Source organism: Clostridium thailandense (genome assembly GCF_019207025.1).
GTDB classification, from domain to species: Bacteria; Bacillota; Clostridia; order Clostridiales; family Clostridiaceae; genus Clostridium_AM; species Clostridium_AM thailandense.
In genome coordinates this window covers 1-95700 of record NZ_JAEEGC010000014.1, presented here as the reverse complement: position 1 = coordinate 95700, position 95700 = coordinate 1, and the positions used below count along the sequence as shown (strand labels likewise).

At 30.6% G+C, this 95700-nt stretch carries 99 protein-coding genes, 1 tRNA gene and 1 other annotated feature; of the genes, 5 read left to right on the top strand and 95 right to left on the bottom strand.

The window, feature by feature from the left end:
- Positions 1–177 precede the first annotated feature (177 nt).
- Positions 178–546 (top strand): YraN family protein, encoded by a 369-nt coding sequence (locus I6U48_RS03475; RefSeq protein WP_218319011.1) that lies wholly within the window; start codon positions 178–180, stop codon positions 544–546.
- A gap of 72 nt (positions 547–618) precedes the next feature.
- On the opposite strand, the gene rnhB is transcribed toward I6U48_RS03475, so the two are convergent.
- The 21 genes from rnhB to pta form a co-directional block, all read right to left on the bottom strand.
- Positions 619–1482: a ribonuclease HII gene (gene rnhB / locus I6U48_RS03470; protein WP_218319010.1), complete on the bottom strand. Its 864-nt coding sequence runs from the start codon at positions 1480–1482 to the stop codon at positions 619–621.
- 26 nt (positions 1483–1508) lie between these two features.
- Positions 1509–2351 (bottom strand): ribosome biogenesis GTPase YlqF, encoded by an 843-nt coding sequence (ylqF, locus tag I6U48_RS03465; protein WP_218319009.1) that lies wholly within the window; start codon positions 2349–2351, stop codon positions 1509–1511.
- Between the two features lie 14 nt (positions 2352–2365).
- Positions 2366–2926, bottom strand: a complete 561-nt coding sequence (gene lepB, locus I6U48_RS03460) for a signal peptidase I (protein WP_218319008.1) — start codon at positions 2924–2926, stop codon at positions 2366–2368.
- A 51-nt stretch (positions 2927–2977) separates the two neighbouring features.
- The gene (gene rplS / locus I6U48_RS03455) at positions 2978–3325 is read right to left on the bottom strand and encodes a 50S ribosomal protein L19 (protein WP_218319007.1); all 348 of its coding nucleotides are present in this window, start codon (positions 3323–3325) and stop codon (positions 2978–2980) included.
- Between the two features lie 161 nt (positions 3326–3486).
- Positions 3487–4218 carry a tRNA (guanosine(37)-N1)-methyltransferase TrmD gene (gene trmD / locus I6U48_RS03450; RefSeq protein WP_218319006.1) on the bottom strand — a complete coding sequence of 244 codons (732 nt, stop codon included), beginning with the start codon at positions 4216–4218 and terminating at the stop codon, positions 3487–3489.
- Positions 4203–4697, bottom strand: coding sequence for a ribosome maturation factor RimM (rimM, locus tag I6U48_RS03445; RefSeq protein WP_218319005.1), 495 nt, complete (start codon positions 4695–4697; stop codon positions 4203–4205). Before rimM ends, trmD begins: the two co-directional genes overlap by 16 nt.
- Positions 4698–4754: 57 nt before the next feature.
- On the bottom strand, positions 4755–4982 hold the full coding sequence (locus I6U48_RS03440) for a KH domain-containing protein (protein WP_218319004.1): 228 nt from the start codon (positions 4980–4982) through the stop codon (positions 4755–4757).
- Between the two features lie 18 nt (positions 4983–5000).
- Entirely contained in the window at positions 5001–5246 is a 246-nt protein-coding gene (rpsP, locus tag I6U48_RS03435; protein WP_218319003.1) for a 30S ribosomal protein S16, read from the bottom strand.
- Positions 5247–5312: 66 nt separating this feature from the next.
- Complete coding sequence (gene ffh, locus I6U48_RS03430) at positions 5313–6662, bottom strand: signal recognition particle protein (protein WP_218319002.1); 1350 nt, start codon at positions 6660–6662, stop codon at positions 5313–5315.
- 91 nt (positions 6663–6753) lie between these two features.
- Positions 6754–7095 (bottom strand): putative DNA-binding protein, encoded by a 342-nt coding sequence (locus I6U48_RS03425; protein WP_218319001.1) that lies wholly within the window; start codon positions 7093–7095, stop codon positions 6754–6756.
- 335 nt (positions 7096–7430) lie between these two features.
- Complete coding sequence (ftsY, locus tag I6U48_RS03420; RefSeq protein ID WP_218319000.1) at positions 7431–8342, bottom strand: signal recognition particle-docking protein FtsY; 912 nt, start codon at positions 8340–8342, stop codon at positions 7431–7433.
- Between the two features lie 81 nt (positions 8343–8423).
- Positions 8424–11993 (bottom strand): chromosome segregation protein SMC, encoded by a 3570-nt coding sequence (smc, locus tag I6U48_RS03415; protein ID WP_218318999.1) that lies wholly within the window; start codon positions 11991–11993, stop codon positions 8424–8426.
- Between the two features lie 251 nt (positions 11994–12244).
- On the bottom strand, positions 12245–12505 hold the full coding sequence (locus I6U48_RS03410; RefSeq protein ID WP_218318998.1) for a stage V sporulation protein S: 261 nt from the start codon (positions 12503–12505) through the stop codon (positions 12245–12247).
- 48 nt (positions 12506–12553) lie between these two features.
- On the bottom strand, positions 12554–13639 hold the full coding sequence (locus tag I6U48_RS03405; RefSeq protein WP_218318997.1) for an elongator complex protein 3: 1086 nt from the start codon (positions 13637–13639) through the stop codon (positions 12554–12556).
- Complete coding sequence (gene rnc, locus I6U48_RS03400; RefSeq protein ID WP_218318996.1) at positions 13632–14339, bottom strand: ribonuclease III; 708 nt, start codon at positions 14337–14339, stop codon at positions 13632–13634. The genes I6U48_RS03405 and rnc overlap by 8 nt, the downstream gene beginning before the upstream one ends.
- Before the next feature lie 126 nt (positions 14340–14465).
- Positions 14466–14696 carry an acyl carrier protein gene (gene acpP, locus I6U48_RS03395; protein WP_218318995.1) on the bottom strand — a complete coding sequence of 77 codons (231 nt, stop codon included), beginning with the start codon at positions 14694–14696 and terminating at the stop codon, positions 14466–14468.
- A 157-nt stretch (positions 14697–14853) separates the two neighbouring features.
- A complete protein-coding gene (gene plsX / locus I6U48_RS03390) occupies positions 14854–15867 on the bottom strand; it encodes a phosphate acyltransferase PlsX (protein ID WP_218318994.1) in 1014 nt (337 codons plus the stop codon).
- Between the two features lie 135 nt (positions 15868–16002).
- Positions 16003–16185, bottom strand: coding sequence for a 50S ribosomal protein L32 (gene rpmF / locus I6U48_RS03385; RefSeq protein ID WP_178910758.1), 183 nt, complete (start codon positions 16183–16185; stop codon positions 16003–16005).
- Between the two features lie 14 nt (positions 16186–16199).
- Complete coding sequence (locus I6U48_RS03380; RefSeq protein ID WP_218318993.1) at positions 16200–16703, bottom strand: YceD family protein; 504 nt, start codon at positions 16701–16703, stop codon at positions 16200–16202.
- A gap of 97 nt (positions 16704–16800) precedes the next feature.
- On the bottom strand, positions 16801–18000 hold the full coding sequence (locus I6U48_RS03375) for an acetate/propionate family kinase (protein WP_218318992.1): 1200 nt from the start codon (positions 17998–18000) through the stop codon (positions 16801–16803).
- A gap of 61 nt (positions 18001–18061) precedes the next feature.
- Positions 18062–19069 carry a phosphate acetyltransferase gene (gene pta, locus I6U48_RS03370; protein WP_218318991.1) on the bottom strand — a complete coding sequence of 336 codons (1008 nt, stop codon included), beginning with the start codon at positions 19067–19069 and terminating at the stop codon, positions 18062–18064.
- A gap of 248 nt (positions 19070–19317) precedes the next feature.
- Here pta and I6U48_RS03365 point away from each other — a divergent pair, with 248 nt between their 5' ends.
- Entirely contained in the window at positions 19318–20541 is a 1224-nt protein-coding gene (locus I6U48_RS03365) for a nucleotidyltransferase (protein WP_218318990.1), read from the top strand.
- A gap of 124 nt (positions 20542–20665) precedes the next feature.
- Positions 20666–21847, top strand: coding sequence for a dipicolinic acid transporter SpoVV (gene spoVV / locus I6U48_RS03360; protein ID WP_218318989.1), 1182 nt, complete (start codon positions 20666–20668; stop codon positions 21845–21847).
- Here the strand turns inward: spoVV and I6U48_RS03355 are convergent.
- From I6U48_RS03355 to I6U48_RS03330, 6 genes are all read right to left on the bottom strand, one after another.
- Positions 21830–22354, bottom strand: coding sequence for an ATPase (locus I6U48_RS03355; protein ID WP_218318988.1), 525 nt, complete (start codon positions 22352–22354; stop codon positions 21830–21832). The two genes, spoVV and I6U48_RS03355, sit on opposite strands and share 18 nt — an antisense overlap.
- 10 nt (positions 22355–22364) lie before the next feature.
- Positions 22365–22847 carry a pantetheine-phosphate adenylyltransferase gene (coaD, locus tag I6U48_RS03350; protein WP_218318987.1) on the bottom strand — a complete coding sequence of 161 codons (483 nt, stop codon included), beginning with the start codon at positions 22845–22847 and terminating at the stop codon, positions 22365–22367.
- A gap of 5 nt (positions 22848–22852) precedes the next feature.
- Positions 22853–23413, bottom strand: coding sequence for a 16S rRNA (guanine(966)-N(2))-methyltransferase RsmD (rsmD, locus tag I6U48_RS03345; RefSeq protein ID WP_218318986.1), 561 nt, complete (start codon positions 23411–23413; stop codon positions 22853–22855).
- A 162-nt stretch (positions 23414–23575) separates the two neighbouring features.
- The gene (recG, locus tag I6U48_RS03340; protein ID WP_218318985.1) at positions 23576–25618 is read right to left on the bottom strand and encodes an ATP-dependent DNA helicase RecG; all 2043 of its coding nucleotides are present in this window, start codon (positions 25616–25618) and stop codon (positions 23576–23578) included.
- A 142-nt stretch (positions 25619–25760) separates the two neighbouring features.
- Positions 25761–27371 carry a fatty acid kinase ATP-binding subunit FakA gene (locus tag I6U48_RS03335; protein ID WP_218318984.1) on the bottom strand — a complete coding sequence of 537 codons (1611 nt, stop codon included), beginning with the start codon at positions 27369–27371 and terminating at the stop codon, positions 25761–25763.
- Between the two features lie 16 nt (positions 27372–27387).
- A complete protein-coding gene (locus I6U48_RS03330) occupies positions 27388–27738 on the bottom strand; it encodes an Asp23/Gls24 family envelope stress response protein (protein ID WP_218318983.1) in 351 nt (116 codons plus the stop codon).
- A 204-nt stretch (positions 27739–27942) separates the two neighbouring features.
- Here I6U48_RS03330 and rpmB point away from each other — a divergent pair, with 204 nt between their 5' ends.
- Entirely contained in the window at positions 27943–28134 is a 192-nt protein-coding gene (gene rpmB / locus I6U48_RS03325) for a 50S ribosomal protein L28 (RefSeq protein ID WP_066619969.1), read from the top strand.
- Between the two features lie 163 nt (positions 28135–28297).
- On the opposite strand, the gene I6U48_RS30005 is transcribed toward rpmB, so the two are convergent.
- The 41 genes from I6U48_RS30005 to I6U48_RS03125 form a co-directional block, all read right to left on the bottom strand.
- Positions 28298–28426, bottom strand: a complete 129-nt coding sequence (locus tag I6U48_RS30005; protein ID WP_281421795.1) for a hypothetical protein — start codon at positions 28424–28426, stop codon at positions 28298–28300.
- Between the two features lie 193 nt (positions 28427–28619).
- The gene (locus I6U48_RS03320; protein ID WP_218318982.1) at positions 28620–28808 is read right to left on the bottom strand and encodes a hypothetical protein; all 189 of its coding nucleotides are present in this window, start codon (positions 28806–28808) and stop codon (positions 28620–28622) included.
- Between the two features lie 146 nt (positions 28809–28954).
- Positions 28955–29593, bottom strand: coding sequence for a thiamine diphosphokinase (locus I6U48_RS03315; protein ID WP_218318981.1), 639 nt, complete (start codon positions 29591–29593; stop codon positions 28955–28957).
- A 1-nt stretch (position 29594) separates the two neighbouring features.
- Entirely contained in the window at positions 29595–30245 is a 651-nt protein-coding gene (gene rpe / locus I6U48_RS03310) for a ribulose-phosphate 3-epimerase (RefSeq protein ID WP_218318980.1), read from the bottom strand.
- Complete coding sequence (gene rsgA / locus I6U48_RS03305) at positions 30239–31108, bottom strand: ribosome small subunit-dependent GTPase A (protein ID WP_218318979.1); 870 nt, start codon at positions 31106–31108, stop codon at positions 30239–30241. The genes rpe and rsgA overlap by 7 nt, the downstream gene beginning before the upstream one ends.
- Before the next feature lie 501 nt (positions 31109–31609).
- Entirely contained in the window at positions 31610–33493 is a 1884-nt protein-coding gene (pknB, locus tag I6U48_RS03300) for a Stk1 family PASTA domain-containing Ser/Thr kinase (protein WP_218318978.1), read from the bottom strand.
- Positions 33480–34211, bottom strand: coding sequence for a Stp1/IreP family PP2C-type Ser/Thr phosphatase (locus I6U48_RS03295; RefSeq protein WP_218318977.1), 732 nt, complete (start codon positions 34209–34211; stop codon positions 33480–33482). The genes pknB and I6U48_RS03295 overlap by 14 nt, the downstream gene beginning before the upstream one ends.
- Before the next feature lie 3 nt (positions 34212–34214).
- A complete protein-coding gene (gene rlmN / locus I6U48_RS03290) occupies positions 34215–35261 on the bottom strand; it encodes a dual-specificity RNA methyltransferase RlmN (RefSeq protein ID WP_218318976.1) in 1047 nt (348 codons plus the stop codon).
- Between the two features lie 11 nt (positions 35262–35272).
- Entirely contained in the window at positions 35273–36604 is a 1332-nt protein-coding gene (rsmB, locus tag I6U48_RS03285; RefSeq protein WP_218318975.1) for a 16S rRNA (cytosine(967)-C(5))-methyltransferase RsmB, read from the bottom strand.
- A 28-nt stretch (positions 36605–36632) separates the two neighbouring features.
- The gene (locus tag I6U48_RS03280) at positions 36633–37310 is read right to left on the bottom strand and encodes a zinc metallopeptidase (protein WP_218318974.1); all 678 of its coding nucleotides are present in this window, start codon (positions 37308–37310) and stop codon (positions 36633–36635) included.
- Between the two features lie 34 nt (positions 37311–37344).
- Positions 37345–38274, bottom strand: coding sequence for a methionyl-tRNA formyltransferase (gene fmt, locus I6U48_RS03275; RefSeq protein WP_218318973.1), 930 nt, complete (start codon positions 38272–38274; stop codon positions 37345–37347).
- A gap of 3 nt (positions 38275–38277) precedes the next feature.
- On the bottom strand, positions 38278–38733 hold the full coding sequence (def, locus tag I6U48_RS03270) for a peptide deformylase (protein WP_218318972.1): 456 nt from the start codon (positions 38731–38733) through the stop codon (positions 38278–38280).
- A gap of 16 nt (positions 38734–38749) precedes the next feature.
- The gene (priA, locus tag I6U48_RS03265; protein ID WP_218318971.1) at positions 38750–40951 is read right to left on the bottom strand and encodes a primosomal protein N'; all 2202 of its coding nucleotides are present in this window, start codon (positions 40949–40951) and stop codon (positions 38750–38752) included.
- 100 nt (positions 40952–41051) lie between these two features.
- Positions 41052–42242, bottom strand: coding sequence for a bifunctional phosphopantothenoylcysteine decarboxylase/phosphopantothenate--cysteine ligase CoaBC (coaBC, locus tag I6U48_RS03260; RefSeq protein ID WP_218318970.1), 1191 nt, complete (start codon positions 42240–42242; stop codon positions 41052–41054).
- 1 nt (position 42243) lies between these two features.
- On the bottom strand, positions 42244–42462 hold the full coding sequence (gene rpoZ, locus I6U48_RS03255; RefSeq protein WP_218318969.1) for a DNA-directed RNA polymerase subunit omega: 219 nt from the start codon (positions 42460–42462) through the stop codon (positions 42244–42246).
- On the bottom strand, positions 42443–43066 hold the full coding sequence (gene gmk / locus I6U48_RS03250; RefSeq protein WP_218318968.1) for a guanylate kinase: 624 nt from the start codon (positions 43064–43066) through the stop codon (positions 42443–42445). Before gmk ends, rpoZ begins: the two co-directional genes overlap by 20 nt.
- On the bottom strand, positions 43066–43341 hold the full coding sequence (remA, locus tag I6U48_RS03245) for an extracellular matrix/biofilm regulator RemA (RefSeq protein WP_218318967.1): 276 nt from the start codon (positions 43339–43341) through the stop codon (positions 43066–43068). Before remA ends, gmk begins: the two co-directional genes overlap by 1 nt.
- A 17-nt stretch (positions 43342–43358) precedes the next feature.
- Positions 43359–44237 carry a YicC/YloC family endoribonuclease gene (locus I6U48_RS03240; RefSeq protein ID WP_218318966.1) on the bottom strand — a complete coding sequence of 293 codons (879 nt, stop codon included), beginning with the start codon at positions 44235–44237 and terminating at the stop codon, positions 43359–43361.
- 99 nt (positions 44238–44336) lie between these two features.
- Complete coding sequence (locus I6U48_RS03235) at positions 44337–45326, bottom strand: asparaginase (RefSeq protein ID WP_218318965.1); 990 nt, start codon at positions 45324–45326, stop codon at positions 44337–44339.
- Positions 45327–45475: 149 nt separating this feature from the next.
- Positions 45476–46954 (bottom strand): stage IV sporulation protein A, encoded by a 1479-nt coding sequence (spoIVA, locus tag I6U48_RS03230; RefSeq protein ID WP_218318964.1) that lies wholly within the window; start codon positions 46952–46954, stop codon positions 45476–45478.
- Between the two features lie 149 nt (positions 46955–47103).
- A complete protein-coding gene (locus I6U48_RS03225; RefSeq protein ID WP_218318963.1) occupies positions 47104–48102 on the bottom strand; it encodes an NAD(P)H-dependent glycerol-3-phosphate dehydrogenase in 999 nt (332 codons plus the stop codon).
- 3 nt (positions 48103–48105) lie between these two features.
- The gene (der, locus tag I6U48_RS03220; RefSeq protein ID WP_218318962.1) at positions 48106–49422 is read right to left on the bottom strand and encodes a ribosome biogenesis GTPase Der; all 1317 of its coding nucleotides are present in this window, start codon (positions 49420–49422) and stop codon (positions 48106–48108) included.
- A gap of 3 nt (positions 49423–49425) precedes the next feature.
- Positions 49426–50760, bottom strand: a complete 1335-nt coding sequence (locus tag I6U48_RS03215) for a DUF512 domain-containing protein (protein ID WP_218318961.1) — start codon at positions 50758–50760, stop codon at positions 49426–49428.
- 160 nt (positions 50761–50920) lie between these two features.
- A complete protein-coding gene (locus tag I6U48_RS03210; RefSeq protein ID WP_218318960.1) occupies positions 50921–51925 on the bottom strand; it encodes an inorganic phosphate transporter in 1005 nt (334 codons plus the stop codon).
- Positions 51918–52541: a DUF47 domain-containing protein gene (locus I6U48_RS03205; protein WP_218318959.1), complete on the bottom strand. Its 624-nt coding sequence runs from the start codon at positions 52539–52541 to the stop codon at positions 51918–51920. Before I6U48_RS03205 ends, I6U48_RS03210 begins: the two co-directional genes overlap by 8 nt.
- Positions 52542–52820: 279 nt before the next feature.
- Positions 52821–53477, bottom strand: a complete 657-nt coding sequence (gene phoU, locus I6U48_RS03200) for a phosphate signaling complex protein PhoU (RefSeq protein WP_218318958.1) — start codon at positions 53475–53477, stop codon at positions 52821–52823.
- Between the two features lie 67 nt (positions 53478–53544).
- A complete protein-coding gene (gene pstB / locus I6U48_RS03195; RefSeq protein ID WP_218318957.1) occupies positions 53545–54294 on the bottom strand; it encodes a phosphate ABC transporter ATP-binding protein PstB in 750 nt (249 codons plus the stop codon).
- 12 nt (positions 54295–54306) lie between these two features.
- On the bottom strand, positions 54307–55194 hold the full coding sequence (gene pstA, locus I6U48_RS03190) for a phosphate ABC transporter permease PstA (RefSeq protein ID WP_218318956.1): 888 nt from the start codon (positions 55192–55194) through the stop codon (positions 54307–54309).
- On the bottom strand, positions 55194–56087 hold the full coding sequence (pstC, locus tag I6U48_RS03185) for a phosphate ABC transporter permease subunit PstC (protein ID WP_218318955.1): 894 nt from the start codon (positions 56085–56087) through the stop codon (positions 55194–55196). The genes pstA and pstC overlap by 1 nt, the downstream gene beginning before the upstream one ends.
- A gap of 211 nt (positions 56088–56298) precedes the next feature.
- Positions 56299–57189, bottom strand: a complete 891-nt coding sequence (locus I6U48_RS03180; RefSeq protein WP_218318954.1) for a phosphate ABC transporter substrate-binding protein — start codon at positions 57187–57189, stop codon at positions 56299–56301.
- Positions 57190–57423: 234 nt separating this feature from the next.
- The gene (gene pnpS, locus I6U48_RS03175; protein WP_218319014.1) at positions 57424–59121 is read right to left on the bottom strand and encodes a two-component system histidine kinase PnpS; all 1698 of its coding nucleotides are present in this window, start codon (positions 59119–59121) and stop codon (positions 57424–57426) included.
- A gap of 12 nt (positions 59122–59133) precedes the next feature.
- Positions 59134–59829, bottom strand: coding sequence for a response regulator transcription factor (locus I6U48_RS03170; RefSeq protein WP_218318953.1), 696 nt, complete (start codon positions 59827–59829; stop codon positions 59134–59136).
- 51 nt (positions 59830–59880) lie between these two features.
- Entirely contained in the window at positions 59881–60588 is a 708-nt protein-coding gene (gene pgeF / locus I6U48_RS03165; RefSeq protein ID WP_218318952.1) for a peptidoglycan editing factor PgeF, read from the bottom strand.
- Positions 60589–60855: 267 nt separating this feature from the next.
- On the bottom strand, positions 60856–61311 hold the full coding sequence (gene nrdR / locus I6U48_RS03160; protein WP_218318951.1) for a transcriptional regulator NrdR: 456 nt from the start codon (positions 61309–61311) through the stop codon (positions 60856–60858).
- Between the two features lie 113 nt (positions 61312–61424).
- A complete protein-coding gene (locus tag I6U48_RS03155; protein WP_218318950.1) occupies positions 61425–61688 on the bottom strand; it encodes a YlmC/YmxH family sporulation protein in 264 nt (87 codons plus the stop codon).
- Between the two features lie 141 nt (positions 61689–61829).
- A complete protein-coding gene (gene sigG, locus I6U48_RS03150; RefSeq protein WP_218318949.1) occupies positions 61830–62603 on the bottom strand; it encodes an RNA polymerase sporulation sigma factor SigG in 774 nt (257 codons plus the stop codon).
- A gap of 75 nt (positions 62604–62678) precedes the next feature.
- Positions 62679–63386: an RNA polymerase sporulation sigma factor SigE gene (sigE, locus tag I6U48_RS03145; protein WP_218318948.1), complete on the bottom strand. Its 708-nt coding sequence runs from the start codon at positions 63384–63386 to the stop codon at positions 62679–62681.
- A 28-nt stretch (positions 63387–63414) separates the two neighbouring features.
- Positions 63415–64215, bottom strand: a complete 801-nt coding sequence (gene spoIIGA / locus I6U48_RS03140) for a sigma-E processing peptidase SpoIIGA (RefSeq protein WP_218318947.1) — start codon at positions 64213–64215, stop codon at positions 63415–63417.
- A 189-nt stretch (positions 64216–64404) separates the two neighbouring features.
- Positions 64405–65523 (bottom strand): cell division protein FtsZ, encoded by a 1119-nt coding sequence (ftsZ, locus tag I6U48_RS03135; protein ID WP_218318946.1) that lies wholly within the window; start codon positions 65521–65523, stop codon positions 64405–64407.
- Between the two features lie 16 nt (positions 65524–65539).
- Positions 65540–66805, bottom strand: coding sequence for a cell division protein FtsA (gene ftsA / locus I6U48_RS03130; protein ID WP_218318945.1), 1266 nt, complete (start codon positions 66803–66805; stop codon positions 65540–65542).
- Between the two features lie 174 nt (positions 66806–66979).
- Positions 66980–68245 carry a glycosyltransferase family 2 protein gene (locus tag I6U48_RS03125; protein ID WP_218318944.1) on the bottom strand — a complete coding sequence of 422 codons (1266 nt, stop codon included), beginning with the start codon at positions 68243–68245 and terminating at the stop codon, positions 66980–66982.
- A gap of 470 nt (positions 68246–68715) precedes the next feature.
- Here I6U48_RS03125 and I6U48_RS30000 point away from each other — a divergent pair, with 470 nt between their 5' ends.
- Positions 68716–68850: a hypothetical protein gene (locus I6U48_RS30000; RefSeq protein ID WP_281421794.1), complete on the top strand. Its 135-nt coding sequence runs from the start codon at positions 68716–68718 to the stop codon at positions 68848–68850.
- Between the two features lie 84 nt (positions 68851–68934).
- On the opposite strand, the gene I6U48_RS03120 is transcribed toward I6U48_RS30000, so the two are convergent.
- The 27 genes from I6U48_RS03120 to I6U48_RS02990 form a co-directional block, all read right to left on the bottom strand.
- The gene (locus I6U48_RS03120) at positions 68935–69990 is read right to left on the bottom strand and encodes a type IV pilus twitching motility protein PilT (RefSeq protein WP_312890873.1); all 1056 of its coding nucleotides are present in this window, start codon (positions 69988–69990) and stop codon (positions 68935–68937) included.
- 307 nt (positions 69991–70297) lie between these two features.
- Positions 70298–70999, bottom strand: a complete 702-nt coding sequence (gene sigK, locus I6U48_RS03115; protein WP_218318943.1) for an RNA polymerase sporulation sigma factor SigK — start codon at positions 70997–70999, stop codon at positions 70298–70300.
- A 74-nt stretch (positions 71000–71073) separates the two neighbouring features.
- Positions 71074–72744 (bottom strand): peptidoglycan D,D-transpeptidase FtsI family protein, encoded by a 1671-nt coding sequence (locus tag I6U48_RS03110; RefSeq protein WP_218318942.1) that lies wholly within the window; start codon positions 72742–72744, stop codon positions 71074–71076.
- A 56-nt stretch (positions 72745–72800) separates the two neighbouring features.
- Positions 72801–73430, bottom strand: a complete 630-nt coding sequence (gene udk / locus I6U48_RS03105) for a uridine kinase (RefSeq protein ID WP_218318941.1) — start codon at positions 73428–73430, stop codon at positions 72801–72803.
- Positions 73431–73486: 56 nt separating this feature from the next.
- Positions 73487–74704 carry a peptidase U32 family protein gene (locus I6U48_RS03100; protein ID WP_218318940.1) on the bottom strand — a complete coding sequence of 406 codons (1218 nt, stop codon included), beginning with the start codon at positions 74702–74704 and terminating at the stop codon, positions 73487–73489.
- A gap of 4 nt (positions 74705–74708) precedes the next feature.
- Complete coding sequence (locus I6U48_RS03095) at positions 74709–75356, bottom strand: O-methyltransferase (RefSeq protein ID WP_218318939.1); 648 nt, start codon at positions 75354–75356, stop codon at positions 74709–74711.
- Between the two features lie 138 nt (positions 75357–75494).
- Positions 75495–77318, bottom strand: a complete 1824-nt coding sequence (typA, locus tag I6U48_RS03090; protein ID WP_218318938.1) for a translational GTPase TypA — start codon at positions 77316–77318, stop codon at positions 75495–75497.
- A 276-nt stretch (positions 77319–77594) separates the two neighbouring features.
- Positions 77595–77945: a YlbF/YmcA family competence regulator gene (locus I6U48_RS03085; protein WP_218318937.1), complete on the bottom strand. Its 351-nt coding sequence runs from the start codon at positions 77943–77945 to the stop codon at positions 77595–77597.
- A gap of 74 nt (positions 77946–78019) precedes the next feature.
- Entirely contained in the window at positions 78020–79687 is a 1668-nt protein-coding gene (locus tag I6U48_RS03080; protein WP_218318936.1) for a ribonuclease J, read from the bottom strand.
- Positions 79688–79735: 48 nt separating this feature from the next.
- Positions 79736–80185, bottom strand: a complete 450-nt coding sequence (locus I6U48_RS03075; RefSeq protein WP_218318935.1) for a Fur family transcriptional regulator — start codon at positions 80183–80185, stop codon at positions 79736–79738.
- A gap of 141 nt (positions 80186–80326) precedes the next feature.
- Entirely contained in the window at positions 80327–80599 is a 273-nt protein-coding gene (locus I6U48_RS03070) for a DUF1292 domain-containing protein (RefSeq protein ID WP_218318934.1), read from the bottom strand.
- A 76-nt stretch (positions 80600–80675) separates the two neighbouring features.
- A complete protein-coding gene (gene ruvX, locus I6U48_RS03065) occupies positions 80676–81092 on the bottom strand; it encodes a Holliday junction resolvase RuvX (RefSeq protein WP_218318933.1) in 417 nt (138 codons plus the stop codon).
- A 58-nt stretch (positions 81093–81150) separates the two neighbouring features.
- The gene (locus tag I6U48_RS03060; RefSeq protein ID WP_218318932.1) at positions 81151–81402 is read right to left on the bottom strand and encodes an IreB family regulatory phosphoprotein; all 252 of its coding nucleotides are present in this window, start codon (positions 81400–81402) and stop codon (positions 81151–81153) included.
- Between the two features lie 62 nt (positions 81403–81464).
- On the bottom strand, positions 81465–84104 hold the full coding sequence (alaS, locus tag I6U48_RS03055) for an alanine--tRNA ligase (RefSeq protein WP_218318931.1): 2640 nt from the start codon (positions 84102–84104) through the stop codon (positions 81465–81467).
- Positions 84105–84158: 54 nt separating this feature from the next.
- Positions 84159–84377 (bottom strand) — a binding site (T-box leader).
- A gap of 78 nt (positions 84378–84455) precedes the next feature.
- Positions 84456–85484 carry an AI-2E family transporter gene (locus I6U48_RS03050; RefSeq protein ID WP_218318930.1) on the bottom strand — a complete coding sequence of 343 codons (1029 nt, stop codon included), beginning with the start codon at positions 85482–85484 and terminating at the stop codon, positions 84456–84458.
- Complete coding sequence (locus I6U48_RS03045; protein WP_218318929.1) at positions 85453–85977, bottom strand: PRC-barrel domain-containing protein; 525 nt, start codon at positions 85975–85977, stop codon at positions 85453–85455. Before I6U48_RS03045 ends, I6U48_RS03050 begins: the two co-directional genes overlap by 32 nt.
- A gap of 335 nt (positions 85978–86312) precedes the next feature.
- Entirely contained in the window at positions 86313–86741 is a 429-nt protein-coding gene (nifU, locus tag I6U48_RS03040; protein WP_218319012.1) for a Fe-S cluster assembly scaffold protein NifU, read from the bottom strand.
- 24 nt (positions 86742–86765) lie between these two features.
- Complete coding sequence (gene nifS / locus I6U48_RS03035) at positions 86766–87953, bottom strand: cysteine desulfurase NifS (protein WP_218318928.1); 1188 nt, start codon at positions 87951–87953, stop codon at positions 86766–86768.
- The gene (locus I6U48_RS03030; protein WP_218318927.1) at positions 87946–88401 is read right to left on the bottom strand and encodes an RrF2 family transcriptional regulator; all 456 of its coding nucleotides are present in this window, start codon (positions 88399–88401) and stop codon (positions 87946–87948) included. The genes nifS and I6U48_RS03030 overlap by 8 nt, the downstream gene beginning before the upstream one ends.
- Before the next feature lie 110 nt (positions 88402–88511).
- Positions 88512–89891, bottom strand: coding sequence for a vWA domain-containing protein (locus tag I6U48_RS03025; protein ID WP_218318926.1), 1380 nt, complete (start codon positions 89889–89891; stop codon positions 88512–88514).
- 20 nt (positions 89892–89911) lie between these two features.
- Positions 89912–91057 (bottom strand): ATP-binding protein, encoded by a 1146-nt coding sequence (locus I6U48_RS03020; RefSeq protein ID WP_218318925.1) that lies wholly within the window; start codon positions 91055–91057, stop codon positions 89912–89914.
- Between the two features lie 62 nt (positions 91058–91119).
- On the bottom strand, positions 91120–91905 hold the full coding sequence (locus I6U48_RS03015) for a hypothetical protein (RefSeq protein WP_218318924.1): 786 nt from the start codon (positions 91903–91905) through the stop codon (positions 91120–91122).
- Positions 91906–91916: 11 nt separating this feature from the next.
- The gene (locus tag I6U48_RS03010) at positions 91917–93191 is read right to left on the bottom strand and encodes a replication-associated recombination protein A (protein ID WP_218318923.1); all 1275 of its coding nucleotides are present in this window, start codon (positions 93189–93191) and stop codon (positions 91917–91919) included.
- Positions 93192–93286: 95 nt separating this feature from the next.
- On the bottom strand, positions 93287–93787 hold the full coding sequence (locus tag I6U48_RS03005) for a flavin reductase family protein (RefSeq protein WP_218318922.1): 501 nt from the start codon (positions 93785–93787) through the stop codon (positions 93287–93289).
- A gap of 125 nt (positions 93788–93912) precedes the next feature.
- Positions 93913–94683 carry a histidinol phosphate phosphatase gene (locus tag I6U48_RS03000; protein ID WP_218318921.1) on the bottom strand — a complete coding sequence of 257 codons (771 nt, stop codon included), beginning with the start codon at positions 94681–94683 and terminating at the stop codon, positions 93913–93915.
- A gap of 148 nt (positions 94684–94831) precedes the next feature.
- Positions 94832–95440 (bottom strand): hypothetical protein, encoded by a 609-nt coding sequence (locus I6U48_RS02995; protein ID WP_218318920.1) that lies wholly within the window; start codon positions 95438–95440, stop codon positions 94832–94834.
- A 171-nt stretch (positions 95441–95611) separates the two neighbouring features.
- Positions 95612–95686, bottom strand: a tRNA-Asn gene (locus I6U48_RS02990).
- Positions 95687–95700 lie beyond the last annotated feature (14 nt).

The following is a 95700-nucleotide window of genomic DNA, read 5'->3' as shown; positions in this document are numbered from 1 at the left end:
TGGTTGTGTTTATCTATAACTCTAGCATATTTACAAATTAAAATAGTATTGATAAAATTAAAACATATTAATATTTAATAAATATTTAATAAATATTCAAGGAAATTATTTACATATCACTCTTTATTTATTAGAATATACATATAATATATTAATCTTAACGAAAGGAGAGAGTTTATGCATTCTTTTAACAAGGATATAGGATCCCTGGGCGAAGATATTGCTGAAACTTACCTAAAGCAGGTTGGATATACTGTGCTGGATAGAAACTTTAGGTGTAAAATCGGTGAAATAGACATAATTGGAAAAGACGGAGATTATATCTGTTTTATTGAAGTTAAAACCCGCTATGGCTCAATATATGGAAATCCATGTGAAGCAGTAAGTTATTCTAAGCAAAGAAAGATTTATAAGACTGCAGAGTCCTATATAATGAGAAAAAAACTTTTTAAATTTAACTTTAGATTTGATGTTATAGAAATCATATTGAATAATTCTAATAATGCACCGTCCATTAGACTTATAAAAGATGCTTTTCAAATGTAGCTTTTACTAATTATTTCTTATAAAAGAAAAGAATGACACTTTAATATTGCAGTGTCATTCTTTATATAATTACTATATTATATTTTTTAAAAAGCTCATTCTATGTATTCTGCATGTACCAAATTTTTTTATTGCCTGAATATGTTCTTCTGTACCATATCCAGCATTGTTCTCAAAGCCATAATGTGTATACATATTAGAGTATTCTCTCATTAAATTATCTCTATAAACTTTTGCTATTATCGAAGCACACGCTATGCTAGCACTCTTAGCATCACCTTTTATAATAAATTCATTGTGAATGTTTAAATTTTTTACTGCATATCCATCAGAAAGTACTATGTCTGGAGCTACTTTTAATCCTAAAACAGCTCTTCTAAGCACCTCATTATTACACCATGCAATACCCCTGTCATCTATTTCTGAACTATTTAAAAGTGCTATATTATAACTCACAGCCTTTTCCTTTATTAATTTTGATAGCAATTCTCTATTTTTAGCTGAAAGCTTCTTTGAATCTTTTACTCCTAATATTATTTCTTCATCCTTTTCATAGTTTAGCTTTAATACTACGGCAGCTGCAGCTATAGGTCCTGCTAACGGTCCTCTTCCCACTTCATCAACTCCAGCTACATATATGTACTTTCCAAAACTTTTATCAAATTTATACATTTCTTTGACTCTAACAAGTTCACTTTCTTTTTTATCGATAAACTTCCTTAAACTTTCAGCTAAACCTATTACGTTCTTTCTACTATCTTCATTTAAACATTCAATAGTCTTATATACTTTTTCTTTATCATTGAAGGAATAGTTATCCTTAATATATGACACATATTCTTTTATAGTATTAAAATTCAAATTAGATTTACTTTCAGATAAATCTTTTTCTAAGCTAATAATCTTGTCTTTTCCAATAGATAAATTCTCATTCATAATAAGTAACTCTCCATTTAATAAGCTTAAGGTCTTTCCAATGATATTGGTCCTAATTTTCCGCCTCTAAATTCATCTAAAAGCATTACCGCAACTCTATTATAATCTATTTCTCCTCTAGATATAACCGCTCCTCTTTTTCTTCCTATACTATTCATATTTTCTAAAGCCTCCTCGTCTAGTTTATCGAGTTTATACCTTGTCATTAATCTATCCGCATAATCTACTTGAAGCCTTTTTATAAGATTCAACGCTAATTCTTCTATATCCATAACCTCATCTTTTATAGCTCCTGTAAATGCTAAATTTAGCTGTGTCTCTTCACTTTCTAATTTAGGCCATAAAATCCCTGGAGTGTCCATTAATTCAATGCCAATTTTTGTTTTAATCCATTGTTTACTTCTCGTAACACCAGGTCTATCACCAGTCTTTGCAATATTATTTTTTGCCATCTTGTTAATAAACGAGGATTTGCCTACATTCGGAATGCCTACAACCATAACTCTATCCGTTATATTTACTATGCCTTTAGTCTTCATTCTATCATGTTTTTCCTTTAATAGTTCATTTAACAGTGGTTTAATACCTTTTAAACCTTCACCAGTAATACAATTTACGCCTATAACTCTTATATTTTCTTTTGAAAGATACTTAATCCACTCTTTAGTGATAAAAGCTTCACTTAAGTCACTTTTATTTAATAATATTATTCTTGGTTTATTCCCACATATGTCATCTACATCTGGATTCTTGCTTGATCTAACTATTCTGGCATCTCTAATCTCTATTACTGCGTCTACTAGTTTTAGGTTTTCCTTTATCTCTCTTCTAGTCTTTGCCATATGACCTGGAAACCAATTTATTGCCATTGCACTCTTCCTTTCTAGTATTTAAAAGTTTTATCAATAAATCCAAACTGCAAAAGATTATTTAAAGCTAGTTTTCCAAATCTACTAAATGGATATATTCTTAAAGCCGCTCTACCTACTACCATTTTGTAATCTACAAAACCTACATCTGGATATCTACTATCTCTACTATTATTTCTGTTATCTCCTAATACAAATATTGTGTTTTGAGGAACTGTAACTTCATTAAAGTCTCTCATATTTTGTTCAAGTATATATGATTCATCTTTAGGTTTATCATTTATATATAATTTATTATTTTCAATCTTAACTCTGTCCCCACCTACAGCAATTACCCTCTTTATGAATTTTTCCTTAGGGTCTGCTGGATATTTTATTACAACTATATCACCTGGTTTTGGAGCTCTAAAATAGTAACTTACCTTTTCCACAATAAGTCTATCTTTATTATTTAAAGTAGGATCCATTGAATGTCCATCTACACTAACAGTCTCAAATACAAATGTTATAATTAAAAAAGCCGCTATAATAGCTATAACTATTGATTTCCCTAATTCAATTAATTCTTTTACCAAAATACTACACCACCTTAATATACAAAAAAGGGACTTTATTAAGCCCCATTTCTATTTTAATATTTCTTTAACTTTGGCTGCCTTACCTACTCTGTCTCTTAAGTAGAATAACTTAGCTCTTCTTACTTTACCTCTTCTTACTACTTCTATTTTTTCAATTGAAGGAGCGTTAACTGGGAATGTTTTTTCAACTCCTACATTGTAAGCTACTCTTCTTACAGTAAAAGTTTCTCTTAATCCACCATTTTGTCTTTTAAGAACTATTCCTTCGAAAATCTGAACTCTTTCTTTATTTCCTTCTTTAATTCTTAAGTGAACTTTTACCGTATCTCCTACATTGAAACTTGGTAAATCGTTTCTAATTTGTTCTGCTTCAATTTGTCTTATTACTTCTAACATTGTGCATTACCTCCTAAATAATATTCGACGTTCTTGCCCAGCAATTAGGCAGACAGAGGACCGCCTGTGTAGCACAAAATTCATTTTACCATATAAAAATTTATTTTTCAATAAAAATTTACTTCTTAAAAAATATTTTTTTCAAATAAAAATTTCAAACGCTATTTCATTGTAATTTTAATATTTCGCAATAGTTTTTTGTCTTCATCAGATAGTTCAAATTTATTAAATAGATCTGGTCTTCTTCTTTTAGTTATTAAAAGTGATTGAAGTCTTCTCCATTTTCTTATATTTTCATGATGTCCTGAAGTTAAAATTTCTGGTACCTTAATATCTTCAAAATATTCCGGCCTTGTATATTGTGGATATTCCAATAACCCATTATAGAAAGATTCTTCTGTGTAACTTTCACTACTTGACAATACTCCCGGTATAATTCTACATATGCTGTCTATTATAGGTATACATGCCATTTCTCCACCAGTAAGTACAAAGTCACCTAAAGATATTTCCATGTCAATATATTTATAGGTTCTCTCGTCTATTCCTTCATAATGTCCACAAATAAATATTAATTCATTTTCCTCTGCAAATTCTTTAGCCATGTCTTGATTAAAAGTTTTTCCTCTTGGGCCTAAAAAGATGACTTTTCCTCTATTATTTTGTTTTACTGCTTTTACACAATCTACTATTGGTTGAGCAGACATAACCATACCTGCACCTCCACCGTAAGGGTAATCATCAACTTTTTTGTGCTTATTTTTTGTATAATCTCTAATGTTAACTGCATTAATTTCTACAATTCCTTTTTCTCTAGCTTTACCTATTATACTATGATTAAACACTTGAAACATCTCAGGAAAGAGCGTCAATATATCTATTTTTCTTGCCATGTTTCCACCGGCTTTATGACTATTTTCTGATTTTCCACATCTATACTAATTACAATTTCTTTTAAAACAGGAATTAATAACTCTTTTCCTTCTTTTATCCAGTATACATCATTATTTTTCGTATGTATTACATCATAAATTTTTCCAAGGTCTACTCCATTTTCATCTAATACTGTACATCCAATTATATCAGTTACAAAATATCTTCCCTCTGGAAGCTTTATTGCATCCTCTCTAGATACTTCTATATATTTTTCTTTATATTTTACTGCATCTTCAATAGAATCTATTCCATCAATTTTCAATATAACTCTATCATTTTGAAGCTTGCACCATACAACTTCTCGCTCAATTCCATTCACATAAACTTTTTTAAGTTTTCTAAATCTTTTTATATCATCTGTCAAAGGATATACTTTTAATTCTCCTTTAATTCCATGAGTGTTTATTATTTGCCCTACAGCTAAAAACTGTTTCATAGAATTCTTTCCTCCTATATTATATATAAATAAAAGAGTTAGGTGCACCTAACTCTTTTATATTATTTCAACAACAACTCTCTTATTTTCTTTTATAGCTGCTGCTTTTACAACAGTTCTTATAGCTTTAGCTATTCTTCCCTGTTTTCCAATTACTTTGCCCATATCGTCTGGTGCAACTTTTAGTTCAAGAATTATTGATTGCTCTCCAGCAATTTCATTTACCTGAACCATTTCTGGGTTATCAACTAATGACTTAGCTATAGTTTCAACTAATTCTTTCATTTAATACACCCCTAGTTACTACTTATTTAATCCAGCTCTTACAAAAAGCTTCTTTATGATATCAGTTGGTTGAGCACCATTTTGTAACCATTTATTAGCTTTTTCCTCATCTACTTTTATAGTAGCTGGTTCAGTTGTTGGATTGTAATAACCTATTTCTTCTACAAATCTACCATCTCTTGGAGATCTTGAATCTGCCACAACTATTCTATAAAATGGAGCTTTCTTAGCACCCATTCTTCTTAATCTGATTTTTACTGCCATTAATTTCACCTCCTTTAACGGAATATATATAAATGTAATTTTTTATAAGTTTAATTTACAAAACCTTTAAAAAGGCAATTTACCAAACAATCCTTTTTTAAACCCTTTTTGCATTCCCTTCATTTGCTTCATCATCTTTTTCATATTTTCAAAATCTTTTAAAAGCTTATTTACTTGCTGTATGGTAGTACCAGATCCTGCTGCTATTCGCTTCTTTCTTGAAGGAGAACTACTTATTAAAGAAGGGGTTCTTCTTTCTTTAATAGTCATTGAACTGATTATAGCCTCTATTTTAACTAGCTCTTTCTCACTTGAACTTAAATCTACTCCTTGAAGCTCCTTAGCATTTGCTCCTGGTATCATTTCAATTAATTTATTTAATGGACCCAACTTTTTCATTTGCTGCATTGATGATAAAAAGTCCTCTAAATTAAATTCTTGGCTCATCATGCGAGTTCCTAATTTTTTGGCTTCTTCTTCATCTATAGACTGTTGTGCTTTTTCAATAAGTGATAATACATCACCCATCCCTAATATTCTCGATGCCATTCTGTCTGGATGAAAAACTTCAAAATCACTCATTTTTTCCCCAACACCAGCAAATTTAATAGGCTTTCCAGTCATAGCTTTTATTGATAGTGCGGCTCCACCTCTTGTATCTCCATCTAGCTTTGTTAATATTACCCCACTTAAATCTAGTTGTTCATTAAAGCTATTAGCAACATTTACTGCATCTTGACCTGTCATGGAATCTACAACTAATAATACTTCATCAGGATTCATGTTGCCCTTTATATCTTTTAACTCATTCATTAATTCTTCATCTATATGAAGTCTACCTGCTGTATCTATTATAAGAACATTTAAACTGTTATTCTTAGCATATTCTAACGCACCCTTTGATATATCTACAGGAGTTACTTTGTCTCCCATAGAAAACACTGGAACATCTATTTGTTTTCCTACTACCTGAAGCTGCTTAATTGCTGCTGGTCTATATATGTCACACGCTACAAGAAGTGGTTTTTTATTCTTCTTTCTAAGCTGAAGTGCAAGTTTTCCTGCCATAGTAGTTTTACCTGCACCTTGTAATCCTACAAGCATTATGATAGTTGTTCCACTTGAGGAATATTGGATGCCACTTTCACTACTTCCCATTAAATCTTTAAGCTCTTCATTAACTATTTTTATAACATGCTGTGCTGGAGTTAAACTTTGAAGAACTTCTTCTCCAAGACACTTTTCACTTACAGTTTTTATAAAATCTTTAACAACTTTATAGTTAACATCTGCTTCTAAAAGTGCTAGTTTTACTTCTCTCATAGCATCTTTTATATCTTTTTCCGAAAGCTTACCTTTGCCTCTAAGTTTTTTTAAGGTTTCCTGAAGCTTAGAAGCTAACCCTTCAAAAGCCATGCTATTCCTCCTTTTAGTCGGAACACCGGATAGTTTTGCTTGTTTTCACTAGCAAAATCATCCGTTAAAGTCCATTTAGAACTTTAACCTCCTAAATATTATCAATTACATATTTTTTTATTTCATATAATATTTTAGAATTTTTCTCATCATCTATTTTTAATAAATCTATTGAATTCAAAAGAGATTTTTTGAATTTTTCAATCTTTATTCTTTGTCTCATCAAGCCTAACTTTTCCTCATAATGCAAAAGAAGCTTATGACATCTTTTAATAATGTCGTGCACTGCTTGCCTACTAGTGTTTGTTATCTCTGATATCTCAGCTAAGGATAAATCATCATTATAATATAAATCCATTATATCTTTTTGTTTTTCTGTTAAAAGCTCACTATACATGTCTAATAGTATCGAAAGTTCAATTCTTTCTTCCATGAAGTATTATGCAATTATTGAATTGCAGTTTCACTCCTTTAAATTTATTAAAACAATTAATTATGTTTTACTCAACGAAGTATATGATATCAAAGATTATACCTACTGTCAAGTATTTTTACTTAACAGCATAAAAATATTTTTATCATCATAAAATTTATCATTTTTCAATATTATTAGAATTAAGTCATAGACATCCACACTAGACAGTTAGCTTATGGGCCGCAAAATACTTAGTTTTAGACTTATCAAAAGTATTTATTGTGCTGGAAGAATGTCAATATATCCCGGAGTATAAGCTAACTGTCGGCCTTAGGTGTCTATAAATATATATTCTAAAATAAAGCTTCTGCAAATTCCCTTGGATTAAATTCTTGTAAGTCCTCTATACCTTCTCCGACACCTATCAATTTAACTGGTATTTGCAAACTATGTTTTATAGATATTACAATACCACCTTTAGCAGTTCCATCAAGCTTTGTAAGTACTATTCCATCAATAGGGCAAACCTCCATAAACTGTTTTGCCTGTTGAACTGCATTTTGGCCAGTTGTAGCATCTAGTACCAATAATGTTTGTCTATATGCTTCTCCGTATTCCCTATCGATTATTCTATTTATTTTTCCAAGCTCATCCATGAGATTTTTTTTGTTATGTAACCTTCCTGCCGTATCGCAAATAAGTATATCAGTTTTTCTTGCCTTAGCAGCCTGAACTGCATCAAAAACTACTGCTGCCGGGTCTGATCCCTCTTGCTGTTTTATAATGTCTACACCTGCTCTATTACTCCAAACCTCAAGTTGATCTATAGCTGCTGCTCTAAAGGTATCCGCTGCTGCCATTAGCACCTTATATCCATCATCTTTAAGTTTCGAAGATATTTTTCCAATAGATGTTGTCTTACCAACACCATTTACTCCTATTACTAAAAAAACTGCTGGAGTTTTTTCTGGTTTAACAGTTCCATTTTCTTCTCCTAATATATCTACTATAACTTCTTTTAAGTAGTCTTTAACTAGAGCTGGATCTTTAACCTTGTTTTCTCTTATCTTCTCTTTCAAATTATCTATAATATGAAGAGTTGTATCAACACCTATATCTGCAGTAATAAGTATTTCCTCTAGTTCTTCATATAAATCATCATCTATTGTCATAGCACCACTTAACATATCTGTTATTTTTCCTGTAAGATTATTCTTAGTTTTCGTAAGTCCTTCTTTTAATTTATCAAAAAATCCACCAAACATTTTATTTGCCTCCTAAGTTATAATTATTGTATAAACAGCTTACTTAAATTCATAGTTTAAAAATAATACGACATATTATTTTTAAGATGCTTCTTCTCTACTTAAATCAACTGACACAATTTTAGATATACCTTTTTCCTCCATAGTAACTCCATATAATGCGTCACTCGCCTCCATAGTACCTTTTCTATGAGTTATAACAATAAATTGTATGTTCTCTGAAAATTTCTTCAAAAATTCTGCGTATCTATTAACATTAGCATCGTCTAAAGCTGCTTCAATTTCATCTAATATGCAGAAAGGAGTTGGTTTCATTTTTAAAATTGCAAATAGTAATGCTATTGCTGAAAGCCCTTTTTCACCACCAGACATCAAATTAATGTTTTGAAGCTTTTTCCCTGGTGGCTGAACTGTTATATCTATATTTCCATTAAGTTCATCTCCATTTGTCAATATTAAATCAGCACTTCCTCCTTTAAATAATTCTTTAAAGGTTTCATTAAAGTTTTTCCTAAGTTTATTAAAGTTTTCATTAAATACAAACTTCATCTTATTAGTCATTTCGTCTATTACTTTAATAAGTTCGTCTTTAGATTTTATCAAATCCTCTTTTTGCTCAGTCATAAAATTTACTTTTTCAGTTACTTCCTTGTACTCATCAATAGCACTTAAATTAACAGTACCTAATGATGATATATTGCTTTTTAAAATAGAAATTTCTTTTTTAATATCTTCAAGATTTTCTATATCTTCTTTATAATCTAGAGCCTCTGCATAGGTGATTTCAAACTCATCATTCAGTTTAGAGTACATGGCTTCTTTTTCAGAAATCAGTTTTGCCTGTGAAAGCTGAATTTTATGCAACTCTTCTTCTTTTTTGTCAATTATTAAACTTAAGTTTTCTAAACTTCCGCTGTCTATTTTTATTTTTCCTTTAATTTTTATAATTTCAATATCCTGTTCTTTTATCTTATTATCTAAATCATCGATAAGTTTTTCTATTCTCCCAACTTCTTTTTTATTATTTTTAATTTGTATGCTATGCTTATCAATATTTTCTCTTGATTTTTTATTTTCTTCTTCTATAATTTTCTTTTTCTGATTTAACTCCGCTATATCAGACAATAGTTTTTGAAAAATTAGATTTTTATTTAGTACGCCCTCATCTATTTGCGCTTTTTTTATTTTCAGATATGTAAGTTTTTCCTTTGCATTATCAATTTCTTCGTTTTTATCCTCTAATTTTTCTTCAATTTCATTAATCAAATTGTCATTTTTAGTCTGATTATGGGTAACCATCTCCAATTCTTTGTCCTTAGTCTGAAATTCCTCTATATTTTCTTTTAATTTTTCATTTAATATCTCTACTTCTTTATTAGATACTTCTAAATTTCCCTTTAATTTGCCACTTTCATCATCAATGGCATTTAATTTTTCTTTTAATTTAGTAATTTCTATATTCTCAATGTATACTTGATCTTTCAAATTTAAATTTTCTTCATCCAACGTCTTAATATCACTTCTGCATTTTTGTAGTTCTAAATTTAACTTGTTTATATTTTCTTCTGTATCTTTTATCTTAAGTTTAATGTCTTCAATTTCTCTTTTTCTTCCAATTATATTTGCACTTCTATTATGCAGACTTCCGCCAGTTAAAGACCCTCCAGGATTAACAACCTCTCCCGATAATGTAACTATCTTAAAGCTATAATTAGATACCTTGGCTATTTTAAGAGCACTATCCATAGTGTCACATATTATAGTTCTTCCTAATATATGCTCCACAGCATTAATAAAGCTATTATCATAGTTTATTAATTCACTAGCTATACCCACATATCCTTCTATTTCATTTATAGCCTTTGTTATAACAGCTTTTCTACCTCTCACAATAGTCAAAGGTAAAAATGTAGCTCTACCAATATTATTTAGCTTTAAATATTTAATAAGATCTTTAGCTATTAGTTCATCTTTAGTTATTACATCTGAAATAGCACCACCTAATGCTATTTCGATAGCTATTTCAAACTTTTTCTCAACCTTTATTACTTCTCCTAAAACAAAACAGCTGTTTTTTCTTAAAGCTACTTTTCCTTTATTTACATCATTCATTAATGTCTTTACTGATCTATTATAACCTTCATATTGTTTATCTAAATTTACAAGCATATTATGATTTGCTTCTAGCTTATTATGATTATTATTTAAGTCTCTAAATTCCTTTTCTTTAATAGTCAAAGTAGAATTTAATTTAGATATTTGTGCCAAATTACTTTTCATATTGCTCTGTAAATTAATTATTTTTGCCTTTATATTTTCAATCTGCCCTAAAAAAGCTTCCTTAGTTTTAACATTTATTTTAATGGAATGTAAATAACTTTCACATGAATTTTTTATGTCTTCAATTTTTTCTTTAAGTGCTTCAGTATCATTTTTTAAATTTAAAATATTATTTTTTAAATTTGATATACTACTTAAATACTCAATTTGATCATCTTTTAATTTTTTTATTAAATTAGTTTTGTCTAGAATAGATGCAGAAATTGCCTCTACATTGTTTTCATGTTCATATATTTGTTTATTTATTTGCTCCTGTTCTTTTTTTAAACTACTTAACTCGTTGTTTTGAAGATCTCTATCAGAAATTATGTTTTCTAATTTAGTTTCTATCTGACCAATTTCTGTAGAATTTTTCTTTATATCATTATACAGATTTTCTAATCTTTCACTTAAAAGATTAATTTCAGATCCTACATTTTGCTTTTTCTCTTTGCTATCATAATATTGTTTTTTACAATCTGAATTCTCTGCATTTAAATTTTCAAGCTTTTCATTGTATATATTTATATTATCTTTAAATTCCATGAGTTTTTTATTTAACTCTTCTGTATTGCCGTTCATTTCTATAATGGAATTTTCAAGTGAATTTATTTTTGACTCAATTTTATCTATAGAGTAAACTGCCATATTTATTTCTTTTTGTTTAAGCTCTTCAGATAACTTTATAAATTTCTTCGCTTTTTCATTTTCTATACTTAATGGCTCTAATCGTTCTTCATAAGCACCTAAAATATCATTTATTCTAATAAGATTAGTATCTGTGTTCTCAAGTTTTTTTTCTGCTTCTTCTTTTCTCCATTTAAATTTTACTATACCTGCTGCTTCTTCTAGAAGGCTTCTTCTTTCCTCTGGTCTTCCACTGAGTACTGCTTCAATTTTCCCCTGCCCTATTATCGAATATCCCTCTTTACCTATCCCTGTATCCATAAAGAGTTCATGGATATCTTTTAACCTGCATTGAGTATTATTAATAAAATATTCACTTTCACCTGAGCGATAAAGTCTTCTAGAAACAGTAATATCTGTATAATCTAAAGGTAACTTTTTATCCTCATTGTCCAGTGTCAGAGAAACTTGACTTAACCCTACAGGTTTCCTAAATTGAGTTCCTGCAAATATAACGTCTTCCATTTTGCCGCCTCTAAGACTTTTTACACTTTGTTCTCCAAGAACCCACTTAACAGCATCAGAAATGTTACTTTTACCACTACCATTTGGACCAACAATAGAGGTAACTCCATTTTTAAACAATAGTTCAGTTTTATCAGCAAAGGATTTGAAACCCCTTATTTCTATAGACTTTAAATACATAAATAGTACACTCCTTATCTTCCAAACAACATTGGAAGCATGCTAACTATCATCATAAGTGCTACTACATATACTAATATTTTTCTGATTTTCTCTCTTGATTTTTTATTCATACTATAACACTCCTTTTAAAATTAGTATTATACAATTTACCTTATATAGTTTATATTATATCAACTAAAATATCAATTATAAAATAAAACTTCTATAAAACAAAAACCCTGTTCATAACAGGGTTTTATCAATCAAAGTTATCTTGGTTCAACTATAAATTTTATTGCTGTTCTTTCTTCTCCCTCAATTGTTATTTCTGAAAAAGCTGGAACAACAACTAAGTCAATACCATTCGGAGCAACAAACCCTCTAGTAATAGCTATAGCCTTTACTGCTTGGTTAACTGCACCTGCTCCTACTGCCTGAACCTCTGCTGTTGAGTTATCCCTCAATACAGCTGCTAAAGCCCCTGCTACTGATTTTGGCTGAGATTGCGCTGATACTTTTAATACTTCCATGTATAATTCCTCCCTACAAATATTGTTATATTCATAAGGAATAATATTCTATAAGCTGCTTAAATTTCCTTCTTTATACTTTTTCATCATATATTCATTAATCGACATTTTTTTATAGTTTTCTTCTTGTTTTAAAATCAAACTTCCTCTATCAAGACTGTTATCTTGAATAACGTAAATATTTTGTGTCTTTAATTGTTTCTTTATGTCGTTAAAAAATTTCTTTTTATTTGCATACAACTTAGATAAGTCTTTTTCATTTATCCTTATAACAAGTTCTTTATTAATATCAAAAATCTCTTCTAAAATCATGTCATTATAAATGCTACCTTCTACAAGTTCCCTAAAAGCAGGATGAAAGGGTCCTGCTACAAGTTCCCTGCCTTCGTTTATTTCCTCCGTTGGCTGAAGTCCTACTCTAATAACATTTATGTTATTAGCTATAGCCATAGAATATATAACTTTGGCAATTTTTACAGCTTCATAAAGTTCATAAGGTTTATATGTACCATTATTAAACATCTTTTCCATAGGAGTATTCTTTATAACTAAAGCTGGATAAATTCTATAGATATCTGGTTTCATAGCAATAGATTTTTGAACGGTTTCAATATCTCTCTGAAAATTATCTTCCGGAAGACCAAGCATTACTTGATGTCCAAGTATAAATCCGTATTCTTTTATAAGCTTAGACGCTCTTGCCACATCTCCTTCTGAATGTCCCCTTCCTGATTTTATTAATACTTCTTCATCTAAAGACTGAATTCCTAACTCTATTACATCTACAGAATAATTTTTAAGATTTATTAATATTTTATCATCAATATAATCCGGCCTTGTAGATAAGTGTATAAAATTTATGATTCCTTTATCCTTATATTCTTTAGCAACTGAAAGCAACTCTTGCTGCTTCTCTAAACTTATAGCTGTAAAAGTGCCCCCAAAAAAAGATACTTCTATAATGGAATTTTCTTTTTTTATAGTTTCAAGATATTTGTTTATTAAATTTCTTGTAAATTCCCCATCTACCTTTTGTATATTGCCTGTAATAGTTTCTTGATTGCAAAACACGCAATTATGAGGACATCCCTCATGTGGAACAAATATAGGTATTATATAATGACTTTTACTCATTCTTATCCTCCAAGGTTTCTAATGCTTCTCGTGCTGCATTTTGCTCTGATTCCTTTTTACTATATCCAACTCCATTGCCCAAAATTTTCCTTTCAACAGAAACTTGAGTATAGAATTTTCTTCTATGAGGCGGACCTTCGTGTTTTGTTAATGAGTATTCTATGCAAACATCTCCATTCTGCTGCATTACTTCCTGCAATTTAGTTTTATAATCTAGTATAATTTTATTTTTTATTGCTCTTTCTATAATATCCTTAAAGTTGTCAATAATAAAACTCTTAGCTTTTTCAAATCCACTGTCAACATAAACTGCTGCAATTATAGCTTCTACACAATCTGCCAATATTGAAATTCTTTCTCGTCCTCCGGTAAGCTCTTCTCCTTTGCTCATTCTAATATATTTTCCAACTTCCCATTTTTTTGCTATTTCGTATAATGAATTTTCACATACTATAAGAGCCCTTCTCTTAGTAAGTTCTCCTTCTGATTTATTAACATAACTACTAAACAAGTATTCGGATATACTTAGTTGCAAAACAGAATCGCCAAGAAATTCCAATCTTTCATTGAATTTAACATTCTTCTTTCCATTAGCGTATGAACTGTGAGTTATAGCTTCTCTTAAAAGCTCTTTATTGTTAATACTCATATTTAATTTCTTTTCTAGTTCCTCAAGAATGTTTTTTCTGCTTACTATCATAAATTAACTCCTTTTGAAGTTTATTCTTCAATTTGCTCTTATATCTAAACAAATTCAAGAATAAACTACGTATTTATTTTAACAGACAAATTTAAAGCCCCGTTTTAAACGGGACTTTATGAAGTATTATTCTTCAGTATGTGCTTTTATGTACTCAACTACATCATTAACAGTAGCTATTTTCTCAGCATCTTCATCTGGTATTTCTAAATCAAACTCTGTTTCCAAAGCCATTATTAATTCAACTATATCAAGTGAATCTGCACCTAAGTCATCAACAAAAGATGACTCCATATTCACCTCATCTGCGTCAATACCAAGTTGCTCAGATATTATATTCTTAATCTTTTCAAACATATCGTCTCACCTCCTAAAAGCTTTTATACATAAATAATATTACATAAATAATGTACCGTCAATATAAATAGTGCTAAATTTATTATTCTAAATTATCAAATATTAATACATCTATTTTTTATTAATTATACCTTGAATGATTTTTCATTTTACTAAACTAATTTTTGTTTTCTTCAAGCGAGCTTATTGTTGACAATTCATTCTCTATCTTATATATTATATTATTATCGTAACAATTTAATGCCTGCCTTATAGCATTTTTAAAAGCTCTGCTATCAGAACTACCATGTGCCTTGATACAAATTCCCCGTGATCCTAAAAAGGGAGATCCCCCATACTCAGAGTAATCAAACCTTTTCTTCAATTCTTTGAAAGCAGGTTTCAACAAAACTGCCCCTATCTTAGATGTAAAAGATTTTGTTATTTCACTCTTGAGCATATCAAAAACATTCAGAGCTACCCCTTCATACATTTTTAATATTGTATTGCCTACAAATCCATCGCAAACTAATATGTTTACATCTCCATTTGATATTTCTCTAGGCTCTACATTCCCTACAAAGTTAAAGTTTGCATTCTTAAGCATCCCATATACAGTTTTAGTTAACTCATTTCCTTTCTCTTCTTCAGAGCCTATATTTACCAAGCCAACTGTTGGATTCTTCACACCTAACACGCTTTCAAAATAAATCTTGCCCATTAAAGCAAATTGCATTAAATACTGTGGTTTACAGTCTACATTTGCACCAGCATCTACTATCATAAAAGCACCATTTTTCCCTGGCATTATAGGCGCCAAGGCTACTCTATCAATCCCATTTATTCTACTTGCTATCAAAGTTGCTCCTGTCATAAGTGCACCTGTGCTTCCAGCAGATATGACTGCATCTGCTTTCCCCTTCTTAACCAATTCTAATGCCTTAACCAAACTAGAATCTTTCTTCTTTCTTATAGCCATTACCGGAGGCTCATTTGTAGTTATTATCTCACTAGCACTAAGTATACTAATTCTTTCTTTTGGATATCGGTACTTATCAAGCTCGGATCTTATCAGTTCCTCTCTGCCAGTAATAATTATATCTACCTCATAATCTTTTATTGCTTGAACACACCCATCTACTACAGCAGCAGGCGCAAAGTCTCCACCCATACCGTCCACTACAACTACCATAGTTGCTCATCCCTCTCTAATATTATTATTAAAAATTTATTTCATTTCTAATGATAACATAATCTTTAATCCAAAAGAATATTGCATTAAACAATATAAATAAAAAAAGAAAGTCCATAAGACTTTCCTTCCTTATTATTGTTCAGTTGAAACAACTTCTTTGCCCTTATAATATCCACAACTCTTGCATACTCTATGCGCAAGTTTCATTTCATGACACTGAGGACATTCAACTATTCCTGGTAGGCTTAGTTTAACATTTGCTGCTCTTCTTGAGTCTCTTCTAGCTTTTGAAAATCTTCTCGCTGGATTTCCCACAGTACTACACCTCCTTAATCAGTCAAAAACATATCTTTTAGTTTTGCCAATCTAGGATCAATGTTATCTTTCGTACAATTGCATGCAGAAAAATTTAGATTTGTCCCGCATTGTTGGCATAAGCCCTTGCAGTCTTCTTTGCAAAGCCTCTTGATTGGCAGAGTTACTATAATATTATTTTCTATAATCTCTGTGATATCTATTGTATCACTATCTATAAAGATGACATCATCATCTTTATTTACCCCATCATGATTTGTAAATTTTTCTTCAACATTCAATTCAACAGCATAACTAAATTTTTCAATGCATCGCGAACAGGTAAGTTCTAATAAAGTATTTACTGTTCCAGTTAAATTTATAACGTCCCCTACTTTATCTAGTATACCATTAAATTTAATCGGCTGCAAAAATTTAATAGTTTCTCTTCCATCAAAATAGCTTTCTTCATTGAGTTCTAGATGGATCTCTCTTCTGGCTGTTTCTTTTTTTAACAAATCAGAAATATCCAATTTCATAATGCTCACCTCTATATATTAGCCACAATTTATTATATAGAGATGAGCATTAAAAGTCAAGATTTATTTATTTTTTGTCAGATAATGAAATTTTTTATTATTTTACGCTTTCGACTATTTCTTTAGTGTCTCTAGCTATCATAAGTTCTTCATCTGTTGGAATAACAAATACTTTAACTTTTGAGTCTGCTGTACTTATTTCTGTAGCCTTACCTCTAACATTATTTTTGTCTGCATCTATGTTAACTCCTAAATATTGTAATCCATCACAAATTGCGGCTCTGCTTGTTATTGAATTTTCTCCAAGCCCTGCAGTAAATACTATACAATCTACTCCATTAAGAGCTGCAGCATATGCCCCTATAGAAGTTCTTACTCTATAGTGGAATACGTCTAAAGCAAGCTTAGCTCTCTTATTTCCTTCTTTTGCAGCACCTTCTATATCTCTGAAGTCACTGCTTACTCCTGATACACCAAGAACACCTGATTTTTTATTCATTAGAGTATCTACTTCTGAAGTGCTCATTCCAGCTTCTTTTTCTAAGAAAGGCACTATAGCTGGATCTATATCTCCACATCTAGTTCCCATAACTACACCTGCAAGTGGAGTAAATCCCATTGTAGTATCTACCGATTTTCCACCTTTTACTGCAGATAAGCTAGCACCATTTCCTAAGTGGCAAGTTATAATTTTTAAATCTTCTATTTTCTTACCCATAAGTTCAGCTGCTGTCATTGAAACGAATCTATGTGAAGTACCATGGAAGCCATACTTTCTTATTCCATACTTAGTATATAATTCATATGGTAATGCATACATGAATGCTTCTTCTGGTAAAGTTTGATGGAATGCTGTATCAAATACTGCAACCATTGGTGTAGATGGCATTAATTCTTTACAAGCATTTATTCCAATTATATTTGGCGGATTGTGTAATGGAGCTAATTTAACACACTCTTCTAAAGCTTCCATAACTTTTCCATCTATTAATACTGATCCAGCATATTTTTCTCCACCATGAACAACTCTATGTCCAACTGCTGATATTTCTGCCATGCTTCCTATTACACCATGTTCTTTGTCAACAAGAGCATCAAGCACTAATCCTATAGCTACTTTATGATCTTTCATTGGTTGTTCTATTACATATTTCTCATCATTAACTTTTTGAGTTAAAATTGAACCTTCAATTCCTATTCTTTCTACAAGACCTTTTGCTAACACTTTTTCATCTTCCATATTCATTAATTGATATTTTAAAGATGAACTTCCACAGTTTATTACTAATACTTTCATTGTTATTCTCCCTCCGGATTAAATTATACTTTAATTTATTTAGGAAAACTTTAATTATCTACTATTTTGATGCGTCCTGTGCTTGAAGTGCAGTTATAGCTACAACATTAACTATATCATCTGAACTACATCCTCTTGATAAATCGTTTATAGGTTTAGCAAATCCTTGGCATATAGGTCCTATAGCCTCGGCTCCCGCAAATCTTTGAACTAATTTATATCCTATGTTACCTGCTTGTAAATCTGGGAATACTAAAACATTTGCTTTTCCTGCAACTTTGCTATCTGGAGCTTTTAGATCAGCTACTTTCTTAACTATAGCAGCATCTAATTGTAATTCTCCATCTATATCTAGATCTGGTCTCATTTCTTTAGCTAATTCAGTAGCTTTTTTAACCTTATCTACTAAATCATGTTGTGCGCTACCCATAGTTGAGAATGATAACATCGCAACTCTTGGTTCCATTCCACAAAGAGTTTTTGCAGTTTCAGCTGTACTTATAGCAATTGATGCTAATTCCTCAGCAGTTGGACATGGGTTTACTGCACAATCTGCAAAAAGAAGCAATCCATTTTCACCATATTGACAGTTAGGTACTTCCATTACAAATGTACTTGAAACTACTGATATTCCAGGTGCAGTTTTAACAATTTGAAGTCCTGGTCTTAATAAATCTCCTGTAGTATGTATTGCTCCTGAAACTAATCCGTCAGCATGACCCAATTTAACCATCATTGTTGCAAAATATAGCGGATCTCTTACAACTTTGTCTGCTTTCTCTAGAGTCATTCCTTTTTTCTTTCTTAATTCATAAAATTCGTTAGCATACACTGTTGTTTTATCTGAAGTCTCTGGATCAAGTACTGTAACACCTTCCAAACTTACCCCCAAACCTGCAGCCTTTTCTCTAATTGCCTTTTCTGATCCAACTAGAATAAGATTTGCAAGTCCATTTTCCATTATTTTGCCACATGCTTGAAGAGTTCTTTCTTCTTCACCTTCTGGTAAAACAATTGTTTTTTTATCTGCCTGAGCTTTTGCCCAAACTTTTTCTATTAATTTTGACATCTTCTACTCTCCCTCCAAAATAAAAATAAATATAAAATGAGTTAAAATTGCATACACTTATACTATAATCCTTTTTTAAGGTATTTTTCAATAAAAAAAATGTAAATTTTAAATTTTTTATTGAAAATTTTTTATTTCTCAATTTCTATATCAAAGACTTTAATTAATATTCAATAAATTGCAACTTGCCAATTAAAACAAAAATAAATATAATTATTTATAATTTGTTAATTTAGGAGGAATTACCTTTGAATGTAACTGGCATTATAGTTGAATATAATCCCTTCCATAAAGGGCATTTATATCATATAAATAAAACTAAAGAAATCACAAAATGTTCTCATATTATTGCTGTAATGAGTGGTAATTTTGTTCAACGAGGAGCCCCAGCAATTGTTGATAAATGGACTAGGGCCAAAACCGCTTTAATGAATGGCGTGGATTTAGTAATAGAACTTCCACTTATATACAGCTTATCCTCTGCCGAATTTTTTGCTTTGGGAGCAGTAAGCATTTTAAACAATTTAGGAATAGTTAATAATCTATGTTTTGGTAGTGAATATGGAGATCCCAAGATTCTATATAATATATCTAAAATATTATCAGAAGAATCTAAAGAGTACAAAGATATACTAAAAGAAAAGCTCCAACTAGGATTAGCTTATCCTAGTGCTCGAAGTAAGGCTTTGATAGAGTTTATCAACAAGTATAATGTTGAAAATTTATCAGATTTTAATTTAGAAGAAATAATTTCTTCACCCAATAATATTTTAGGAATAGAATATTGTAAAAATCTTATAAGATTGAAAAGCACTATACTTCCTTTTTCAATCCAAAGACATGGAAGTTGCTACAACAGCTCAATTTTTGAAGGTGAATTTTCTAGCGCTTCTTCTATAAGAAAATTCATAAAAGATACAAAAAATATCAGTGGCATTGAAAATTATATACCATCAAATGCCTATAATTTACTTCTGCAACAATTTAAAAATAACTCTGTCTTCCCCTCAGAAGATTTGATGCTTCCATATCTTAGATATAAATATACATTATATAAAGAAACAATCGAAAATCTCCCAGATGTATCTGAGGGTATTCATAATAGAATATATAAATATCTAGAAAATGCTGAAAACTATGAGAATCTTATCAATTCTATAAAAACTAAAAGATACACTTATTCTCGTATCAGCAGGATTTTATGTCAATTTTTTGTTGGTTTTGAAAATTTCAATATTTGTGAATTAAGAAAGTTATCCTGTCCATATGTCAGAATTTTAGGTTTTAATAATAAAGGCTTGGAACTGCTTAAGACCATTAAGAAAACCTGCTCTACTCCTATATACACTAAAATTCCTAAAGAATTAAACAAAACTCTTTCTTTAGACATTCAAGGGACAAGAACTTATAGCCTTATAAATAGAAATATAAATTATAATTCTGATTATTTAACAAGGCCTATTATATTATAGGCATAATCACCTACTTATACATATCAGCAAAATATTTTTATAACAAAAATTAGAATAAGAAGTTAAAAATCTAAATATAATTAAATAAATTTATAATTAAGTGTAAGAAGTAGGTGATTACAATTTGATAATTTTATTTTATGTAATAGTTTTATTAGCCCTTATATTATTAGCATACTTGTTGAAAAATAAAAGCATTTTTATAACCATTATTTGCTCTTTGCTAATAATACAAATTATATCGGCACCAAAAATATGTATTGACGGTGTTATATCTGGTGTATTTTTGTTTTTTTACAAAGTATTTCCTTCGCTTTTTTCTTTTTTAGTCGTTTCAAATATAATGATGTCTTACGATGGTGTTTACATATACTCAAAAGCCTTAGGCAGCATTATATGCAAACCTCTCAGACTTCCTAAAAACTGCAATTTTGTGTTGATAGTTAGCATACTATGCGGCTATCCACTTGGAGCCAAATATGCTTGTGACTTATATAAAAAAAATATCATAGACATAAAAACCTGCGAAAGACTTCTTAACATAGCCTCAAATGCAAGCCCTTTATTTATGCTTGGCTCTGTTGGTATATCCATGCTTGGAAGTTCCTATATAGGTTATATCTTATTATTATCCAATTTACTTTCTTGTTTGATAATGGGAATTCTGCTTCCTGTTAGAACTGATATTGCTAAAAAGCGTAATTATGAAGAAAAGCACATATATGAGGATTCAAATATAGGAGATGTTCTTAAATCTAGTATTGAAAATTCAATAAAAACTTGTCTATCTATAGGCGGATTTGTAACCCTTTTTTCTGTAGTTAATAACATATTAAAGTTTAACCATGTATTTAATTCATTTATTTATCAAATATCAAACTTACTCCATATATCAAAGGATATAGTTGAAGGATGTACTCTAGGAATAATTGAAATGACTAATGGCTGCAGTTTAGTTTCTTCTTCTAGTGCCTCTATGACTTGGAAAATAGCCCTTGTAAGCTTTCTTTTTACCTTCAGCGGTCTATCTATTATGTTTCAGGTTTACTCCTTTACATATAAATTTGATATATCAATGAAAAAATATGCCTTGAGAAAAATACTCCAAGGCTCCGTCTGTTCCATACTCAGTGTGGCTATGTACGAAAACAATCTATTTAATTTTTCGAGACAAACTTTTATACACAAATATTTTACCAAAAGCATCACTATAAATGAGTTATCCACACTTTTATTAATACTAATATTAACTTTACTTCTTCCTTGGATTACTTTTAAATTGAAGAGGTTATTTCATATCTCTTAGTTCTTTTATATTATTTTTAATTTCGTTAGTTTGTAAATTAATATTACGTTCTAAATCTAGTACAAATTTTTCTAAATCACCCTTTAAATTTTCAAGAAGCTGGTTCTTCTTATTGGTAAGTTCTGCATCTAGCCCACTTAGTATTTCTTTGGCATAATCTCTCGCACCTAATCTTATTGACTTTGCACTTCTTTGAGCAGAAGCTATTATTTCTTCTGCTCTTATATTTGCTTCTCGAGTAATATCATGGTTTTCAATTTGCTTTTTTAGTATATTTAAGTTTTCCTTTTTTAAGTTTTCTGCTTCCTGTATTGCTTCAGTTAATATTCGCTCTTTTTCTTCAATAACCCATTGAGCCTTCTTTAGTTCATCAGGCATGTGATGTACTATATTTTCTATTATTTCTAGAGTCTCTTTTTTATCCATCATAACTTTTCCTGTCATTGGAACTTTTGATGATGTTTCAACTATCTCATGAAGATATTCTATTAATTTTATTACATCCATACTCTCCCCCCTAAAGGCGATTAACCTTTTTCATAACATCAGGTATTATTTCATCAGGAACCAAGTCCTTAATACATCCTCCAAACATAGCTACCTGTTTTACAGATGAGGAACTTAAAAAAGAGGTTTTAGCACTTGTCATCATAAACACAGTTTCTATATTTGGATCTAACTTATTGTTCATAAGTGACATTTGAAATTCATATTCAAAATCTGATACGGCACGAAGACCTTTTATTATAACCTTCGCATCTTTGTTTTTCATAAAATGAATCAAAAGTCCACTGAAGCTTTCTACTTTTACATTTGGAATTTCTTTTACTACCCTCTGAATTAGTTTGACTCTCTCTCCAATATCAAAAAGGCCTTCTTTTTGTGGATTTACAAGCACGCCTACTATTACCTCATCAAATACCTTAGCAGACCTTCTTATTATATCTAAGTGTCCATTAGTCACCGGGTCAAAACTTCCTGGATAAACTGCTGTTTTCATGGCTGTTAGTCCTCCCTATACCTGTAAAAACATACAGTTGTATTACCGTATTTTCTATGATCTACAAGAGTAATATTCTCTGTCCCTTGGTACAAATCCTCTTGGCTATCAATTTTAGTTACTATAAGTCCATCTTTTTCTAACAAGCCTTCTTTTTCTATAATTTCTACTGCTGGTGGGATTAAGTTTTTTAAATAAGGTGGATCTATAAAAATCAAATCAAAAACTATTTTTCTTTTTGCAAACTCCTCTAAAGCTTTATAGGAATCCATATTAAAGCACTTACAAATTTCTCCAAACTTTAAATTTTCTACATTTTTTTGAAGAAATGAAAATGTTGTTTTATCTCTATCAACTAGATAACATTCTTTAGCCCCTCTGCTTGCAGCTTCTAACCCTAAACTTCCAGTACCTGAAAATACATCTACTACTGTAGCTCCATAAACTCTATTTTGTATAATATTAAACATAGATTCTTTAATTCTATCCAAAGTAGGTCTAGTAGTATCCATGCCAATTGGTGACATAAGCTTTCTTCCTCTAGCAAGACCTGCAATAATTCTCATAACTTATCCTCCTAATGTTTCCTTGTTGTTTCTGTAATTATTGTCATTTTACTATAATATTTTAGCATATATGACTCTATTATACAAAACTATTTTATCCAATAACTAAATGCTATTATACTAGATCTCTATAATTGTATTAAAAAGTGAATTTAACACATTTTAATTAAAGCATATAAATTTTGAATTTTGTTCTATCTTTCTAAAAATTTCATTTTTAATCTTTATATCTATTTCGCTATTGCTTTCTATGAGTTTTTTAGCTTCTAGATTAGCTGCTTTTAATATTCCTATATCTTCTACTACATCTGAAAGTATAAGTCCACCTTCTCCGTGCTGTCTAAACCCAAATATCTCTCCCGCACCCCTTATTTTCAAATCCTGTTCTGCAATAAAGAATCCATCATTGCTACTTTTCATTATTTCCATTCTTTTTCTTATAATATCATTTTTAATATTAGCTACTAGTATACAGTAAGATTTATGCTTTCCTCTTCCAACTCTTCCTCTTAATTGGTGTAATTGAGCAAGTCCAAATCGTTCTGCATTTTCTATTATCATTAAAGTCGCATTGGGAACATTTATTCCTACTTCAATAACTGTAGTAGATATTATAACTTTAGTTTCACCATCTTTAAACCTGCTCATAATTTCATCTTTAGCTTTCGGTGGCATTTTTCCATGAAGTATATCAACAGGAATATCCATGAAATACTCTGACTTTAACTCATTATATAGATTTTCTACAGAACTCAAGTCTAATTCCTCGTTTTCTTCTACTAAAGGACAAACTACGTACACCTGTCTGCCTTTCTTTATTTCTTCCACAGCAAAGTTATAAGCTTTGTATTTTAAGTCTTCCTTTATGTAATGTGTTTCTATTTTTTGCCTTCCCGGTGGAAGTTCATCAATTATGGATACATCTAAATCTCCATAAAGATACAAGCTTAATGTTCTAGGTATTGGTGTAGCAGTCATAACTAAAGTATCTAAATTTTTACCTTTATTAGTCAATTTGCTTCTTTGCATTACCCCAAATCTATGCTGCTCATCAGTAACTACTATTCCAATATTCTTGAATTCAACATTATCTTCAATGAGAGCATGAGTTCCTATTATTAAATCTATATTTCCTTCTCTTAGGTCTTCTTTAATTTGCTCTTTATTCTTCTGAGTGGTGCTTCCACACAACAACTTTACTTTAACATTAAAATCACTAAATAATCGCTCCGCTTCTAAGTAATGCTGATTTGCTAATATTTCTGTGGGAGCCATTATAACAGCCTGATAACCATTTTTAATTACATTAAAGGCAGCTATTAGTGCTACAATAGTTTTACCACTACCTACATCTCCTTGAACTAACCTATTCATAGGATTTTCTTTTTTCTGATCAATTAAAATTTCTCGTATAACTCTATTTTGTGCGTTTGTCAATGCATAGGGCAACCTATCCTTTAGTTCCTTTAGTTCATTATTTATTTTAAAAGCTATCCCTTTTTTATTATTATTAAAATAGGCTTTAAGCATTAGTATCTTTAAGGAATACGTAAATAACTCCTGAAATTTAAGTCTTCTTTTAGCTTGATTTAATTCTTCCAAATTAGATGGATTGTGTATTACTCTTACAGCCTTATCTAAACTGCAAAGTTTGTACTTATTGGTTATCCACTCAGGAAGATTTTCTTCTATAACAATATCCTTTAAAACTTGATCTATAAGCTTCATTATTAAACCATTCGTAATTCCAGATTTAAGAGGATATTTAGGAATTATTTTCTCCTTGCTCTCCATACTTGCTTTGCCTTTAACTATCGTTGGATTGATAATAGAAGTATCCCCTCTAAATTCCTGCAACTTTCCCATTATAGTATAATCACAATTAACCTTAAAATAATTTTTCATATAAGGCTGATTAAACCATTTTCCTTTAAATAAACTACTGCCATCGTCAAAAACCACTGTAGAAATTACTTTACCATTTTTTGTTCTAACATCTTTGTCTATCTTTATAACCCTGCAGTTAATTATAACCTTTCCTACATTCTTTTCATCCGATAATGACCCACAGGATGATATCACATCATAATCTCGTGGAAAATATAAAAGCAAATCCAAAATATTAAAAACACAACATTTTTTCAATATATCTGTAGTCTTAGGACCTACGCCTTTTAAACAAGCTATATCATTATATATATCCAATGAACTCACTCCATTTTTAGTCATATAGTTTTAATATCAATCTCATATCATTTGCATTAAATGATTTGTTTAAATCTATTTCCATATCACTATACATCAAAACAATACAATTTTGCAAATAAAAAAAGCCTTAAGGCTTTTTTTACTCAACTGAAACTATAAAATAATATAATGGTTGCTGTCCACTATAGTATTGTACATCAGCATTTTCATACTTTTCTTGAATGTTTTTTATAAATTCTTTTACCTTTTCTTCTTTACAGTCTTTACCATAAAATAAGGTAATTAACTCACTGTCTTCATTTACCATAGTTGAAATTATATTCTCACATACTTGAAAAATATCCTCTCCAACATTCGTTATTTTTCCTTCAACTAACCCTAAAATATTTCCTTCTTTTATAAACTTACCATCTATTTCGGTATCTCTAACTGCATAAGTTACTGATCCACTTTGTACATTTTCTATACCTTTATTCATGATTTGTATGTTGTCCTCTAGGTCAAGATTAGGATTAAATTCAGTAACTGCTGTTATTCCTTGAGGTATTGTCTTAGTAGTAATGACCTTTACCTTTTTATCACTTAACTCAGCAGCCTGATTAGCTGCCATAATTATGTTTTTATTATTAGGAAGTACAAAAATATTTTCTGCATTCATTTTACTTATGCAGTCCAGTATATCCTGAGTACTTGGGTTCATTGTCTGACCACCTTCAATTACAAAATCTACACCTAAGTCCTCAAAGATATTTTTTATTCCTTCACCCATAGCCACTGCTATGAAAGCATATTTTTTTATTTCTATGTTTTCTCCATCTTTCATTTGAATTACATGTCTATGTTGTTCTCTCATATTGTCTATCTTAATTTTTGAAAGTTCTCCTAGCTTAATAGCTTTAGATAAAACCATACCAGGGTCATTAGTATGAATATGAACTTTAACAATATCATCATCTTTTACAACTACCATTGAATCACCTATAACTTCTAATTCAGTTTTAAAGTTATCTACATTTATGTTGTTTGAAATAATAAAAAATTCAGTACAATACCCAAACTTTATATCTTGCTTATCTAAGTTTTGAGAAACAATTTGTTGTATTTCCTTATCCCTATCAGTCATATTAACTTTTTGTATATCTTCTTTTAAAACTTCATACATTCCTTGTAATATTATCAATAAACCCATTCCACCTGCATCTACCACCTTTGCCTTCTTAAGTACAGGCAGCATCTCTGGAGTTTTATTTAGTATATTCTTACTATATTCACACACTTCCCCTAATAGAGAAGATATATCTTCTCTATTTGATTTCACAGCACTTTCCCCAGCTACTCTTATAACTGTAAGTATTGTACCTTCTGTTGGTCTCATTACAGCTTTATAAGCTGATTTTGAACCTTCCATCAAGCTGTTTGCAAACTCTTCAGCGTTAACTTCATCCTTTTCCTCTAAACCCTTTGCAATTCCTCTAAATATTTGCGAAAGTATTACACCTGAGTTCCCCCTCGCTCCCATTAGAGCTCCTCTAGATAACTTTCTTGCAATTTCACCTATAGGTTTATCCTGCATATTTTCAATTTCTGATACTGCACTTCTAAAAGTCATGGACATGTTCGTACCTGTATCACCATCCGGTACTGGAAAAACGTTTAACGAATTTACATAATCCTTCTGTTCTTCTAACTTATTATTGGCATTTACCATCATATTGTAAAAGCACTGACCACCTATTTTTAAGTACTTCATATTTGAAAACTACCTCCTAGACTCTAACACCTTGAACATTCACTGTAATATTTAAAACTTTAAGACCTGTATAATTTTCTATGTTATATTTTATTTTTTGAATAATGTTATTCGCGATAACTGATATTTTTGTTCCATACTCTACCATAATAAATAATTCTATAGATAATCCATTTTCTTTAGAACGAACTTTAACACCCTTACTTAAATTCTCACTTCTTATTAGTTCCCATAGTCCATCCGTTGCATTTCTTGATGCCATTCCAACTACACCATAACATTCCATAGTTGAAACCCCTACGATATTGGCAACTACTTCTTCTGTATAACTTATAATCCCATTTTCACAGGTGATGTTACCTATCATAATAAAATCCTCCTCCCGTCATAGACCATATAACATATTTTATATTAAATAAGAGATTTATTCAAGGAAATATATTATTTATAATGTTATTTTTGTTATTTAATTTTATAATATACTTGCAAAAATTCTATGTTATGTGGTAAAATAATTAATGTTTGAATTGTGAAGAGATTCTTTTCACAATTTGTTAAGGAGGTGTTTTTAATGTCAAGAAAGTGCGAAATATGCAATAAAGGTGTTGTATTTGGTGTACAATACAGCCATTCACACCGTCAATCCAAAAGAACTTGGGCTCCAAACATAAGAAAAGTTAAAGCTATAGTTGAAGGAACACCAAAGACTATACATGTTTGTACAAGATGCCTTCGTTCAGGAAAGGTTCAACGTGCTATATAAGGAATAAAAAAATGCAGTTGTTTTACACAATTGCATTTTTACTTCTTACACAAATATTGTATTAAATTGAAATTCTTACAATATTTACTTTCTTTATAAACCTATATCTGGTTTTTAGGCAGTCTCTATTATTTTTTTGCAGACTGCCTCTTTTTTTATTTAATTAGATTTTCGGAAGACCTTTTACTGGCTTTTTCATATTCTCATCTGCATCCATAGTAATTGGATTTGCAGTTTTAGAATTTTTACCTCTATTATCATTTCTACTTTTTCTTTCGCTTTTAGTTGGCATTACTTTCACCTCTCCTCGATATTAGCTTGCCACCAAACATAACAATTATGTAGGCTTATAAAGTAAAATAAGACTCCCCTTCATAAAAAGAGGAGAAACTTAAAGTTAATTATTTATTTCTTTTAAAAAATTTTATAATAGAAGATAAAAATCCTGGAAGTTTGATAGTAATTATTTTCATAAGACATACCTCCTACTTATTGTTTTCTATCAAATACCATCCACAATAAATTAGCGCCCCACCTACAGCTATTATCCATCCCCATACAGGGATAATAAAAGTTATCACTATTCCAACTCCAATTGACCCAATGATCCACCCTGTTTTTCTTTTCTTTCTTTTACAGCTTTTCTTAGGGCTGTTAAAACACTTCCTAGACATATTATTATCCCTTAAAATTGCTCTATAATATTATATGCTTCTGTAACTCATACTGTTACATATTTTTAAATTTATATATTAAAAATGTATAAATTTAAAAAATAACTGATATTAAATATCAGTTATTTCTACCAAAAACTATTTTTTTAATCCTTACTATAAAGTATAAGGAGAGTTCCTTTTTTAAATAAAATTTGAACATCATCATTCAAAAATTCATTAGAAACAGTACGAGAGTCCCCTAATCTTAAATCGTAATCTGTGAGCTTATACCTTGCTCCTATAATATTTACTTTCTCAACACAATCACAATATGCTTGAATAGAAAAAGCAGATCCTTTTTCTCCTTTCAAAGTAACTGGTTTGTCACATATAGTTATTATATTATGTTCATCTCTTATATGTCCTTTAATATTTAGATTTAAACACTTTCGTAGCATTCCCAGATTACTCATCACATGATCTATTCTAGTACCTGTACATCCTAAAAATACGATTTCAGTACCGCCAAGTTCTACTGCTTTGTTTAACACAAGCTCTGTATCAGTAAAATTTTTATCTGTAGGAAACTCTTCCACTTTGCATTCCTCATGTTCAGTAAAAAACTCTAAAGCTTCTCTATTTATAGAATCAAAATCACCCATCAAATAGTGTGGCACTATTTTGTATCTGTACAAGCAATTTCCTCCACTATCTGCACAGATTAAATAATCACTATCCTCTAATTCTTCTTTTAGCAGTTCATAAGAAGGTGGATTACCTCCACATACCAAAACTATTTTCATATTAAATTTCCTCTTTTAAAGCCTTAATATTTTCTTCTATCTTTCCACCTTTGAATACCGCTGAACCAGCTACGAGCACATTAGCTCCACATTCTACAATCTTCTTTATATTCTCTTTTCCCACTCCTCCATCTACTTGAATCATAAGCTCTTTGTTATATTTATTACTTAACTCTTTAACTTCTCTAATTTTTTCTGAACAATAGTTTATGTACTTTTGTCCACCAAATCCCGGATTTACAGTCATTATCAATACCATATCCAAAGTTGGAATCAGGTGTTTTATAAGCTCTACAGGCGTAGCAGGATTTAAAGCTATACCAGCTTTAATCCCAAAGCTTTTTATATAGTTTATAGTTCTATCGATATGTCTATCAGTCTCATAATGTATTGTAATTATATCTGCCCCAGCTTTTACAAAATCCTCTATGTATCTTGATGGTTCTTCAATCATTAAATGTACATCAAAAGTAAGTTTTGTAATCGGCCTTATACTTTTTATTATTGGTATTCCAAAAGAAATGTTTGGTACAAACATTCCATCCATTACATCTATGTGAACAAAATCTGCACCATACCTTTCTAAATTTTTAACATCTTCTCCTAATTTAGAAAAATCTGCAGATAATATTGATGGCGCTATTTTTACCATTGTTTGTTCCTCCTACTCATTATTTCTTCTAATGTTTTTATATAAAATTCATATCTTTTGCTATTTATTTTATTTTCTATAACAGCTTCTTTAATAGCACAACCTGGCTCTTTATAGTGAAGACATCCAGTAAATTTGCAATCTCCTATATAATCAGCGAACTCTGGAAAACAATTTTGCAACTCATCCTTTGATAAAAAATCTAAATCAAAAGATGAAAATCCAGGAGTATCAACTATAAATCCATCTCCCATATCTATAAGTTCGCTATGTCTTGTTGTATGTTTGCCTCTTCGAAGCTTCTCACTTACCTCTCCTGTCTCCATAAGCTCTCTACCTGCTATTGTATTTAAAATCGTTGATTTTCCAACACCAGATGGTCCACAAAGTACTGTAACATTATTTTTTAATTTTTCTTTAACTTCATCAATGCCATAACCTTCTTTTGCCTTTAAGAAAATGATTTCATAGCCTGCACTTTTTATCATACTTACAATTTCATTTTTCTCTTCTTCACTTATTAAATCTAACTTATTAAAACATACTGTTACTTTTAGGTTATTATACTCACAATTTATTAAGAATTTATTTAATAAATTCTCATTTATTTCAGGATTTTTCAAAGCAAATACAACTAAAGCCTGAGTAACATTTGCAACTGCCGGTCTAATTAATTCGTTACTTCTAGGATAAATTTTATCTATAACACCTTTTCCCTCTTTAAGTGTAATTTCTACTTTATCTCCAACCATAGGAGTAAGCTCATTATGTCTAAACTTTCCCCTTGCCTTGCATTCAACAATTCCTTCGTCTACCTTTATATAATAAAATCCACCTATTCCTTTTACTATTGTACCTTGCATAAATCCTCCTATTATTAATTTTAGTTAAAAATTAGTACTTGGAAACTGTAGACACCATGGCCGACACTAAACTTATACTATGAGAATTACTGGTAATTTCAGGAAGGTGTAAGTATATTTTTAGAGGACAATTGACAGTGAAGGTGAGTTTTCTTCCTTACGTCAGAAAACTAATTTATTTTTTTATACTTGTTTTGCTAATGCAAAACATCGCTTATTCATATACTCAGAAAGTAGTCCTGCGAAACAAGAGAGCAGGAATTTCTTTTAAATTAAAGATTTTTCGTACTCCTTCATTGTCCTCTGTCTTCTAAAAAGTATTTAACTTGTGTTAGCTGTTACCAATAAATATTTTTTATAAGTTAACCTTCAGCGATGGTTATCTATAAAAGTTTTAATTTAGTTTACTTAAGACTTCTTAATTATAAATTTTTAGTATTTACTACCAACTCTTAATTCATTTCTACTAGTGTATAAATTTCTATTTAAACTCAAACATTGCTATGGATTTTGAGTTCCACTGCTTTGTGTATTGGAATTTGGTTTAGTATTTTGACTTCCTGACTGCTGACTAGTTCCAGCTTTATCGCTTCCAGTTGGCTTATTTGTATCACTTGGCTTAGTTCCAGTATTTTGACTTCCATCAGCGGTCTGAGTTGTTCCATCCTTACCTTGAGTGCCGTTTTGAGTTCCTCCATTTTGTCCTAAAGAACCATCTGGCTCTTTATACTTGTAATAAGTTAAAGTTATAGTTGTTCCTTCTTTAACTGATCCTGATGCACTTTGGTCTATTACTTTTCCATCTTGGGATTTATCGTTTGTTTCCTTTGCATTCTTTGAAATCTTAACTCCAGTATTACTTATTATAGATGCTGCTTCATCTATATTCTTATCAACTACATTCGGTACATCAATATATTTAACTTGTGGTCCGCTACTTACTACAAGATCTATGCTAGTATTAGGGTTCGCATTTGTCTCGGCGTCTGGAGTCTGTCTTATAACCGAATTTTTAGATATAGTATCACTATATTCCCTTGTTACTTTACCCAGTTTCAAACCACTGTTTGAAATTATCTCTTTAGCTGAATTTAAATCTACCCCTATTAAGCTTGGTACTTCTAATTTATCTTGTCCTCCGCTTATACTAACCCTAACTTCAGAATCTATTTTTACCTTGGTGCCTTCAGAAGGATATGTTCTAAGAACAGTTCCTTCCGGTTTATCACTTTTTTCTTTTGCAATTGCTGTAAATTTCAACTTTCTTTCTTCAACAAGTTTTTTAGCTTCGTCCTGCTTCATACCAACTATATTAGGTACTGTAGTTTCTGTAGTATTTGCCACTTTGCTAAAAGCAAAATATCCTGATACAGCACCTATAACTACTACAAGTATTGCTATAGCAGCTCCAATTAATGTTTTTCTCTTTTTAGATCCTATGCCTCTTCTATGATATGCCGATTCATCATCATATTCTTCATTTCTTTTGTATTTGTCATTTACTATTATAGGATCCATAACTCTTGTCATATCAGAGTCTGAAACGTTAGTCGAGATATTAAGATTTTGATTATTTTCTATTTTTTTCAAATCACTAATCATATCTTTCACATTTTGATATCTTCTTATTGGCTCTTTTTCAATAGCTTTTAATATGAGCTTATTTAAACTTTCAGGTATTCTTTCATTTAATTGTTTTGGCGGAACGACTGGTTCCTGTATATGCTTTAAAGCCACAGATACTGGACTTTCCGCATCATAAGGCACTCTTCCTGTTACCATTTCATAAATTACTATTCCAAGAGAATATATATCAGTTCTACAATCTACATAACTTCCTCTTGCTTGCTCTGGTGAAAAATAATGAGCTGATCCCATTATTTTACTAGAATTAGTTATAGTAACTGAATTTGATGCTTTTGCAATACCAAAATCTGTTACTTTAACCACACTCTCTTCAGTCACTAAAATGTTATGAGGCTTTATATCTCTATGTACTATGTTGTTTCTATGAGCACACTCCAAAGCCTTCCCTATTTGTGATGCAATATTAATTGCTGTGGCTGTGGGTAATTTTCCTTCTTCACGTATTATTTCCTTTAATGTCTTTCCCTTAACATATTCCATTACTATATAATTAATGTCTTCTTGAGTGCCTACATCATAAATGTTAACTATATTATTATCAGAAAGACTCGCTGCAGCTGCAGCTTCCCTTTTAAATTTTTCAACAAATTCCTTATCATTAGAATATTCATCTTTTAGTATTTTTACAGCAACATAGCGGTTCAGCAAGTGACATTTTGCTTTATAAACTACCGCCATGCCTCCTTCTCCAATCTTCTCCAACAACTCATATCTATTACCCAGCTTAGTTCCTATCATCTTCACACTCTCCTTCAAATACGATAACTGATATATTATCTCTTCCACCTTTCAGTTTACTAAGCTCAACTAACTTTATACAAGATTCCTCGTTATTATTATTAAATATTATATCATACATTTCACTTGTATTAACCCCATTAGTCAATCCATCAGTACATAAAATTACTTTAGTAATATCACTCAATTCTATATCAAAAGTATCTATTTCTACAAACTCATTTGTTCCTAATGCTCTTGTTATTATGTTTTTATTAGGATGACTTTCTGCTTCTTCTTCAGTAATACTTCCTTCATCAACTAATTGCTGAACTAATGAGTGATCCTTTGTTACTTTGGTAATACCATTAAGCTTCATAACGTAACAGCTACTATCCCCCACATTAGCTACAATCATTTTATTATTTTTTACTAAACATGCAGTTATAGTTGTCCCCATTCCAACTAATCCATCATTACTTTTGGATAGACTAAAGATTTTTCTATTCGCCATCTTTATGCTGTGTATTAAAATACCTTCCATATCTTCTAGATCATTCAATGATTTTATATAACCTATAATAGTATCTACAGCTATTTTGCTAGCTACTTCTCCAGCATTATGTCCGCCCATTCCATCAGCAACAATATAAACACCAAAACCTTCATTCTTATAATAACCTACTGAATCCTCGTTTATTTTTCTGACATTACCTATATCAGATAGTATCCCCACCATTTTCTACACCCCTTTTAAATCATTTTTTGATTTTAAGTAGCTTCTTCTTAATTGTCCACAAGCCGCATCAATATCAGCTCCCATTTCTCGTCTAATAGTAGTTTCAACTCCATTGTCTACTAATATGTCATGAAAATTTTTTATGTTGTCTGAAGAAGATTTCTTAAACTCTCTCTCTTTAACCTCATTTACAGGTATCAAGTTTACATGGCAAAGCATACCTTTTAAAAGCTGAATTAACTGTTTGCTACACTCTTTAGTATCGTTGACTCCGTTTACAAGAGCGTATTCAAAAGTTATTCTTCTATTAGTCTTTTCTATGTAATACTTACAACCTTCCATCAACTCATCTATGGAATATTTGTAAGCTATAGGCATCATTGATTTTCTTAAGTCGTCATTAGGGGCATGAAGAGAGATAGCCAGGGTTATTTGTAAACCCTTGTCTGCAAGTTCTTTAATTTTAGGTACTATTCCACAAGTAGAAAGAGTTATATGTCTCTGACCTATATTTAGCCCATATTCAGCCTTTACTAAATCTAAAAATTCCATTACATTCTCATAGTTATCTAATGGTTCTCCACTTCCCATTAATACTATATTGGATATTCTTTCTCCTATTTGCTCCTGTGATTTTAGCACTTGTGCCAATATTTCTCCACTGCTTAAATTTCTTACTATTCCTCCTAATGTGGAAGCACAAAATTTGCATCCCATTCTACATCCAATCTGAGTAGAAACACAAATAGAATTACCATGTTTATATTTCATTACTACAGATTCAATAATATTCCCATCTCTATATTTATAAAGAAATTTAGTAGTGCCATCCAATTCAGATTTATACATACGAGCAACACTTGGAATCTCTATATAAAAAGATTTTTTCAGTTTTTCTCTAGTACTTTTAGGAACATTGTTCATTTCTTCAAAGTCCCATATATTTTTATATATCCAACCAAATACCTGTTTAGCTCTAAACTCGCTTTCCTTATTTTCCTTCATCCATTGCTTCAAATTTTGAAGATTAAAATTAAAAATATTGTACATATATATTACACCTACCTACGCTTTACCATTTTTGCTATAAAAAACCCATCCATATACTTATCAGGCAGGATAGTCATACATCCTTCTTTATGATAAATTATATTTTCTGCTTCTCCAAAATAAAGAGACTCCATATCAAACTCACTATGATTTTTTATAAACCATTTTATATTCTCTTCATTTTCATCTTTATTTAAAGTACAAGTAGAATAAATGAGCTTTCCTCCTGGCTTAACATATTTAGAAGCATTAACCATAATTTTTCTTTGAATCTCTACAAGTTCTTTTGTATCATTTGTATTTTTATTCCATTTAATTTCAGGCTTTTTTCTTATTATTCCTAATCCCGAACACGGAACATCTATAAGCACTCTATCTGCCTTTTCTTTATATTTCATTTCATACCTTGTGGCATCTAACACATCATAATTAACATTATTTATCCCAAGTCTTTTTGCATTTTCTTTAATTAATGGCAGTTTACTTGCATGAATATCAAAGGCAAATACTTCTCCAGTATTATTCATAATCTCTGCAATGTGACAAGTCTTTCCACCAGGAGCACTACATAAATCTAAAACAGTGATTTCTTCTTGCAAATCCATCGAAGGAGCAACCATCATTGCACTTTCATCTTGAACAGTTATTAATCCGTCTACAAACAATGGATTATCTTCTATATTTCTTCCCTTAGTTATTACAATAGCTTCTGGGCATATCTTTCCTTCTTCTATGTCGTAGCCATTTTGCTCTAGCTGCTTCCATGCCTCTTCATAATCTATTTTTAAATTGTTGACTCTAACTGTGATACCGGGTACCATATTCAGGCCACCTAGGATTCTCTCTGAACACTCACTGCCATATTGGTTAATAAATAACTTTACCATCCACTTTGGAAAGGAATATTTAAAACTTAGAACTTCCATATTGCTTTTTATATTTTTAGCATAATCTACATCTTTATTTCTCAAATAATTTCTGAGTACACCATTAACTAATCTGGAACCTTTTATAGAATTTCTTTTTGCTAATTCTACCGCTTCATTTACTATAGCAAACTCTGGAATTTTATCTAAATATACCATTTGATAAAAGGATATTCTGAGTATATTTAAAATGTCTATATCCATTTTTTCTAAATCACTTTTTATAAAATAATTCAGCATAGTATCAATAGTATATTTATATTTTAATGTTCCATATACAATCTCTGTTGCTAGTGCTCTGTCTTTATCATTTAAATTGGATCTATTTAACTCTTTTCCTAATACAATATTAGAAAATGCACCCTTTTGCAGTATCTCATTTAGCACCTTTACTGCTGTTCTTCTAGCGTTATCCATTATTTTACCTCTATTTCAAATAATATATTTAATCATTCTCTCTACTAAGTATTATTAGTCTTAGTAACTGAGCTATAGCCATCAATGCAGCTGCTACATATGTCATAGCTGCAGCATTTAATACTGATTTAGCACCTTTTAATTCTTCTGAATGTAGTATTCCTCTTGAATCCAATAATTTTAAAGCTCTATTTGATGCATCAAATTCTACAGGCAGTGTTACAATTTGAAAAATAACTACTGATGAAAAAAGAAGTATACCTATATTTATAAGATTTCCTGATCTAAAAATCATACCTAAGATAAACAATAACCATGAAGCACTAGAGCCAAAATTGACTACAGGAACTATAGAATTTCTTATTATTAAAGGAGCATAATGCCTGCTATGTTGAATCGCATGGCCTGTTTCGTGTGCTGCTACCCCTATGGCTGCCACAGAATTCCCATAAAAAACCCCTTCAGACAATCTCATTACTCTACGTGCAGGATCATAATGATCCGTAAGCTTACCAGAAATAACTTCTACCGGTATATCCAATAAACCATTGCCATCTAAAAGCATTCTTGCAACTTGCGCTCCAGTATATCCATTATGATTTCCATAGGTAGAGTATTTTTCATAAGTAGATGAAACTTTATATTGTGCATAAGCCGCTATAATTAATGCCGGAATTAGAATTATAAATGTTCTATCAAAAAACATTTCTATACCTCCATCTTCTCCTCAATTCTCTTTTCTATTTAAGAATAACACCAGTCTTTATTTCGTGTCCTCTTATATATTGTTCTACATTCATAGCTTTTCTACCAGGAAACTGTATTTCTTCTATCAATAAGACTCCTTTTCCACATGCTACCTTCATCCCACTTTTTGAAACTTCTATAACATATCCTGGTTCGCAATTATGTTCTTCTTTAAAGGATTTAGCTTTAAAAATTTTCATATTTTCTCCATCATAGTGAGTATATGCAACTGGCCAAGGATTTAAACCTCTTATCAAGCTTTTTATCTCATCACTACTTAAATTCCAATCAATTTTAGCTACACTTTTATCAAGCATCTTTGCATAAGCTGTTGGCGTTTCTCCTTGCATTTCCCTAACTATAGATCCATCAACTAAACCATTTATAGTTTTAATAAGAAGCTTTCCTCCATCCTCCATTATGATGTCGTGTAGCTCTCCCGCAGTCATATCATCTGTAATCTCTATCCTACTCTTTAAAAGCATATCTCCTGTATCTAAACCTATATCCATAAGCATAGTTGTGTTTCCACTTTCTTTTTCCCCATTTATTATAGCCCAATTTATTGGAGCTGCTCCCCTATACTTTGGCAAAAGCGATGCGTGTAAGTTAACACATCCGTATTTAGGTATATCTAGTATCTCTTTTGTTAGTATTTGCCCATATGCTACAACTACAATAAAGTCTGGTTCCATATCTTTTAACTTTCGAATAGCTTCTATGTCATTTTTCAATTTTTCAGGCTGAAATACAGATATATCATTCTGCAGAGCTACTTCTTTTACCGGCGACATTGCTAATTTATTACCTCTACCTTTAGGTCTATCTGGTTGTGTAAAAACAGCCTTTACACCAAATTCATCTATAAGACTTTTTAATGATGGCACCGCAAATTCTGGAGTTCCCATAAAAACAATATTCATATCTTATTCTCCTCCTTCACTTTTTATGATTTTATCAACAAATAATATACCATCCAAATGATCAATCTCATGGCACAAAGCTCTTGCAAGCAGGCCTTCTCCTTCAATTACAATCTCCTCACCCTTTTCATTCTGAGCCTTTACTTTAACTCTATTCGGTCTGTCTACTTCTCCCTGCTCACCAGGAACACTTAAACAACCTTCCGTATCTATTTGACTTCCTTCTTGTGAAATAATTTCAGGATTTATAAGGCTTAACATTCCTTCTCCAACGTCTATTACTACAATCCTCTTAAGTATTCCAACTTGTGGTGCCGCAAGACCTACTCCTTGAGCATCATACATCGTTTCTTCCATGTCTGCAATCAAAGTTAAGATTCTATCATTTATCTCGTCTACTTTTCTACTTTTTTTCCTAAGTATTTCATCACCATATTTTCTTATATTTCTTAAAGCCATTTCTTTACCTCCGTAATTATAATAAGCTGTTTGGATTCATATCTATACTTACCCTTATATCATTATAAACATCTTTTAATAAATCATAAACTATTTTTCTCACACTTTCTCCAAATTCTCTAGTTATTTTTCCCTTTAAGATAATTTGCCACCTATAAAGTTCTTTAATCTTAGAAATTTGACAGGGGCATGGTCCTAACATTTTAATTTTATCATCTTTTTCTATTTTATTTTTTAAATAAATACCAACATTCTGTATACTTTTTATTAAGATATTCTCATTTTTACTACTCATGTTAATTAAAAGTATTTCTGAGAAAGGTGGATAATCCATAGTATATCTTATATTTATTTCTTCCTTATAAAAATTACTATAATCATTATCACAAGCATACCTAATACTATAATTGTCAGGATTATATGTTTGAACTATAACCTTCCCTGCCTTTTCTCCTCTACCTGCTCTTCCAGATACTTGAGTTATTAATTGAAAGGTTCTCTCCGTAGAGCGAAAATCTGGAAGATTTAAAGACAAATCTGCTGCAATAACTCCAACTAAGGTGACATTTTTAAAATCAAGACCCTTTGCTACCATTTGTGTGCCAATTAATATATCTGCTTTTCCAGCCTTAAAATCTTTATATATATTTTCATAAGAATTTTTGCTTCTTGTAGTGTCAAAATCCATTCTTAAGGTTTTTGCACTTGGAAAAACCTTATTTATCTCCTGTTCTATCTTTTCTGTTCCAACTCCAAAATATTTAACATATTTGCTACCGCATTTCGGACATGTATTAGGTATAAACTGTTTGCTTCCACAATAGTGGCATACAAGTCTTTTTCCTTCATGATGATATGTAAGAGATATATCACAATTATTACATTTAAATACATATCCACACTTTCTGCAGGAAACAAATGTAGAGTAACCTCTTCTATTCAAAAATAATATTATCTGCTCCTTCTTATTTAATCTATCTCCAATAAAATTATATAGATCCCTACTAAAAATTGATTTATTGTTACTCAAAAGTTCTTCTCTCATATCCACAATTTGAATTTCTGGCATAATTGCATTATCTGCTCTATTTTTTATTGTTATTAAGTCAATTTTACTCTTTTCACATTTATAATAACTCTCTATAGATGGTGTAGCTGATCCTAAAACTAATTTACAATCTCCCATATTGCATTTGAACTCTCCAATTTCCCTTGCATTATATTTCGGATTACTATCTGATTTATAGCTGCCTTCATGTTCTTCATCTATAACGATTAATCCTAAATTTTCAAAAGGAAGAAAGATCGCTGATCTAGCACCTATTGCAACCTTTACTTTTCCCATTTTCACTCGCAGCCACTCGTCATATCTCTCCCCCTCTGATAACTTACTATGAAATACACTTATATCTTTTCCAAATCGTCCTTTAAATCTTTCTACCATCTGAGGTGTAAGAGCAATTTCAGGAACTAGTATTATCGATTCCTTATTTTGTTCAATCATTTCACTTACCAAATGCATGTATATTTCAGTTTTACCACTGCCAGTTACTCCATGTAATAAAAATACTTTATCTTTAGATTTTAAAATTCTTTCTACTGCTTTTTGCTGTTTTTCATTTAATACTTTTGGAGAATATACTTCATACTGCTTTTCATTATACCTATTAACAATTTGTTTTTGCACTGCTAAAAACTCATTTTTAAGCATAGTATTTATAGACGATAGCGATAGATTAAATTCTTTGCTTAATGCAGTCTTAGTATAAATGCCATTATTGTTTTCCACAACTTTGTATATTGATATATATGGTTCCTTATCATATTTTCCATTAGGCTTACTTCCTAAATATATTAAAGCTTCACTCTTATTTTTTATTCCTTTAAAAATACCAGTAGGTATAAAAACTTTTATACATTCTAAATAAGTACAAAGGTATTTTTCTCTCATGTCTTTTATGAGTAGTAAATCTTTTTCAGTAAATACACTAAACGCTTCGCATATAGACTGTATTTCCTTAATATTACCTTTAGCATTTATATCCTCATATAGTTCTACAACAAATCCATCGATTTTCTTGTTCCCCATTCCAAAAGGTATCTTTACTCTAAATCCTACATACAATTTGTTCATTAAATTTTCTGGTATTTTATACGTAAAAATTTTATCTAGCTGTACAGAAGTATTATTTACTATAATTCCTGCATATCTATACACTTAATCACCCTTTATTGTTAAGTTTTAAAATTATAAATCCATAAACTAAGAGAGGCATTTACTTACGAAAAATCGTAAGTTCCAGCCCCTCTTTAAAAAATTACTTTTCATTTATTAAATCAAATAATTCCCTTGCTACCTGTCTCTTTGACATTTTCTCTAAAGGAATGTTTCTCCCATCACTACAAAGAATTGTCACTCTATTGTCGTCTGAAGCAAACCCTGTATCTGAGGCTGTAATATCATTTCCCAAGATATAATCAAGGTTTTTATTTTTTAATTTTTTTTCAGCATTTTGTAGCAAATCGTTACTTTCTGCTGCAAATCCCACAAGTATCTGATCTTTTTTTAATTGACCTAACTTCTTTAATATATCAGTACCTTTAATTAGTGTGAGATTAAATTCATCTGAAGCCTTCTTTATTTTTTGTTCAGAATACTGCTTTGGCTTATAGTCAGCAACAGCTGCTGCTTTTATTATGATGTCTTGCTCATTAAAATTATTAAGTACACCGTCCAGCATTTCATCAGTAGTTCTAACATTAATTACACTCATACCAAACGGAGGTTCTAAAGATGTTGGTCCCTTTACTAAGGTCACCTCTGCACCTCTATCCCTCGCCTCTTCTGCTATTGCATATCCCATTTTCCCAGAGGATCTATTAGTTATATATCTAACTGGATCAATTTGAGCTATTGTCGGCCCCGCAGTGACTAGTACTTTTTTTCCCAACAAATCCTTCTTATCATAAAGCATGCTTTCAATATGTTTTGATATTAACTCTGTATCTGCTAACTTACCTTCACCTTCATCTCCGCAAGCCAATCTCCCGCTCGCTGGATTTATAAATGTATATCCATATTCTCTAAGCTTACGAATATTGTCTTGAACAATAGAATTGTTATACATATTTGTATTCATAGCAGGAGCAAAAACTACAGGAGCCTTTGTTGCCATAATAGTAGTTGATAAAAGATCATCTGCTATCCCATTTGCAACCTTTCCTATAATATTAGCTGTAGCAGGAACCACCACCATCAGATCTGCTTTTTTAGCAAGGGATATATGTTGAATCTCCCATGCCTTTGGTTCACAAAACATGTCATAGTTTACAATATTCTGGCTTAAAGTTTGAAAACTTAAAGGATTTACAAACTTTGTAGCTGAATCAGTCATTATTACATGTATCTCGTAATCTTTCTTTTTTAATTTACTTACCACATCTAATGCCTTATATACAGCGATACCACCTGTTACTCCTATAACTACTGTTTTTTTATTTTTTGTCATTTTATTTAATACCTTCTCTTACTGTCTCATATGTTATTGCACCTTGGCTGATTTCATTAATTGATATTGTAACAGGTTTAGTTGAATTAGTTCTAACTAAAGGTTCTTCACCTTCTATTAGCTGTCTTGCCCTTTTAGCTGTCATAGTAACTAATGTATATCTATTATCAACCTTTTTTAGTAAATCCACTATTGATGGATCAATCATAGAGTTGTTCATGAATAATTCCCTCCTTGGAGTCTAATATTTTATCTTTAACTCTGTCAACTCTGCATCTTTCAGCAACAATTATGCTTTGTATTTTCTTTACTGCATCCTCTACCTTATCATTGACAACAGCATAATTATACTTAGATACATAGTTTATTTCTTTATACGCAGATTTAAATCTGGTCATAAGTGACTCAGGTGTTTCTGAGCCTCTATTTATTATTCTATTTTTAAGTTCTTCCATTGAAGGAGGAAGTATAAATATAAATACTCCTTCTGGATAACTTTCTTTTACTTTTAAAGCACCCTGAATATCTATTTCTAATATTACATCTTTACCACTTTCAATAGCTTGTAATGCTCTAGACTTTGGTGTTCCATAATAGTTTCCATAGACTTCAGCATATTCTAGAAAATCATCAATGTCTATCTTTTTTTTAAACTCCTCTTTAGTTAAAAAATGATAGTTTACACCATCTATTTCTCCTTGCCTGGGATTTCTCGTAGTTGCTGAAACCGAAATCCAAAAGTCACTTTCATTCATTAAAGCCTTACAAATGGTACCTTTTCCAGCCCCAGAAGGGCCGGATATTACGATTAAAAGACCTTTCATTACTCTTCAACCTCATTAACTTCTTCTTCTACCTCTTTAGAAGATAACCTATGTGCAACAGTTTCTGGTTGTACTGCCGAAAGTATGACATGGTCACTATCTGTAATTATAACTGCTCTTGTTCTTCTTCCATATGTAGCATCTATAAGCATACCTCTATCTCTAGCTTCTTGAATTATTCTTTTTATTGGAGCAGATTCTGGACTTACTATAGCTACTAATCTATTTGCTGATACAATGTTTCCAAATCCTATGTTTATTAATTTTATACTCATATATTTCCTCCTAATTGCTATTCAATGTTTTGAATTTGTTCTCTTATTTTTTCTATCTCATTTTTTATATTTAAAACAGAATTAGTTATTTCTAAATCATTTGCCTTAGAACCAATAGTATTTGTTTCTCTATTCATTTCTTGTAGAATAAAGTCAAGTTTTCTTCCTATAGGCTCATTTAAATTAAAAGTTTCTCTTAATTGTACCAAATGACTATTTAATCTAACTATTTCTTCATCGATACACGACTTATCACCAAATAGGGCAACTTCCATAGCTATCCTGTTTTCATCTATTTGATAATCCTGAAGTAATTCCTTTAGTCTTTCATTGAGCTTATCTTTATATTCAATTACTACAAATGGTGACCTTTTCTCTATTTTATCCAATAAATGCTTAATATAGTCACATTTAAGCAGTATATCATTTTTAAGTTTCAAACCTTCGTTTTGTCTCATTTCTACCAATAAATTCAAGGCTTCTTCAAGAGGAACAGAAAGAATCCTCCATACATTCTCTATATCTTCTTCTTCTTGTTTTAAAGTTATTACATCAGGAAACTTAGCAATAAGAGATATAGATATACCTTCTCTTATATCATATTTATCTTTTATCTTTCTTAAACACTCAACATAACTGTCTGCTAAACTTTCATCTAAAACTGCTTTTACTCCAACCTTTTCTTTATTGTTTTGAGTAATAAAAACATCAACTTTTCCACGGCTTATCTTCTCAAATATGACTTTTCTCATTCTATCTTCAAGAGATAGAAAAATTTTAGGCATTTTTATATTTAAATCACAATATCTATGATTTACACTCTTCATTTCTATAGTAAAGCTTCGCCCATCTTGCTCTATACTTCCCCTTCCGAAACCAGTCATGCTTTTTATCATTACTTTTTCATCCTTCCGTCTTTCCTTGTCAATTCATACTAATTATACATAAATGTTTATAATAATTGCAAGTTAAATTTATTTATATGTAATTTTTATTTAAATATTATATAATCCCTTTTCAAAAATCTCTTTTATCTCTTTAACATCGCTTGTTATTCCTAAAGAAAGCATTAATTTGATTCTAGCTTTCTGTCCTGGAAGGTTATCACCAAATATTACTCCCATGTTTCTTAGTTGTTTTCCTCCACCAGTATATCCATAAGTGTCTAAAACTCTTCCCTCAAAACATCTAGAAACCAACACTACAACTATTCCTTTATTTAAAGCTCTTTTAATTCCATCTATCATCTTAGGCGGTACATTCCCTCTTCCCATTCCTTCAATTACAATTCCTTCATCACCTTGATCAATACAAAAATCTATAAATCTTGAATCAATGCCCGAAACACATTTTATAAGACTAACTTTTGTTTCGATTATTTCTGTATCTATATGATGTCTTGTTAAATTATCTCTATAAAAAATAACCTGGTTGTTATCTACTATCCCCAGCGGACCAAAACCCGGGCTCCTAAAGGCGCTTAAGCTCATCGAATTGGCTTTAGTTACTTCTGACGCTGAATTCAATTCTCCATTTAAGCACACTAATACGCCTTTTCCACAAGCTTCCGTAGAAATTGCAGTACAGATAGCAGCCGATAGATTAGCTGGCCCATCGTAACCTAACTCTGAACTACTTCTCATAGCGCCTGTCACTATTACAGGTTTATTATTTTTTATTGTTAAATCTAAAAGATATGCAGTTTCTTCTAGTGAATCTGTACCATGTGTTACTATCACACCACTTATATCATCTCTATTTAGTAAATCTTTTACATATTTTGATAACTTCATCATATCATCAGGAGTTACAAAAGGACTTGGTACATTAGAAAAATTATATGATTCTATATTAGCATATTTTTCAATTCCTGTTACCATTGCAATTATTTCTTCTCCACTAAGACTTGGAACTGCTGCCTGAACTCTTGGATCTACTTTCATTGATATTGTTCCACCATTAAAAACTATAGCAACTTTTTTCACGAAAGACTCCTCCTTAAAACCTCTTATCTTTCTATTATAATCTAATATTAAGCATTTTTCATAATTTTTATTAGAATTTATCAATTTTATTTATAAAGCCTATGAATTTAAAATTCATAGGCTTTATAGGTTTACTTTCTCGTTTAACCTTATAATATAATACAGATTAATCCTCCATTGCCTTCATTAATTATTTTTTGAAGAGTTCTCTGTATTTTTATCTGCACATCTTCAGGCATCTTGTACAGTTTATTCTGCAACCCCTCTTTAACAAGTATCTCTAAGGACTTTCCAAACATATTGCTTTGCCATATCTTTGAAGGATCATTTTCAAATTGCTCGAGTAAAGATTTAACCATTTCCTCACTTTCTCTTTCAGTTCCCATTATAGGTGAAACTTCAGTCTCTATATCCGCTCTTATAAAGTGAAGAGAAGGTGCACTAGCTTTCAATTTTATACCCGTTCTATTCCCTTGTTTTACTATTTCAGGTTCCTCAAGTTTCATTTCCGTTAGCTGAGGAGCCACTAATCCATATCCTGTTTCTCTTACGTCTCTTAAAGCTTCTGCTACCTTATCATATTCAATCTTTGCATTATGCATCTGCTTTACTATTTCAAGTAAGTCACTTTCTCCATTTAATTCGCTTCCGCAAACTTCGCTTAATATCCTATAAAACATATCTTCTTTTGGTTTTAGATCTATTCTCGCAGTACCTTCTCCCATGTTAACTTCTTTAACACTAGATGTCCCCAAGAATTCCACATCTGCAAAGCCTTCTAAAGATTTACCTATATCTCTAACTTTAAATATGTTCTTGCACATATTTTTTACTAAATCAATAAAATCTACTTTTAACCAATGGGTTGCTTCTAACTTTTCTATCCATTCAGGCATATCAATATTTATCTCTTTTATAGGAAATTCTTTAAGTATTCTCTGGAATACGTTCGTTACATCTTCCTCTTTCATGTTAAGTACATCCATTGTTTGAACAGGAATATCATATTTTTCTTCTAAATCCCTTTTCAAATTCATGCTTTCGGGGCTATAAGGTTGTTGTGAATTTAAAATCATTATAAATGGTTTATTTATAGACTTAAGTTCATTTACAACTCTTTCTTCAGCTTCTACGTAATCTTCTCTACTTATGTCTGTAATTGACCCATCTGTAGTTATTACTAATCCTATTGTCGAATGCTCATTTATAACCTTTTTCGTTCCAATTTCTGCAGCTTCTTCAAAAGGAATTTCGTAATCATACCATGGTGTAGTTACCATTTTTGTATTTTCGCCTTCCATATATCCTAATGCATTTTTAACGATATATCCTACACAATCTACCATTCTTACTTTAAATTTAGTATTTTCATTCAAACTTACCTCTACAGCCTCATTAGGTACAAATTTAGGTTCTGTCGTATGAATCGATTTTCCTGATGCGCTTTGAGGTAGTTCATCTTTAGCTCTTTGCTTTTTATAACCATTCTCAATATTAGGCAGTACCATAAGCTCCATAAATCTTTTTATAAAGGTAGATTTACCAGTTCTTACAGGCCCCACCACCCCTACGTAAATATCTCCTTGTGTTCTTTCTGCAATATCTTTGTATATATCAAAGTTCTCCAAAATATTCCCCCCAGTAATCTAATATTAACAGTATATATATATTGGTTATATACAAACAATATTACTAAAATGAAATAAAAATTTGAGGTTAAAAAATAATAAAGAGCATTTAGCAAATATTTCAAAATATCGCTAGACACTCCTTATTACTAATAACCTTCGTGTTTTTTATCTCTTGTCATTAATTCATAGACACCATATTTACAATCTTTCTTCTCAAATAGCACCTTATATAAAATATCTGTAATTGGCATAGAAACTCTCAACTCTTCTTTAAGATCATAAAAAGCTTTGCATGCCTTTATCCCTTCTACCACCATACCAATTTCTTCTACAGCCTCTTCAACAGTTGCTCCTTTTCCTATTAATATTCCAGCTCTTCTATTCCTACTATGCATACTAGTACAGGTAACAATTAAGTCTCCCATACCAGTAAGACCTGAAAACGTTTCTGGTTTTCCACCAAGACTTGTTCCTATTCTTACAATTTCACTCATTCCTCTAGTCATAAGAGCAGCCTTTGTGTTATCTCCATAGCCAATACCATCTGACACTCCTGCCGCAAGAGCAATTATATTTTTAACGGCTCCACCAATCTCCACGCCTATTATATCTTCATTGGTGTATACTCTAAATTTGTTCGTCATAAACAAATCCTGTACTTTTTCCGCATATTTCATGTTTTCAGAGGTTACTACAACAGTAGTTGGTATATCTTGAGCAACTTCTTCAGCATGACTTGGACCTGATAATATTACTATAGGATTGTGTGGTAATTCTTCTTTAATAACCTGTGAAAGTCTCTTTTTACTCTCTTCTTCTATACCTTTAGCTATACTTATTATTATTTGATTATCATTAATAAAACTTTTCGCTTTTCTACATATTTGCCTTACAGCATGAGAAGGAACAGATAACACAATATAACTGCTACCTGAAATGGACTCATTTATATCCTCAAAGGCTTCTAATCCAAATGGAATTACTGTGCCATGCAAATATTTTATGTTTTCTCTCTTTATATTAATATCATCTACTACTTCTTTTTTTCTATCCCAAACTTTAGTTTGAATTCCTTTTTTCACAAGCATCACAGCTAAGGCTGTTCCAAAACTTCCTCCGCCTAAAAAAGTAACTCCTAGGCACATAGACTATTCCTTCCTTTCTCTAAACTCCAATTTTATACCTGTCCCTGTAAAATCAAAATTCTCCCTTAACTGATTTTCTAAATATCTCTCATAAGAAAAATGAATACAAGTTTGATCATTTACAAAAAACACGAAGGTAGGTGGTTTTACTCCAGTTTGAGTTACATAGTAAATTTTAAGTCTTTTTGTTCCAACAATTGGTGGTTCCTTCATCATTACAACCTTACTTATAACATCATTTAAGACACCTGTTTTTATTCTCTTTGTGTAGCTTTCATAGCAAGTCTTAACAGCATCAAAAACCTTCTGTACTCTTTGACCTGTCTTGGCTGATATAAACAAATAATTTGCATAAGGCATAAAAGATAAATTTGTTTTAATCATTTTTTTATACTCATCCATAGTTTTGGTGTCTTTTTCCACAAGATCCCATTTGTTTACAATTACTATTATAGCTTTATTCATCTCATGAGCATACCCAATAATTTTCTCATCTTGTTCAGTAACTCCATGAGTTGCATCCAGCATTAATATACACACATCTGCCCTTTCAATAGCAGTATAGGTTCTTATAACACTGTATCTTTCTATTTCCTCTTTAACCTTACTTTTTCTTCTTAATCCAGCTGTATCTACTAGTATAAACTTTCCTGCCTCTGTCTCTAAATAGCTATCGATAGCATCTCTGGTAGTTCCCGGTATGTCACTTACAATGACTCTATCTTCTCCTAGAAGTCTATTAATAAGAGAAGACTTACCAACATTTGGTTTTCCAACAAAAGCTATTCTTATATATTCATCTTCTTCCTCTTCGAGGGCAGCTTCATCAAAGTTCTCTACTATTCTATCAAGCATATCCCCTAGTCCAAGACCTTGTGATGCAGATATAGTTATAGGCTCACCTATTCCTAAATTATAGAATTCATATGCATTATCCTCTTCTTTTAAACTATCAACCTTATTTACAACAAGCACTATTGGTTTTTTGCTTTTTCTAAGCATTTGTGCCACTTCTCTATCTGCTGCTGTAAGACCTTCTTTACCATCTACTATAAATACTATTACATCAGCAGTTTCTATAGCAATTTGTGCTTGCCTCCTCATTTGTGAAATAATAATGTCATTACTTTCTGGTTCAATACCACCTGTATCAATTATTGTAAAATTATATTTAAGCCACTCAGCTTGTGCATAAACTCTATCTCTAGTTACTCCAGGAGTGTCCTCCACTATAGATATTCTGTGTCCTGCTAATTTATTAAATAATGTAGATTTTCCTACATTAGGTCTTCCAACTATTGCAACTATTGGTTTTCCCATATTTTATACCTCCTCGCAGTGTTTATTTATTATACTTATTAAATCTTCTCCAGTATAATCACATAGTAATATTTTTCTTTTTAAAGTTTTTCCTAATTCATCAACAGTAACATTATCTAAAAATACTTTCTCTATATCTGAAGCTAATTCATATCCTTTTCTAATCATACAATCTGGAATTATAATATAATTTCCTAATTCTTTTCCTCTTAACTGTTCAATTATATCAGTGGCTGTTATAAGACCAGCTACTGTTATAGTTTCACCAAAAAAATTATTAATTATTTTCTCTACATTTATTCTTACTTTAGAGTTTACTTCCATTATAATATTAGCGGCTTTTTCAACTTCATTGTAAGCTAGTTCTCCTGTTACTATTGTAAAAGAGCTTTCTATATTTTTTTTCAAATCTATAACAGACTCTTTTATATTATCCCTAAAAATTCTTGTTACTCCAACACCATCTTCCAGCTGCTTGAAGCCATCATAGAATTCACTGTTAGGGATCTTTTCTTGTGCTAAAATGTAGAATTCATCTGACATTCTTACAAAAGGAACTCCTATTTCTTTTACATATTTTTCTTGCAATTTAGACACTAGATTCAACTGTTTAGATGCTGTTTCCTTATTGTATAAATCTATATTATAAAGTCCTTCTCTAAATTTAGTTGCACCTACAGGGACTACTGCTAAGTTTTCCACATTAGGATATAACTTATATAAATCTCCAATAGTTTTCTCTAATTCATTGTTATCATTTATTCCTGGGCATAAGACTATTTGGCAATTTATTTTAATACCTGCACTTGCCATTCTTTTTAATATGTCATATACTCTACCTGCAAATTTGTTATTTAGCATTTTAATTCTAAGCTCTGGATTGGTAGTATGTACTGAAACATTTATAGGACTTATTTTATACTTTACTATTCTATCTATGTCATCTTCACTCATGTTGGTTAAAGTTACAAAATTGCCTTGAAGAAAAGCTAACCTAGAATCATCATCTTTGAAATAAAGAGTTTCTCTCATTCCTTTTGGTAACTGATCAATAAAGCAAAAAATACATTTATTATGACAACTTTTAGGTTTATCCAATATAGCATCCTTAAACTGTACTCCTAAATCCTCATCATATTCTTTTTCTATCTCAAGCTCCCATATCTCTCCATTTTTTTTCTGTACTTCTATGTTAACATATTCATCACAAATTAAATACTTATAATCAATAATATCCTCAACAGCTTTTCCATTAATACTTAATAGACAATCTCCAATTTCTATTTCCATTTCTTCTGCAATGCTTCCTATTTCTATTACTGAAATTTCATTTTTCATATATTCAACCCCTTTAATAACAATCAGCTATTAACAAATAGACTATAAAAACTTATATACTGACGCTATATTACATTTAGTAATATTACCTTAATATGCTTATTTAGTCAATGCATAATAAAAAACCCTTCTAAAAATCAGAAGAGTTTTCGTCATAAAACTATATTAAATTTAAAACAACTAAAATCCCGCCTGCAACTAGCGCTGATATTGGTATAGTAAGCACCCAAGCTGTTACAATTTCTTTAGCTACAGCCCATCTTACTGCTGAAAGTCTTTTTGAAGCCCCAACTCCCATTATAGACCCAGTAATTATATGAGTTGTACTTACTGGCGCATTGAACATTGTTGCACTAAAAATTACCGCTGATGCTCCTATTTCTGCAGTAAAACCATTAACCGGAGCAATCTTAGCCATTCTTGAACCCATAGTTTTAATAATCTTCTTACCACCAAGACTTGTTCCAAGCGCCATAGCTAAGGCACAACAAATCTTAACCCAAGTCGGAACAGCAAACTGAGGTATCATACCTCCGCTAACAAGAGCCATTGTGATAATACCCATTGATTTTTGTGCATCATTACCACCATGATTTAATGCTATAAGCATAGCTGAAAATATTTGAGCTTTTGAAAAAATCTTTGTAACAGTTGACGGTCTTGCACTTTTAACATTTAATATTCCATTTATAATACTCATAAGTATAAAACCTATAATAAATCCGATTACTGGTGACAATATAAGCCAAAGTATAACCTTCCAGAATAAACTAGCCCAGTTAACTATAGTAAAAGAATGGTTAAACACTACGGCTGAACCAATCAACCCACCAATTAGGGCATGAGAAGAACTACTTGGTATTCCAAAATACCAGGTTATTATGTTCCATATTATTGCACCTAGTAAAGCAGCTACTATAACCTTTAAAACTATATGATTAGGATCTACAATTCCACTTCCAATAGTTTTAGCAACTTTTACATTCATGAATGCTCCAGCAAAGTTCATTATTGCAGACATAAATACAGCCTGCTTTAAGGTCAATACTCTAGTTGATACAGAACATGCTATAGCGTTAGCACTGTCATGAAAACCATTAATAAAGTCAAAAACCAATGCTACTACAACTATAACAGCAGTTATAACAATAGTACTACTAAGCATTTTTCATTACTACTCCTTCTACAACATTAGCTAAATCTTCACAAGCATCTAATGTATCTTCAAGATATTGATAAATCTCTCTCCATTTAATTACTTCAATAACTTCGATATCGCTTCTAAATAGATCCATTATGGCCTTTCTTGAAACCTTATCACCGTCTTCTTCTAGTCTGTTAATTTCTATAATTTTTTTAGGTAATTCTTTGCTAGTTTTCATGTTTTTGAACTCTTCCATTAATGTTATTAACTCTTCACAACATTTAACTATCATTTCACTTAGCATCTCAGCCTCTTTTGTACAATTACTTACATTAAGCATAACAAATCTACTCGCCGCTGATTCTATTAGGTCTATGACATCATCCATATCTTTTGCAATAACATAAATATCTTCTCTGTCAAAAGGTGTTATAAAGGTCTTATTTAATTGTTCTAGTATCTCATGTTGTTTTTTATCTCCCTCATGCTCGATATCCTTAAGTTTCTTGAGATTCTCTTCTGAGTTATCCAAATCTTTCAGAAATTCCACAAGCATATTAGACGCCTTATACGCAATTTTTGCAACATCGATAAAATAATCATAAAATTTGTCTTCTTTTGGAGTTAAGTTAAACATTTTATACCTCCTAATGTTGAAATTATATATTCGACCTTATAAAGTATAACATAAAATTAACTAAAGTAAAATATAATTTTAACATTCGCCATTTATGTAAACGTTATACATTTCATAAAATAATAAAATGTATTATTTTATAACCTTTTTTGACAAAATATCACTTAAAATTAGTACCTTTTAATTTTTTTTATTATTTTCTTTAATTTATGTATTGTTTTTTTCTATATTTTTTCAAATAAAAAAGTCAGTTTTTTTCAAAACTGACTTTTAATTTACTTATTCATTAAGATCTTTTTGTTCACCAGTTACTAAATATATAGTCCATTCACATATATTAGTTGCATGGTCTGCAATTCTCTCTAAGTATTTACATACAAATAAAAGTTGAGTTATCTGATTGACATTTTTTAAATCTTTTGATGCTATCGTTAAAAGTTCATTGAAAATATTCTTATATAACTCATCTATTTCGTCATCTAATTTACATGCTGCATATGCATTCTCTACATCTGCTGCAACATAAGCATCCAAGGAACTTTTTATCATAGAGTTAACCATTACAGCCATCTTAGGAATATCTATTAGTTCTTTAATATATTTCTCATTTTTTAGTCTTAAGGTTATTTTCGCTATATCAACTGCATAATCTGCCATCCTTTCAAGGTCTGTAACTAATTTAGTAGTAGTAAATATAGTTCTTAAATCTCTAGCAAGCGGCTGCTCTTTAGCTGTTAGTTTGATACATTTATCCTCAATATCTCTATTAAGTTTATCTACCAAATCATCATTTTTAATAATTTGCTGTGCCAGTTCCTCATCTTGTTTAACTAAAGCTTCCATGCATTGATGTATTTGTTTTTCTACTATACTTCCCATTCTTAATAAATCATTGTGCAATTCCTCTAATGCTAAATCAAAACCTGTTCTTGTCATAATATCACCTCTTTTATCGAATACTATATCTATATTACCATATATTTTATAGTATTTAACTAATATTCTATCCAAATCTTCCAGTTATATAATCTTCTGTTCTCTTATCCTTAGGCTTATAGAAAATACCTTCTGTCTTTCCATCTTCTACAATTTCACCATTTAAGAAAAAAGCTGTATAATCCGATATTCTACCTGCTTGCTGCATATTATGTGTAACAATTATTATTGTATATTTTTTCTTTAACTCATCCATTAATTCCTCTATTTTTAAAGTAGAAATTGGATCTAATGCTGAAGTCGGCTCATCCATAAGTAATACTTCTGGTTCTACAGCAAGAGTTCTTGCTATACATAATCTTTGCTGTTGTCCTCCTGAAAGTCCTAATGCACTTTTATTTAATCTGTCGTTAACTTCCTCCCAAAGTGCAGCGCCTTTTAAACTATTTTCCACTAATGCATCTAATTTGCTTTTATCTTTTATTCCATGAATTCTAGGACCATATGCTATGTTATCATATATTGACATTGGAAATGGATTAGGCTTTTGAAAAACCATACCTACTCTCTTTCTTAACTCTATAACATCACAATCTTTATATATATCTTGACCTTCAAAAAAAACTTCTCCTTCTATTTTTACAGATTCAATCAAGTCGTTCATTCTATTAAGAGTTCTTAAAAAAGTTGACTTTCCGCATCCTGATGGACCTATTAAAGCCGTAACTGCGTTTTTTTCTATATCCAAATTAATCTTTTTTAAAGCTTGAGTATTTCCATAATATAAGTCAAGATTATTAGTTTGCATTATGCCCATATAGCTTCCTCCTTATTTCTTACCTGCATATAGTTGATATATTTTTTTACCGAATATTCTAGCAGATATGTTAAATACTAATACCATTATAATCAAAACAGCTGATGCTCTATTAGCTATTTGTGCAGCATCTGGAACCATTCCTTCCGAATTTAGTTTCCATATATAAACAGCTAAAGTCTCTGCAGGTCTCATAACACTAAAGGGTGATGTTTTCTCAACTAAACTAAAATTATTGAAATGAAGTATTGGCGCACTCATACCTGCCGTATAAAGTAAAGCTGCAGCTTCACCAAATATTCTTCCAGCTGCAAGTATTACTCCCGTTAAAATTTGAGGAATAGCTGAAGGAAGGATAACCTTTGTAATAGTTTGCCACTGCGTTGCCCCAAGTCCTAAGCTCGCTTCTTTAACTGGTTTTCCAGCCTCTTTTATAGCATTTTCACTTACTCTTGTAAGTGCCGGTAAGTTTAGAACCGTTATAGCCAGCGCACCTGAAAGTAAAGTAAATCCCCATTTAGTCATGTCAACAAATACCAAAAGACCAAATAAACCAACAACTATAGATGGCAAAGATGCCATAGTCTCTATACATAACCTTATAAATCTTAGCAAAAACCCTTCCTTTGCATATTCAGCTAAGTATATTCCTGCTCCAACTCCAAAAGGTATTGTTATAATCAAAGAGATAATTAGCATATAGAAAGAATTAAAGAGTTGAGGTCCAATTCCTCCACCAGCTTCTCCAATTTTTGGATTTCCGAATAAGAAGGATGGCTTTAAACAGTCTCCTCCTTTAAACAATATATATCCAATTAAGAACACTAGAAGAGCTACTACAAGTCCAGATATAATATATAGAATAATAGTCCATATTTTGTCCTTTAACTTAGCATTCATTATTTAATATCACCTCTTTTTCCGATAGCTCTTATTATTAATATGAATATGAATGATATAATTAGCAGTAATAATGCAAGAGACCATAAAGCGTCATTCCATGCTGTTCCTCCTACTGTATTTCCCATATCCATAGTAATAATGCTTGTTAACGTAGTTGTAGGACTTAATAAGTTTTTAGCAAACTTTACTGAATTTCCTATAACCATTTGCACTGCTAAAGCTTCACCAAATGCCCTGGCAAGGCCTAAAACTACGCCCGTTAAAATTCCATTTTTAGCTGCTGGCACTATAACCTTACTTATTGTCTGCCATCTTGTTGATCCTAATCCATAAGAAGCTTCTAAATAACTTTTAGGAACTACTCTAACCGCATCCGCAGATATACTCGCTATAGTTGGAAGTATCATTATACTTAAAACTAATATACCTGCTATTAAACTAAAACCTATTCCTCCAAATCCTTTTTTTATAAATGGCAATAACACACTAAATCCAATCCAACCATATACTACTGACGGAATTCCAACAAATAATTCCAGTGCAGGTTGAAGTACTTTTGTTCCAATATCAGGAGATATATAGTTTATAAATATTGCTAATGCGATACTTATAGGAGCACTTATAATCACAGCTCCTATAGAAACAAGGGTAGAACCTGTAATAAATATAAGGGCGCCTAATTTAGGCTTATCGCTGTCAGGGCTCCACTGTGATCCAAACAAAAAGTCTGTTAGCGAATATCCATGCTTAATAAAGGTACTCAATCCCTTTGATGCCACAAAAGCTATTATACTAATAGTTAAAATTATTATTAATAAACCGCATAATAAAGCAAATCCTCTTCCTATATATTCGCTCTTTAATTTTTGCCATAAAGTCCTTTCCTTCATATTACCAACCTCTACTCTTTAATATTTTTATTTTAATAATAGCCTACTTGATTCAGTAAAATCCTTCAGCTTTTATGCAAAGTTAAGACTACTAATCATATCAATTCTTAATTTTGCATAGAAGCTGAGTAGTTAAATCCTATTTATTGTAATATTTTTTTACAATAAATAGGATTTAAACAGCTGGCCGTTTTAGCGACCAGCCAACAAATTATTTAACCTTCATATCGCTTGATGGAATATATCCTAATTTTTCAACTAAAGCTTTATTTTCTTCGCTTCCCATGTAATCAATAAATGCTTTTGCTAAATCCTTAGCTTCACCTTTAGTATACATATGCTCATATGACCAGAAAGGGTATTTACCAGTTGTTATGTTCTCTTTATTTGCTTCTATTCCATCTATTTTCATCACTTTTAAGTTTTTCTTAACATCTTCAGTTATATATGATAAAGCTAAGTAACTTATAGAACCCTTTGTAGACGTAATTGATTTCTCTACACTACCATTTGAATCCTGAGTTATTCCTAGTCCTTCCTTTTCATCTTTTCCACTCATTACAGTGTCCTTAAATGTTGCTCTAGTACCAGATGACTTAGTTCTATTTATTACACTTATAGATAAATCATCTCCACCAACCTGTTTCCAGTTAGTTATTTCACCAGTAAATATTTTTTGTATTTGATCTTTAGTTAAATTCTCTACCTTTACATCACTATTAGCTACTACTGCAAATCCAATTGCACAAACCTTATGATCAACTAATTCCTTAGCTTTGTCCTTATCTAATTTTGTTTCCGCTGCGACATCAGAGTTTCCTATATCGGCTGTTCCTTCTGAAACCAATTTTAACCCTGTTCCACTTCCTCCACCTTGTACATTAATTGTAGCTCCTGAATTTTTTTGTGTGAATTGTTTTCCTGCTTGCTCAGCTAGTGGTTGAAGTGCAGTTGATCCTGCAAGAGTTATTGAACCTGATACTTGTTTATTACTGCTTCCAGAATTTGATGCTTCTTGTTTGGATCCACATCCAACAAAAGCTCCTGCCATGACTGTTATTGCCATAGCTGCTATGATAACTTTTAAACTTTTTTTCTTCATTATAATAAACCCTCCTCGAAATTTGTGTGCTTGTTTCGTACATGTATTATAATATACCCCTAACGTTAACCTATTATTATACTCATGTTAATTAAACTTAACATTAAAAATGTGTTTATTTAATAAATCTTAAAATAAAAACACCTTTAAGTTTAATCTTCTTAAAGGTGTTTTCTTAATATTCAACTAGTTAAGTTAGTGTTGAATTTAACATTAACTTAACATTACTTTTATTTAGCAGGGTATTTTAATAATAAACCTACTTCCTCTTCCCACTTCACTTTCTACGCTAATAGTTCCATTAAATAGCATTACTATATGTTTTACTATAGCCAATCCTAAACCAGTTCCTCCTTGAGCCCTTGACCTGGCCTTATCCACCCTATAAAATCTTTCAAATAATCTCTCTATATGCTCTTTAGGAATACCAACACCAGTATCCTCAATAGATATAATACAATTATTATTTAAATAGTTTGTTTGAACCTTTATACTTCCTTTACAATCTGTGTACTTTATGGCATTATCCACTAAGTTTATGATCATCTGTTTAAATCTATCACAGTCACCTAACAAATCAGGAACTTCTTTTAATTCTATAGTCAAATTAACCTCTTTCTTTTTAGCTAAATTTTTCATTAAATAACACACATCATTAACAATGCTATTGACTTTAATTTCTTCGACCTTTTCGTTTGTTTCATTTTCTATGTTAGATAAAATCAATATATCATTAATCAATCTTGTTAACCTGTCTGCTTCATCGTTAATTATACCTAAGAATTTCTCTTTATTTGCTGGGTCATCCACATATCTTAATGTTTCAGCAAAACCTTTTATCGATGTAAGTGGCGTCTTGAGCTCATGAGAAACATTGGCAACAAACTGTGAGCGCATATTTTCAAATTTTTTGATATCTGTAATATCATTGACTACTGCAACTGTACCTATCTTATCTTTATTATTTATAATATCCGCCGTTCTAATTCTTAGTTCTCTTTCCTTTGGCCATAATATCTTTAGTTCTTTATAGTCATCATTATTATCTTCAAATATATTTTCCAACTCAAAATCTCTTATATTATCCATAAGATTTTCGCCTATGATATTTCTATTTATGCCAAATATCCTTTTAGCATAAGGGTTAATAATAATAACCTTATGATTTCTGTCTACTGCAATAACTCCACTATCCATACTTCTTAATATAGCCTCTAACTTATTTTGTTTATCTAGAGAGTCGTTTATTGTTTCCTGAAGTTTATCTGCCATATTATCAAATGTTTTTGCTAAGTTGCCTATTTCATCATCAGAATATATTTTTACTCTTCTATATAATTCTCCTTCAGCTATCCTTGAAGTTGTAAATTCTAGATTCTTTATAGGTTTTGCAATAGACTGCGATAACTTAGATGCAAATAAAACTGAAAATGCTACCGAAAGAGTTAAAACTGCCATATAATACTTAAAATATTTACCTTCTATTCCCCTAACTGCCTGTATAGTCATGGAGCTTCTTACTACATAACCATCGCTAAATGTAGTAGCAAAATAGATTGTGTCCTGACCAAGTGTAAAGCTATGTCTTATACTATACCCCTCTCCATACTTTCTGGCATTTTGTACCTCTTCTCTACCATTATGATTATCCATAGTTACTGGATCTGCAATAGAATCGCTTAATACTTTGCCGCTTCTATCTATAAAAGTTTCTCTTATTTCCTCATTCTTAAAATTTGCTTTAAAGAAGGATTCTTTATTTTTTATATTTTCATTTTTTAAAACATTTATTATTATATCATTATTGGTCTTTAAAATTTGCTTTATATTTTCCTTATATTGATAGTTTTCAATAAATATAAATAATGTAGCTAAAATAAACATTCCAAACATCAAGGTAGTTAACATGGATAACATTAACTTTTTTTTCATTTTCATCATCAATTAATCTCCATAATTAAATCTATAACCAATTCCACGAATAGTTTCAATATATTTAGGATTTTTATCGTCTTCCTCTATTTTTTGTCTTAAATGTCTTATATGCACATCTACAGTTCTAGTCTCACCAATATACTCATATCCCCATATTTTATCCAATAAAAAGTCCCTAGTCATAACTCTTCCTTTATTTTTTACTAATATTTCAAGAAGCTCAAATTCTTTTAAAGTTAAATCTACTCTTTCTTCATCTTTTATAACTTCATGCTTTTCAAAGTCTATATTAATTTTACCAAAGTTGTATGAGTTATCTAAAGGTTTTATGTTAGTCCTTCTTAATATTGCCTTTACCCTAGCTAACAATTCCCGCACAGAAAATGGTTTAGTGATGTAATCATCTGCACCTAATTCCAAACCTAATACCTTATCAAACTCTTCCCCCTTAGCTGTTATCATAATTATAGGAGTAGAAGATATACTATTATCTCTCCTTATTTCTTTACAAACGTCATAACCATCCATGCCAGGAAGCATTAAATCTAAAAGGACCAAGTGGGGAGTTTCTTCTTTAGTCATTTTTAATGCATCTATACCATTGTCGGCACAAATAGTTCTATATCCACTATTCTCTAAATTAAACTTAATCAATTCTCGTATGTGTTCTTCATCATCAACTATCAATACTTTTTCTTCTGCCATAATTCAACCTCCAAAAGTTCATAACTTATATTACTTAAGTTAATATATTTATTATTTCAGTCTTATAAATGAAAACATTCTTCCGCCCCTTTTATCCTTTCTATATGAATGCATAGGATATTTCCCGTTACAAAATGTACAAACATCAAGATCATGAATGTTTGCCTCATTAACATTTTTCAATGTCAGTTGATGCTTTATACAATTTATCAAGCTCAAATTTCTTCCATTAAACAAATTTAAATTTTTATATATTTCCGAATTTTTAAACTTTAGAATAACTTCTTCTCCTACCTCATAACAACATTGTCTATTGTGCGGACCTACAAAGGCTAATAAGTTTTCTCCTCTAGTTCCAAAATTTTTTTCCATTTTCTCAATAGCTTTTAGTAGTATACAAACTAAAGTACCCTTCCACCCACTGTGAACAGCCGCTATAACATTGTTTTTTTGATCATATAATAAAATCGGAACACAATCGGCGGTAAAAACCCCTATAGCTGTATTTCTTAAATTTGTAATTAAAGCATCTGCTTCACAAATACTCTTATCATAAATTATAACAGCATCACCATGTACCTGATTTACAAATCCTACCTCTTCTACATTAAACCATCTTTTTATGTTATCTAAATTTTTACGTCCTTCTTCTGTGTCTTTATTAAAATCCAAATCATTTTCAGCTGTAGAAAATATAATTTCAACTTTATCTAATGACTCTTCTATAAATTTATAATCTTCAATTAAAATCTCTTCCATTTAATCCTCCTAATAACTTTAAGAATCTTAATTATATTTTAACATTCTTTATTAATATTAACATGAAAACTTGTTGCTTTTTAACCTTATTAACCTACTCTTAACAATTGTTAATTTGCAAAAGTATACTTCTATATAGGGTTCGAAGTTTAAACATGAACCTATACATTATTGTAAATGATGAACTGTCTAAGCAATTTGAAAGTATAGATTAATTTTTCAGTTTGGAACCCTATAATATAAAAATGATATGCAATTAATTACATATCATTTACCTTGAATCAAATTTTTTATTTCTGACATAAAAGTATTTATATCTTTAAATTGCCTATATACCGAAGCAAATCTAACATAAGCTACTTCGTCTAAGCTTTTTAAGGCTTCCATAATCATTTCTCCAATATACTCTGAGCTCACTTCTGTAAGCATTTTATTGTTGATTTTTTTTTCTATTTCATCTGCTATGCTTTCAATTTGCTGCCTTGATACCGGTCTTTTTTGACAAGCCTTTATTAATCCACTGACTATTTTTGCTCTATCAAAATATTCTCTATTCATATTCTTCTTTATTACTAATATAGGAATATTTTCAACTTTTTCATAGGTTGTATATCTTTTATTACACTTTAAGCATTCTCTTCGTCTTCTTATAGAAATATCATCTTCAGCAGATCTAGAGTCAACGACTTTACTTTCTCCATAGCCACAGTAAGGGCATTTCACTTTTCTTCACGTCCTTTTGGTTTATTATAGTTATATTATAGTTATATAATGTCTATGTAATATATACATATAATTATTATACACTTTTTTCTATAAATTTCTACTACGATTTTTTATTCTTTTAATATATACTCATCTCCATCAACTAAAACAACATCTACCCCTATCTTTTTTACATTTTTCCAAGGTATTTCAATATCGTCGCTTTTTCCAAACCATGATGGTCTACGAGATGGTAAAATAATTGATAGAACTCTACTTTCTTCACAGTCTATTTTCAAATCTTTTATAAAACCTAACTTTGCACCAGTATTTATATCTATAATTTCCATAGCTCTTAGGTTATCTAAGGAATGTAAAGACTTATCTTCCTGCATATTATTATCCTCCATTATCTCTTTTTATTAAATATATGTATACCTAGTAGTATTCATTACAAAAAAATAAAACTGAGAATACAGTTTAAACTGTGCTCTCAGCTACAACATGATTATAAATAATCTAAATAATTCCTTACCTTAAACATACTTTCTCATATGTCTTAATGCAGTTTTCTCAAGTCTTGATACTTGTGCTTGTGATATTCCTATTTCGTCAGCAACCTCCATTTGTGTTCTGCCATCAAAAAATCTTAAGTTAAGTATAAGCTTCTCTCTGTCATTTAACTTTTTCATTGCTTCCTTAATAGCTATATTCTCTAGCCAACTATCATCTAAATTTTTAGTGTCACTTATTTGATCCATTACATAAATAGCATCTCCACCATCATGGTATATAGGTTCAAAAAGTGATACTGGATCTTGTATAGCATCTAGTGCAAAAACCACCTCTTCTCTTGGTACCTTTAATTCCTTTGCTATTTGTGATATTGTAGGCTCTTTATTATTTTCACCTATTAGTTTATCTCTTACTTGTAGTGCTCTGTAAGCAATATCTCTTAAAGATCTACTTACTCTTATTGAGTTATTATCTCTTAAATATCTCCTTATTTCACCAATAATCATCGGAACCGCATAGGTAGAAAATTTAACATTTTGATTTAAATCAAAGTTATCAATTGCCTTAATTAAACCAATACAACCTACTTGAAATAAATCATCAACATTTTCTCCTCTGTTGTTAAATCTCTGGATAACACTTAGTACTAATCTTAAATTGCCTTTAATGAATTTTTCTCTTGAATCGTCATCTCCGTCCTTCATTTTAAATAATAGTCTTCTCATTTCATTTTCTTTCAAAACTGGAAGTTTTGCTGTATTTACACCACAAATTTCAACTTTATTAATTATCATAAAGTTATCAGCCCCTTTAGAATATTCGCATTTTAATTATTTACTAAGAAGCCAATTTTTATACTAAAGACAACCTTACAACATTTTATTTATTTCTTTCTTTAATCTTTTTATTATTCTTTTCTCTAATCTAGAAATATACGATTGTGAGATTCCAAGTATATCTGCAACTTCCTTTTGAGTTTTTTCACCCTGACCATTTAATCCAAATCTTAAATTTACTATTTCTTTTTCCCTTTCACTTAGCTTTTTCATGGCTACCATTAAAAGCTGCTTATCCACTTCATCTTCTATTAAATTGTATACTACATCATTTTCCGTTCCCAAAATATCTGATAACAGCAACTCATTTCCATCCCAATCTATATTTAGCGGTTCGTAAAATGATATTTCCGCTTTAACCTTGCTATTCCTTCTTAAATACATAAGTATTTCATTTTCAATACACCTCGATGCATATGTAGCTAATTTTATTTTTTTATCAGGATCAAAAGTATTGACAGCCTTTATAAGTCCTATTGTTCCCACTGATACAAGGTCCTCAACATTAACTCCCGTATTCTCAAATTTTCTTGCTATATATACTACAAGTCTCAAATTTCTTTCTATGAGTGTAGATCTTACACTCTCATCTCCATTCACTAATCTTGCAACTAAGTCATCCTCTTCTTTTTTACTAAGAGGTGGAGGAAGAACATCACTACCTCCTATATAATAAACACTCTTTATAAAAAATTTAAATTTTGTAAGTATTCTATTTAGTAATACTTTTAACTTTATCATAACTATCCTCCAAAACAATTATTTTATTCTACATAATAACTCCTCTTGATAAAAGTGCCTGATACTCATTAATTTCACTCAACTTATTTTCACAAAAAGCAATTATAACTTCCTTGTCCACTGTTTCTTTTCCCTCCTTAATTTTTACACATTGCGGTTTAAAACCTTGGAGGTTTCCTCCTTGTCCATCTACTACCTTATAGGGAATGTAAAACTTATCATAACTATTTAAATCAACATCATAAAATACAGATTTTTCAACTATAATGACAGGCAAATTAGTAGCTGGCTCTCTCAATTCATTTCCAGTATCTAAGAACGCCTTAACATTTTTATTTGAGTCATCTAATATAATCTCTACACTATAAATTAAATTCTTTATAATTTTTCTTTCTTTAATATAAACTATTATCCTTTCAATTAGCATATATATTATCATTAAAGAAATCATAAGTTTTTTATAAGAAAAATTTATAATAACTGAATATCCTATATCAGATCCTTGATTAAATTGAATGAAAATGCATATACCTGCTAGAACCATAGAATATAAAATGAAAATGCAAAGCACTTTAACATTAAATAAAATATTCATTTTTCTAAAAGTAATAAATACTATTATCAATGCAGCAATAATTTTAAATGGTGTTATAGAAAAAACAGCTAAAGTCGGGTAAATTAGCGTCAAAACATATATACTTCCCAATATTGCAGCCAATAACATATACCTAAATTTTACCCTTATTCTTATTGTACGTGCTGTTAGATGTAGTAGGAATAAATTAACTATTAAGTTTTCAAAAAGTAAAACATCTAAATATACAATCAAGTACTGAGCTCACCTCCACCGTCCTTTTACAATTATTTACTCTTATTATATAACTATTTTTTTCAAAATTTTGTCAGTTTTTAATAAGAATTTTTTTTTTTATTTCCCATAATGCGTCAATATTATTATAAACTATAAAAATAAAACCGTTTATAACTAATCAGTTATAAACGGTTTTACTTTCAAAGTCTATTTTTTTTGTCTTCTTAAAAATGCTGGTATCTCTAAATTATTTTCATCATAACCTTTATATTCTAAAGTTGCTGCAGCCTCATCTTTATTATTTACATGTGTATTTGGCTGTGATTGAGGCACATTTGCATTGGCAGTTGGTTCATTTTTTTGCTGAATTCTTTCAGTTTCAAAACCTGTAGCAATTACAGTAATTCTTATCTCATCTTTGATGTTTTCATCTATTACTGCTCCAAATATTATGTTTGCATCTGGATCAGCAGCTTCTTGAACTATTTCAGCTGCTTCGTTTATTTCTAAAAGCCCTAAATCCGGTCCTCCAGTTATATTTAAAAGTACTCCAGTTGCTCCCACTATAGAAGTTTCCAACAACGGGCTGGATATAGCTTGCTTAGCCGCTTCTTGTGCCCTATTATCTCCTTTACCACTTCCCACGCCCATATGTGCAAGGCCTTTATCTATCATAATAGTTCTAACATCAGCAAAGTCAAGATTTACAAGACCCGGTATTGTTATCAAATCTGATATACCTTGAACACCTTGTCTTAAAACATCATCAGCATATTTAAATGATTCCATTAAAGTTGTTTTCTTATCAACTATACTTAATAACCTTTCATTCGGGATAGTTACCAAGGTGTCTACTCTATCTTTTAGATTTTTAATACCCATTTCTGCATGGAGCATTCTTTTTCTTCCTTCAAAAGGAAAAGGTTTAGTTACTACACCAACCGTTAATATTCCCATGGATTTGGCTATTTCTGCAATTACAGGAGCTGCACCAGTACCTGTTCCGCCTCCCATTCCAGCAGTAATAAACACCATGTCGGCGCCTTTTATTGCCTGAGAAATTTCATCTTTACTCTCATCTGCTGCTTTTTGGCCAATTTCAGGGTTGGCCCCTGCACCTAGCCCTTTAGTAAGTTTGTCTCCAATTTGTATTTTTTGTGATGCCTGAGAAAGCATTAAAGCCTGCTTATCTGTGTTTACGGATATAAATTCTACATTTTTTAAACCTTCTTTTATCATTCTGTTAACAGCATTATTTCCGCCACCACCGCAGCCTATTACTTTAATGTTAGCAAATTGCTGAACATCAACATCAAAATCTAGCACAATACTACCTCCCTATTTAGAAAAAATCTGTAAAAAACTCTTTTATTTTTGATATAATTCCACTATTATTTCCCGATTCTTTTTGATCTTGCTTTAGAGTCCATTCTCTATCATTGTTCTCATTTTCTTTTCTTGTATCAATCATTACCGACTTATCTTTTATAGAATCTATAGCATCTTTAACCACACCAACTGCTGCTGTATATAAAGGGCTAGCTGCTCCAATATATTCAGGCGCACCTATTCTAACAGGTTTTTTTAAGATACTTTTACTTAATTCTTCAATACCCTTAATTAAAGCTAGTCCACCTCCAACCAAAACTATACCTGAGACTTTTTCATAAAAGCTACTGCACTTCATTTTTTGATCTATAAGATATAACAACTCCTCCACTCTAGCTTCTATTATTTGCTTAAGCATAAAATAATCTACATTTACTTTATCATTATAGTCAACATTAACTTCTATAGGTGAATCACAACCAGATAGTTCCTCTCCAACGCTTCCATACTTTATTTTCAACTTTTCAGCCTCTGAAAAAGGAAGTTTTAAACATAAGGAAATATCGTTGGTTATTGCATTTCCACCTAATGATATCGTATCAATGCTTGCTAAATTACCACCTTCATAGATATAAATATCAATAGATTGTTCACCTACATCTACAACTGCAACACCTCTTTGAGTTTCTTCCTCCTTTAGTGCAACTTCAGCTATAGCTAAAGGTTGAAATACCATACCTAAAAGTTTAACTCCAGCCTTGCTTATGCTTTTTAAAAGATTGTTAACTACAGTACTTGGGGCTAATATAATTTGGGCATCTACTTCTAATCTTAAACCACTCATACCTATTGGTTCTTTAATCTTATCATAACCATCTATTATATACTGCTGGGGTATTACACCTACAATTTCTTTATCGGATGGAATTGTAATTATTTTAGATGCTTTCAAAACTCTTTTCACATCGTTCTCTCTTATTTCTCTATCTTCTGAGCCAACAGCTACAACACCTTTATTCCAGATCAGTTCACACATTCCTCCTGGAATACATACGTAAGCTTCTTTAATTTTAGTATCAACCATTCTCTCCAATGAATCAATACACTTCTTTATAGCTTCAGAAGTACTATCTATATCAACGACAATTCCTTTTTTTACTCCGCTACAGTTTGCCGATGTTATTCCCATTATCTGTATTCTGCCGTATCTATCTGCTTTCCCAGCAGCAGCACATATTTTTGATGATCCAATGTCTATTCCAATTATATATTCATTCATTAAGCCTCTTTCCCCCCTTGCTAGAGAACCATCAAAGTATATATTCAACAGAAAATCTATTTTTCCTCTTATATTTTATCATATTTTAATAAAATCTCAAATATAGTTAAATAATATGCATCATTGTCTTCAAGTAATTGTAAAAGGAAGGATTGTAAATCCTTCCTTTTAATATTAATTTGCTTTTTCTAAATCATTGATTTGTATACTTCTAGTATGTAAAGTGTGATTCCATTCTTTCTTGTTTCTATCTATAATTCCCTGAATAGAAATAGGAAACCATGTAATAGCATAAATGGGGTATATGAGGTAATAGCAAAAAATTTTGAAGTTAAGTTTTTTCTCTAATACTAATATCATTGGTGTATATATAAACTGAAATATTGAATATAATATTACAATAATTTTGATCATATCAATATCACTAAAAAGAATTCCTGAATTTATTAAATTAAGCATTTTCATAAAATAATTATAACTGCCAATCATAGCAGATATACCAAGCAAAATTGCTACTATAGGCTGTATACTGTATAATGCGCAATCTAGTGCAGTAAAGCTAGCTGTAGTTATTGATTTTTTAAGCAGTTTAAAGAAATATCTACTTGCTACATCTGCGAAGCCCTGCATCCATCTCTTTCTCTGTCTCCAAGATTGAATAAGAGATAGTGGTTTTTCATCATATATTATGGCATTATGCGCCCAACCAACCTTATATCCATTAAGTACTATTTTACAACTGAATTCTAAGTCCTCAGTTAAACATGTAGCACCCCATCCTAATTTTTTAAGTATTTCCGTATCAATACAGAACCCTGTACCGCCTAACTGGCTAGATAATCCCATATTACTTCTAGCTAGCTGAAATATTCTATTGCTAGTCCAAAATGATATAGAATAACTCCCAGTAATCCATGTATCTTCTGGATTTTTACTATCCAAATACCCTTGAACAACTTTATATCCTTCACAAAGTTTTTTATTCATTTCCTTTAAAAAATCTCTGTGAACTAAATTGTCTGCATCGAATATTGCAACAGAATCATACTTTTTATCCATTTTGAATATTTTATCAAACATCCACTCCAATGCGTAACCTTTACCTTTTTTATCTTTATTTGTTCTTTCATATACGATAGCTCCTTTTTCTCGAGCTTTTTGTGCTGTTTTATCTTTACAGTTATCTGCAATTACAAAGATATCATATAAATTTTTGGGATAATCAATTCTTTTCAGACTTTCAACGATGTCTCCAATAACAACTTCCTCATTATGTGCAGCCACTATTAATGCAAAACTCTTTTTAGGATTAATCTCTTTATTGTCATCTTTTCTATATATGCCAAATAATGATACAAATAAATAATATATGGTTATAACATAAACTACATATGTCAGGATACGAGAGGTATCTTGGATTATTTCCTTAAATATACTCACTTATCAATCCCCCCTAATTCAAAGTTATTTTAGCATAAATATATATTAATTACTATAGAATTTATAATAAATTTATTAAAATTATTTTATTTATTAAATATAATTTTTTAAGTTCCATTTTTAATTAAATTTTTTATATATCGATTGGAAAAGTGATTAACTTTGCGATAAATACAGGAAAACATATTATAAATAAAGTTAATCATTATTATTACATTTTTTTTCAATTTTAATTTACTTTTGGACTATAGAGCTTATTTGTGAATAATCTATATATGTGTTACTATATAATTAATTTAAATATAAATTATTGTTGATAGTACAGTAATAGAAAAGGGGGTAGAGCCTTATGAGGCGCTACGAACTGATCTTTTATATTGATTTGCGAAGGCTTCATAAAAAAGATGAATCTTTCGGATAGATCCTCTAAATATGAAAGTTAACCATATAAACATTAAGGAGGATTTATCATGAATGCTACTATTGAAAAAATTCAAAATATTACTATATCAAATAATGAAGAAGAAACTCCAAAAAAAGTTGAAAAAAACAATCCAAAAGAGGATCAATATTGCCTAAAAATGCTTGACTATTTTGTTTTTTAAATTTTAATAAGAATAGGACTTTAATAATCCTATTCTTATTTTTTCCTATATCTTTTATAATTATTCAAAATAATATTTTTTATATTAAAGTGCTATAATTCTACTTAACATGTCTCTATCTGCAGCATAGCTTAATGCAGATTCATACGATATTAATCCTTTTTTATAAAGTTCTGCCAAAGACATGTCCATTGTTTTCATTCCGTACTTTGCTCCCGTTTGTATAGATGACTGAATTTGATGTGTTTTTCCTTCTCTTATCATATTCTGTATTGCAGGGTTTGAAACCATTATTTCAATTGCTGCCACTCTTCCTGCACCGTCTACCTTAGGTAAAAGCTGTTGAGATATTATTCCCTGAATGACTGCTGCAAGCTGAACTTTAATCTGTTGTTGCTGATATGGTGGAAACACATCAATTATTCTATCAATAGTTTTTGCTGCACCTATGGTATGTAATGTTGATAACACTAAGTGACCTGTTTCAGCTGCTGTTATAGCAATAGATATAGTTTCTAAATCTCTCATCTCACCTACGAGTATGACATCTGGATCTTCCCTCAAAACAGATCTAAGTGCATTAGCATAACTTAAGGAATCTTTTCCTATTTCTCTTTGATTTATTATAGATTTATTATGCTTGTGCAAATATTCAATTGGGTCCTCAAGGGTTATTATGTGCGCCGGTCTACTTGAATTTATTTCATTTATCATTGCAGCCAAAGTAGTACTTTTACCTGAACCTGTTGGACCCGTTACCAATACAAGTCCTCTTTGATTAGATGTCATATCTTTTATTACAGAAGGAAATTGAAGTTCATTTAATGTCGGGATTTTTAATGTAACTACTCTTATTGCAATTGCACAACTTCCTCTTTGTTTAAAGACATTAACCCTAAATCTTCCTACTCCTGGCAGCGAAAAAGATGTATCTAACTCTCCTGTTTTAACATATTGATCATAATATTCACCTAATATTTCTTTAGAATAGACTTCAGTATCTGTAGGTTGTAACTTTTCATTTCCAACCTGCTTAAGTTCACCATTCACTCTTATAACTGGCGGTATCCCCACAGTTAAATGCAAATCTGAAGCATTTTTTTTAATTGTTGTTTCTAATAATTCTTTTAGTGTTATCACCTTTAGTTCCCCTTTCACAGTATCAGTTATATATAAATTGTGTAAAATCAAAATATTTGTACTTATTTCAATTTTTAATTAGTAATTTCTTTAATTAAATATAAATTTAATTATGCCTATAATTATTTTATTCTACAATTTTTATCAAATTCCTTTTATTTATCTACAAAACTTTACTGAATTATATTTCTTTATAAAGAATTCTGTTAATCGTGATAAATTTCCTAAAAAACCACAATTTCAAAAAACCGGAAATTAGCAATAAAAGATTATATAATCCCTTAATGCTAATTCCTAGTTTTTCAAACTACCTTTTTCCATAATTAAACTCTTTGTATAGCTTTTTAAGCGCCCTTTTTTCTATTCTAGATACATAAGATCTAGATATTCCAAGAATTTTAGCTATTTCCCTCTGTGTTTTTGACTGACCTTCTAATAATCCATATCTCATTTCAACAACTTTTCTTTCTCTTTCTGACAGGCATGAATTTATTTTAGAATACAACTTTTTAACCTGCATTTTATTCTCTACAATTTCAATTATAGAATCTTCCTCACTGCTCAATACATCCATTAAGGATATCTCGTTTCCTTCCTTATCAATGCCAATTGGATCTTGTAAATAGACCTCACTTTTAGTTTTTTTATTATTTCTAATAAGCATAAGTATTTCGTTTTCAATACACTTTGCTGCATAAGTGGCAAGTCTAGTACCTTTGGAAGCATCAAAGGAATCTATCGCCTTTATTAGACCAACTGTCCCAATAGATATTAAATCGTCTACTTCTTTTCCTGGATATGAATACTTTTTTACAATGTGTGCAACTAATCTTAGGTTTCTTTCTACTAAGATACTTTTAGCTAAAGAATCTCCCTCCTTAAGTTTTCTTAGGTAATACTCCTCTTCCTTGTCACTTAAAGGTTGGGGAAATGAACTTGTATTGGTTACATAGGCAGTTAAAAAAAACATACTGCCCATAATATCTAATAAGCAATTTGCTAAAGACACGGGATGCTCCTCCTAATAGTGCTTATTAATATATTATGAGGCTAAATTGAAAAAAGTGCATGAACTATACAAATTTATTTTTTTATAAATGGTTGTATTTCCTTTACGATGTCTTTAAAAATTGGTGCAGCAGTACTTCCACCACTTTCTTTATCTTTATCTATATCTTCAACAAAAACTACCATAGAATAATATTTATCTTTCACTTTAAAAAATCCTATGAACCAACCATCAGAATGATTTTCAGGACTATTACTACCTTTTGCAACATCAACTCTCGTTGTGCTTCCTGTTTTCCCACCTATTTCTATATTTTCTAGCTGTGCAGCTTGCCCAGTTCCTTTTTCAACTACTTTTATCATTTGATTCTTCATAATGTTAGCAGTAGATTTTTCAATAACAGACTTCTGTTGTGTAGATTCAGTTTCAATCTCTTTGTTGTTATCATCTGTATAGGCATCTACAATGTACGGTTTTACATAAACGCCATTATTTACTACCGTATTAGCTATACTTATAGCTTCTATGGGGGTTATTCTAAGGTTTTGGCCTATAGAAGCAAGACCTACACTTCCATCACTAACTTTAGGTTCTTTAACTTCAACAGCTCCTTGCTCTTCACTATCAATTCCTAATACTTTTTCAAATAATCCTTGTAGTTTAGCATTATCGTAGAAATTGTTAAAGCCTACTTTTGCACCTATTTGTGCAAAAATATCATTACATGAAACTATAAGTGCCTCTTCAGGCGTTAACGTACCATGCTTACCGTGATTTTCTAATTCTATTAAGCCTCTACAAGTAAAGTTATCTGTTGTACTTATGGTCTTCCTATCTAGGCCTGCTTCTTCTACAATAATTTTAAATATTGAACCTGGAAAAAAGCCATGATTCGTAGCTACTCCTAAATTCACATTAGGCTTGCTATCATCTTTTTGAACTAAAGCCTTTATTTTTCCAGTGTCTGCCTCCATTAAAACAACACCAATTTGCTTGAAATTTTTATTCTTATCATTGTTTAGAACCTCTTTTATTTTATCTTCTATATTTTTATCAAATGTTAGTCTTACATTTACATTATCCTTTGGTAACTCAGTTTTTTCTTCAACAATCGATCCGTTTACATCTCTATTAAATACTATTTGCGGTTTTTTATTTTCTTTTGTCTTATTATAAATCTGCATTTCTAAAGAATTTTGAGATTTCAGTTCGTTGTTATTACTTTTTTTGGTATTAACTAAAAGATTCTCTATTTTCCAGGTTTCATTCTTTTCTAATGAAGAATAACTATAAGTATAAAACCCTTTAACTTCTTTTATATCTTTTAGTTTATTATAAGTACTTTCATCTATTTCGTAATAAACTTTTTTACTACTATTTAAAACTCCTGCCTTCGACAAATCATACTCATTATTATAATTTCTTAATACATACATTAATGTTAACATTTTATCTTGATCTGTATCTAAATTATTTTTAGAAAATATATCTGGCGATATAACAGCAAAATATTTTTTATTATAATTCAATAATTGTTTTCCATTACAATCAAACAGCTGATAATTCGCATCAGTTATATCTTCCTTATAAGAATATTGTGAACTAGCCATTACACTCAGTTTACCAGCATTAAAGTACTGGAATTTAAATATTCTAAAGTATAATATACCTAGCAAAATTATAAAAGCACTAAAAATTGTATATGCTCTTCTTTTTATTATAGATCTGCTTACTTTTATTATCATAATAAGAACACCTCATCTCAGACAAAATTTTGTCCAAAATGAGGTATTTTATTCACTTAATATTCTTGTTCTTGTAATATATGTTTTATATTTGCTGCCATAATATCTATTGCTACCTTATTGTGACCACCTTCAGGTATAATTATATCAGCATATCTTTTAGTTGGTTCAATAAATTGCATATGCATTGGCCTTACAACATTTAAATACTGATTAATAACAGAATCTACTGTTCTTCCTCTTTCATTTATATCCCTTACAAGTCTTCTTATTATTCTAACATCTGCATCAGTGTCTACATATATTTTAATATCTAAAAGATCTCTTAATTCTTTTTCCTGAAGAATAAGTATTCCTTCAACTATTATTATGTCTCTAGTCTCTACCTTTATGGTTTCTTTTTTTCTGTTATGAATTTCAAAATTGTATATAGGTTTATCAATAGTTTCCCCCTCTAATAAGGCTTTTAAATGTTTTACTAACAATAGTGTATCAAATGCATCAGGATGATCATAATTTGTCTTTGTTCTCTCTTCAATAGAAAGATGACTTTGATCCTTATAATAAGAATCCTGCTCAATCATAGCTATACATTCTTCATTAAATTTTTTATATATTTCTTTAGCTATTGTACTTTTACCCGAACCAGTTCCTCCAGTTATTCCTATAAGAATTGGACGTTTCATCAGTTATCCCCCTCTTAATTATTTTATAGATAACGACTGCCGACACTTAACTTGTTTTATTTTTGTTTTATGAGAATATCATCTTTTTCAAGTTCTGTGTCTATCTTGATTGTAAATATCATCTGTGCCGAAGGCGCTGATGGTATTTTTTCACCTTCACTATTTCTCATATCATCTAAAGTTATCTTAAAGTTATCTCCTACTGGTCTTAGAATCTCTACTACATCGCCTTCAAGCACTTTGTTTCTCTGCTCTATTACAGCTGTTTTTGTGTCTTTATTATAGTCTTTTACTATACCAATAATATCATAATCTCTAATATATGAGGATGTTTCATATATCTGCTTATTAGTATCTCCAAAATAAAATCCTGTAAAGTATACTCTATGGCTTGCCTTTTCAAGATTTTCTAGCCACTCTTTCTTGAATACATATCCTTCGGGGTTTTCAAAATATGCGTCTATTGCCTGCCTATAAGACTTTACTATACTTGCTACATAATACGAACTTTTCATTCTTCCTTCTATTTTAAAAGAGTCTATACCTGATTGAACTAATTCAGGTATATATTCAATCATACACAAATCTTTAGAATTTAATATATACGTACCTCGTTCATCTTCCATAATAGGGAAATACTCTCCAGGCCTCTTTTCCTCTACAAGATGGTACTTATATCTGCAAGGTTGAGCACATTGTCCTCTATTAGCATCTCTACCTGTCATATAATTCGATATTACACATCTTCCTGAATAGGACATACACATAGATCCATGAACAAAGGCCTCTATTTCACAAGAATCAGGTATATTCCTTTTTATTTCTTTTATCTCTTCTAAAGATAATTCTCTCGCAAGAACTACTCTTTTAATACCTTGTTTATGCCAAAATATTGCGGATCTCCAATTTACATTATTTGCCTGTGTACTTAAATGTAATTCTAGCTTTGGAACCACTTCTCTTGCAGTCATTATTATACCAGGATCAGATACTATTATAGCATCTACGTTTATATTATATAGATGCTTTAAATACTCTTCCAGCCCAATTATATCATCATTATGTGGAAATACATTTAGTGTAACAAAGACTTTTTTACCTCTAGCATGGGCATATTCTACTCCCTCTTTTAATTCTTCATCTGTAAAGTTATCTGCAAAAGCTCTTAGATTAAGCTTACTTCCTCCAAGATATACAGCATCAGCGCCGAAGTTTATAGCTGTCTTCAATTTTTCAAGATTTCCAGCTGGCGCTAATAATTCTGGTTTTTTCATAGTTCTAATCCCTCCTCAAAGTAACTGCAATACCATCTCCCATAGGTATAACGGAAGTTACAAACTTTTCATTATCTGATACTATTTCTAAATATTCTCTCATTCTTTTAACTATAGTTATTTTTCTTCTTTCTACCAATTCATCAGAAGCAATCATTCCTCTAAACAGAACATTATCTGCAATTATTACTCCATCACAACTTAAAAGTCTCAGACAATGTGGCAAAAAATGATTATAGTGCCCTTTCCCAGCATCCATAAATATCAAATCATACTTGTTTTCTAACTTTTCTAAAACCTCTAGGCAATCTCCCTGTATAATTTCTATTTTATCTTTAAGCCCACATTTTTCAATATTATTTTTTGCAAGCTCTATCATTTTTGAATCTCTTTCAATTGTCGTTATAGAGGCTTTTCCTTCTGAACTTATATTCATAAGTATTGCTGAATAACCAATTGCCGTACCTAATTCGAGAATCCTTAAAGGTCTTTTCATCTTTATCATTAACTCTAAAAATCTAGCAACTTCCTTATGTATTATAGGAACAAAATTGTTATGCGCATAGTCTTCCAATTCATTTAGTATTCCATTGTGATCTTTTATAAGTCCTCTTATATATTGTTCCATGTAATCATATGCAATTCCACTCATTTCTTCCTCCAAAACACAAAATAGTTAAAAGCCGAAAAATTTACAAACTAATTCACCTATGGCAAAATTATTACTAAACAAAACATAAAAATTTCTCCATAGGTGAATATATTTTTATTATAACATCATGGTCTTAACTTACTTTCTTTTCATAGCCTTTCTTCTCAAGTCAGGATTTAAAACTCTTTTTCTCATTCTTATATTCTTCGGAGTTATTTCTACTAACTCATCTGATGCTATAAACTCAAGACTTTGCTCTAAAGACATTTGAGTTACAGGTACTAATTTTATTGCTTCGTCTGCCCCTGAAGATCTTGTATTTGTTAGCTGTTTCTTCTTACATATATTAACATCTATATCTTCTGCTCTTGAAGATTCTCCAGCTATCATTCCCTGATAAACATCTATACCTGCTGGTATAAACAATACTCCTCTTTCCTGTGCATTAAATAATCCATAAGCAATTGACGTTCCAGTTTCAAATACTACAATTGATCCCCTAGTTCTTTCTGGAATTTCCCCTCTATACTCTTCATATCCATTTAAAACATGATTCATTATACCATTACCTTTAGTATCAGTCATAAATTCATTTCTGAATCCTATAAGACCTCTTGCTGGAACTTTAAACTCTAGTCTTGTATAACCATTAACAGCTGATGTCATATTTACCATCTCTGCTTTTCTAGGTCCTAACTTTTCCATAACTGGTCCCATAAACTCTTCTGGCACATCTATTGTAAGATATTCTATCGGTTCTAGCTTCTTTCCATCTTCTTCTTTAAATATGACCGATGGTTTGGATACTTGGAACTCATATCCTTCTCTTCTCATAGTTTCGATTAAAACTGAAAGATGTAATTCACCTCTTCCACTTACTTTAAAGCAATCTGCAGAATCTGTTTCCTCAACTCTTAAAGATACGTTTGTTTCTAATTCCTTTAAAAGTCTATCTCTAAGATGTCTTGAAGTAACATATTCTCCATCCTGTCCAGCAAAAGGAGAATCATTAACCATAAAATTCATACTTAATGTAGGTTCATCTATATCTACAAAAGGAAGTGCTTCCGGAGTATTGATATCAGATAACGTTTCACCTATATTTATATCAGAAATTCCTGATACTGCAACTATATCTCCAAGCTTAGCTTCATTTGTTTCTTCCTTTTTCAAACCATTATATACGTAAAGATTTGCTACTTTAACATTATCTATCTTTCCATCTTTTCTTATTAATGCTACTTGCTGATTCTTTTTAACGCTTCCTCTTTCAATTTTACCAATACCTATTTTACCTACATACTCATTGTAGTCTATTGTAGTAACTAACATTTGAAGTGGCATATCAAGTTGTCCTTCTGGTGCTGGTACATTCTTAATGATAGCTTCAAATAATGGAGCCATGTCTGTTGAATCATCTTCTAACTCTTTTTTTGCAAATCCAGCTCTAGCAGAACAATATACTACAGGAAAGTCTAATTGAGTGTCGTTTGCTCCAAGTTCTACAAATAGGTCAAAAACTTCATCTAAAACATCTGCTGCTCTTTCATCTGGTCTATCTATTTTATTTATAACAACCATTGGATTCAAGTTTAACTCTAAAGCCTTCTTTAAAACAAATTTAGTTTGAGGCATAGGTCCTTCATAAGCATCTACAACTAGTATAACGCTATCTACCATCTTAAGAACACGTTCAACTTCTCCACCAAAGTCAGCATGCCCTGGAGTATCTACTATGTTTATTTTAACTCCATCATGCATTACTGCAGTGTTTTTAGAAAGTATAGTTATACCTCTTTCCTTTTCAAGGTCATTTGAATCCATAACTCTTTCATCAACTTTTTCATTTTCTCTAAACACATGACTCTGCTTTAAAAGAGCATCCACCAGTGTAGTCTTACCATGGTCAACGTGAGCTATTATAGCTACATTCCTTATGTCATTTCTTACAAATAATTCCATTATTATTCCTCCAAAATAAATAGTAAATATAAAATAATTTTTATATCTCTGTTGATTTATAAATAAAACATAAGCAAAACAAATTGTAATTTATACGGTAGTTTCTCGTCGATTATAAACTTTCTAAATAAATAATGTTATTTTATTTATAAATCAACAGTGATTAAATTTTATACCGTTAAACATTCAAAAAAATTGGATACTTTTTTAGTATCCAATTTTGCTTACCTTATCTATTTTATTATTATAGTCCTAAAAAGTCAACTTATGTAGAATTTATTTACTCATTCCAAAAGTGAAATCTATTCCTATACCATCATTTAAGATTTTAAGCACATCATCCCACATGACACTAAATCTTTGTTCTGCCTGTATATATTCACTAACCGCAAGATTCATTGAAATAACAGGTCCCATATTTTTAAGTTTTTCTTGAATTTCCTCAGATATTGATCCTTTTTGCATTTGCTCAGTATATGCTTCAATTTGAAGTCTTCTAAAATCATCAAGCATCTTCTTATTATCTTCATTACCTTCAATTTTTTTACTAGCTTCCCTTAACTTCACAACTTCATCACATTTACCAAGCTCTGCTGCAAATTCATTGGCCTTATCGTAAATATTCACTATATAATCCCCTTTCTAATAACTGAAAATTTAGAATGAGTAAAATTTAGATTCATTCTCAATTCAATATGAATCTAAATTTCCATAATTATAGGTAATATCATTGGTTTTCGTTTTGTTTTTTCATACAAGAACATTCTTAAAACTTCTTTTATATTGGATTTTATGCTAGCCCATTCAGTTATATGTTTTTCTTCACATTCTCTCAAAGCATTTCTTACTAAATCTCTAGCTTCACCCATTAAATCTTCAGACTCCCTTACATATACAAATCCTCTTGAAATAATATCCGGACCAGCAATTACACTTCCACTTTCCTTTTCAATAGTAACTACTACTGTAAGTATTCCATCTTGTGATAGATGCTTTCTGTCTCTTAATACTATGTTGCCGACATCTCCAACTCCAAGTCCATCAACAAAAACCTGACCAGACACTACTGTGCCATTCTTTCTTATAGAATCTCTGCTTACCTCTATAACATCTCCATTGTCAGCAATTATTACGTTATTAGACGGCATTCCTAACTTAATTGCAAGTTCACCATGCTGCTTTAAATGCCTATATTCACCATGAACTGGTATAAAAAACTTAGGTTTTACAAGAGTATGCATAAGCTTTAATTCTTCCTGACAAGCATGCCCTGAAACATGTACATCCGCCAATGATTCATAAATTACTTGAGCACCTTTTTTAAATAATTGATTTATAACTCTTGATATAAGTTTTTCATTTCCCGGTATAGGATTGGCAGATATTACTACCATATCACCTGGAAGAATGTTGATTTTTTTGTGCTCTGAAGCCGCCATCCTTGAAAGTGCTGACATTGGTTCTCCCTGACTTCCTGTTGTTATAATAACAATTTTATTTTCTGGATATTTATTTATATTATCTACATTTATAAACACATCTTTCTCAGCAGTTATGTATCCTAATTCTACCCCTACTTCCATTATGTTTTCCATGCTTCTTCCAGAAACAGCAACTTTTCTATCATATTTTACAGCAGCTCTAATAATTTGCTGTATTCTATGAACATGCGAGGCAAAGGTAGCCACTATAATTCTCCCTTTAGCACAAGAAAAAATCTCTTGGAAAGTATCCCCAACTATGCTTTCAGACATAGTATAGCCCGGCCTCTCAACATTTGTACTGTCTGCAAGCATTACTGATACGCCTTTTTTACCAAGTTCTGCAAACCTAGCTAAATCAGCTACATGCCCATCTATTGGCGTATAATCAATTTTAAAATCTCCTGTATGCAGCACAACGCCCGCAGGAGTATGAATAGCAATAGCTACTGAATCCGCGATACTGTGGCTCGTTCTTATAAATTCCACTGATACATTTTCAAGCTTTACCATATCCTTTGGTTTTATACATCTTAAATCAACAACACTAAGTAGATTATGTTCCTTTAACTTTGTTTGAACAATTCCCAAAGTTAACTTCGTACCGTATACAGGGACGTTCAACTCCTTTAATACATATGGCAACGCACCAATATGATCTTCGTGGCCATGGGTCAGAAATATTCCCTTTACCTTTTCTGTATTTTTTTGAAGATAGCTTATATCCGGTATTACTACATCTATACCAAGCATTTCTTCATCAGGAAATTTGAGTCCACAATCAATTACAACTATGTCATTTTTATATTCTATGGCAGTTAAATTCTTTCCTATTTCATTTAATCCACCTAATGGAATAATTTTTACCTTATCTTTTTCTTTACGCAAAAATCCTCCCCTCCTTCTTCATTTATTATTTTAGATATTTTTGCAAATTTATTTTTTACAGTCATCACATATTCCGTAAAACTTAACACTGTGATTAGTAATCTTGAAGTTATATTTTTCAACTATTTCATGTTCTAAAACTTCTAATAAGTCTCCTTCTACTTCAATTACCTTTCCACAGTTAGTACAAATAAGGTGATGATGCTGATGATTTTCTTCTTCATGTACTAGTTCATATCTATTACACCCATCATTAAGATCTAACTTACATATTACTCCTAGTTCCTCTAACAATTGAACTGTTCTATAAACTGTAGCAAGACCTATTTCTGGACATTCTTTTTTTACAAGATCATATAATTCTTCCGTTGTTAAATGACTGCCTTCATTTCTTATTATTATATCTACTATAGCTCGCCTCTGTGGTGTAAGTTTATATCCTTTTTCCTTTAAATTATTTTTTAATTTTTCTATTTCTTCAGACGAAAGCTTTGCCATTTTAATAACCCCGTTTCAATTATTTATTCTTAGTATTAGTTTCAAATTTCAGTTTAATACTAAAATTTCTTATTGTCAATTGAAAATCAATTAATACTAAAATAAAACTCCTCTTACTAACGTTAGAGGAGTAAATAGGCACTAATTAAGTTCATCCTCACTAAACAGTGTTTCATATGCCTCCGAAACAATTTCAAATTCATCGTCATCTTCCACAGTAACTAATATATCATTGTCATCTTCGTCTTTGTCAATTCTAAGTACAATTGCTTCATCTGTATCTTCTTCATCTCTATCTTTTGGTACAACTACTAAATATTCTTTATCTTCTATATCCATCTTAGTTATTACTTCAAATTCTACTTCATTACCATCTTCATCGTTTAAAACTATACTTGTTACATCATTTTCCATAATATATCACCTCTTATTAACATTTCATATTCTCAAATAATAATTTATTTACAAAATCTTAGAATACAAATGTCTATTATTTTTTAGCAATACTATCTAAATACCCTTGAAGTATATATATAGCAGCCATTTTATCTACAATTTTCTTCCTTTTTGCACGTGATAAATCTGCCTCAAGCATAGCTCTATGGGCAGCTACAGTAGTTAACCTTTCATCCCACATATTAATTGGCAACTTAATATGCTCTTTTATGGAATCACAAAAGTTCATTACTTTTTCACTTTGAGGTCCTAAAGTTCCATTCATATTTTTAGGAAGCCCAGCTACTATAGATTCTACACTGTATTCATCACAAATTTTCTTAAGTTCTTCTAAATCTTTATCTACGCTCTTTCTTCTAATGGTAGTAATCCCCTGTGCAGTAAAACCAAGTGGGTCACTTACTGCAACTCCTATAGTTCTATCTCCTATATCTAATCCAAGTATTCTCATTTTATTCTCCTACATTATTATGTTCAAATTTAAAATAAAAATGCCCCTAAGGGCACTTTTATTTTATCCCTAGATATGCCTTTAAAACCTCTTCTAATATCTCATCTCTTTCAAGCTTCCTTACTAGGGATCTTGCACCATTATAATTTGTAATATATGTTGGATCGCCAGAAATTAAATAGCCTACAAGTTGGTTTACAGGATTATAACCTTTTTTAATTAGCGAATCGTAAATCTCAGTTAATATTTCTTTAGTTAAATCTTTTTTGCTCTTAGAAATATCAAACTGGATAGTATTATCGTTACTCATTTTATCACCTCGCTAACAATATCTATTAAATATATTATAGACTATATTTAATGAATTGTATACTATTTAACTAGTTTTTCCACAATTCCAAAGCAGCTTTCTATTGCTTTATCTAACTTTTCTGGTAGTTTTCCACCAGCTTGAGCCATGTCTGGTCTTCCACCTCCTCCGCCGCCGGTAACAGCTGCTACCTCTTTTATAATTTTTCCACAATGAACGCCTTTTTCAATTACACCCTTTGTTGCCATCGCAACCAATTGAACCTTTCCTTCACATGTACTTCCAAGAACTACAACACATTCTCCAGCCTTGCTTCTAATTTTATCAGCAAGCTCTCTAAGTGAGTTGCCATCAATATCCTTTAACATTCCAGTAAGAAGTTTTACTCCTTTTATCTCTTTTCCATTATTTAAAATTTCATTTTCTGAACCACTAGCAAGCTTAGATTTCAATTCAACTATTTCTCTGTCTTTTTCTTTTAACTCGGCAAATTGTACATCTAGTCTATGCAATATTTCCTTTTCAGCACATTTTAATTTATTAGAAATTTCTTTAACAAGATTATTCTTTTCTTCAACAAAGGCAATTGCTCTAGGACCAGTAACAGCTTCAATTCTTCTTATTCCAGCAGCAACACCAGCCTCTGAAACTATTTTGAATAAACCAATCTGTCCTGAGTTTACTACATGAGTTCCTCCACATAGCTCTTTACTAAAATCCCCCACCGAAACTACTCTCACTTCATCTTTGTATTTGTCGTCAAATAAAGCTATAGCTCCACTTTCTCTTGCTTCTTCTAAAGTCATAACTTGAGTTTTAACATCCATAACTTTCATAACATTTTCATTAACTAGTTTCTCTACTTTTTCAAGTTCATCATCATTTACAGCCTCAAAATGGTTAAAATCAAATCTTAGTCTATCATCATCGACATAAGATCCAGATTGGTGTACATGATCACCTAAAACTTTTCTTAATGCCTCATTTAAAACGTGTGTTGCAGTATGATTTCTTCTTATGTTATTTCTTCTTTGTTCATTTACTTTTAAAGTAATTTCTTCATTAACCTTGACATTTCCCGAAATAACTTTAACAAAATGAAGTACCTTTCCTGCTAAATTCTTTTTACAATCTAAAACTTCTGCTTTAAAAGAACCAAGCGTTACTATGCCTTTATCTCCTACCTGACCTCCCATTTCTGCATAAAAAGGAGTCTTTTCAGTGATAATAACACCTTTTTCCCCTTCATTAAGTTGATTTACAAATTCCTCTTCTTTTATTAAAATTTTAACCTTTGAATTCAAATCTAATACATCATATCCATCAAACTCGGTTTCTATTTCTAAAGGAATTTTATTCAATATAGTATCTTCAGCACCCATGTAGTTAGTTTCTTCTCTAGCAGCTCTAGCTCTTTCTCTCTGACTCTGCATTTCTTTATTAAAACCTTCTAAATCTACCGTCATGCCCTTTTCTTCTAATATTTCTTGAGTAAGCTCTATAGGGAATCCATAAGTATCATATAATTTAAAGGCTTTATCGCCACCTAACATAGAAGTACTGCTATTTTGAAGTTTTTCTATGTATTCGTTTAGTATTTGCATTCCACTATCTATAGTTTCTGCAAATCTTTCTTCTTCTAGTTTTATAACCTTCTTTATATACTCTCTCTTCTCTTTAAGTTCTGGATAGTTTCCACTAGCATTGTCTATAACTACATCTGTTAGCTTATACAAAAATTCGCCATTTATTCCTAATGATTTTCCGTGTTTTGCAGCTCTTCTTAACAATCTTCTAAGAACATAACCACGACCTTCATTTGAAGGTAATATTCCATCACTAATCATAAAAGTTACACTTCTTATATGATCAGTTATAACTCTCATAGATATATCACTTTTTTCACTGCTACCGTATTTAGTATCAGTAGTTTTGCTTATTTCGTCTAATATAGCTCTCAAAGTATCAACTTCAAATATGCTGTTTTTTCCTTGCATTATAGTTGCAATTCTTTCAAGTCCCATACCAGTATCAATATTTGGTTTTGCTAGTTTATTATAATTTCCTTCTTCATCCTTATCAAATTGTGTAAATACAAGATTCCAAAATTCAACTACCCTATCTTCATCTGCAGCTTTAACAAATTCATCCGCACTACTTATGTTACCTGCCCCTCTATCAAAGTGAATTTCAGAACAAGGTCCACAAGGTCCTACTCCAAGCTCCCAGAAGTTATCATCCTTACCAAGTCTAAATATTCTTGAAGGGTCAACCCCTACTTTTTTAGTCCATATATCGAAAGATTCATCATCATCTAGATAAATTGTTACATACAACCTATCCTTAGGAAGTTTCAAAACTTCTGTTATAAACTCCCACGCCCATGGAATAGCCTCTTCCTTAAAATAGTCTCCAAACGAAAAATTTCCGAGCATTTCAAAAAATGTTCCATGTCTAGAGGTTTTTCCGACATTCTCTATGTCACCAGTTCTTATACACTTTTGGCAGGTAGTTACCTTATTTCTTGGAGGAACCTGCATACCTGTAAAATATGGTTTTAACGGTGCCATACCAGCATTTATTAGCAACAAACTCTTGTCATTTTTAGGTATAAGTGAAGCACTTGGCATTCTTAAATGTTCTTTGCTTTCAAAAAAGCTTAAATACATTTCTCTAATTTGATTCAAGCCTAACTTTTCCATTGTCCATCTCTCCTTTGTAAATTAAATTTATTTTAATAAAAAAACTCCCATCCCGTAAGGGACGAAAGCTTATTCCGTGGTACCACCCTAATTTTCAGCTTTAACAATAGTTATATATCTCAAACTAACTAACCACAGTTTGAATTGTAAGCTGATATCTTAAAAAAATATGACTCCTGGACTGCTTCAATATAGGTTACAGGAAGTTTCCACCAACCACTTCTTCTCTTGGTGCAACCAATTATATTTACTCCTTCCAATCATTGTCTTAATATCTAATTATGATACAAATTATAAATAAAAATATAATTCGTGTCAATATTGGTTTTTATAATTAGCTGTTATAAATTCTTAAAACAAATAGTAATTAAGATCTTCATATATTACTTTTATAATAACTCCTATCGGAATAGCTAATATCATCCCTAAAAAACCAGCAGCCTTCCCCCCTATTATAAGTAACAATATTACTACTAAAGGATGCATACTAATACTATCGCCAGTTATCTTTGGTGATAGTATATTTCCTTCAATCTGTTGGATAAGATACAACCATATAATAGTATACAATGCTTTTTGTGGGGAATCTACTAGAGCAACAAGTACAGCCGGTATTGCTCCAAATATTGGTCCAAAGTATGGAACTATATTAAAAAAAGCATTTAGCACAGATAAAATTACAGGAAAACCTACTTTTAAAAAAACAAGAGTTATAAAAGTAGCTCCACCAATAAGCAAACATAAAAACAATTGACTAACAATATATCTTCCAAGTATTTTGTCTATATCACAACATATTTTCCTTACCATAGTTCTGCTTCTAATAGGGAAAAAATTTAATATTTTGTTACCAATGCTATGCCCATCAGCTAAAAAGTAATAACATATTATAGGTATTACAGCTATAGAAACTATATTTTGGCCTATATTTAATATAGATTCAAAAATATTTGTAAAGAATTTTATCATCTGATCATTTATTCTAGTATGAACTTTATCAATTACTGCATAAATAGTCTTATTGCTGCTTATAGGCTTTAATTTTAAATAGAACTTATCTATGATTTTTTGAATATTGTCAAAAGTTGAATTTATATTTAGACTTTCCTTAAATATTGATGGTATCAATAACGTAAAAGCTGCTATAACCATCAGTATCAGTATACATATTAATATTAGTGCTGAAGCTCTTTTACTTAGTCCATAGTGCTGTATTTTCTTTTGTAATGGTCTTAATGTATATGAAATAATAAATGATATAAATAGTAGATATAATACTTCTCTTATAACGGAATTTCTAATGCATACAAATATTACAATAAGTATACTTATTAATAATATTGCATATTTAAACAGTATCTTTTTTTCTACTTTTTTCATTTTCATCATCTTCTATAAATAATCTATGAGGTAAACTTGTAAAATTAAGGTTTTCATTTTTTCTACTATATAACACATTTTTTTCTCCAAGCATTAAATCCTTTATAAGAATTATTTTTTTACCAGATATAAAATTCGTAATAAATCCCGTAGATATCATTACTGCTACCATTATAAAATTTGTTTCATCAAATAAAATATCTTCTATCATCCCTATAATATTACCTTTTCGATCCTTTACATCTATTCCTCTTATTTTTTTAAACTCTAAAAATTTTCCTTTATCTGCACTTGTGATTACCATAACATTGTTAAATCCTACTATGTTTTCTGTCATAACACTCAAGTTTCTTTTAAATAGACCAGAAGATGCTATACTAAAACCTATTATTTTCTTCTTATTAAAATCTATTAATATATCATCTATAAAACCAAGTTTTTTACCTTCCACACTTATAACATCCATAAGAATAAAATCTCTTGTTCTATACAAATCATCTCACCTCATAAGTCATATAGACGGCTCCCTGCCGACACTTAGCTTACACTCCAGCGTATATTTTCAAGCTGAAAGCACATATACCTGCGTATAATTTAGGTATCTGGTATAGATGTCTATATATACTTTTACAATTTTGAAGGTTAAATTAAAATATACAAAAATGAGTCATGCATTATATTTTTTCCAATAAAGTGAAAAATATAACTATATAATTGAATAATAGACTAAAAAATAATCAAGTGATTGCCATGGAAATAAATATTATTTAAAAAAGGTGGTTGCGCAGAATGCATAAATATGCGCTCTGCGTAACCACCTTTTTATTTCTATTCGCCATGAACATGCTCATGGATATGTTCTGAATGAGTTTTCATTTCCCAAGGTTCTAATCCTTTTGATTCTCTATAGTTATTTATTGCTTTATGGATAGCTTCTTCTGCAAGTACTGAACAATGCATTTTCACAGGTGGAAGACCATCTAATGCTTCTGCAACAGCCTTATTAGTTAGCTGCCAAGCATCTTCTAATGTTTTTCCTTTTATTAGTTCTGTAGCCATACTTGATGAAGCAATAGCTGAACCACATCCAAAAGTTTTAAATTTTACATCTTTAACTATATTCTCTTCTACTTTTATATAAATTTTCATTATATCTCCACATTGTGGATTTCCAACTTCTCCTATACCATTAGCATCTTCTATTTCTCCAACATTTCTAGGATTTCTGAAATGATCCATAACCTTTTCACTGTACATCATAATTATTTTACCTCCAGATTATTATTTTTGACTTTTTATAAAATCTTCCCAAAATGGTGACATTTCTCTTCTTCTCTTAACTACTTTTGGAATTACCTCAAGTGCATAATCTATTTCTTCTTCAGTAGTTCCAGCTCCTAAACTTAATCTTAACGAACCATGTGCTACTTCATGTTTTAATCCTATAGCAAGCAAAACGTGTGAAGGATCTAAAGATCCTGAGGCACATGCACTACCTGTAGATGCAAATATTCCAGCATCATTTAAGTCTAGTAATAATGTTTCTCCCTCTATTCCTATGAAGCTTACGTTAACGTTTCCAGGCATCCTATTTTCTCCTATAGGACCATTTACCTTAACATATGGTACTCTCTCTACTAATCCATTTAAAAGCCTATCTCTAAAAGCTTTCAATCTATTTGATTCTGTTTCCAAGTCCTCTACAGCAAGTTCAAGAGCCTTTCCTATTCCAACTATACCAGGAACATTTTCTGTTGATGCTCTTTTACCTTTTTCCTGTCCGCCGCCGTGGATTAAGTTTTCTATCTTTATACCTTTTCTTAAGTACATTGCACCTATACCTTTTGGTCCATAGAATTTATGTCCTGCCATAGAAAGTGCATCTATATTCATTGCCTTTACATCTATTGGAACATGAGCAACTGCTTGAACTGCATCAGTATGAAAGAAAATTTTCTTTTCTTTACATATAGCTCCAATTTCAGCTATTGGCTCAATAGCACCTATTTCATTATTGGCAAACATAACTGATACAAGTATAGTTTTATCTGTAATAGCATTTTTGAAATCTTCTATTCTTACTAATCCACACTCATCTACTGGGAGATATGTTACTTCAAATCCATTCTTTTCAAGGAATTTACAAGCATGTAGTATTGCATGATGCTCTATCTTTGTTGTTATTATATGATTACCTTTGTCTTTATGAGCTAATGCTATTCCCTTTAATATCCAGTTATCACTTTCTGATCCACCAGCAGTAAAGAATATTTCATCTCTTTCTGCATTTATTGCCTTAGCTACTCGTTCTCTAGCAGTTATAATAGCTTTTCTAGGTACATCTGATATTGAATATAATGAAGATGGATTACCAAAATGCTCAGTAAAGAAAGGAAGCATTTCCTCTAATACTTCTGGTTTAGTATAAGTAGTAGCTGAATAATCCATATAAACTTTTTTATTAGTCATTTACGTTATCCCCTTTCACTCTGTTTGATTTAATTTTATTATAATCGTCTACCATATCTTGAAGTGTTGTTGACTCCATGACGGTATCAATACTTTCCTTTATTCTTGACCATAAAAGCCTAGTAGCACAACAATCTATATTCCCACAGGAATTTTCAGTATTCCCATCAATACAGTCTGATATTTCAATAGGCCCTTCTAATACCTTCATAACATCTGCTACTGTTATATCTTTAGGTGCCTTACTGAGTATATATCCACCTTGAGCTCCTCTTATACTCTTTATTAAATTTGCCTTTCTAAGAGGAGAAAACAGCTGTTCAAGATAATATTCCGAAATATTTTGCCGCTCTGATATACTCTTTATGGATGACGGTTCCTCACCGTAATGAATAGCCAAATCAACCATAGCCTTTACACCATATCTACCCTTAGTTGATAGCTTCACTTAATCACTTCCTTTAATGTTGAGTATTTTACTATGCTTTACATGTTTATAATATCAAATCAGAGTAAAATTGTCAACAATAAACTTAGAAAAAGTTGTATTATTATATATTATTTTGCCCACTCCATTAAAATTTCTTTCATAGTGTCTTTAGCATAGGTAGGATCAGCTTTTTGCACATTTACACCTGGAAGTTTTTTAATTATTCCATAGCTTCTGTCTAAAGAAAGCTTCTCATCTTTTCCTGTAAGAACCCATAAAATTTTGTAGTTTATTGGAGCAACATTTAACTTTTTCTCCCCTACTCCATCTGTAAAATAGATTAAAAAGCAGTTTCGCATACTAAGTTTATTCATATATTCAATAACAGGTGAAAAAGCCGTTCCTCCTTTAGTATCTAATTTTGACTTTATATCTTTTTTACTTTTTGCCTTATAAACTCTTCTTATTTGATTATCACATTCTATTACAGTAATTTCATGGTTTTGAATTTTTACTATATCAAAAACCTCTATCATTATCTTATCTATTTCTTTATCCGTTATGCTTCCACTAATATCAATTGCAACAATAACATGAGCTGTATACTTTGGAAGCTTACCTCTCAATTCAAGCCTTTCTGGCTGCCTTCGATCATTTCTTGTTGAAGTTTTTTTGTAACCTGTATGTAAAGTTCCTAACGTATTTCTTAAGTGATCTTTCCAGGAAATCTCTGCTTTAGCATTGAATAATTCCATAGCTTTCTCAAAAGGAGTTGGTATTTTCCCTTTTGCTGCAATATTTGAAACCTTTTTGGTAAGTTGTTTTATTTGCTGCAGAGTAGGTTGCTCTTGAGAACTCTCCCATAAATCATGAGCATGTTCAACATCATGCTCTTTCTTTATAGAATCTGACTTTGTTTCATCTTTACCCTCCAGAATCTCCGGCCCCTTGGAAGACTTTAGTTTATTCATTCCCTCTTGAATAATCCTTGCGTACTCTTCAAATGGCAAATCCTCTAGTAAATCAACATTGTAGGTTAACATTATATTTCTAATGTTATCTGACCATAAAGGCATATTATGTATATACTGATTAATTGAAATATCCATAGCAGTGTTTATTGCAGTAGAACTATACTTTCCCTTTATGATTTCTGCCCTTTTTAAATGATTATACATAATATGGTATACCTCATGCTTTAATAAAGCCTTCATTTCTTCTAAAGAGCATTGAAGAAAAATATATGGATTAAAATATATTGTAAAGTGAGATATGGATGCTGTATTACCTACTGCAGTAGGTAAATCTAATTTGATTTCTCTTTTCATCTGCATAGTAAAAAGTGCAAAAAAATTATCTGCTTCTTCCATCATAGAAAATGTACATAATTCTAATAACTTTAAAAACTTTCTTTTAAACTCATCAGTCATGCTTTCAGAGTCTTTCCACATTATAACTTCATTAAATAAATCAATTCTTAATTCATCAAACTTTGTTTTCTCTCCCATTTTCTCCTTCCTCTCTAAAATCATAATTGAGCATATACAGAAAAATATCCATCTACAAAGGTTTTTTCATTTAAAAGTTCCATATATAAACTATTTTCATAGCTCAGCTTTATTTCCTTCATGATTCCCATTTTTAAATCTGCAGGATATAATTGAATAAATTCTGAAAACAATTTAATTTCTCTTTCCCTATGTTCCATATTATCTAAATATATCAAAGCATTTTTTGCTGATAAATATAATCTTGAGTGACTTTCTTTCTCTACTTTTTCAGCTAATTCATCACTTATCTCTTCACTAAAAAATATCTCTTCTGGCTTAATGATAGGATTCTGGTAATCCTCTAGATAATTATTGAAGTCTTGAGCAATACTTTGTCCTACATTTCCTACAACCACATTGTAAAAGATCTTAGCAGGTATTGTTTTTTCACTATTTAAATATACTTTATAAGCATTAGATATTCTTTCCCAACTTCTTGGCGTTGCTTTAATATATTCTTGTGAATATGGAGTATGTAAATATTCTGGAAAACTAGCAATAAATTCTGAAATTTGTTCATGGATATTAGTTTCTTCAACACAATTACTTTTCTCCATTGCCCATTTTAGCCATTCCTTAACATCTGATTCCAATTCTACCCATACAAAACGATTTTCCTGTGCAGGATCCATATCTACTACTTGATAATTGCTCTCTGTGAAGGTTTCATATTTATTAGACGGATTCATTGCAGCTATTACTCTTACATTACTTGGAAGCAAATATCCATTTATCTCTCTATTTAAAATTAAATTCATGAGTTCCTGTTGAACACTATGTTCACATCTATTAATTTCATCAATAAATAACAATATTTTTTTACTTGAATCTTCTTTCAAAACTTCATCTATCTCTAATAATTTTGTATGAATTGCGTACACCGTTTTCTTTCTTATAATTTCTTTTCCATCTATTGTTACTTGATATTCCTGTACAGTTGGTAGACCGCCAATTTCTCCTTCTTTAAGTATATTAGCATCTATTACAATTGCATAATATCCTTCTTTTCGTGCTAACTCTTTTATAAGCGCAGTTTTTCCTATACCACTTTCACCTATAATAAGAGGTACCGCTCCGCTTTTTATTACCAAATCTACAGTAAGCATAGCATCAGTAAAATTCATTAAAATCAACTCCTTAATCCTAAGTATTTATTGTAATTATTAAAAATGCATATTATTAGTATTTAAATTGAAATCTTGTAATCTACTAAAATTCTTTTGGCTTTCATGCTTCCATATGCATATATGAACCTGACCTTGTCAATTTTTAAAATCTCATCCTCTATAAAGTTTAACACATAATCTTTATCAATATTTTCATCTGAAATTTTTTCTTTCAAGACTTCTTGTATTTTTTCCATGCTTATATTTTTATCTATATACTTTAATACTTTTATATTATGTATAACAAAATAAATCCATGTTTTTTCACTGATATCATCTATGTATCTAACAGCTTCTTCGCTTTGAATAACTGCAGCAATTTGCATTTCTAATGTTGGATTTTTAACATACTTAATAGCATTCCATTCTTTTTTTATAGCATACAATTTGACCTTGTCAGTTGGATTATCTATATATTTTATTGAGTCCCAATCTTTCTCGACAGCTAAAACTTGAAGTTCTTCTGAAGGATTTTCACAGAATTGAATTGCCCATCCTTTTTGCTCTATTGCTTTTCTTATAAGTTTTTCATTAGACTTCTTAATGTGTTTTAGAGCGTTCCATGCCCGCTCTACAACATATAGACACATGGCTTCATCTGGTTCTTCAATATACTCAATGGCCCACTTATTAGATTTTAGTGCTTCCCATTTTACTTTTTCTGTTGGATTCTTTATATACCCAAGGAGCATACCATTTTCTTTTACAGCTGAAAGCTGCATTTCTTCACTGGGATCTTCTACTGACTTGATATAATATGGGTTTTTTGATAAAATATTTAAAATATTTTTTTCACTCTCATTCATAAAACTCACCTCTACTTACTCGATTCCTTTAAAAAATTCATGTATGCCTTAGCGGAGTTTTCCATTTTATTGTTTCCAGGTATATAATATAAAGCATCTTTTATATTATCAGGCAAATATTGCTGTTTAACATAGTGATTTTCATAATTGTGGGGATACTTATATCCAAGTCCTCTATTTAGTTTTTGTGCGCCTCCATAATGGGCATCTTTTAAATCTTCAGGGACTTCTCCTACATTTAAGTTATCTAAGTCACTTAGGGCCTTATCAATAGCACTTATTGCTGAGTTAGATTTAGGGGCTGTAGCCAAAACTATTACTGCTTCTGCTAAAGGAATTCTCGCCTCAGGAAAACCAAGCTGCATAGCTGAATCCACACATGCCTTAACTATAGATATAGCACTAGGATAAGCAACTCCTATATCCTCTGCTGCAATTACCAAAAGTCTTCTGCATATTGATATCAAATCCCCTGCTTTTATAAGCCTTGCTAAATAATGAATAGCTGCATCCGGGTCGCTTCCTCTGATTGATTTTTGAAATGCACTTAAAACATCATAGTGTTTGTCTCCGAGCTTATCATAATTTAAAGCCTTAGTTCCAGAGCATTCCTTTGCAAGTTCCATAGTTACTTCAATATTTCCATCGCTATTTCTATTAGCAGTATAAATTGTTAACTGTAAATTATTTATAGCTTTTCTTAAATCTCCACCACTATTTTCTGCAAAATACTCTAATATACTTTCTTCACAAAGAATTTTAGTACTTTTTAATTCTTTTTCCAGAACATCAATTCCTCTTTTTAATGCTTTTATAATATCATTTTTATTTAAGGGCTTAAATTCAAATACAGAGGATCTACTAAGCAGCGCATTATATATATAAAAATAAGGATTTTCGGTTGTACTAGCAATAAGCGTTATTTGACCATTCTCCGTATACTCAAGTAAAGATTGCTGCTGCTTTTTATTAAAATTCTGTATTTCATCTAAATACAGCAGAACTCCATTAATTGACAATAAGTTATCTAACTCGTCAATTATTTTTTTTATATCACCTACAGAAGCATTAGTAGCATTTAGTTTATAAAATCTCTTATTTGCCACACTTGCTATAATATTTGCTACAGTTGTTTTCCCAACTCCTGGTGGACCATAAAAAATCATATTGGGTATTTGCTTTGTTTCTATAATTTTATTAAGTATTTTACCTTCTCCTACTAGGTGATGCTGCCCAACTATTTCACTCATACAACTCGGCCTTATTTTATCTGCTAATGGTTTCATAGACTTACTCCTTTTTAATAGCTATTCTTAATTAATATTGTACATCAATAATTTATAAAAGAAAACCTCCCACCTAAAGCGAGAGGTTTAATATTTTACTCTTCATCTAAATAACAATTTACTATTTCTCCATAATACATAGTATGATAATCTTTTGATCCATAGCAATCTTTATCAATAACCTCATCTAAAAGGTTAGGACACATTTCCTGCTTAAATATAACCTTACACTCATAGTGAACTCCACAGCCCTTTATTACTGGAACTGAAACATCTTTTCCATCTTTTAATTCTAAATTGCACTCTTTAATTTTATCTATTTCTCTTCCAGACTTTGATCCACATACTGCTAATGCTTTTTTCATTTTATCATCAAAAGGCACACTTACAGTAAACTCCATACATTTTTCAATAAGTTCATGAGTGTGTCTTGATTTTCTTACAAGCACTGTAAATACTGGTTTTTGCCAAACAAATCCAATGCTTCCCCAGCTTATTGTCATAGTATTCACTTCATTATTTACCTTACATGTTAAGAATGCTCCTTGTTTATGTAAATGCTCCATAGACTTTTCTAAATTTGATGCAAAATTCATTTGTGTAATCCTCCTATTTTGTTAATTCTAAATTTAGTATATTCCTCTATTCTAAGTTTATTATATTTTTTTAACAATTTATATTCAATAGGGCACTTTTTAGTCACTTAGAAGTTGTAAAAAATTTATATTCTTTCATATTCTTTATTTCTTTCTTTAAAGTATACCACTCTTAAGTCACATAATTCTGATATTTCTCTAGCTACATTAAAATTGCATCCTAAAGTTTCAGTATTATGAGCATCAGAACCTATTGTTATGTTTTTTCCGCCTAATTCCCTAAACCTTCTATATATATTTATGAGATTTTTTGCTGCCTTTTCATCATCAAGTCTTCTAGTATTTAATTCTATACATTTATCTTTTTCAATTAGAACTTGTAGTATTTCATCAATAATATCAGAAAAATCATGATAATACATCTCTTTGTCCTCAAAATTAGCATATCTCGAAATATAATCAATGTGACCCATACTATCAATAAAATCATAATTTTTTATACATTTCAGCATAAAATTAAGATATTCTTCATAAGCTTCTCTCTTACTTTTATTTTTATAAAAATCGCTATAATAAATATCCATGTTGTCTACCAAGTGAATTGAACCTATTGCATAATCAAAAGGATTATCATTTAATAACTCCCTACTTTCCTCTACACAATCCTCCTTCATTCCAATTTCGACTCCTAGTAAGAGATTCTTTCCTCTATGTTTAGAATATTCCTCAAAATAATTATTTGAATCGAAACAAAACATTCCTTCCTTTGGAAATTTTAAATCCATGTGCTCTGTTATTATCATCGATATATTCTTGTTTTGGGCAGATTTTATAGCCTCTTCTATATCCATATTAGAATCTGTAGATATTTTAGTATGAACATGCGTATCAAACATATATTTTCATCCTTTCTTTAAATATATTAAAAGTATTTTTAACTTATATTAAACTAATAAACATATATAAATAAAATCCTACTCAAATAGAGCAGGACTTCATTTGTATATAGTAAACTTACTCACTATAACCATATAGATGATACTCTTATTCATCATCTACATCATCATACATGCACATATCTGCATAGTTAGAAGTTAAATCACCAATTCTCTGAACGGTGTCTTTAGGGTCATCCTTAAATAAACCTTCTGAAATTTGCTTGTTTTCTGAAAGAAACTGATATATATTAAGAGTTATGTAGTCTCTAATTTTAAGATATATATAGTCTTCATGAAGTGCTCTTATTCTCCCATCTTCATCTTGAATAGCATTATATCTTTCAATAAACTCCAGAACATTTTTATCTAGACCCTCTCCATTCTTAAATCGAATTTTTCCATCACATACCTCTGTCTCAGAGTCATTCTCTATCTTCAAAATTGCTTCATTAATTTTATCAGATTCAGGTATTGTGTGATTCTCTGCCCAACTATATATTACATCTAACTCTCTATTCCATAGCTTCTTAAGGGAAATTATGTCTGATTTTAATAAAGTTATATATTCATCTTCAGTTTTGGTATTTTGCTTTTTTCCTCTTAAAACATTATAAATACTTTGGTACCAATAGCTTTTAGCTTCTAATATTGGCCTTGCTGCAGCTTCTACTAGTGCTGATATGACATTTTGCTTGTTTTTTTCGTTTATTTCCATCGTAATTCCTCCTGTATGTTAACTTTTCTATTACCGCATATTTATGTTCTAATTATAACATATTTTTTTATATAAGAATATTTATCTATAGTAAAAAAAGAAACTCATGCACTAAAAACTTTAAATGCATGAGTTTAATTTCTAATATTTTTTTCTACAAAAAATAAAAAATGGCTCCGTGGAGAGGATTCGAACCTCCAACCCTTCGGTTAACAGCCGAATGCTCCACCATTGAGCTACCACGGAACGCTTTACCTGGC

What these genes read in the sequence shown, in the direction of transcription:
- I6U48_RS03475 (WP_218319011.1), top strand. Translation starts at nt 178, where the DNA reads ATGCATTCTTTTAACAAGGATATAGGATCCCTGGGCGAAGATATTGCT.
- rnhB (WP_218319010.1), bottom strand. Translation starts at nt 1,482, where the DNA reads ATGAATGAGAATTTATCTATTGGAAAAGACAAGATTATTAGCTTAGAA.
- ylqF (WP_218319009.1), bottom strand. Translation starts at nt 2,351, where the DNA reads ATGGCAATAAATTGGTTTCCAGGTCATATGGCAAAGACTAGAAGAGAG.
- rplS (WP_218319007.1), bottom strand. Translation starts at nt 3,325, where the DNA reads ATGTTAGAAGTAATAAGACAAATTGAAGCAGAACAAATTAGAAACGAT.
- trmD (WP_218319006.1), bottom strand. Translation starts at nt 4,218, where the DNA reads ATGGCAAGAAAAATAGATATATTGACGCTCTTTCCTGAGATGTTTCAA.
- rimM (WP_218319005.1), bottom strand. Translation starts at nt 4,697, where the DNA reads ATGAAACAGTTTTTAGCTGTAGGGCAAATAATAAACACTCATGGAATT.
- I6U48_RS03440 (WP_218319004.1), bottom strand. Translation starts at nt 4,982, where the DNA reads ATGAAAGAATTAGTTGAAACTATAGCTAAGTCATTAGTTGATAACCCA.
- rpsP (WP_218319003.1), bottom strand. Translation starts at nt 5,246, where the DNA reads ATGGCAGTAAAAATCAGATTAAGAAGAATGGGTGCTAAGAAAGCTCCA.
- ffh (WP_218319002.1), bottom strand. Translation starts at nt 6,662, where the DNA reads ATGGCTTTTGAAGGGTTAGCTTCTAAGCTTCAGGAAACCTTAAAAAAA.
- I6U48_RS03425 (WP_218319001.1), bottom strand. Translation starts at nt 7,095, where the DNA reads ATGGAAGAAAGAATTGAACTTTCGATACTATTAGACATGTATAGTGAG.
- ftsY (WP_218319000.1), bottom strand. Translation starts at nt 8,342, where the DNA reads ATGTTTGGTGGATTTTTTGATAAATTAAAAGAAGGACTTACGAAAACT.
- smc (WP_218318999.1), bottom strand. Translation starts at nt 11,993, where the DNA reads ATGTATTTAAAGTCTATAGAAATAAGGGGTTTCAAATCCTTTGCTGAT.
- I6U48_RS03410 (WP_218318998.1), bottom strand. Translation starts at nt 12,505, where the DNA reads ATGGAAGTATTAAAAGTATCAGCGCAATCTCAGCCAAAATCAGTAGCA.
- I6U48_RS03405 (WP_218318997.1), bottom strand. Translation starts at nt 13,639, where the DNA reads ATGAGTAAAAGTCATTATATAATACCTATATTTGTTCCACATGAGGGA.
- rnc (WP_218318996.1), bottom strand. Translation starts at nt 14,339, where the DNA reads ATGATAGTAAGCAGAAAAAACATTCTTGAGGAACTAGAAAAGAAATTA.
- acpP (WP_218318995.1), bottom strand. Translation starts at nt 14,696, where the DNA reads ATGTTTGAAAAGATTAAGAATATAATATCTGAGCAACTTGGTATTGAC.
- plsX (WP_218318994.1), bottom strand. Translation starts at nt 15,867, where the DNA reads ATGGTAGTTGTAGTGGACGGTATGGGTGGAGACTTTGCGCCTGCTGCT.
- I6U48_RS03380 (WP_218318993.1), bottom strand. Translation starts at nt 16,703, where the DNA reads ATGAAATTGGATATTTCTGATTTGTTAAAAAAAGAAACAGCCAGAAGA.
- I6U48_RS03375 (WP_218318992.1), bottom strand. Translation starts at nt 18,000, where the DNA reads ATGAAAGTATTAGTAATAAACTGTGGAAGTTCATCTTTAAAATATCAA.
- pta (WP_218318991.1), bottom strand. Translation starts at nt 19,069, where the DNA reads ATGTCAAAATTAATAGAAAAAGTTTGGGCAAAAGCTCAGGCAGATAAA.
- I6U48_RS03355 (WP_218318988.1), bottom strand. Translation starts at nt 22,354, where the DNA reads ATGGATGTAATAAAATTAATAGAATATCTTCATGAGATAGTTGAAACA.
- coaD (WP_218318987.1), bottom strand. Translation starts at nt 22,847, where the DNA reads ATGAAAACAGCAGTTTATCCAGGAAGTTTTGACCCGGTGACTAATGGA.
- rsmD (WP_218318986.1), bottom strand. Translation starts at nt 23,413, where the DNA reads ATGAGAATTATTGCAGGTCTTGCTAGAGGAAGAAAGCTTATGTCACCA.
- I6U48_RS03335 (WP_218318984.1), bottom strand. Translation starts at nt 27,371, where the DNA reads ATGAAGTACTTAAAAATAGGTGGTCAGTGCTTTTACAATATGATGGTA.
- I6U48_RS03330 (WP_218318983.1), bottom strand. Translation starts at nt 27,738, where the DNA reads ATGATAGGTAACATCACCTGTGAAAATGGGATTATAAGTTATACAGAA.
- rpmB (WP_066619969.1), top strand. Translation starts at nt 27,943, where the DNA reads ATGTCAAGAAAGTGCGAAATATGCAATAAAGGTGTTGTATTTGGTGTA.
- I6U48_RS30005 (WP_281421795.1), bottom strand. Translation starts at nt 28,426, where the DNA reads ATGCCAACTAAAAGCGAAAGAAAAAGTAGAAATGATAATAGAGGTAAA.
- I6U48_RS03320 (WP_218318982.1), bottom strand. Translation starts at nt 28,808, where the DNA reads ATGTCTAGGAAGTGTTTTAACAGCCCTAAGAAAAGCTGTAAAAGAAAG.
- I6U48_RS03315 (WP_218318981.1), bottom strand. Translation starts at nt 29,593, where the DNA reads ATGAAAATAGTTTTGGTATGTGGAGGTAATCCACCTTCTTATGAACTG.
- rpe (WP_218318980.1), bottom strand. Translation starts at nt 30,245, where the DNA reads ATGGTAAAAATAGCGCCATCAATATTATCTGCAGATTTTTCTAAATTA.
- rsgA (WP_218318979.1), bottom strand. Translation starts at nt 31,108, where the DNA reads ATGCAAGGTACAATAGTAAAAGGAATAGGTGGATTTTATTATATAAAG.
- pknB (WP_218318978.1), bottom strand. Translation starts at nt 33,493, where the DNA reads ATGATAGGAACTAAGCTGGGTAATAGATATGAGTTGTTGGAGAAGATT.
- I6U48_RS03295 (WP_218318977.1), bottom strand. Translation starts at nt 34,211, where the DNA reads ATGGTGGGGATACTATCTGATATAGGTAATGTCAGAAAAATAAACGAG.
- rlmN (WP_218318976.1), bottom strand. Translation starts at nt 35,261, where the DNA reads ATGTACAATATTTTTAATTTTAATCTTCAAAATTTGAAGCAATGGATG.
- rsmB (WP_218318975.1), bottom strand. Translation starts at nt 36,604, where the DNA reads ATGGATAACGCTAGAAGAACAGCAGTAAAGGTGCTAAATGAGATACTG.
- I6U48_RS03280 (WP_218318974.1), bottom strand. Translation starts at nt 37,310, where the DNA reads ATGTTTTTTGATAGAACATTTATAATTCTAATTCCGGCATTAATTATA.
- fmt (WP_218318973.1), bottom strand. Translation starts at nt 38,274, where the DNA reads ATGAATATTGTTTTTATGGGAACTCCAGAATTTGCGGTGCCATCATTA.
- def (WP_218318972.1), bottom strand. Translation starts at nt 38,733, where the DNA reads ATGGCTTTAAGAAATATAAGAAAATATGGTGATGAAATACTTAGGAAA.
- coaBC (WP_218318970.1), bottom strand. Translation starts at nt 42,242, where the DNA reads ATGACAAAAAATAAAAAAACAGTAGTTATAGGAGTAACAGGTGGTATC.
- rpoZ (WP_218318969.1), bottom strand. Translation starts at nt 42,462, where the DNA reads ATGAACAACTCTATGATTGATCCATCAATAGTGGATTTACTAAAAAAG.
- gmk (WP_218318968.1), bottom strand. Translation starts at nt 43,066, where the DNA reads ATGAAAGGTCTTTTAATCGTAATATCCGGCCCTTCTGGGGCTGGAAAA.
- remA (WP_218318967.1), bottom strand. Translation starts at nt 43,341, where the DNA reads ATGAGTATAAAATTAATAAACATAGGATTTGGAAACATTGTATCAGCA.
- I6U48_RS03240 (WP_218318966.1), bottom strand. Translation starts at nt 44,237, where the DNA reads ATGATAAAAAGCATGACTGGTTTCGGAAGGGGAAGTATAGAGCAAGAT.
- I6U48_RS03225 (WP_218318963.1), bottom strand. Translation starts at nt 48,102, where the DNA reads ATGTGCCTAGGAGTTACTTTTTTAGGCGGAGGAAGTTTTGGAACAGCC.
- der (WP_218318962.1), bottom strand. Translation starts at nt 49,422, where the DNA reads ATGGGAAAACCAATAGTTGCAATAGTTGGAAGACCTAATGTAGGAAAA.
- I6U48_RS03215 (WP_218318961.1), bottom strand. Translation starts at nt 50,760, where the DNA reads ATGAAAAATGAAATTTCAGTAATAGAAATAGGAAGCATTGCAGAAGAA.
- I6U48_RS03210 (WP_218318960.1), bottom strand. Translation starts at nt 51,925, where the DNA reads ATGCTTAGTAGTACTATTGTTATAACTGCTGTTATAGTTGTAGTAGCA.
- I6U48_RS03205 (WP_218318959.1), bottom strand. Translation starts at nt 52,541, where the DNA reads ATGTTTAACTTAACTCCAAAAGAAGACAAATTTTATGATTATTTTATC.
- phoU (WP_218318958.1), bottom strand. Translation starts at nt 53,477, where the DNA reads ATGACAAGAACAGGTTTTGATTTAGCATTAGAGGAATTGCACAATGAT.
- pstB (WP_218318957.1), bottom strand. Translation starts at nt 54,294, where the DNA reads ATGGGCATAATGCAAACTAATAATCTTGACTTATATTATGGAAATACT.
- pstA (WP_218318956.1), bottom strand. Translation starts at nt 55,194, where the DNA reads ATGAATGCTAAGTTAAAGGACAAAATATGGACTATTATTCTATATATT.
- pstC (WP_218318955.1), bottom strand. Translation starts at nt 56,087, where the DNA reads ATGAAGGAAAGGACTTTATGGCAAAAATTAAAGAGCGAATATATAGGA.
- I6U48_RS03180 (WP_218318954.1), bottom strand. Translation starts at nt 57,189, where the DNA reads ATGAAGAAAAAAAGTTTAAAAGTTATCATAGCAGCTATGGCAATAACA.
- pnpS (WP_218319014.1), bottom strand. Translation starts at nt 59,121, where the DNA reads ATGAAAAAAAAGTTAATGTTATCCATGTTAACTACCTTGATGTTTGGA.
- I6U48_RS03170 (WP_218318953.1), bottom strand. Translation starts at nt 59,829, where the DNA reads ATGGCAGAAGAAAAAGTATTGATAGTTGATGATGAAGAACACATACGA.
- pgeF (WP_218318952.1), bottom strand. Translation starts at nt 60,588, where the DNA reads ATGGAAGAGATTTTAATTGAAGATTATAAATTTATAGAAGAGTCATTA.
- I6U48_RS03155 (WP_218318950.1), bottom strand. Translation starts at nt 61,688, where the DNA reads ATGCAGGAAGATAAGTCTTTACATTCCTTAGATAACCTAAGAGCTATG.
- sigG (WP_218318949.1), bottom strand. Translation starts at nt 62,603, where the DNA reads ATGATAATTAATAAAGTTGAAATTTGTGGTGTAAATACAGCAAAACTT.
- sigE (WP_218318948.1), bottom strand. Translation starts at nt 63,386, where the DNA reads ATGATAAAGTTAAAAGTATTACTAAATAGAATACTTACAAAATTTAAA.
- ftsA (WP_218318945.1), bottom strand. Translation starts at nt 66,805, where the DNA reads ATGAATGAATATATAATTGGAATAGACATTGGATCATCAAAAATATGT.
- I6U48_RS30000 (WP_281421794.1), top strand. Translation starts at nt 68,716, where the DNA reads ATGAATGCTACTATTGAAAAAATTCAAAATATTACTATATCAAATAAT.
- I6U48_RS03110 (WP_218318942.1), bottom strand. Translation starts at nt 72,744, where the DNA reads ATGATAATAAAAGTAAGCAGATCTATAATAAAAAGAAGAGCATATACA.
- udk (WP_218318941.1), bottom strand. Translation starts at nt 73,430, where the DNA reads ATGAAACGTCCAATTCTTATAGGAATAACTGGAGGAACTGGTTCGGGT.
- I6U48_RS03100 (WP_218318940.1), bottom strand. Translation starts at nt 74,704, where the DNA reads ATGAAAAAACCAGAATTATTAGCGCCAGCTGGAAATCTTGAAAAATTG.
- I6U48_RS03095 (WP_218318939.1), bottom strand. Translation starts at nt 75,356, where the DNA reads ATGAGTGGAATTGCATATGATTACATGGAACAATATATAAGAGGACTT.
- typA (WP_218318938.1), bottom strand. Translation starts at nt 77,318, where the DNA reads ATGGAATTATTTGTAAGAAATGACATAAGGAATGTAGCTATAATAGCT.
- I6U48_RS03075 (WP_218318935.1), bottom strand. Translation starts at nt 80,185, where the DNA reads ATGGCAAAGCTTTCGTCTGAAGAAATAGAAAAATTAAAAAATAATTTA.
- I6U48_RS03070 (WP_218318934.1), bottom strand. Translation starts at nt 80,599, where the DNA reads ATGGAAAATGATGTAACAAGTATAGTTTTAAACGATGAAGATGGTAAT.
- ruvX (WP_218318933.1), bottom strand. Translation starts at nt 81,092, where the DNA reads ATGAGAATACTTGGATTAGATATAGGAGATAGAACTATAGGAGTTGCA.
- I6U48_RS03060 (WP_218318932.1), bottom strand. Translation starts at nt 81,402, where the DNA reads ATGAGTAACGATAATACTATCCAGTTTGATATTTCTAAGAGCAAAAAA.
- alaS (WP_218318931.1), bottom strand. Translation starts at nt 84,104, where the DNA reads ATGGAAAAGTTAGGCTTGAATCAAATTAGAGAAATGTATTTAAGCTTT.
- I6U48_RS03050 (WP_218318930.1), bottom strand. Translation starts at nt 85,484, where the DNA reads ATGAAAAAAGTAGAAAAAAAGATACTGTTTAAATATGCAATATTATTA.
- nifU (WP_218319012.1), bottom strand. Translation starts at nt 86,741, where the DNA reads ATGTACAGTGAAAAGGTTATGGATCATTTCAGAAATCCTAGAAATGTT.
- nifS (WP_218318928.1), bottom strand. Translation starts at nt 87,953, where the DNA reads ATGACTAATAAAAAAGTTTATATGGATTATTCAGCTACTACTTATACT.
- I6U48_RS03025 (WP_218318926.1), bottom strand. Translation starts at nt 89,891, where the DNA reads ATGGGAGAGAAAACAAAGTTTGATGAATTAAGAATTGATTTATTTAAT.
- I6U48_RS03020 (WP_218318925.1), bottom strand. Translation starts at nt 91,057, where the DNA reads ATGAATTTTACTGATGCTATGCTTACTGTAGATTTGGTAATAAAAAGC.
- I6U48_RS03015 (WP_218318924.1), bottom strand. Translation starts at nt 91,905, where the DNA reads ATGAATGAGAGTGAAAAAAATATTTTAAATATTTTATCAAAAAACCCA.
- I6U48_RS03010 (WP_218318923.1), bottom strand. Translation starts at nt 93,191, where the DNA reads ATGAAACCATTAGCAGATAAAATAAGGCCGAGTTGTATGAGTGAAATA.
- I6U48_RS03005 (WP_218318922.1), bottom strand. Translation starts at nt 93,787, where the DNA reads ATGAATTTTGCATCAAATTTAGAAAAGTCTATGGAGCATTTACATAAA.
- I6U48_RS03000 (WP_218318921.1), bottom strand. Translation starts at nt 94,683, where the DNA reads ATGTTTGATACGCATGTTCATACTAAAATATCTACAGATTCTAATATG.
- I6U48_RS02995 (WP_218318920.1), bottom strand. Translation starts at nt 95,440, where the DNA reads ATGGAAATAAACGAAAAAAACAAGCAAAATGTCATATCAGCACTAGTA.